This window comes from Desulfomicrobium apsheronum, assembly GCF_900114115.1.
Lineage (GTDB): Bacteria > Desulfobacterota > Desulfovibrionia > Desulfovibrionales > Desulfomicrobiaceae > Desulfomicrobium > Desulfomicrobium apsheronum.
Genome location: NZ_FORX01000008.1, coordinates 1 through 112,342, shown reverse-complemented (window position 1 = coordinate 112,342; position 112,342 = coordinate 1). Strand labels below are relative to the sequence as shown.

The 112,342-nt window shown below is 59.6% G+C and carries 110 protein-coding genes, 3 tRNA genes, 2 pseudogenes and 1 riboswitch (1 of these 116 cut by a window edge); of the genes and pseudogenes, 59 read left to right on the top strand and 56 right to left on the bottom strand.

Going from position 1 to position 112,342, the window contains the following annotated elements; translation table 11 throughout:
* From BMZ40_RS09775 to BMZ40_RS09740, 8 genes are all read left to right on the top strand, one after another.
* Window positions 1-2,216, top strand: the 3' portion of a protein-coding gene (locus BMZ40_RS09775; RefSeq protein WP_092374759.1) for an ATP-binding protein. It extends 1,405 nt beyond the left edge of the window; only the last 2,216 of its 3,621 coding nucleotides appear in the window; the start codon falls outside the window, past its left edge; the stop codon is at window positions 2,214-2,216.
* Window positions 2,216-3,205 carry a Wadjet anti-phage system protein JetD domain-containing protein gene (locus tag BMZ40_RS09770; protein ID WP_092374756.1) on the top strand — a complete coding sequence of 330 codons (990 nt, stop codon included), beginning with the start codon at window positions 2,216-2,218 and terminating at the stop codon, window positions 3,203-3,205. Before BMZ40_RS09775 ends, BMZ40_RS09770 begins: the two co-directional genes overlap by 1 nt.
* 101 nt (window positions 3,206-3,306) lie before the next feature.
* Complete coding sequence (locus tag BMZ40_RS09765; protein WP_092374753.1) at window positions 3,307-6,075, top strand: ABC transporter substrate binding protein; 2,769 nt, start codon at window positions 3,307-3,309, stop codon at window positions 6,073-6,075.
* On the top strand, window positions 6,072-7,457 hold the full coding sequence (locus BMZ40_RS09760) for a sigma-54-dependent transcriptional regulator (protein WP_092374750.1): 1,386 nt from the start codon (window positions 6,072-6,074) through the stop codon (window positions 7,455-7,457). Before BMZ40_RS09765 ends, BMZ40_RS09760 begins: the two co-directional genes overlap by 4 nt.
* A 319-nt stretch (window positions 7,458-7,776) precedes the next feature.
* Window positions 7,777-8,844: an MBL fold metallo-hydrolase gene (locus tag BMZ40_RS09755; RefSeq protein WP_092374747.1), complete on the top strand. Its 1,068-nt coding sequence runs from the start codon at window positions 7,777-7,779 to the stop codon at window positions 8,842-8,844.
* A gap of 187 nt (window positions 8,845-9,031) precedes the next feature.
* On the top strand, window positions 9,032-10,288 hold the full coding sequence (locus BMZ40_RS09750) for a hypothetical protein (protein ID WP_143075585.1): 1,257 nt from the start codon (window positions 9,032-9,034) through the stop codon (window positions 10,286-10,288).
* A gap of 74 nt (window positions 10,289-10,362) precedes the next feature.
* Window positions 10,363-10,632: a hypothetical protein gene (locus tag BMZ40_RS09745; protein WP_092374741.1), complete on the top strand. Its 270-nt coding sequence runs from the start codon at window positions 10,363-10,365 to the stop codon at window positions 10,630-10,632.
* Window positions 10,625-11,356: a hypothetical protein gene (locus BMZ40_RS09740; RefSeq protein WP_143075584.1), complete on the top strand. Its 732-nt coding sequence runs from the start codon at window positions 10,625-10,627 to the stop codon at window positions 11,354-11,356. Before BMZ40_RS09745 ends, BMZ40_RS09740 begins: the two co-directional genes overlap by 8 nt.
* Window positions 11,357-11,399: 43 nt before the next feature.
* On the opposite strand, the gene BMZ40_RS19580 is transcribed toward BMZ40_RS09740, so the two are convergent.
* From BMZ40_RS19580 to BMZ40_RS09720, 5 genes are all read right to left on the bottom strand, one after another.
* Complete coding sequence (locus BMZ40_RS19580) at window positions 11,400-11,555, bottom strand: hypothetical protein (RefSeq protein ID WP_177193096.1); 156 nt, start codon at window positions 11,553-11,555, stop codon at window positions 11,400-11,402.
* A 430-nt stretch (window positions 11,556-11,985) separates the two neighbouring features.
* A complete protein-coding gene (locus BMZ40_RS09735; protein WP_092374735.1) occupies window positions 11,986-12,291 on the bottom strand; it encodes a hypothetical protein in 306 nt (101 codons plus the stop codon).
* A 13-nt stretch (window positions 12,292-12,304) separates the two neighbouring features.
* Window positions 12,305-13,168 carry a metallophosphoesterase family protein gene (locus BMZ40_RS09730; protein ID WP_092374732.1) on the bottom strand — a complete coding sequence of 288 codons (864 nt, stop codon included), beginning with the start codon at window positions 13,166-13,168 and terminating at the stop codon, window positions 12,305-12,307.
* Complete coding sequence (locus BMZ40_RS09725; protein ID WP_092374729.1) at window positions 13,165-13,848, bottom strand: metallophosphoesterase family protein; 684 nt, start codon at window positions 13,846-13,848, stop codon at window positions 13,165-13,167. The genes BMZ40_RS09730 and BMZ40_RS09725 overlap by 4 nt, the downstream gene beginning before the upstream one ends.
* Window positions 13,849-13,992: 144 nt before the next feature.
* Window positions 13,993-14,715, bottom strand: a complete 723-nt coding sequence (locus BMZ40_RS09720) for a metallophosphoesterase family protein (RefSeq protein WP_092374726.1) — start codon at window positions 14,713-14,715, stop codon at window positions 13,993-13,995.
* 155 nt (window positions 14,716-14,870) lie between these two features.
* On the opposite strand from BMZ40_RS09720, the gene BMZ40_RS09715 reads away from it, so the two are divergent.
* Together BMZ40_RS09715 and BMZ40_RS09710 are read left to right on the top strand one after the other, a co-directional pair.
* A complete protein-coding gene (locus BMZ40_RS09715; RefSeq protein WP_092374723.1) occupies window positions 14,871-15,098 on the top strand; it encodes a helix-turn-helix domain-containing protein in 228 nt (75 codons plus the stop codon).
* A gap of 229 nt (window positions 15,099-15,327) precedes the next feature.
* Complete coding sequence (locus BMZ40_RS09710) at window positions 15,328-15,720, top strand: transposase family protein (RefSeq protein WP_092374720.1); 393 nt, start codon at window positions 15,328-15,330, stop codon at window positions 15,718-15,720.
* Here BMZ40_RS09710 and BMZ40_RS09705 read toward each other — a convergent pair.
* Window positions 15,637-16,748 (bottom strand): IS3 family transposase gene (locus BMZ40_RS09705; protein ID WP_092374718.1). Its coding sequence is split into 2 segments (ribosomal slippage): window positions 15,637-16,490 and window positions 16,490-16,748, totalling 1,113 coding nucleotides; the frame shifts between segments, so codons are not numbered across the junction. The two genes, BMZ40_RS09710 and BMZ40_RS09705, sit on opposite strands and share 84 nt — an antisense overlap.
* A 67-nt stretch (window positions 16,749-16,815) precedes the next feature.
* Here BMZ40_RS09705 and BMZ40_RS09700 point away from each other — a divergent pair.
* A pseudogene (locus BMZ40_RS09700) lies at window positions 16,816-17,406 on the top strand (ISL3 family transposase); the annotation flags it as partial.
* 91 nt (window positions 17,407-17,497) lie between these two features.
* On the opposite strand, the gene BMZ40_RS09695 reads toward BMZ40_RS09700, so the two are convergent.
* The 8 genes from BMZ40_RS09695 to BMZ40_RS09660 form a co-directional block, all read right to left on the bottom strand.
* A complete protein-coding gene (locus BMZ40_RS09695) occupies window positions 17,498-18,688 on the bottom strand; it encodes a tyrosine-type recombinase/integrase (RefSeq protein ID WP_092374714.1) in 1,191 nt (396 codons plus the stop codon).
* A 187-nt stretch (window positions 18,689-18,875) separates the two neighbouring features.
* A tRNA-Ile gene (locus BMZ40_RS09690) sits at window positions 18,876-18,951 on the bottom strand.
* 28 nt (window positions 18,952-18,979) lie between these two features.
* Entirely contained in the window at window positions 18,980-19,897 is a 918-nt protein-coding gene (locus BMZ40_RS09685; RefSeq protein ID WP_092374711.1) for an NAD(P)/FAD-dependent oxidoreductase, read from the bottom strand.
* A gap of 64 nt (window positions 19,898-19,961) precedes the next feature.
* Entirely contained in the window at window positions 19,962-21,596 is a 1,635-nt protein-coding gene (locus BMZ40_RS09680; protein WP_092374708.1) for a hybrid sensor histidine kinase/response regulator, read from the bottom strand.
* A gap of 1 nt (window position 21,597) precedes the next feature.
* The gene (locus tag BMZ40_RS09675; RefSeq protein ID WP_092374705.1) at window positions 21,598-22,080 is read right to left on the bottom strand and encodes an adenosine-specific kinase; all 483 of its coding nucleotides are present in this window, start codon (window positions 22,078-22,080) and stop codon (window positions 21,598-21,600) included.
* Between the two features lie 182 nt (window positions 22,081-22,262).
* Window positions 22,263-22,733 (bottom strand): outer membrane lipoprotein, encoded by a 471-nt coding sequence (locus tag BMZ40_RS09670; RefSeq protein WP_092374702.1) that lies wholly within the window; start codon window positions 22,731-22,733, stop codon window positions 22,263-22,265.
* A 128-nt stretch (window positions 22,734-22,861) separates the two neighbouring features.
* Window positions 22,862-23,800, bottom strand: coding sequence for a hypothetical protein (locus tag BMZ40_RS09665; RefSeq protein ID WP_092374699.1), 939 nt, complete (start codon window positions 23,798-23,800; stop codon window positions 22,862-22,864).
* Complete coding sequence (locus BMZ40_RS09660; protein WP_092374696.1) at window positions 23,797-25,017, bottom strand: L-serine ammonia-lyase; 1,221 nt, start codon at window positions 25,015-25,017, stop codon at window positions 23,797-23,799. Before BMZ40_RS09660 ends, BMZ40_RS09665 begins: the two co-directional genes overlap by 4 nt.
* Window positions 25,018-25,139: 122 nt before the next feature.
* On the opposite strand from BMZ40_RS09660, the gene BMZ40_RS09655 reads away from it, so the two are divergent.
* The 3 genes from BMZ40_RS09655 to BMZ40_RS09645 all read left to right on the top strand — a co-directional run bounded on the left by BMZ40_RS09655 (window position 25,140) and on the right by BMZ40_RS09645 (window position 26,117).
* Window positions 25,140-25,394: an HP0495 family protein gene (locus tag BMZ40_RS09655; RefSeq protein WP_177193095.1), complete on the top strand. Its 255-nt coding sequence runs from the start codon at window positions 25,140-25,142 to the stop codon at window positions 25,392-25,394.
* Between the two features lie 314 nt (window positions 25,395-25,708).
* Window positions 25,709-25,784: transfer RNA gene (locus BMZ40_RS09650), tRNA-Lys, on the top strand.
* Window positions 25,785-25,841: 57 nt separating this feature from the next.
* Window positions 25,842-26,117, top strand: coding sequence for a Fic family protein (locus BMZ40_RS09645; RefSeq protein WP_342707890.1), 276 nt, complete (start codon window positions 25,842-25,844; stop codon window positions 26,115-26,117).
* A 55-nt stretch (window positions 26,118-26,172) separates the two neighbouring features.
* On the opposite strand, the gene BMZ40_RS09640 is transcribed toward BMZ40_RS09645, so the two are convergent.
* A complete protein-coding gene (locus tag BMZ40_RS09640; RefSeq protein ID WP_092374690.1) occupies window positions 26,173-27,345 on the bottom strand; it encodes a multidrug effflux MFS transporter in 1,173 nt (390 codons plus the stop codon).
* 171 nt (window positions 27,346-27,516) lie between these two features.
* Here BMZ40_RS09640 and BMZ40_RS09635 point away from each other — a divergent pair, with 171 nt between their 5' ends.
* A complete protein-coding gene (locus BMZ40_RS09635; RefSeq protein WP_092374687.1) occupies window positions 27,517-27,984 on the top strand; it encodes a hypothetical protein in 468 nt (155 codons plus the stop codon).
* 260 nt (window positions 27,985-28,244) lie between these two features.
* Here the strand turns inward: BMZ40_RS09635 and BMZ40_RS09630 are convergent, their stop codons facing one another.
* Together BMZ40_RS09630 and BMZ40_RS09625 are read right to left on the bottom strand one after the other, a co-directional pair.
* Window positions 28,245-28,571, bottom strand: a complete 327-nt coding sequence (locus BMZ40_RS09630; protein ID WP_092374684.1) for a PilZ domain-containing protein — start codon at window positions 28,569-28,571, stop codon at window positions 28,245-28,247.
* Window positions 28,572-28,862: 291 nt separating this feature from the next.
* A complete protein-coding gene (locus tag BMZ40_RS09625) occupies window positions 28,863-29,771 on the bottom strand; it encodes an FUSC family protein (RefSeq protein ID WP_092374681.1) in 909 nt (302 codons plus the stop codon).
* Window positions 29,772-30,207: 436 nt separating this feature from the next.
* Between BMZ40_RS09625 and BMZ40_RS20045 the strand changes: the two genes are divergently transcribed.
* Window positions 30,208-31,101, top strand: coding sequence for an APC family permease (locus BMZ40_RS20045; protein WP_218143760.1), 894 nt, complete (start codon window positions 30,208-30,210; stop codon window positions 31,099-31,101).
* The gene (locus BMZ40_RS20040) at window positions 30,993-31,556 is read left to right on the top strand and encodes an amino acid permease (protein WP_218143759.1); all 564 of its coding nucleotides are present in this window, start codon (window positions 30,993-30,995) and stop codon (window positions 31,554-31,556) included. Before BMZ40_RS20045 ends, BMZ40_RS20040 begins: the two co-directional genes overlap by 109 nt.
* A gap of 105 nt (window positions 31,557-31,661) precedes the next feature.
* Here the strand turns inward: BMZ40_RS20040 and BMZ40_RS09615 are convergent, their stop codons facing one another.
* The 12 genes from BMZ40_RS09615 to siaA all read right to left on the bottom strand — a co-directional run bounded on the left by BMZ40_RS09615 (window position 31,662) and on the right by siaA (window position 41,265).
* On the bottom strand, window positions 31,662-32,597 hold the full coding sequence (locus BMZ40_RS09615) for an ABC transporter substrate-binding protein (protein WP_092374678.1): 936 nt from the start codon (window positions 32,595-32,597) through the stop codon (window positions 31,662-31,664).
* Between the two features lie 233 nt (window positions 32,598-32,830).
* Window positions 32,831-33,154: a hypothetical protein gene (locus tag BMZ40_RS19180; protein WP_143075583.1), complete on the bottom strand. Its 324-nt coding sequence runs from the start codon at window positions 33,152-33,154 to the stop codon at window positions 32,831-32,833.
* Window positions 33,151-33,525 carry a hypothetical protein gene (locus BMZ40_RS09610; RefSeq protein WP_092374675.1) on the bottom strand — a complete coding sequence of 125 codons (375 nt, stop codon included), beginning with the start codon at window positions 33,523-33,525 and terminating at the stop codon, window positions 33,151-33,153. Before BMZ40_RS09610 ends, BMZ40_RS19180 begins: the two co-directional genes overlap by 4 nt.
* Entirely contained in the window at window positions 33,522-34,271 is a 750-nt protein-coding gene (locus tag BMZ40_RS09605; protein WP_092374672.1) for an ABC transporter permease, read from the bottom strand. The genes BMZ40_RS09610 and BMZ40_RS09605 overlap by 4 nt, the downstream gene beginning before the upstream one ends.
* Window positions 34,268-35,029, bottom strand: a complete 762-nt coding sequence (locus BMZ40_RS09600) for an ABC transporter ATP-binding protein (RefSeq protein WP_092374668.1) — start codon at window positions 35,027-35,029, stop codon at window positions 34,268-34,270. The genes BMZ40_RS09605 and BMZ40_RS09600 overlap by 4 nt, the downstream gene beginning before the upstream one ends.
* Before the next feature lie 2 nt (window positions 35,030-35,031).
* Window positions 35,032-35,847: a bifunctional hydroxymethylpyrimidine kinase/phosphomethylpyrimidine kinase gene (thiD, locus tag BMZ40_RS09595; RefSeq protein WP_092374665.1), complete on the bottom strand. Its 816-nt coding sequence runs from the start codon at window positions 35,845-35,847 to the stop codon at window positions 35,032-35,034.
* Entirely contained in the window at window positions 35,844-36,479 is a 636-nt protein-coding gene (thiE, locus tag BMZ40_RS09590; protein WP_092374662.1) for a thiamine phosphate synthase, read from the bottom strand. Before thiE ends, thiD begins: the two co-directional genes overlap by 4 nt.
* Entirely contained in the window at window positions 36,472-37,287 is an 816-nt protein-coding gene (gene thiM / locus BMZ40_RS09585; RefSeq protein ID WP_092374659.1) for a hydroxyethylthiazole kinase, read from the bottom strand. The genes thiE and thiM overlap by 8 nt, the downstream gene beginning before the upstream one ends.
* Before the next feature lie 69 nt (window positions 37,288-37,356).
* A riboswitch (TPP riboswitch) is annotated at window positions 37,357-37,447 on the bottom strand.
* Window positions 37,448-37,483: 36 nt separating this feature from the next.
* Window positions 37,484-38,278, bottom strand: a complete 795-nt coding sequence (gene siaD / locus BMZ40_RS09580; protein WP_218143758.1) for a biofilm regulation diguanylate cyclase SiaD — start codon at window positions 38,276-38,278, stop codon at window positions 37,484-37,486.
* Window positions 38,275-38,652 (bottom strand): biofilm regulation phosphoprotein SiaC, encoded by a 378-nt coding sequence (gene siaC / locus BMZ40_RS09575; RefSeq protein WP_092374656.1) that lies wholly within the window; start codon window positions 38,650-38,652, stop codon window positions 38,275-38,277. The genes siaD and siaC overlap by 4 nt, the downstream gene beginning before the upstream one ends.
* Window positions 38,653-38,680: 28 nt before the next feature.
* A complete protein-coding gene (gene siaB / locus BMZ40_RS09570; protein WP_092374653.1) occupies window positions 38,681-39,217 on the bottom strand; it encodes a biofilm regulation protein kinase SiaB in 537 nt (178 codons plus the stop codon).
* Window positions 39,214-41,265, bottom strand: coding sequence for a biofilm regulation protein phosphatase SiaA (gene siaA, locus BMZ40_RS09565; protein WP_177193094.1), 2,052 nt, complete (start codon window positions 41,263-41,265; stop codon window positions 39,214-39,216). The genes siaB and siaA overlap by 4 nt, the downstream gene beginning before the upstream one ends.
* A gap of 259 nt (window positions 41,266-41,524) precedes the next feature.
* On the opposite strand from siaA, the gene BMZ40_RS09560 reads away from it, so the two are divergent.
* Genes BMZ40_RS09560 through BMZ40_RS09550 form a run of 3 tightly spaced genes read left to right on the top strand, consistent with a single transcriptional unit; the run spans window position 41,525 to window position 45,772 of the window.
* Complete coding sequence (locus BMZ40_RS09560) at window positions 41,525-42,742, top strand: ABC transporter substrate-binding protein (protein WP_177193093.1); 1,218 nt, start codon at window positions 41,525-41,527, stop codon at window positions 42,740-42,742.
* Window positions 42,739-45,054: a PAS domain S-box protein gene (locus tag BMZ40_RS09555; RefSeq protein WP_092374644.1), complete on the top strand. Its 2,316-nt coding sequence runs from the start codon at window positions 42,739-42,741 to the stop codon at window positions 45,052-45,054. Before BMZ40_RS09560 ends, BMZ40_RS09555 begins: the two co-directional genes overlap by 4 nt.
* A gap of 55 nt (window positions 45,055-45,109) precedes the next feature.
* Window positions 45,110-45,772, top strand: a complete 663-nt coding sequence (locus BMZ40_RS09550; RefSeq protein WP_092374833.1) for a phosphoadenosine phosphosulfate reductase family protein — start codon at window positions 45,110-45,112, stop codon at window positions 45,770-45,772.
* 132 nt (window positions 45,773-45,904) lie between these two features.
* On the opposite strand, the gene BMZ40_RS09545 is transcribed toward BMZ40_RS09550, so the two are convergent.
* From BMZ40_RS09545 to cooS, 3 genes are all read right to left on the bottom strand, one after another.
* Complete coding sequence (locus BMZ40_RS09545) at window positions 45,905-46,582, bottom strand: Crp/Fnr family transcriptional regulator (protein WP_092374641.1); 678 nt, start codon at window positions 46,580-46,582, stop codon at window positions 45,905-45,907.
* Between the two features lie 134 nt (window positions 46,583-46,716).
* The gene (locus BMZ40_RS09540) at window positions 46,717-47,493 is read right to left on the bottom strand and encodes an ATP-binding protein (protein ID WP_092374638.1); all 777 of its coding nucleotides are present in this window, start codon (window positions 47,491-47,493) and stop codon (window positions 46,717-46,719) included.
* A 72-nt stretch (window positions 47,494-47,565) separates the two neighbouring features.
* The gene (cooS, locus tag BMZ40_RS09535; RefSeq protein ID WP_092374635.1) at window positions 47,566-49,452 is read right to left on the bottom strand and encodes an anaerobic carbon-monoxide dehydrogenase catalytic subunit; all 1,887 of its coding nucleotides are present in this window, start codon (window positions 49,450-49,452) and stop codon (window positions 47,566-47,568) included.
* A 243-nt stretch (window positions 49,453-49,695) separates the two neighbouring features.
* On the opposite strand from cooS, the gene ispG reads away from it, so the two are divergent.
* From ispG to dxs, 9 genes are all read left to right on the top strand, one after another.
* Window positions 49,696-50,790: a flavodoxin-dependent (E)-4-hydroxy-3-methylbut-2-enyl-diphosphate synthase gene (gene ispG / locus BMZ40_RS09530; RefSeq protein ID WP_092374632.1), complete on the top strand. Its 1,095-nt coding sequence runs from the start codon at window positions 49,696-49,698 to the stop codon at window positions 50,788-50,790.
* Between the two features lie 54 nt (window positions 50,791-50,844).
* Entirely contained in the window at window positions 50,845-51,936 is a 1,092-nt protein-coding gene (locus BMZ40_RS09525; protein WP_092374629.1) for an ADP-ribosylglycohydrolase family protein, read from the top strand.
* A gap of 152 nt (window positions 51,937-52,088) precedes the next feature.
* Window positions 52,089-53,831, top strand: coding sequence for a proline--tRNA ligase (locus tag BMZ40_RS09520; RefSeq protein WP_092374626.1), 1,743 nt, complete (start codon window positions 52,089-52,091; stop codon window positions 53,829-53,831).
* A gap of 195 nt (window positions 53,832-54,026) precedes the next feature.
* Window positions 54,027-55,067: a PDDEXK nuclease domain-containing protein gene (locus BMZ40_RS09515; protein ID WP_092374623.1), complete on the top strand. Its 1,041-nt coding sequence runs from the start codon at window positions 54,027-54,029 to the stop codon at window positions 55,065-55,067.
* 12 nt (window positions 55,068-55,079) lie between these two features.
* On the top strand, window positions 55,080-56,450 hold the full coding sequence (gene xseA, locus BMZ40_RS09510) for an exodeoxyribonuclease VII large subunit (protein WP_092374620.1): 1,371 nt from the start codon (window positions 55,080-55,082) through the stop codon (window positions 56,448-56,450).
* On the top strand, window positions 56,447-57,322 hold the full coding sequence (locus BMZ40_RS09505) for a M23 family metallopeptidase (RefSeq protein WP_092374617.1): 876 nt from the start codon (window positions 56,447-56,449) through the stop codon (window positions 57,320-57,322). Before xseA ends, BMZ40_RS09505 begins: the two co-directional genes overlap by 4 nt.
* A gap of 12 nt (window positions 57,323-57,334) precedes the next feature.
* Window positions 57,335-57,562: an exodeoxyribonuclease VII small subunit gene (gene xseB / locus BMZ40_RS09500; protein WP_092374614.1), complete on the top strand. Its 228-nt coding sequence runs from the start codon at window positions 57,335-57,337 to the stop codon at window positions 57,560-57,562.
* Window positions 57,559-58,446 (top strand): polyprenyl synthetase family protein, encoded by an 888-nt coding sequence (locus BMZ40_RS09495; RefSeq protein ID WP_092374611.1) that lies wholly within the window; start codon window positions 57,559-57,561, stop codon window positions 58,444-58,446. Before xseB ends, BMZ40_RS09495 begins: the two co-directional genes overlap by 4 nt.
* Window positions 58,447-58,454: 8 nt before the next feature.
* Window positions 58,455-60,362 carry a 1-deoxy-D-xylulose-5-phosphate synthase gene (dxs, locus tag BMZ40_RS09490; RefSeq protein ID WP_092374607.1) on the top strand — a complete coding sequence of 636 codons (1,908 nt, stop codon included), beginning with the start codon at window positions 58,455-58,457 and terminating at the stop codon, window positions 60,360-60,362.
* A gap of 121 nt (window positions 60,363-60,483) precedes the next feature.
* Here the strand turns inward: dxs and BMZ40_RS09485 are convergent, their stop codons facing one another.
* The 7 genes from BMZ40_RS09485 to BMZ40_RS09455 form a co-directional block, all read right to left on the bottom strand.
* Complete coding sequence (locus BMZ40_RS09485; protein ID WP_092374604.1) at window positions 60,484-60,906, bottom strand: universal stress protein; 423 nt, start codon at window positions 60,904-60,906, stop codon at window positions 60,484-60,486.
* A 284-nt stretch (window positions 60,907-61,190) separates the two neighbouring features.
* The gene (locus BMZ40_RS09480) at window positions 61,191-62,048 is read right to left on the bottom strand and encodes a pirin family protein (RefSeq protein ID WP_092374601.1); all 858 of its coding nucleotides are present in this window, start codon (window positions 62,046-62,048) and stop codon (window positions 61,191-61,193) included.
* A gap of 104 nt (window positions 62,049-62,152) precedes the next feature.
* The gene (locus BMZ40_RS09475; RefSeq protein WP_092374598.1) at window positions 62,153-62,539 is read right to left on the bottom strand and encodes a hypothetical protein; all 387 of its coding nucleotides are present in this window, start codon (window positions 62,537-62,539) and stop codon (window positions 62,153-62,155) included.
* 304 nt (window positions 62,540-62,843) lie between these two features.
* Entirely contained in the window at window positions 62,844-63,665 is an 822-nt protein-coding gene (gene queF / locus BMZ40_RS09470) for an NADPH-dependent 7-cyano-7-deazaguanine reductase QueF (protein WP_092374595.1), read from the bottom strand.
* A gap of 13 nt (window positions 63,666-63,678) precedes the next feature.
* Window positions 63,679-64,335, bottom strand: a complete 657-nt coding sequence (gene queC / locus BMZ40_RS09465; protein WP_218143757.1) for a 7-cyano-7-deazaguanine synthase QueC — start codon at window positions 64,333-64,335, stop codon at window positions 63,679-63,681.
* On the bottom strand, window positions 64,335-64,958 hold the full coding sequence (locus BMZ40_RS09460; protein ID WP_218143756.1) for a 7-carboxy-7-deazaguanine synthase QueE: 624 nt from the start codon (window positions 64,956-64,958) through the stop codon (window positions 64,335-64,337). Before BMZ40_RS09460 ends, queC begins: the two co-directional genes overlap by 1 nt.
* On the bottom strand, window positions 64,951-65,367 hold the full coding sequence (locus BMZ40_RS09455; RefSeq protein WP_092374585.1) for a 6-carboxytetrahydropterin synthase: 417 nt from the start codon (window positions 65,365-65,367) through the stop codon (window positions 64,951-64,953). The genes BMZ40_RS09460 and BMZ40_RS09455 overlap by 8 nt, the downstream gene beginning before the upstream one ends.
* Window positions 65,368-65,627: 260 nt before the next feature.
* Here BMZ40_RS09455 and BMZ40_RS09450 point away from each other — a divergent pair, with 260 nt between their 5' ends.
* Window positions 65,628-66,044 carry a rhodanese-like domain-containing protein gene (locus BMZ40_RS09450; RefSeq protein WP_092374583.1) on the top strand — a complete coding sequence of 139 codons (417 nt, stop codon included), beginning with the start codon at window positions 65,628-65,630 and terminating at the stop codon, window positions 66,042-66,044.
* A gap of 906 nt (window positions 66,045-66,950) precedes the next feature.
* Here the strand turns inward: BMZ40_RS09450 and BMZ40_RS09445 are convergent.
* Both BMZ40_RS09445 and BMZ40_RS09440 read right to left on the bottom strand, forming a co-directional pair.
* Window positions 66,951-67,790, bottom strand: coding sequence for an RluA family pseudouridine synthase (locus tag BMZ40_RS09445; RefSeq protein WP_092374580.1), 840 nt, complete (start codon window positions 67,788-67,790; stop codon window positions 66,951-66,953).
* Window positions 67,790-68,137 carry a cupin domain-containing protein gene (locus BMZ40_RS09440; protein ID WP_092374577.1) on the bottom strand — a complete coding sequence of 116 codons (348 nt, stop codon included), beginning with the start codon at window positions 68,135-68,137 and terminating at the stop codon, window positions 67,790-67,792. Before BMZ40_RS09440 ends, BMZ40_RS09445 begins: the two co-directional genes overlap by 1 nt.
* Window positions 68,138-68,394: 257 nt before the next feature.
* Between BMZ40_RS09440 and trpB the strand changes: the two genes are divergently transcribed.
* On the top strand, window positions 68,395-69,603 hold the full coding sequence (trpB, locus tag BMZ40_RS09435; protein WP_092374574.1) for a tryptophan synthase subunit beta: 1,209 nt from the start codon (window positions 68,395-68,397) through the stop codon (window positions 69,601-69,603).
* Between the two features lie 124 nt (window positions 69,604-69,727).
* Here trpB and BMZ40_RS09430 read toward each other — a convergent pair whose 3' ends face one another.
* Entirely contained in the window at window positions 69,728-70,423 is a 696-nt protein-coding gene (locus BMZ40_RS09430) for a metal-dependent hydrolase (RefSeq protein WP_177193101.1), read from the bottom strand.
* 7 nt (window positions 70,424-70,430) lie between these two features.
* Window positions 70,431-72,680: a hybrid sensor histidine kinase/response regulator gene (locus BMZ40_RS09425; RefSeq protein WP_092374568.1), complete on the bottom strand. Its 2,250-nt coding sequence runs from the start codon at window positions 72,678-72,680 to the stop codon at window positions 70,431-70,433.
* Between the two features lie 297 nt (window positions 72,681-72,977).
* On the opposite strand from BMZ40_RS09425, the gene BMZ40_RS09420 reads away from it, so the two are divergent.
* Both BMZ40_RS09420 and BMZ40_RS09415 read left to right on the top strand, forming a co-directional pair.
* Complete coding sequence (locus BMZ40_RS09420; protein ID WP_092374564.1) at window positions 72,978-73,628, top strand: AMIN domain-containing protein; 651 nt, start codon at window positions 72,978-72,980, stop codon at window positions 73,626-73,628.
* 65 nt (window positions 73,629-73,693) lie between these two features.
* Window positions 73,694-74,335, top strand: coding sequence for a precorrin-8X methylmutase (locus tag BMZ40_RS09415; RefSeq protein WP_092374561.1), 642 nt, complete (start codon window positions 73,694-73,696; stop codon window positions 74,333-74,335).
* Between the two features lie 137 nt (window positions 74,336-74,472).
* Here BMZ40_RS09415 and BMZ40_RS09410 read toward each other — a convergent pair whose 3' ends face one another.
* The 3 genes from BMZ40_RS09410 to BMZ40_RS09400 are packed head-to-tail and all read right to left on the bottom strand — an operon-like array spanning window position 74,473 to window position 75,478.
* Window positions 74,473-74,778: a putative quinol monooxygenase gene (locus BMZ40_RS09410; RefSeq protein WP_092374558.1), complete on the bottom strand. Its 306-nt coding sequence runs from the start codon at window positions 74,776-74,778 to the stop codon at window positions 74,473-74,475.
* A complete protein-coding gene (locus tag BMZ40_RS09405) occupies window positions 74,775-75,275 on the bottom strand; it encodes a DUF3592 domain-containing protein (protein ID WP_092374555.1) in 501 nt (166 codons plus the stop codon). Before BMZ40_RS09405 ends, BMZ40_RS09410 begins: the two co-directional genes overlap by 4 nt.
* Window positions 75,251-75,478 carry a heavy-metal-associated domain-containing protein gene (locus BMZ40_RS09400; RefSeq protein WP_092374552.1) on the bottom strand — a complete coding sequence of 76 codons (228 nt, stop codon included), beginning with the start codon at window positions 75,476-75,478 and terminating at the stop codon, window positions 75,251-75,253. The genes BMZ40_RS09405 and BMZ40_RS09400 overlap by 25 nt, the downstream gene beginning before the upstream one ends.
* Window positions 75,479-75,655: 177 nt before the next feature.
* Between BMZ40_RS09400 and map the strand changes: the two genes are divergently transcribed.
* Window positions 75,656-76,435: a type I methionyl aminopeptidase gene (gene map, locus BMZ40_RS09395; protein WP_245751073.1), complete on the top strand. Its 780-nt coding sequence runs from the start codon at window positions 75,656-75,658 to the stop codon at window positions 76,433-76,435.
* 124 nt (window positions 76,436-76,559) lie between these two features.
* On the opposite strand, the gene BMZ40_RS09390 is transcribed toward map, so the two are convergent.
* From BMZ40_RS09390 to BMZ40_RS20170, 5 genes and pseudogenes are all read right to left on the bottom strand, one after another.
* Window positions 76,560-77,294: a 4Fe-4S dicluster domain-containing protein gene (locus BMZ40_RS09390; RefSeq protein ID WP_092374549.1), complete on the bottom strand. Its 735-nt coding sequence runs from the start codon at window positions 77,292-77,294 to the stop codon at window positions 76,560-76,562.
* Between the two features lie 9 nt (window positions 77,295-77,303).
* Entirely contained in the window at window positions 77,304-80,339 is a 3,036-nt protein-coding gene (fdnG, locus tag BMZ40_RS09385) for a formate dehydrogenase-N subunit alpha (protein WP_092374546.1), read from the bottom strand.
* Between the two features lie 29 nt (window positions 80,340-80,368).
* Window positions 80,369-80,620, bottom strand: coding sequence for a hypothetical protein (locus BMZ40_RS09380; protein WP_177193091.1), 252 nt, complete (start codon window positions 80,618-80,620; stop codon window positions 80,369-80,371).
* Window positions 80,621-80,665: 45 nt separating this feature from the next.
* Entirely contained in the window at window positions 80,666-81,256 is a 591-nt protein-coding gene (locus BMZ40_RS09375; protein ID WP_245751072.1) for a transposase, read from the bottom strand.
* A gap of 162 nt (window positions 81,257-81,418) precedes the next feature.
* Window positions 81,419-81,526, bottom strand: a pseudogene (locus tag BMZ40_RS20170) (transposase); the annotation flags it as partial.
* A 260-nt stretch (window positions 81,527-81,786) separates the two neighbouring features.
* On the opposite strand from BMZ40_RS20170, the gene BMZ40_RS09370 reads away from it, so the two are divergent.
* From BMZ40_RS09370 to BMZ40_RS09340, 7 genes are read left to right on the top strand one after another with little or no spacing between them, the layout of a single operon-like run.
* Window positions 81,787-83,013 carry an ABC transporter substrate-binding protein gene (locus tag BMZ40_RS09370; RefSeq protein WP_092374537.1) on the top strand — a complete coding sequence of 409 codons (1,227 nt, stop codon included), beginning with the start codon at window positions 81,787-81,789 and terminating at the stop codon, window positions 83,011-83,013.
* Window positions 83,010-85,064, top strand: a complete 2,055-nt coding sequence (locus BMZ40_RS09365) for an ATP-binding protein (RefSeq protein WP_092374534.1) — start codon at window positions 83,010-83,012, stop codon at window positions 85,062-85,064. The genes BMZ40_RS09370 and BMZ40_RS09365 overlap by 4 nt, the downstream gene beginning before the upstream one ends.
* Window positions 85,061-85,774, top strand: a complete 714-nt coding sequence (locus BMZ40_RS09360) for a response regulator (protein WP_092374531.1) — start codon at window positions 85,061-85,063, stop codon at window positions 85,772-85,774. The genes BMZ40_RS09365 and BMZ40_RS09360 overlap by 4 nt, the downstream gene beginning before the upstream one ends.
* Window positions 85,775-85,804: 30 nt before the next feature.
* Window positions 85,805-86,347, top strand: coding sequence for a TlpA family protein disulfide reductase (locus BMZ40_RS09355; protein WP_092374528.1), 543 nt, complete (start codon window positions 85,805-85,807; stop codon window positions 86,345-86,347).
* Window positions 86,348-86,361: 14 nt separating this feature from the next.
* Entirely contained in the window at window positions 86,362-87,975 is a 1,614-nt protein-coding gene (locus tag BMZ40_RS09350; RefSeq protein ID WP_092374525.1) for a rhodanese-like domain-containing protein, read from the top strand.
* Window positions 87,972-88,451, top strand: a complete 480-nt coding sequence (locus BMZ40_RS09345) for a MauE/DoxX family redox-associated membrane protein (RefSeq protein WP_092374522.1) — start codon at window positions 87,972-87,974, stop codon at window positions 88,449-88,451. Before BMZ40_RS09350 ends, BMZ40_RS09345 begins: the two co-directional genes overlap by 4 nt.
* Window positions 88,448-88,762: a hypothetical protein gene (locus BMZ40_RS09340; protein ID WP_092374519.1), complete on the top strand. Its 315-nt coding sequence runs from the start codon at window positions 88,448-88,450 to the stop codon at window positions 88,760-88,762. The genes BMZ40_RS09345 and BMZ40_RS09340 overlap by 4 nt, the downstream gene beginning before the upstream one ends.
* 6 nt (window positions 88,763-88,768) lie before the next feature.
* Here the strand turns inward: BMZ40_RS09340 and BMZ40_RS09335 are convergent, their stop codons facing one another.
* Both BMZ40_RS09335 and BMZ40_RS09330 read right to left on the bottom strand, forming a co-directional pair.
* Window positions 88,769-89,338 (bottom strand): molybdenum cofactor guanylyltransferase, encoded by a 570-nt coding sequence (locus BMZ40_RS09335; RefSeq protein WP_092374827.1) that lies wholly within the window; start codon window positions 89,336-89,338, stop codon window positions 88,769-88,771.
* Window positions 89,339-89,775: 437 nt separating this feature from the next.
* Window positions 89,776-90,660 (bottom strand): formate dehydrogenase accessory protein FdhE, encoded by an 885-nt coding sequence (locus BMZ40_RS09330; protein ID WP_177193089.1) that lies wholly within the window; start codon window positions 90,658-90,660, stop codon window positions 89,776-89,778.
* A gap of 162 nt (window positions 90,661-90,822) precedes the next feature.
* Here BMZ40_RS09330 and BMZ40_RS09325 point away from each other — a divergent pair, with 162 nt between their 5' ends.
* The 5 genes from BMZ40_RS09325 to BMZ40_RS09310 all read left to right on the top strand — a co-directional run bounded on the left by BMZ40_RS09325 (window position 90,823) and on the right by BMZ40_RS09310 (window position 94,706).
* Entirely contained in the window at window positions 90,823-91,236 is a 414-nt protein-coding gene (locus BMZ40_RS09325) for a winged helix-turn-helix domain-containing protein (RefSeq protein ID WP_092374513.1), read from the top strand.
* Window positions 91,237-91,238: 2 nt separating this feature from the next.
* Entirely contained in the window at window positions 91,239-92,477 is a 1,239-nt protein-coding gene (locus tag BMZ40_RS09320) for a molybdopterin molybdotransferase MoeA (RefSeq protein WP_092374510.1), read from the top strand.
* A 13-nt stretch (window positions 92,478-92,490) separates the two neighbouring features.
* Window positions 92,491-94,425 carry a molybdopterin biosynthesis protein gene (locus BMZ40_RS09315; RefSeq protein WP_092374507.1) on the top strand — a complete coding sequence of 645 codons (1,935 nt, stop codon included), beginning with the start codon at window positions 92,491-92,493 and terminating at the stop codon, window positions 94,423-94,425.
* A gap of 17 nt (window positions 94,426-94,442) precedes the next feature.
* Window positions 94,443-94,613 carry a hypothetical protein gene (locus tag BMZ40_RS19575; protein ID WP_177193088.1) on the top strand — a complete coding sequence of 57 codons (171 nt, stop codon included), beginning with the start codon at window positions 94,443-94,445 and terminating at the stop codon, window positions 94,611-94,613.
* A 17-nt stretch (window positions 94,614-94,630) separates the two neighbouring features.
* Window positions 94,631-94,706 (top strand) — tRNA-Gly (locus tag BMZ40_RS09310).
* Between the two features lie 106 nt (window positions 94,707-94,812).
* Here the strand turns inward: BMZ40_RS09310 and BMZ40_RS09305 are convergent.
* Complete coding sequence (locus BMZ40_RS09305; RefSeq protein WP_092192447.1) at window positions 94,813-95,022, bottom strand: hypothetical protein; 210 nt, start codon at window positions 95,020-95,022, stop codon at window positions 94,813-94,815.
* A gap of 278 nt (window positions 95,023-95,300) precedes the next feature.
* Between BMZ40_RS09305 and mfd the strand changes: the two genes are divergently transcribed.
* The 13 genes from mfd (at window position 95,301) to BMZ40_RS09240 (ending at window position 111,206) form a co-directional block, all read left to right on the top strand.
* Window positions 95,301-98,741: a transcription-repair coupling factor gene (gene mfd / locus BMZ40_RS09300; RefSeq protein WP_092374505.1), complete on the top strand. Its 3,441-nt coding sequence runs from the start codon at window positions 95,301-95,303 to the stop codon at window positions 98,739-98,741.
* A 194-nt stretch (window positions 98,742-98,935) separates the two neighbouring features.
* Window positions 98,936-99,853, top strand: coding sequence for a peptidylprolyl isomerase (locus BMZ40_RS09295; protein WP_092374502.1), 918 nt, complete (start codon window positions 98,936-98,938; stop codon window positions 99,851-99,853).
* Window positions 99,854-99,892: 39 nt separating this feature from the next.
* Window positions 99,893-100,831, top strand: coding sequence for a helix-turn-helix domain-containing protein (locus BMZ40_RS09290; protein ID WP_092374499.1), 939 nt, complete (start codon window positions 99,893-99,895; stop codon window positions 100,829-100,831).
* Between the two features lie 30 nt (window positions 100,832-100,861).
* Window positions 100,862-101,605 carry a DNA repair protein RecO gene (gene recO / locus BMZ40_RS09285; RefSeq protein ID WP_092374496.1) on the top strand — a complete coding sequence of 248 codons (744 nt, stop codon included), beginning with the start codon at window positions 100,862-100,864 and terminating at the stop codon, window positions 101,603-101,605.
* A 30-nt stretch (window positions 101,606-101,635) separates the two neighbouring features.
* The gene (locus BMZ40_RS09280; RefSeq protein ID WP_092192437.1) at window positions 101,636-102,505 is read left to right on the top strand and encodes a glycine--tRNA ligase subunit alpha; all 870 of its coding nucleotides are present in this window, start codon (window positions 101,636-101,638) and stop codon (window positions 102,503-102,505) included.
* Window positions 102,506-102,541: 36 nt separating this feature from the next.
* Window positions 102,542-104,623: a glycine--tRNA ligase subunit beta gene (gene glyS, locus BMZ40_RS09275; protein ID WP_092374493.1), complete on the top strand. Its 2,082-nt coding sequence runs from the start codon at window positions 102,542-102,544 to the stop codon at window positions 104,621-104,623.
* A gap of 108 nt (window positions 104,624-104,731) precedes the next feature.
* A complete protein-coding gene (rpsT, locus tag BMZ40_RS09270) occupies window positions 104,732-104,992 on the top strand; it encodes a 30S ribosomal protein S20 (protein ID WP_092192433.1) in 261 nt (86 codons plus the stop codon).
* Between the two features lie 217 nt (window positions 104,993-105,209).
* Window positions 105,210-106,349: an ABC transporter substrate-binding protein gene (locus BMZ40_RS09265; RefSeq protein WP_092374490.1), complete on the top strand. Its 1,140-nt coding sequence runs from the start codon at window positions 105,210-105,212 to the stop codon at window positions 106,347-106,349.
* A 61-nt stretch (window positions 106,350-106,410) separates the two neighbouring features.
* Entirely contained in the window at window positions 106,411-107,292 is an 882-nt protein-coding gene (locus BMZ40_RS09260) for a branched-chain amino acid ABC transporter permease (RefSeq protein WP_092374487.1), read from the top strand.
* 1 nt (window position 107,293) lies between these two features.
* A complete protein-coding gene (locus BMZ40_RS09255) occupies window positions 107,294-108,259 on the top strand; it encodes a branched-chain amino acid ABC transporter permease (RefSeq protein WP_245751070.1) in 966 nt (321 codons plus the stop codon).
* Complete coding sequence (locus BMZ40_RS09250) at window positions 108,252-109,025, top strand: ABC transporter ATP-binding protein (protein WP_092374481.1); 774 nt, start codon at window positions 108,252-108,254, stop codon at window positions 109,023-109,025. The genes BMZ40_RS09255 and BMZ40_RS09250 overlap by 8 nt, the downstream gene beginning before the upstream one ends.
* Before the next feature lie 2 nt (window positions 109,026-109,027).
* A complete protein-coding gene (locus tag BMZ40_RS09245; protein ID WP_092374479.1) occupies window positions 109,028-109,768 on the top strand; it encodes an ABC transporter ATP-binding protein in 741 nt (246 codons plus the stop codon).
* A gap of 151 nt (window positions 109,769-109,919) precedes the next feature.
* Window positions 109,920-111,206, top strand: coding sequence for a phenylacetate--CoA ligase family protein (locus BMZ40_RS09240; RefSeq protein WP_092374476.1), 1,287 nt, complete (start codon window positions 109,920-109,922; stop codon window positions 111,204-111,206).
* Between the two features lie 444 nt (window positions 111,207-111,650).
* Here BMZ40_RS09240 and BMZ40_RS09235 read toward each other — a convergent pair whose 3' ends face one another.
* Both BMZ40_RS09235 and BMZ40_RS09230 read right to left on the bottom strand, forming a co-directional pair.
* A complete protein-coding gene (locus BMZ40_RS09235) occupies window positions 111,651-112,034 on the bottom strand; it encodes a hypothetical protein (protein WP_143075582.1) in 384 nt (127 codons plus the stop codon).
* On the bottom strand, window positions 112,025-112,342 hold a 318-nt coding region (locus tag BMZ40_RS09230; protein WP_143075581.1), incomplete at its 5' end, for an integrase core domain-containing protein. The genes BMZ40_RS09235 and BMZ40_RS09230, both read right to left, overlap by 10 nt.

Genomic DNA, 112,342 nt, shown 5'->3' with positions numbered 1-112,342 from the left:
CCTTGCTGCTTTGGACTGGTCTGGTGGGAGCGAACGCCGTAACCGATCCTCCCAAACGCGAGGACGTTGAGACCAGGCTGCGCGCCATCAAGGATGAGATCATCCGCCTGAGCCTCAAGGAAGTGAAGCTTGTGGCCGAGCGCGGCCGCATTCAGCAGTTACGCGATACCCTGGCTCAGGGCCGTCCGCCCCTGCCACCCGAGGCGCAGCGCATGGTCGATCTGGGCTTGGCCGATCCCGTGGCCATGGATTTTGATCAGCTTGACGTCCAGGAGGCCGCGGCGTGGCAGACGCGCCTTGGTCCCTTCGCTCTGGCCATCCGCCCCAGAGAGGGCGCCAAGCTTCTGGACAGGCTGGAAGGGTCGGACAGGGTCTTCGTGGTCACCTCCGATGCCGGGGAAGAGGACTGGGCGAGTCGTACTGCCGCTGTCGGCGGGCGGGGCGCTCTGGCCTGGTACGAGCCGCAGGGCCCGGTCTGGCTGTCCAGCCGCGCGCGGGCGGAGCAGCTCATCGCCCTGGCCCGGGAACTGGATGAATGCGATGCCGCCATGGCACGCCTCAAGACCGACATGGCTTCTCAGCGGGCCCTGGAAGAGCGCCTGGCCGCGGTGCTCGGTGCCTGGGACGCCCTGTGCGACCGGGAGAGCGTGGTGCTTGAGGAGGCACTGGCCAAGCGGGTCCGCGTAGTGTCCGAAGGCCAGGCCCGGACCAAGGCCTGCCATGACTGCGTCGAGAAGCTCAAGAACCGCATCCAGGTCTTTGAACTGGCGGAAAGCCCGGCGCAGCTCGATGCTGTGCGCGCCAGGATCGCGGGACTTGAGCGGGACGTGAAAGCCCTGGAAGAGGGCTTGGCGCGGCTGCGGACCAGTCAGGAAGAATTTCAGAAACGGCAGTCCGAACTTGAGCGGGAGCGGCGGGAGTCCGAGAATTCAAGAACCAAAGCCCAAGCCCAGCGCGAAAGCCTGGAAAAAGACGAGCCTCTCGATGTCCTGGAGGGCCGCGTCGATTTTACCCAGGCCGAACTCATGGCGCGGCGGGTGGCGGAGCTGACCAAGGAGCTGGCTTCCATCAAGGGGAAAATTCGCGCCGGAGCTGAACAGTTGGGAAAGCTGCGGGCCGATGTGCAGAACCGGTCTACTACCCTGAACGACATGTCCGGCAAGCTTCGCCATGCGGTCCTGGAAATGGAGCAGGCCACAGCCCAGTGGGGCCGGTATTATCCAGCCGAAGATCCTGCCGCCCTCCACGGAGACTGGACCGAGGCCAGGCGGGACAAGGCCCGGCACGCCTGGGCCGAAGCCAGGGTGGCCCTGTCTGGACAACTGGAGTTGGTCTGCCGGGAATACGGCCAGGAGCTGGCCATGCCCCGGGACAGGGAACCCGATCAGCTGGTGGGCGATGTGCTGACCATGCTGTTGCCTCCCGATGTGGAGCTTGATCGCGAGGAAGATAAGCTCAAGGCCCTGCGCGACGAACTGGCGAAGATCGAAGGCAAGCTGCGCGGGTACGTGGAAGCGATCCGCAACAATGTGGACGCCGATATCCGCGCCCTGACCCGCAAGCTGCAAAGGATTAACGACATCCTCTCCAACTTGGGATTTGGCAAGGTGCGCAAGGTGTACTTGGAGAAAGTGCATGAGCCCGCCTACGAAGGCCTCAAGCATTTGCGGAGCACCGGCCAGCTATCACTGTTTTCATCCGGAACGGCGGTGGGCTTGCGTGAATTCCTGGATCAGATCCGGGAGATCATCGCCCGCCACGCCAAGGGCGCGCAGCTCGAAGACGACCAGATCACGGATTACCGCACCTATGTCCGTCTGCGTTGGGCCATCGAGGACGACGAAGGCCGCGAGCGCCGCAGCGGTTTTTCCAGCGGTGAGGGCCTGGGCATCAACCTGGCCATCTGCCTGAGCCTGCTTTTCTACGAAGGCTCGGACTCCGGCCAGCATCGCGGCAGCGGCATCCTGCTCATGGCCCTGGACGAGGCTGAGCGTCTTGACGAGCGGGCCATGAACACCGTGCGTGACCTGCTGGACAGGGTGGAGTGTCAGATGGTGCTGGCCTTGCCCAGAATGCTCAATATCTCTGACTCGCTGACCCATATCCTCACAGCGCTGCCACAGGGCGTGACCCATGTGGGCGTTTATGTCCCGCAGGCGGCGGAAACGGTTGCCGCAGTAGACGATGATGCCGGACCTGCCGGGGAGATTGCGTGATGGACCTCACTGCCCGGTGCCTGGCTTGGCGCGGTCTGCTGGAGCGGGGCAGGGCGGGCTGGAACGCCGAGTTCGCCATGCTCGAGCGGGCGGGGATCGTGCGGCGCGAGAAGAACACCGCCGTGCTGGTCGATGAGCAAGAATTGCGGCGCCTGCTGGCTACGCCCGAGTTCGCGGACGTCATCGCCAAGCTGGACTCAGCCGAAACCTTGGCGGCGGCCATGGGACTGAGAGTTCGGATCGCCGATCGGGCGCCAGACTGCCTGCGCCTGCTCATGGCCCTGGAAAAGACCGATCAGTCCGTGGGCATGGTCTGGCGGCAGCAACTCAGCGCCGAACTCTTCGGGGATTCCAAGCACATCGGCTCCGTCTCCATCCTGTCCCGAATCTACGAGGACTGGCTCGCCCTTAAGCCCAGCCGGGGAGAGTTGCGGCTCAAGGCCTTTTCTCCGCTCCCGCACACAGCAGGAGGCCCGGATCTTTCCGAAGTCACGAAATACCATGGTCAGGCCGTCCTGATGTCCTCTCATGCTCGCCCCGAGCAGTATGACCTCTCGCGTCTTCATTTCATAATGACCTGCGAAAACCTCTCTCCCTTTCTGGAACTCTCCCTTCCTGTCGGAATTCTCATCTACACGGGGGGGTACGCCTCCAGAGGGGTGGCCGCCTGGCTCAAATCGGCTCCGGCCTCATGCTGCTGGGTTCACTTCGGGGACTTCGATCCTGATGGGTTGGCTATATTTGACAGGCTGTCCGCCGTATCGGGGCGTGACGGGGAGTTCTTTCCTAATCAGGAAACATTGGAACTCCTGAAGTCCGATCTGCCTGCATGGCAGGGTGCCAGATCAATCAGGGTGGACTCGTTGCGCGGTGACCGGTTGAAGGGCCTGGCAAGGTGGGGTGCGAGTCATGAATTGCAGGCTGAGCAGGAGCAGGTGCTTTATCAGCTCAGGAAGCGCGGGGTAAATTTGGACGAACTGCTTTTCTGAAACGACACTGCGCAGCTGCGTGTATATTAAAGAATCCTGGCCCTCAGAGCCAAGATTCTTTAATCAATTTCGATTCAATCCGATTTGGGAATAATTAGTAAATGTTTCATCGACGCAACATATTTGTTTCTACTAAATACAAATTTATTTTTGCATTTTTTTGCATATTATTTTTTATTATTTTGTCTAAAAATGTTAAGTCTTCTGAAAATCCATATACGGTTCTCGTTATACATTCTTATCATAAAGGATTTCGTTGGACTGACACGATTGAAGAGAGCATTCGTATGAAATTGATGAATGAGCTCCAAGGTGTGAGGATCATAACGGAATACATGGATTCAAAACGCCATGTAAAATCTGAACATACCGAAAACCTGCTTCGGCTTTACGCATCAAAATACAGCCTAGACCATCCTGACGTGGTGATTGCAACAGATGACAACGCCTTCAATTTTCTTCGCATTTATGGAAAGCAGGTTTTCGGCCATGTCCCCGTGGTTTTTTGTGGGGTCAACTTCTTTCAGGACGACATGCTTGAGGGCCTGGATAATTTTGCGGGGGTGGTGGAGACCATCGACGTGCGCCGGACTCTTGCTGCGGCCGTGGCACTGCATCCCAGCATACGGCAGATCGCAGTGGTGGTGGATCGTACACCCACAGGACGTTCCACGGCCCAGGCCCTGAAGGAGATCACTTCCGCCTTTTCAAACAAAATTGACTTTATCATGCTTGACGGCCTCCCCATGACATCACTGCTGGACAAGGTGAGAGCACTGCCGCAACAGAGTGTTGTGCTGCTCTTGAACTTCAACCGTGATGCGGATGGGCGTGTTTTTAGCCATTTGGAGACCATCAAACTCCTGCGCGAGGCAACCGCGCTTCCCATTTACGGCGTTTGGGACTTCTTCATGGGCGAAGGCATCGTGGGTGGTATGATCACCAGCGGCAAAGGGCAGGGGATGGCTGCCGCATCCATGGCGGTGCGCATCATCAACGGCCAGGCTCCCAAAGACGTGGGAGTGAACAAACAAAGCCCGAATCGTTGGATGTTCGATTACGCCCAACTCAAGCGTCTTGGTCTCAGCGAGGAAAAACTTCCTCTGGGCAGTCAGATCCTGAACAGGCCACCCTCGTTTTACGAAGTGAACAAAAAGATCATTTGGAGTCTAGTTGCCGCAGTGCTCTTTCTGACAGGCGTCAGTTCTATAATGGCTTTGAACATCATCCAGCGACGCAGGGTCCAGGCCGAGCTTCGTGACACGGCGGAAAAACTGGCCAACTTGCTGGAATCGCTTCCCATCGCGCCTTTTACCACCATCCCGGAGCCTCTGGGGCGTTTCACCTATGTCAGTCACAACGTCATCAGCATTACCGGTTTTCAGCCAGAAGATTTCCTTGATGACAAAGATTTCTGGAGCAAACGCATCCATCCGGATGACAGTGGAGTGGTGCTGGACCGACTGGGCAAGGAACTCAATCTGAAGACGGAGAAAAAAAACGGTCTGGATGACGAACGGCTCACGTATCGTTTTCAGACGGCACGCGGCGATTACCGCTGGTTCAGCGACGTCCGGAGGGTCGTGAGCTACCCCGACAGCCAGGTGCGGCGTGTTGCAGGGTTTTGGCAGGACATCACGGCCGAAGTGGAACTTCGTCAGGAAACGGAGCGCAGCTTGCAGCAGGTCATTCAAGCCGACAAGTTGGCCTCCCTAGGCGAACTGGTGGCGGGTGTGGCGCATGAAATCCGCAATCCCAACGTCTTCATCAGCACCAATGTCCCCTTGCTGCGCGAGACATGGGAGATTCTGGAGCCGCTTTTGGACAGGGCCCAGACCGCCGGCTGGGAGTTGGACACGGGCGGCATGAGCGTGGCCGAACTGTCCCAGGATATGAACGATATGCTCGATGACATTATGGTCGGCAGCGAACGTATCGACCGCGTCGTGCGTGAGTTGCGAGATTTCGCCAGTTCCAACGAACGGAGCCAGCCCCAGGCCGTTCAACTAAACGATGTCGTGAAAAAAACCTTGCCCCTTGTGGGGGCCCAGGTCCGCAAGACATTCAAGCGTTTTGTCCTGGAACTGGATCCGAATCTTCCCTTGATAGAAGGGTACCCTACAAAGCTGGAACAGGTCGTAGCCAACCTGGTGGTCAACGCAACCCACGCTGTGCGTCCGGAGAACCAAAGCAACCTGCTCATATCCACACGACGTATGGAAAGCCCGCAAGGGGTGATTTTGCAGGTGCACGACGATGGTCATGGAATACCCCCGGAATTGCGGGAAAAGATTTTCGAACCGTTCTTCACCACTAGGAGGGAGAAGGGCGGCACGGGACTGGGCCTGAGCGTTAGCTACCGACTGGTGAACGACCACAACGGCGTCATCTTTCCGGTTTCCAGGCCGGGAGTAGGGACCTGTTTCGCCATGGTGCTGCCCTTGCATCTTGACCGCTGTTTACGCATTCGACCGGCTGTGTTGTGGATGGATCGAGACGAGGCAAGGCTTGAACGTCTGGTGCTTCTGGGTCAGGATCCGCCCGCGTCGGAATGCATAGGGGCGCGATCATCGGAAGAGTTGTCGCGGGCGCTTGCGGAAAATCCCAACATCGTAGCTGTTTGTCTTGAACTTGAATCGGCTGGGACTGAAGTCGGGGAGTTGCTGAAGTCGATTGCTGACGTCAACCCGCTGCTGATACGAGCGGTTTACACGGATAATCCGGACGAATGCGCGGCCCACGACAAGGCCGGTTCGCTGGCGGACCTTGTGGTCTCCGGGCCTTTGAACCTGGATCTGCTGCGACGAATTCTGCGCTTCAATATCACGAACCAGTTGCAGGTAACGCCAGTCGCGAGAGGTGAAAAATGAAATTGATGGTGGTCGATGACGAGCCTGTGGTGCTCAGCACCATGCAGCGTCTGCTGCGCAGGCGCGGATACAAGAATTGCGTGCTTTGCTCCAGCGGGAGGGAAGCGCTCGAGCGTCTGGAGACCGAGTCCGTCAACGTGGTGCTACTGGACCTGCTCATGTCGGAGGTGGATGGTCTGACCGTGCTGGAACAGGCCAAACCCCGCCACCCGAGAACTGAATTCATCGTGATCACGGCAGTGGAGGACGTGGAGCAGGCCGTGAAGGCCTTGAGATTGGGGGCATACGACTACCTGATCAAACCTGTGGACCAGCAGCGTCTGCTGCTGACCATCGAACGCGCCTACGAACGTTTGAGCATGCGGGCCGGGTTGGAAGGCGTGGCTGTCAGCGATGTTCCCGAGGCTTTTGCCGGCGTCTTTACGGTGAATTCGCGCATGAAGGAACAACTGGCCTATGCGACGGCCCTGGCTCGCGGCGGCCGTCCTGTTCTGATCACAGGCGAAAGCGGCACCGGCAAGGAGCTTGTGGCCAGGGGCATCCACGCTGCCGGCCCCAGGGCCGATGGGCCGTTTGTAGCCGTGAACGTCTCGGCCGTGCCGGACAATCTTTTCGAAAGCCAATTTTTCGGGCACCAGAAGGGTGCATTCACAGGCGCCAGCGCCGATCATGAAGGATTTTTCCAGCAGGCCCATGGGGGCACGCTTTTCCTGGATGAGGTGGGCGAGTTGCCCATGCATCTGCAGCCCAAACTTTTGCGTGTGCTGGAGGAGCGAACCGTTCCTCCCATCGGAGGACGCAAGGAGCTTGCGGTGGATGTCTGCGTCATCTCGGCCACAAACTGTGACCTCGACAAGGCCTGCGCAGAAGGGCGTTTTCGGCTGGACTTGCTCTACCGCCTCCGCGGAGGGCATATCATTCTCCCTCCCCTGCGGGCGCGGGACGCTGACATAGCCCTTCTGGCGCGTCATTTCCTGGAAAAGGCCTGCGAGGACTTGGACCGTCCCTCTCTTGAACTGAGTCCGGGCGCTCTGGCCTGGCTCGAAGCATGCGACTTTCCCGGCAACGTGAGAGAGTTGTCGAACCTCATGCACAACGCGGCGCTGCGAAATCCGGAAGCCGATGGCAACGTGGTGAAGGTGGAGTCGTTGTTGTCTGGAAGTCACAGCACGTCGGAAGGCACTTCCGCGGACCCGGCCGCCAGAAGACTCTGCAGCTTGAGGGAAAACGAAGCCAGGCACGTGGCATATGTCCTGCGCGCCATGCAGGGCGATCGCCACGAGGCGGCGCGCATCCTAGGGATCAGCCTGCGCCAGGTGCAGCGCAAGATCGCAGCGTTGCAGGAGGATGCCCGGCTCGGCACTTTTTTCGGCGACATATGAGTCACCCGTCGCGACAAATCTGTCGCGTCCCTTTCTTTGTTCTTTAGATCAGATAGTTGCACTTTTTATTTACTGAACGGCCGCCTTTTTCCAGCCCACGCCGCGACATCGATGTCGCCGAGCGTGGGCTTTCTTTATGGTATGATTTGGCGTGTAACAATCTGCTTTTATTAGTAAAATATTGCTTTCTCAACGGTTGGTACGCCCCATGCTCAATTGGATTTAATCGTGGCAATGGTCCGCTGTCCGCAAATGTGTCGGTTGGCAGATAGTGCAGAGGGACGGCTAACAGTTTCGCAAGACGAAGGAGATTGGAAAGATGCAGAGAAGAAATTTTTTGAAGAACCTGGGAATTGGCTTGGCTGGTGCCGGTGCCGCGACCATGGGCGGGCCTGTGGTGCGTGTGGCCAAGGCAGAGAAAAAGCATAACATCGGCGAATGCAAATCCGTGAAGGTTCACTGTATTTCCGAAACCAGTTGGTTTGATAGTCCGCAGATGCTCAAGGACATCAAGGACGCCGGTGGCGCCATGGTCAGCATGTACGACATTCCTTGGACCCAAGACAACATCGGCGGCTACTTGGCGCTCATCGAAGTCGAGCAACTGGATGGAAGCAAGCACTTCATCCAGATGGACACCGGCTGGCATCAGGGTTGGACCGACTATGTCATGGAAAAATCCGGCTTGGCCAAGATGCTGGAAGAAAAGAAAATCGACATGCTGGTTGTCAGCCACGAGCACGAGGATCACTACTGGGGATTGAAGTCCACGCTCAAGCGTTATCAGGACATCCCCATGGTCATTCCCAACACCTTTTACCCCGAAGGCAAGGCACTCCTGCAGGGTAAATACCGGAATGACCTGTCAAAGGTGGATAACGACATCCCGCACACCGGTGAACTAATGGAGCTAGGACCGGACGATCTCTACAACCCCTATCCCGGCGTGGCCATCAAGATGTTCGACATCCCGATTTTGCTCAAGTGCCGTGGCGAGCAGAACCTGTTCTTCAACGTCAAGGACAAGGGCGTCGTTGCCGTGTCGGGCTGCTGCCACCAGGGTGTGCTGACCATGATGCATTGGGCCCGTCGCAACATCGACGGGTTCAAGCCTTTTGGCCTCTACGGCGGTTTGCACATAGCTGCCTTCGAGAATTGGGATCCCAAGTTCGATGACATCATTCGCGGCCTGCAGAAAATGGGATTGGAAAAAATCGGCTGTAACCATTGTACCGGCTGGATTTGGGCCTCCAAGGCGCGCGAAGCGGGGCTGCCCATTGTTCTGGGAAGCGACAAGTTCCGCGAATACAAGAAGTTGCCCACCACGGGTCAGGGCGCTCCCGAGAATGTTTACCTGCGTAACGGCGATGTGATCACTTTCGGGTAAAAATTTTACGCAAGATCGAGCCGTGGCGGGACGCGAAATGACCATCACGGCTTGGTTTGAAATTTATGCTCCTTGCATTCAAGCATATTTTTATGGAAGAACTTCAGATGTATTATCTAAGTTAGTATTTATTAAAAAAATGCATGAATAATTGTGGATTATGCAAGGACAAAAAGGAGCTGAAATAATGAGCAAATCGGCGCATATGACACTTTCAGTGTCACCAGATGCAACAGATACGTCACCAAATACAATGGAGACAAACCTCTTCTTTAGTGGTGCCCTGAACCTAGCCTTGATTCTTTTGGTAGCCCAGGCATGCTGGTACCTTGTTTTTTCTCCCGAAGGGCCCGTGAGGCTTTACACGCCAAATGTGGGCGTTTCCTTCGTCATTACCATTTTGATGGTTATACACTGGGGCGTTGATGTCTTCGACTATTGGCCTTTCAACCGTCGCTGGCTGAATGAAAGCCCTTCTGTCATACGCGGCACGGTACTCCTTACCACCTATATATTGGTGGGTTTTTTCGTGATGTTTGTCTTCTACTATCAGATGCTCGGCATGTATGGTCCAGTTTTCTTCAGCGGACCCGGCCTGCTTTCCGGCGGAGGATTGGGGCAGTATCCGCAGACCGCTACTGAAAACGCCTGCTTCGCCCAAGTGATGATGAACACTTGCATCATTTTTTTCACCATGCTCTGGCTTACGACCTTGGGTTTCCGGCCTTGGGCGTCGTTGGGACGTTTCGCGCGGGGACTGGGCGTCTTTTTTGCCGGTCTGGTGCTGGCAATTCTGGCTTTTAGCGTGCTTTTCTTCCCGCATATCGCCTATCAGTTCTATCCGGCGCAGATTTTCATGGGCGCCAAGCCCTGGTGGATCGATCAAGCCATGACCATGAGTAGCCAGTTCCACTTCGGATGGATCGTGCCGGCGCTGGTCTTGCTGTACTGGACGCACTTGCTTTGGGAAGGCCGTCCGTGGTCCTGCATATCCAATCCCGGGAATCGAACCGCCGTGATGACAGTGTCGGTGCTGGCTTTGGGATATATGATCATGATCGGAGGAAACATGATCATGGACTGGTGGTGGGACTTGGAGGCTTTCGAGGGTGGAGCCACATTGGAAAACCCGGCTTGGCGCTGGAATCATATCGCCGAGATGGCCATGTTCTGCCATGCTGCCGCCTTTATCCTGGCCAACTATTTCCATAACTGGCCCAACGTGGACAATGTGGCCCTTCGTGCGGTGCTTCGTAGTGCAATCGCGATTGTCGGCGGCTTGGCTCTCTCGTACGTTTATTACGAACTGGGACCATTGCTGCTTGGCACGGTTCCCGGCATCGCTCAGGAAGGCGACACCACCTTGGCCTGGACAGTCATGTTTCTCATTCTGATGTTTGCACACCAGAAGTTTTTCCGGGGTTGGCCTTTCCAGAAGCGCTAGCCGGTATGTGAATCTGACGGCGGTCGGCCCTGCAATATTCAGGGCCGACCGCCGTTGCAAACAAGGAGTACGGCATGAGTTCCGACAAGATGATCTCCCGGCGCAATATTTTCAGGCACGCTCTGCACGGAACTTTTGCTGCCTTGAGCGAGGCGAGGGACGTTTTTCGGCAGGCCGCCGAGACACGGACTTTTTTCGTATCTGACGACAAGGGCTCGACCTTGTCGCGACATTATCCCCGGGAACTGTTCGAAGATGAAGCCGGACGGTTGGGTATCGATATCGACAAAGTTGGAATCGACGAGGCAGTACGCATGATTTTCGAGAGCAATGGCCATGAATAGAACAATTGGAAAAAACATTGACCAAGGTCTGGCAGCCTTGTCGGTTCTTGATGGAGCCTTGCGGATGGTCATGCCCAACCCCTCGGCTCGGCAGGTCCTGGAATTGGAAGGGATCAGCGAGAAACTGTGCGAGCCTCTGGGCTGGTACCTGTGGCTGGCCAACGCGCAGGGGGTTCACTCGTTGGAATTGCTCGAAGCGGACGCTGAAGGCAGGAGCTGTTTTCTGATACGTTTTTTTCCATCCCTTGCGGGCCATGTCCTCAATTGTCTTTCCGAGGAAGAAAAACAGTTGCGCCAGTCTGAATTATTCGATGCAACAGGCACGCCTGTCCAAAGCGATGGACGAGAGCTTGATCCCGAACTGTTTGCCGTCGGTACATTCACCTTGGCACGGCATGGAAACGGGGAGGGCAGTCTGGAGGTTGTTTTGACAACCATGCCTGGCTGGACACGGACGGTTTCCTGGACGCTCTACGACACCCTGGTCAGCGCCCTGTGTCACCATCTAAAATTTTCCGCTCTGCGGGGCGAAAGCGTGTTGGCCTGGGATAATCAGTCTTGGCGCGTGCATTGCGAGTTGGCACCGAGCAATGAAGTATCTCGGAAGGCAGGTGGCGCAACCAGTATCTTGCAGGAAGAATGGCAGGACCCATGGTTGAACCCCGTATGGTGGCAGCCGGAATGCTTAGGTATTAGTCTGCATGATGTCGAGTATCCTGAATAATTCCAAAATACGTAATTTTGAGAATTTGTGTCACACCCATATGTCACGATGAGCGGTAAATGGCTTCCCGATTCCGAACCAACTCGGAGATTCCCACCACCTTGAGGGCGTCGCCAGCCATATCGGTTCGCTCGACCTGCCGAACCAACCATTCCGCATCACGCACGACAATACGCGCCCCAGGTGCATAGACGGACATCCAGCTCCCTCCTTAGTGGATTTCAGGCAATCAAATACAGTTTTCTCCGAACATGAATATCAAGGAACCTTCATGTTTCGAGTGGTTGAAAATTCAGCAACCTACCAGAAAAAAATCGATCATGATCCTATACAGGTGGGACGACCTCGTATTTTTAAACACAAACGGTGCTACTTTTTTTGTCAACCGGAGTTAAGCCCCATGCCTTAGAAAGTGTCAAGAATAATAGGATGTAAGACAATAATCAGGTTGGTAGGTTGAGTGTGTTTTTTTTGCGGGGTGTCTTACGGAATTCTGTGGATCTGCGGTAGATAACTCCGTCAAAAGTTGATGATTCAAGAATACGGAGAGCTATCCATGAGATTTGGACATGTTGGCTCTGAACTTGGTGACAATGGACCGGAAGGGACCCTGTGGATAGCTGGCAATTTTAGAAATTGGTGCCCTTGTCTTTTGAAGAGATTATGTGGAATTGCTGCGAGCGTGCGCTGAAATTCATTGCGTCCAGCTCCGCAACCGCATCCTTGGTGGCGTGGTAGCCCTTCGCCATCAGATACTTACGCAGAATCAGGCGCTCCTCTGGAGTCACATTGAGCTCAAGGTGAAGGCGGATACGGTCGTCTTCGATGTCGCAAGGATATTTTCGCAGTATCCGCCTGAGCGTAGCCACCTCTTCGGGGTCAATTGGTTTTTTTGGAGGCCTCACCTTGGAGAAGTCATAGACCATTGTGCGCATGGGTGTCCTCCTGTTATCTACGCTTGGGTTTCTTCATGAACGTTTCAAGAAGCAGGGCGCCTTTTTCCTGCATGGTTTTCAGGTCGGGGGCCGTAAGATCTTTGCACCCTTCCAGGCCGACGAACTCGCCTTGGAACATCTTTTTTTTCGGGTCGTATCCCATCGCAAGCACGTTGCCGCCAGGAAAGGCCGAAAGCCAAAAGAGCCCATCACTTGGCTGCAGCCATTCAATCATCATGCCCGACATCCCCACCCCGGCAACCCGGACGCCTCCATCAATCATGGCGTCATAACGCTCGTGGTGATGGCCGTGAACGTGAATCCTGGCTTTGAGGGCGCGGGTCGCATCACCCAGAATCCGATAGCCGAGTCGATGGGACTCCGGGGCTTCGTGACTCACGAGGACGTCGACGCGGGTCTTGCCGGCAAGGCGGGCCATCAGCGCAAGGTCTTCCGGGAAAATGGTCGTGTGATCCTGCGGGGCGAGCTTCTTGCCCTTGCGGATCAGTGCCAGGCTTTGGCGAGTGTCCTGGGGGCGGACGTGGGGCAGGTCACTCAACGTCGTCTGTCGGTCAACGCCCATGATATTGGACCGAAAGGTGCCGCCGAGTCCGGCGATGCGCAGGCCATCGATCTCAACCACGCGGCAGTGCAGGTTTCTGTCGGCCATGGCCGCGTGGTGCGTCAGGTATTCGGGATCATCGCTGTCATGGTTGCCGAATATCCACCATGTCTTTGCCGCGATCTCCGGGCCGAGGATGGACGCCAGATCGTAGAGGGGTTCCTGATCCCCGAGAAGGATGACTGCCGTGGCCTCGGTTGCGGCCGTAAGCATGGGTTCAAAGTCACCGTGGCAGTCCCCAACGAAAAGGATCATCGCCGCTCTCCAAGGCCGTGGTCCAGCCAGAAAAATCCTTCGGATGTCCTTGCCAATCCGAGGCCTTCGACGCGAATTCCACCCGTGATAGTTCCGCTGTAGCGCTCGTGGTGGTGGCCGTGGATGATCATCTTGACGCCCATGGCGCGGGCTAGGTCGCCGATGAGCTGGTAGCCGAGCGCATGGCTTTCCGGCGCCTCGTGCGTGACCAGCACGTCCACGTGTCCCGCCAGCTCCAGCAAGGATTTCAGATCGTCAGGAAAGATTGAGGTGAAGTCTGCGGGGTACGCTCGTCCGCCTCGCCGCAGTTTGATCCATGCTTCCCGGTAGTCTTGTGGGCAGTCCAGATCCACCTCGTCCAGGCGCGTGGTCTGGTCAATTTCGAACTTTTTTGCGCGGAACACACCGCCCAGGCCCGCGATCCGCACGCCATCGATCTCGATCATCCGGCAGTGCAGGTTCCGGTCGGCCATGGATTTGTGATTTTCGAAGAAGTCCAAATAGTCACTGTCGTGGTTTCCGTAGATCCACCACGATTTTCTGGCCAAGCCAGGCCCCAACTCATCGGCCAGGGACACCTGCGGCTCCTGGTCGCCCAAGAGCACGACAGCCAAGGCATCGTCGGCCTCCTCGATGATAGGCACGAAATCCCCTTGGCAGTCGCCTGCGAACAGAATCATACTCCCCCGCAGTTTTTCAGATTTGGTCCCCAGGCCTCCCGCTAGGAATCCTGCACCCATTTCAACTTTCACACCACCACCTCCAAAGCCCACTTTTCACCGTCGTCTCGTAGTCTGGAAGTGCCACATTTTGGCACTTCCAGACTACGAGCTCAGCTCCACCCACCACGTGCCCCCCAGGCCTTCTCCGCTCAGGCACTGCCAAGCGCAACCCTGATCAACTCCATTTGCGTGTAAGTGGAAGTGCCCAAAAAACCACTGCCTCGGCTGAAACTCCTCCAGAACCGTGTCTAGAAGGGCCACCGTGGGGTCCATAAGCCTGGCCGGGTTGATTTCTTTCGCCGGGAGCTTTCGCAAGAATCGTGTAGGTCCAGTGTGTGAAATCACGATATCAACGCGTCCGCCATGGGCAGCAACTTGCGCCCGGGCATGATCAAGGTCCTCGACAGTGGGCACCTCTTTCGCCCACCAGTCGTCGCCTTCGGTTCGACCGTCCCTGTCGGTGGACATGGCTCCCCCGAAGAAGAGGACGTTCCTGCCGTCTGGTAAGGTCAAGACTGAACCCCTTGGCATGTAGAAACAGCCGGGAACCGGGATCTCAATCGGCCCGTCCGGGGCAGCCTTTACGCGTTCCTGCAGATCGTCGTGATTTTCGTGATTCCCGTCGCACCAGTATATTTTTGTGCTTTGCGGCTTGATGGAATACTGATCGAATCGGCGATTTCTGGTGATTTTCTCTGTTCCGTGTCGATGTGGCCACCAGCCGAAATCTCCGCATTGCAGAACAATGTCCGGCTTCTGTTTGTTCAGAAACTGGTTCAATGACCCAAAATCTGCGTGAATGTCGCCCATGATGATAATTTTCATAACAATCGGTAAGTAATAGATTTTTTCTCAAGACACGGCTTTAATGTCGGTGCCGGGAGAAGGTATAGGTTGATGAATGCGGTAATATATTACGTTGGGCTTGTCAATACATTTCCGGTAGTCTCGCTCAAAACAATCAGGACGGTGGTGGGGTCATGTCAATTTACGATATTCGTTCGGAAACAACAGGGATTACGAGTAATGTGAAGCGAATCATGGAAGAGAAAAAAATATCCATAGTAGCGCTTTCAAATGAAACAAAGTTGTCCACAAAAATTATTGAGCGAGCCAGAACAAGCCAAATTAAATTATGTAAGCTTGAAACTCTTGCAATAATTGCCAAGGGATTGAATGTAAAAATAGTTGAATTGTTCGATGAATAATTCACAACTATAATAGTTTAGATTTATATTTTAATATAAACATTAGTGTAAAATTCAAATCAAAAATTTGTGTATAGTAAATAGTATTTAATAATAGTTTTTTATATAAACTGTGAAGGATTTTTGAACAAAAAAATGTTCATCCGGCTGGAGCGTACTTTTGACAAAATGAAGGGACATGGGGTTCATCAAGTTTTTACGCCAATAAAAACCAAGAGGATGAACCGCCATGTCCACGAGCTTCTTGTACCATGCGTTCGGGCTGCCTGGCTATGACTACGTCCGGCAGGAATTCGTAGGAGGGAACATCCTCCTGCATGTGCGCCCCAAGGGCACGCTGGTCCGCTGTCCATGCTGCCGAAGCCGTAATGTCGTCCACCGGGGCGTATCAGAACGATGGTTGCGCACGGTGCCAGTTGGCTTAAAACCTGTCTGGCTGGTCGTCGAGGTGCCACGGATTGGGTGTGCGTCATGTGGACTTGTCCGCCGAATCGAGTTGCGTATTGCCGAGCTGACCTGCCGGGAAACTTCGGACCACTCAATTCTTGAGGGTTTCCCCACGGTTCAAGTTTTTTCCATACTGCCGACAGAAGTGTTCGGGTGTCATGTTGTTCAAGCTTGAGTGCGGGCGAACGGAGTTGTAGTGCCGCCTCCATTCCTCGATCACAACCCTTGCCTCAGCCCGACACCGGAACCATTCCATCGACAGGCACTCGTCTCGAAATTTGCCGTTAAAACTCTCGTTCAAACCGTTCTGCCATGGCTTGCCTGGCTCAATCAGCGCCAACTCCAGAGATTCCCGGGCTGCCCATTTGAGCAACGCCTTCGACACAAACTCCGGACCGTTGTCAGAGCGAAGACTCAGAGGGGCTCCGCGTTCGCTGATCAGGCGCGACAACACCTCGATAACCCGACACGACCTGATGCTGCCGGCAACGTCTATAGCCAGACTCTCCCGCGTATATTCATCCACCACGGTCAGGCATTTGATCTGCTGACCATTTGCACAGGCGTCGTAGACAAAGTCGTACGCCCACAGTTCGTTTGCACCCATCGGCAGTTGTGGTCGCGGACGGGACGCCGCAATCCGCTTCCGAGGCCGTTTTCTGGGCACCTGCAATCCAGCCTTGGACCACAAGCGGTACGCCTTGTCGACGCCCATGAAATGCCCCTGGCGCTCCATGAACACGTTGATCCGGCGATATCCGAAGCGCGGATACGTCGCAGCCAGATCCGTCATCGCCGCTATCAGCGGCTTGTCTCGGGCCTCCAGGCGCGACTCATAGCGGAGTGACGATCGGGAGGTGGATAACAGCGCACACGCCCTGCGTTGTGAAAGTCCGCGGCTCCTGGCGTATCCCACCTGGAGGCGTCGGACGGGTGCGCCTACCATTTTTTTGCGGCGATTTCCTTCATGACCTCAATTTCAAGGTCCCGTTCCGCAAGGATCTTCTTCAGCCGCGTGTTCTCTTGTTCCAACAGGCGTAGCCGCTTTACGTCATCGGCGGACATGCCTGCGAACCGCTGGCGCCACGTGTAGATCGTCTGCTCGCTGATTCCATGCTTCTTGGCCACTTGGGCCACCGGACTACGGTCAGCTTCGCGCAGTATGCCCACCATTTGCTCTTCGGAAAATCGTCCCTTTTTCATCAGTTCCCTCGTGGTTGAGGGAGAAACCTATCTCAAGTTTCGACTGGTCTGAAAAGAGCCAAGCAGGTCAGATATGAGTGCAGCCTATATCGGGTCCGTGCTTGAACATCTGCCCGGCGTTGCCGTGGTCCTCGACCATTTCCATGTGGTGAAGCTGATGAACGACAGGCTCACGGAGGTGCGTCGCAAGCTTCACCGCGAGTTGCAGGACAAGATGGGTAAGAGCGTGCTCAAAGGCAGCCGCTGGATTTTGCTGAAGAATCCGGAAAACCTTAACCCGGAGCGGCAGGAGCACGAGCGGTTGCAAGAGGCGCTGGAGGCCAATGAGCCGTTGGCGAAAGCCTATTACCTCAAAGAGGAGCTGCGGCAGATCTGGAACCAGCCGAACAAGGCCGCTGCGGCCGTGTATATTGAGCAGTGGATAAACAGCGCCCTGGCTTCAGAAGTTGGCCCATTGGTGAAGATGGGCAAGACCATGGCCACGTACCGAACTGGCATCCTGGCTTGGTACGACCATCCCATATCCTCTGGGCCCATGGAAGGAACCAACAACAAGATCAAGACGCTCAAAAGGCAGGCGTACGGCTACCGGGATCAGGAGTTCTTTAAACTCAGAATTCTGGGGATTCACGAAGCCAAGTACGCTTTAACCGGATGAACCCAAAAAAAGCCCCAGGCAAGCCCGGGGCAGGGGAGAGACTATCGCGTCTATCCACGTTGTCAAATATTAGCAGTCATCGCAGGAGATGTCACTCGTTGACCGTGAAAGGCAACACCTTGCGGCCCTGACCTGCCTTCAATTCGTCCAGATAATCTGCCCAAAGTTGCATCATCTTCCTTCTTTCATCGAGAAACTTGGTTCGATTATAGGCACGTCCAAGGGTGTCGGGCACTGCATGCGCAAGTTGGTGCTCAATGATGACTGGATCGATGCGCAGGCGTTCATGCAGAAGCGTTCGGGCTATGGCGCGAAACCCATGGGCCGTGATCTCGCTTTTCGTGTCGTAACCGAGGCGTCGAAGGGCGGCATTGATAGCCGCCTCACTCATGGCCTTCGACTTGTCTTTGCCACCATTGGGGAAAACGTACTGGCCGACCTTGGGCAACTCTCCCAGCAATTCAGTTGCCTGGAGGGCTAGGGGGACGATGTGCGGATTCCGTGTCTTCATTTTTTCTGCCGGAATGCACCATTCCCGGCCGGACAAGTCCAGTTCCGACCATTCCATCTTTCGAAGTTCCCCAGGACGTACAAAAAGCATGGGGGCAAGCCGCAGAGCGACGCGCACATGGGGTGTTCCGGTAAAAGCCTCGATTGCACGCAGCAGTGCTCCGACTTCAGCCGGGTCGGTGAGGGCGGGGTAGTGTTGAACCCGAGCGGGAGGAATCGCTCCAACCAGATCCCCTGCCGGATTGCGAGTTGCGCGACCGGTCGCGATTGCATAACGGAATACCTGTCCGATTATTCCGCGTGTTCTGTGCGCGAGATCTACCGCGCCCCTGGCTTCGATGCGCCGCAAGAGCGCAAGGATCTCGGGGGGCTCAAGGCTGTCCATTGTGCGACTGCCGATGAAGGGAAACACGTTTTTCTCCAATCCGAGCATAATCTTGACAGCGTGTGACTCCGCCCAGCCTGGGGCTTTTTTGGAATACCACTCCCGGGCGATCTTTTCGAGGCTTTCGTCTTTTCGTTGTGCCTTGGGCGGCAGTTCTCCACGGCCCAGAGCGATCTTGAACTCGTCTTTCTTGAGTCTGGCTTCATTAAGGGTGACAATGGGGTATTTGCCAAAACTCGCCAATTTTTCTTTTCCGTTCTCTCGATACTTCATTCTCCACAGCTTTGATCCGGAAGGTGGGACGAAGAGGAAGAGACCGTCCGCGTCGTAAAGTTTGTACGCCTTGTCGGATGGCTTTGCCGCTCGAATCTGTGCGTCTGTAAGCATTGGATACCCCCATTTTTGACTCAAGATACCCCACATGGGGCGGGATACCCCAAATTGATACCCCAAAAATGAGTTTACACACTTAGCAGCAAAATGGAAGATGCTGAAGGATAATGAATATAACGACCCGGAATGGTTTGCGATTGGCGCAAAAAAGCCCGCATTGAGCGGGCTTTTTTTGTGTGAATGGTGGGCCAACCAGGGGTCGAACCTGGGACCATCCGGTTATGAGCCGGGGGCTCTACCAACTGAGCTATTGGCCCTCTCGTGAGGAGCAACGGTTGTTAAGTCCTACTTCGCTTCTTTGTCAAGAAGTGTGCGGCGTCTCTCCTTGACGTGGCTGATGGCCGCGCGTCCGGCCAAGGCTCCTTCGCCCACGGCCACGCTGATCTGCAGGAAGCGGCCCACACAGTCTCCGGCCGCGAAGACGCCAGGCACGTTGGTGCGCTGATCCCGGTCCGTTTCGATGAACTGGCCGTTGCGCATGAGGCCCAGGCTGTAGGCGAAGTCGCTGGAGGAGGCCTGTCCCATGGCCACGAAGAGGCCCTGGGCGTCGATCTGCTCGCCGGATTCAAGGTGAACCTTTTCAAGCCCGTTATCCCCGGCCAGCTTGGCGATCTTGCCTGTCAGGACGGGGATTTTGCTTTCTTCCAAGCGGTAGAGGAATTCCTCGCTGATGGACAGCTCCTTGCCCTGTGAGCAGACCTTCACATTCGGGGTGTATTGCAGGAGTTCCAGGGCCTGGTTGGCGGCGAAATTTCCCTCCCCGACAACCATGACCGGCTTGCCGCGCATGAAGAAGCCGTCGCAGCTCACGCAGTAGGACACGCCCTTGCCTTCATAGTCGGCCAGGTTCGAGATGCCGGGCCTGATGCGGGACACGCCGGTGGCCAGGATGATGGACGCGGCCTCGATTTTCTTGTCCTCGGTCTTGGCCACGAAAGCGCCCGCGTCGTCTTGATGGATGCCGAGCACGCGGTCGCAACGGATGTCGGCCCCGAATTTTGCGGCCTGAGCCTTGCCCCGTTCGATCAATTCCTTCCCGGTTATGGTTTCGGTGAACCCGAAGTAGTTGTCTATTTCATAATCGCCGGCCACCTTGGGGGCGCAACCCAGAATCAGGGTGTTCATGCCTGCCCGTGCCGTGTAGATGGCGGACGAGAGACCGGCGGGACCTTGGCCTATGATGAGGATGTCGACGCTTTCCATGATGATTCTCCTTTGCTTGTGGCAGGTCAGATAAGGACGGATGGAGCGTGAGGCAATGCGTTTTTCAAATTTTGCAGTGGCACTCGGCCAGGCAGTGGTGCATGGCCTGACCAAGTGCGACCATGTTCACCGGCTTGAGAAGTACACGGCATACGGCATGGTGCGAACAGGCGATGCTCCCCAGTGGCGAAGCTGTGACCAGCATGATGCGGATGGCCGGGTTGAGTTGCCGCACGGTCGCACAGAGGTCGTCGAGGCTGTTTGGGGGGCCGTCATCGGTCAGGATGAGGTCAAAACCCAGCGGCTCCTCCTGCACGATGCCGCACCCCTGCGCCAGACTTTCGGCCTGCCGGACCTGATAGCCGAGTCTGGTCAGGCAGGAGCTGATGGAGGCGCGTACCTCGGGGTGTGATTCGATGACCAGGATGCGCTCCGCATTGCCCCGGATGTCCGGGATGGTCAGGCATTCGGCGCAGTCAGGGATCCGGTCCCGGTGGGCGGGCAGACAGATCCGCGCGGTGGTGCCGCCTGACTGGTTCCGCGAGAAGAGCAGTTTGCCGCGCAGCGTCTTCACGATCTTCTGGGTGACAAAGAGTCCAAGCCCGGTCCCTTCGTCCCTGGGTTTGGTGGTGAAGAAAGGCTCGCACAGTTTGGACAGATCCTCATCCGGTACGCCGGGTCCGTTGTCGCTCACGCTGATGACCACGAGCATGCTCTCGGGATCGGTGATCATGATGTCCGTTTGCTGCTCGTCGTAGGCGACGGCCGAAATTTCAATGCACGGCTTTTCGGTGCTTGCGAGGGCGTGGATGGCGTTGTTGGTCAGATTCATGAGAATCTGCTGCATATGGACAGGATCGCCGAAAAGCGTGCCCAGATGATGGTCCACCCGGGTCTTGACCTCGATGCGCGAATTCGTGGTGCCCCGGATGATATCCAGGGTTTCGAGCATGGTGTCGCGCACGGAAAAGTGGGTGAATTCCTCGTGCATCTTGCCGGTGAAATGCAGCACGCTGCGGATGAGCGAGGTGCCGCGCTGGCAGACGCGCAGGATGCGCTCCAGGTCTTCCGGGTCCGGAGTTTCGCATGCCCCTACGGAGCCGCGGATGAGTTCCGTGGAGAAAACGATGGAGGAGAGGATGTTGTTGAAGTCGTGGGCCATGCCCCCGGCCAGGGTGCCGATGATGCCCAGCTTCTGCTGTTTCAGGAATTGTTGCTCAAGCTCGCGGTTGGCCTTTTGCAGCTCCAGGGTGCGTTGCTGGACCTGGCGTTCGAGGTTGAGCCTGTAATCTTCGTTTTCGCGGATCAGGGCTGCCCGTTCCAGGGCCTTGTCCACGGCATGCAGGAGGACCGTGGGCGAGACGATGGGCTTGACCAGGTAGTCCCAGGCTCCAAGGCGCAGTGCCTCCACCGCTTCGTCCAGGCCGCCCTCGCCGGAAACAACCAGCACCGGGGTGCGGGGAGTTGCGCCGGACAGTCTGGCCAAAAGCTCCAGGCCGCTCATGACCGGCATCTTCAGATCGACGATGAGCAGGTCGGGTCCGTGGGCCTGAAACATGTCCAGGCCTTCCTGGCCGTTGCCGGCCTCCAGGATCCTGAAACCTCGGGAGCGCAGGCTCGCTCCGGTGATGGCGCGAATGAACGGATCGTCGTCCACCACCAGAACGGTTTTGGCGCGTTTGGGCTGGGCCGCCGTCATGTCAGAACTTGTAGCCGATCATGCGCAGGAATTTCGTGCGCTTCTCCTTGTCTGCCTCGGTCTCGACGCCTTTCGATGCAAATCCGTCGACCACTCCGAGGATGCCCCGGCCCTGATCCGTCTGGGCCACGATGACCTGGACCGGGTTGGCCGTGGCGCAAAAGAGGCGCACCACTTCGGGCACGTTCTGAATGGTGTTGACCACGTTGACCGGAAACATGTCGCGCATGAACAGGATGAAGCTGTGTCCGGCGGAGAGCGCCTTGGCGTTTTCCGTGGCCAGTTCGATCAGTTCGGGGTCCGTGCCCGTGGTCCGGATCAGGCAGACATCCGAGGCTTCGCAGAAGGCTAGCCCAAACTTTGCCCCGGGCACGGTGTTGACCATGGCTTCATGCACGTCTTCCACGGTCTTGATGAAGTGGGACATCCCCAGGATCAGATTGAGGGCGTGCGGATTCTTGATGGGTACGAGCGAGAGCTCCATCTTTATCTCCTGACAGGCCGCTCAAAAACGGCAATCTGCTGCGTCAGCGAAAAAAATCCAGACCGCGCATCAGCTTAATACACTGCGCGCCCTGGATTTTTTCGCTTCCTTGCATCTTACCATTTTTGAACGGCCTGTGAATTTTGTATTATTGAGCAGTCAGCCAAAAGCGTTCGGGAAAGTTACTTCTGGACCCTGGACGAGCCGTCGTTGGCACGCAGTACGCGCACTCTTTCACCGGCATAGAATTCCATGTCGGCTTCCTGAACCACGCTCAGGATCTCGCCGGTATCGAGTTCCACCGTTATTTCAAGGGCGTTTTTTCTGGTCACGCCCTCTTCGGCCATGGCGCCTGCGGCCGCGCCGCCCAGGGCACCGACCACCGCGCCGAGCACCTGGCCACGGCCGCCACCGACCATGCTACCGAGGACGCCGCCGGTCACGCCGCCGCCCACCGCTCCGATTCCGCTCTTTGTGCCTTCGAGCTGCACGGCACGGACGGATTGCACGGTCCCGTAATTGACCCGCATTTCCTGCATGGCTTGGTCACGGGAATACACCTGTGCCGAACGGCTGGAGGCGCAGGACGTGAGCAGGCCGGTACTTGCGATCAGTAAGAGGCAAAGAATGAGCAATGTTTTGTTATGGCGCATACGAAGCTCCTGGGTTGCAATTTGAAGGCGGGTGTTTTTTGTTCCACGCATGGGAAGGGAGTCATGGAAACAACTTATAGTGGTTTGGCGATGGTGGTCAAGGATTCGCCGCGCCGCTTGCAGCCGGTTCATGGAGTGGGCATTGCCGGTGCCGCGCTTTGCGCGGTGCGATCATGGGGCTTGAGCGCTTCAAGAAGGACCGCCTCGGGGTCGGCGATGTTTTTGGCACGCAGCACCTTCAGGAATTTTTCATAGAGAGTGTCCAGATCCACGTACTGCGCCACGGATTTGTACTCAGGCATGGTCAGCACGGAAGAATAGACCGGCAGATTGTCCGCGTCGTGGCCGTTTAGGACCACGAGAGAAAACTTGCGTCCCTCGATCTCGAAATCCAGCTTGAATTCCTTGATGTCGGTGTTGGTGATGGTGTTCAGGTTCGAGATGGACTTGGCGCGGGCAAAGATGCCGGAGATGATGCGCAGGCTGTCCTTTTTCATCTGGGCCAGGGCTTCGCGTTCGGAAAGCTCGATGAGCAGGATGGACTTGTTCAGCTCGTAGTAGATGTCCTCGAAAATGTTGTTCTTTTTGAGTTCGTCGTAGAGGGTTTCGAAGTCGGCGTGGTTGATCCTGCGGAAATGGGACATGTCCGGTCGTTCGTTTTCCACGGCTTCGAAATCGTCGCACACGTAGGGCACGATGGACGTTGTCTCGTAGAGATAGAACTCAAGGCCGATGGCTCCTTCCTCTTCCAGGATGGCGGACACCGACAGGTCGGCCAGAAGTGTCCCGCCGTCGATTTCAAGGCCGTAATCGGCATAGGTCTGACGCAGCCGTGGGTCGGACGCGTCGATGACGTAGTTGTAAATGGGGTAGGCCAGGCCGTCCTGGTCGTGGATGGCCAGTTCCTTCCAGGAAGCGAAACGGGTCGCGACCATGTGCTGAAAGATCTTCTTTATGAATTTTTTCAGGCACATCGTGAAGAGTTTGAGTTCCTTGCCACGGCTGGTCGGTTCTTCTGATTCCCTGGTGGTAGGCAGCTCTTCGAAATCTTCTTCATCTCTCTTCATGCGGATCCTCGTTTTTCCTTGCGTTCGCCATATGCTTTGGCCAGGCCCCCGTGGGATGTTTCCCGATAGAGGCTTGGCAGGTCGTGTCCTGTTTCTTTCATGACTCGCACCACTTCGTCAAAGGGGATGCGGTGCGAGCCGTCCGATAAAAGCGCCATGTGCGCGATGCTGATCGCCTTAGAGGCGGCCATGGCGTTGCGTTCGATGCAGGGTATCTGGACCAGCCCCCCGACGGGGTCGCAGGTCAGGCCCAGGTGATGCTCAAGTCCCATCTCGGCGGCATATTCGATCTGGCGGATGGTGCCGCCCATGAGCTGGGCGGCGGCCGCAGCGGCCATGGCGCAGGCCGAACCGACCTCGCCCTGGCAGCCGACTTCGGCCCCGGAGATGGACGCGTTGTTTTTTATGATCAGCCCGATCAGTCCGGCTGTGGCCAGCGCCTGCAGGATGGATCTGGGTCTGGCCTTCATGTTTTCCTTCAGGTAGCGCAGCACCGATGGCAACACGCCGCTCGCGCCGCAGGTCGGCGCTGTGACGACGGTCCCTCCGGAGGCGTTCTCTTCGGACACCGCGAGGGCGTATGCGGCCAGAAGTCCGGTCCGGCGCATCTCGGCTCCGCCAAGCAGGGTCTTCTGGTGGTACGAGCTGGCCTTGCGGGCCAGTCCAAGGCCGCCAGGCAGGACGCCCTCGGTGGTCAGGCCCCGTTCCACGCAGCTTTGCATGGCGGCCCGGATCTCTTCAAGGAAGTTCCAGATGTCCTCGCCTTCGTGACGGGCCACGAATTCCCAGTAGGTGATGCCTTCTTCGCCGCAAAGCTCCATGATTTCCGTGAGACTCTGCAACGGATAGATCTGGGGCGTTGCGAAGGTGGAGCCCCTGTCGCGCAGGGCGCCGCCGCCGATGCTGAAAACCGTCCAGCTGTCGAGCACCCGGCCGTTTTCGTCCAGGGCCGTGAAGTCCATGGCGTTGGGATGTTCGGGCTGCTGCCGGTCCTGTGCCCAGAGAATTTCGACGGGAAAGGGTGCCAGGGCTTCCCGGATGGCCTTGTCGGTGAGATGCCCCTTGCCGGTGGCGGCAAGGCTCTCGTACAGGACTACCTGAAAGGAGGCCGCCCCCTTGACGCGGGCCCGAAACTGCTCGGCGGCGAGCTTGGGGCCCATGGTGTGGCTGCTGGAAGGACCTGCGCCAATTCGATATATTTCCCGGATGGATTCCATCCGCACCTCGTCATGTGGAAATTTGGTATTGACTGTCCGAAAAAGCTTGGGCCATGGAATCCGTCACGGACGCTGGTCCTTGGACTAGCTGTACCGCACACATCCGTCAACAAGGAGCCCCCATGAATAAGCCGGAACTCGAGTTTCCCCTGCACTGGGAGTACAAAATCATAGCCGTGCGCAGCGACGAAGCCTTCGCCGCCATCCTCGATGTCATTAAAAGTCATGGCTTCACTGAAACTCCCCGCGCCAGCAACGTCTCCCGCAATGGTTCCTACGTGACCTATACCGTACGCATGCACATCGAAAGCCGTGAAATCCTCGACAGCCTTGGCGTCGCCCTGGCGGGTTGCGAGGGCGTTAAGTATCTGCTTTGATTGTTTGCGGATGGTGAATAGTGAATGGTGAATAGTGAATGGTGAGTGGTGAGTGGACAAAGGCGGGGCGGTGGTCGCTCTGGGTGGTCTTTGGGTCCGAATAGTCTGGGGTTTTGTTAAATTATCTTTAATTTCAGATTGTTGCGCTAAAAATCTCCCTCTTTTTTCTCCAATCACCACTGACAATTCACCATTCACTAATTTTCCCCTTGACGGGCAACCTGGAAAACCGTAGAAGCCTTTTCGTTGTCGGCGCAAAGCAAGTTTTAGAGCTAATACTTTGACATAATTTGCATATTCCGATTCAACACGCCGGGCCAATAGCTCAATTGGTAGAGCATCTGACTCTTAATCAGCAGGTTCAAGGTTCGATTCCTTGTTGGCCCACCAGCTTAAGCAACAAACCCGTCAAGGACACAACGTCTTTGACGGGTTTTCTTGTTTCAGATGATTCTGGAGACGAGTTCTTCCGTCACCCCCCAAGTCACCCCCCCCCAAGTCGGCGAGCTTCTTGCGGCGCTTCGTGTGGAGATGAGCCGCGAAGCCCTGCAGTCCGCCCTGGGGCTCAAGGATCGCAAATCGTTCCGCGAGCGGTATCTGGGGCCTGCGTTGGCCGAAGGCCTGGTTGAAATGACCATCCCCTCCAAACCAAGGAGCCGTCTGCAGAAGTACCGCCTGACCGGAAAGGGGCGGCGATTTGTGGCGGATTCGGCCAATGAATAATCTCTCTAGACCATTCCTGAGCATCTTGGCAGCCAAGCATTAATTAAAGAAATCATCACTCCTGCGGCGCTCGTCCCAGCCTCGGCAGTAATACCAAGACCAGGGCGCTGGTGACAACGCCCACCAGGGCCAGGGTCAGGATCTTGTTGTCCCAGGGCAGGGCGATGAACCACATGGCCGTGGCACCGCCCACGAAATACGTGAACATGATGAGGGAGGCCGCCGATCCGGCGTCCTGTTTGACCTGTTCGAGCAGGAAGTTGCTGCTCGGCGGGCGCGTCATGCCAAGGCTCAGGGTCAGGCAGGCCATGGGCCCGGCCATGCCCCAGGGGCCGAGGCCGGAACACAGGGCCAGGACCGCCGAGCTGACCAGGATTCCGGCATAGCCGAACAGGATGATGCGAAATCCGGGCATGCGCCTCAGCAGCCTGCCGCAGATCCAGAATCCGAGCATGAGCGCGGCTGAATTGAAGGCGAAGAAATAGCTGTATTCCTGCTCGCTGAGACCGAAATAGGTCACGAAGATGAAGGAAGAGCCGCCGATGAAGCAGAAAAGCGGGGTCATGCCCAAGGCGATGAGGGTGCATTGCGTCATGAAGCGCAGGTTGCACATGAGCCGCAGGTAGCCGCCCATGACCTGGGCCAGGGTGCGGGTCGTGGCCGGGGCCGGTTCCTTGAGTCTCCAGACACCACAGATGGCCACGACGCCAAGGACCATCTGGGCGAGGAAGATGGCGGACCAGTCGGCGAAGGTGAGCATTATTCCGCCCAGCACGGGCGCGAGCATGGGGGCCAGGGAAACTATGACGGCCATGTGGGCCAAGGCCCGCTCGCGTTCCGCGCCCACGAAATAGTCCTTGGTCATGGCCAGGGACAGGGTTGCCGCCGAGGCCGCGCCCATACCCTGCAGGATGCGCCCCACGATCAGAGCCGTGGGGCTCTGGGCTTGGGCGCAGACCAGACAGGAAAGGACATAGAGGGATATGCCGCCCAGGAGCACGGGCTTTCGTCCATAGCGGTCCGAGAGGGGACCGTAGAAGAGCAGGGCCAGGCTGAAGCTGATGAAAAAGCCGACCAGGGTCAGGTTGATGATCGCTTCCGTGGTCTGCCAGGCCTCGACCATGGTGGGCAGGGCCGGCAGATACATATCCGTGGACAGCGGCGGAAAGGCCGCGAGCAGGGCCAGAATGAGCAGGGCTCGTATTTTGAGTGGGGCTGGTATTGTCATGGTATTTTTTGGGTGGTTTGAGGGCTTCGCCTACTCTGCGTGTGTAGGGCAGGCAAGTAAAACTCTGGGGCATTTTTTTTGGTCCCATGCGGACGGGCAGCTTTGAGCCTTTCGGTGGAACAATCTCTGCACCATGATATTCATGCAGGAAGATTTTTCCGGAGGTATCACATGAGCATCGCACCCCTGGCCGCCCTCGGCATCGCCAAGACGGCCTTCTCGATCATAGGCTCCCTGGCCGACGCAATGAAGCGTCCCGGACCCGAATCCACCGGAAGCGCCATGACCGCAGCTCCGGCGCAGGAGTCCCTGTGGCATCAGATCGGCAAGGAAGTGGATCCAGGTTCCATGACCAGGGACGAGCTGGCCAAGGTCTCGTCCATGCTCTACGACAATGGCCTGATCAGTCTGCGCGATCATGCGACCATGAGCTTTGATCCCAGCTTCGCGGGTTCCTCGAACCTGCTCACGGCAGCCGACGGATCGGGGCGCGTGGACTGGATGGCCGAGTTTCAGGCCCGCCTGGCCAAGCACAAAGCCGATGGCGACAGCTCCTCTGTCGCCCAGGACGAGCGCGTGCTGGACATCCTCTCGCGTTTGCAGGCCGGATCAAAGGGCGTGACCTCGATCAGGGTCTGACCCGGCAAGGTTTTCCCGTTTCCCAATTATTCGCGTCTGTCGGCCAAGGGGTTCATGTGCGTGCTGTCGAAGTGCGCGACCGTGGGCTGCGATGATTTGAAGGGTCAGGGCCTTGATGGGCATCAGGCGTGAAAACGGCAATGGCCTGATGGCCCGGCGCGGGGTTTACGGCGCTGGCCGGGCATGGGCCGAAGATTTGTTGATCCGATGCCTGCTTTCAGGAAATGCCGAGCGGCCCCGGATATCTTAGAGGCGCATGTCTATCTCCAGTCCTTTCGCGGCGCAGTGGTCACAAGTTGCACGCCCGCCTGAAAAAAGCCGGACCATCCTCCTTCTTCTTTTTTGCACCAGCGTATGAAACCTGTCAGAAAGGTGCTGCTCTCGTAGTCCACGGTTCCCCTCAACTCGTCGGCAAGATAGATGTTCACGGGTACGTCCCCCACGGGAATCTCGCAATCCATTTCAAGCAGCAGGCCATCCGGGCTTTGATTGATGATCCTGGCCGGGCAGGGGGTGTCCAGAGATGGGGAAACGATAGCGCAGCGCTGGAGGCTTGCGGTTCTGTTGTATTTTCTGTTTTCAGACATGTTGAGCTCCGCGTGTGGAAAATTGGCGAAAGGTTGCGTGCGCGGCGCTGTCCGGCAACGCGTGATGGCAACGTCCTGAAAAAGGCGTTGTTTTTTTCAGACGCATATGCGTTTTTTATCACAATGCCAACATGTTGTCGGACATTGGCCGCGCAGCTTCCGGAACAGCGCCAGGGCAAGAGGGCGGCGCGTTGGCGCTGATTCGTGCCGGGCAGTCGATAAAAAAGGGCGTCCGTGCATCGTGAAAGACGCGCGGCCGCCCGTGCATGGGGGGCGTGAGCCCGACCTCGTCTAGACCTCTGCGTTCAGCTCATCGAGTGGGGTCTCGGACTGCGCTCCGGTGCTTTCTGCGCCCGTGTTCATGTTCCTGTATATCTCCAGAAATTTGGCGTAGGCCGCGCCGTTGCCCCGGGGCTCGCTCAGTGGCGGCAACTCGGCGGCGGCTGTAACATCGCCGTGCAGCGCGGTCAGGCTTTGCGTGAACCAAGCCTCAAGTTCCTGCATCTCGGCCTTGAAGGCCGTGAGGCCGGGATTCTCGGTTTCGGCAATTTCTTCCCCAGTTTCCTCCGTCGGCGCTTCCTCCATATCCGCTGCTACCTGTCCTGGCAGCTGTTCCTCGGAAGCGAGTTCGCCTTCATTTTCAAGCAGCTCGGCCAGCTCCGGTTCGGTGCCCTCCTGCTCTTGCGGCACGGCAGCCGCAGCCAGTCCGGCGAAGGCTCCTTGCAGCGATTCAAGCAGCTCGGAAAACCTGGAGTTTATGTCCGAAAGTGTGGTGGACAGCGGCGTCTGTTCGGCCTTCGCCTCTTCGAGCAATTGCTCGATATCGGCCGAAAAGGCTCCGGCCAGCTCCTCGGCCTGCCCGGACAGGCCGTGCTCTTCTCCGAGAACGCCCAGTCTTGCGGCCAGATCGCCAAAAAGTTCAGTGCTTGCGCCTTCGAAGTCGTTGGCTGCATTTTGCGCGGCGACCTGCTGGAGCTCGTCGTGAAAATTGATGCGCAGCCGCACGTCAGCCACTCCCTGGAAATGTCCGGCCTGCAACAGGCGAATCACCCCTTTGCTCTCTTGCCCGTCGCCGGTGGCGGGCGGAGGGGTGAGCTCCATTTCGGCTGTTTTGACCGGCTTTTCCGTGGCGTTATTCTTGCGTTCGACATGGTTGACCGTCATCCATGCTTGCTGATTTCCAGCGCCTTGCACGTTCATGATCTTCGCTCCTTGGAAAATTGCCTATTTCCCTTCTTATCGGCCGTAAGGCGAGAATTCTTTACCCACCAGGCTTCTGTGGATGCAAAGGTCATGCTCGCGGGGATGGGCCTCCATGCGGCAAGAGCCAGGCCCCTTGAAATTTTTTGAAATCGAGAGGTTGCGGCATCGAAATATTTTTATGCATTATCCGCGTTTACAATGTCTCCTTCATCGGTTACGGCCCCTCTGCATCTTTTGTCCAATGGACCGCTTCAGACTTTGAGAATTGTCTCCACGAAAGCATGACGTTTGGATAATTCGGCTATTGGATTTTATCCATGAAGCGGTTGCAGTGTCTTAAAAAGGCGTTGCATGAGCCAACAGACAATATTTTTTCGATAATATATTATTTTGCAGGAAGCATTGATTCTGAAACGATAAGGAGAATGGGACAATGGGATCTGAGTTGAACAAAAAGTTCGGCCTTTTTACCGCGATTGCGATGGTCGTAGGCATTGTCATCGGCAGCGGCGTCTTTTTCAAGGCGGAAAAAATTCTCACCGCCACCGGCGGCAATCTGCCTCTCGGGATTCTTGCCTGGATCATCGGCGGATTCATCATGATCTCTTGCGCCTACACATTCTCTCTCATGGCCACCAAGTATGAGCGGGTGAATGGCATCGTCGACTACGCCGAGGCCGCCATGGGCAAGAAGTACGGCTATTACGTCGGCTGGTTCATGGCCCTCATTTACTATCCGACCCTGACCGCCGTCCTGGCCTGGGTCTCGGCCCGCTACACGGCCGTGCTTTTTGGATGGGACATCACCGGGGGCGAGTGCATGACCATCTCCGGCTTCTTTCTGGTGGCCAGCTACGCCCTGAACGCGCTGTCGCCCGTCCTGGCCGGAAAATTTCAGGTCACCACGACCGTGATCAAGCTCATCCCGCTGTTGCTCATGGCGGTGGTCGGCACCGTCTTCGGCCTGGACAACGGCATGATAATGCAGAATTTCACCACTTCCGTGGTCGAAGTCGATCCGGTCATCGCGATATTCACCGCCGTCGTGGCCACGTCCTTTGCCTACGAGGGCTGGATCATCGCCACCAGCATCAACGCGGAGCTCCGGGATTCCAAGAGGAATCTCCCCCTGGCTCTGATGGTGGGCACCTTCACGGTCATGGTCGTGTACATACTGTACTACGTCGGCCTGGCGGGCGCGGTCACCACCAGACCCTCATGGAAGGCGGCCAGGAAGGCGCCAAGCTGGCCTTCGAGACCGTCTTTTCAAGCCTTGGTGGAACGCTCATCTTCGTCTTTGTCATCATTTCCTGCCTTGGTACCCTGAATGGCCTGATGCTCGGATGCACGCGCGGCATCTACTCCATCTCCGCCAGAAACCAGGGTCCGCGTCCGTTCATGTACAAGCAGATCGACAACGCCACGAACATGCCCACCAACTCCGCCGTGCTTGGGCTGCTGCTGTCCGCATTCTGGCTGGTGTACTTTTACGGGGCGAACCTCACCAAACCGTGGTTCGGGTTTTTCTGCTTCGATCCCTCGGAACTTCCGATCGTCACGATCTATGCCCTGTACATCCCGATTTTCGTGGTGTTCATGAAAAAGGAAGCCGATCTTTCGGTGTTCAAGCGCTACGTCATGCCCTCTCTGGCGATATTCGGCAGCCTGTTCATGATGTTCGCCGCCTGTTTTTCGCATGGCATGGCCGTTGTGGCCTACCTTGTCATCTTCGGCGTGATCATGCTGGGAGGAGCTTTCTTTTCGCGGGAGCGCGAGTTTTAGGCGCCTTGTCCGGGATTTTTCTTTCCGGTCAATAAACGAAGCCGGGCGGCAGCGATTCAGCTGCCGCCCGGCTTCGTTCATTCAGGATAGGGTCTGTCGGTCCGCTCAGCGCAATTCCACCGCCCATGTCTCAAGCTCGGGCACATTGGTCACGATCTCTTCACGCATCAGAAATTCCGCGAAGCGGATGTAGCGCTTGTTGTCCAGAGCCCCTGGGCGCAGGGCGAAGCGGGGCAGGGTGTCCCGCCAGGCGCGGCGGTTCAGTTCGTCGTCCAGGCTGGAACGCTCGCCGGAGACGAAGAGCTTCCAGCTCTCCTCGGGATGATTGATCAGGTACTGCACCCCTTCCTCCAAGGCATCGACAAAGGCGCGCAGCTTGGGGGCCGTCACGTTCTTGCTGGACGCCACGAGGATCAGTTCATCGTAGGCGGGCACTCCGTATTCCTCCACAAAAAAAGCCCGTCCAGGGCGCCCCTCGATATCCATCTGGTTCAGTTCGAAGTTGCGGAACGCACCGATGACCGCGTCGGTCTGGCCCGTGAACAGCGACGGGGACAGGGAGAAATTGACGTTGACCAGCTTGACGTCGGCCATGGTCAGGCCCTCTTTTTCGAGCATCACCTTCAAGAGCGCGGTCTCGAATCCGCCCACGGAATAGCCGACGGTCTTGCCCTTCAGGTCGGCGATGGACTTGATGGGCCCATCCTCAAGCACGACCAGGGAGTTGAGCGGCGTGGCCACCAAAGTGGCGATGCGCGTGAGGGGCAGGCCTTCCGCCACCTGCATCTGGTGCTGATGCTGGTAGGACACGGCAATGTCGGCCTTCCCGGCGGCCACGAGCTTGGGCGGGTCGTTGGGGTTGGAAGGCGCGATGATTTCCACCTCAAGGCCGTGATCCTTGAAGAAGCCTTTCTCCAGGGCCACGTAAAGGGGCGCGTGGTCGGGGTTGACGAACCAGTCCAGCAGCACGGTCAGCTTTTCGGCCTGGGCCTGGGTGGCGCAGAGGAGGAGGGTTGCGAGGATGAGGGCGATTTTTTTCATGTGGGTATCCTTATGGTTTGGAGAATGTGAAAAGGTTTGTGGCAGTGCGGGCGTGAGTCGGATTGTTCTGGTCGGGGAGGGTTGGTGGTAGCGCGGACGCGAGTCGGGTCGCTCCGGGCGGGGGGCCGCCAAAACTCCTTCGCGGGCCTCGTAATGTTTTCCCGTCGCTCCTGCCGGACAACGGATAGCGCTTTGGACGGCCGCGACGGGAAAACAAACGATGCCTGGCTCAGTCAGACAGTTGCCGGCCCCCGCTCGGAGCGACCCGACTCGCTGGGCAGCGGTGGAGCAAAACAAGGTGGAATTTTTGTTTTCATGCTTCGGCACCAAGGTTTCGCGCCCTTATCAGGGTCATTCCCGCGCAGGCGGGAATCCATCTTCGCCAGGGCCAGAAAGGCATGAATCCCCATCTGCGCGGGGATGTCCCATGCGTGAGCATTTGTCTTCATTGCATCCCATGTCTCGGCTACCAGAAAAGCAGCTTGGCTCCCCGTCCAGAGCGACCCGACTCGCTGGGCAGCGGTGGGAGCAAAACAAGGTGGAATTTTTGTTTTCATGCTACGCGCCAAGGTTTTGCGTCCTTATCAGGGTCATTCCCGCGCAGGCGGGAATCCATCTTCGCCAGGGCAAGAAAGGCATGAATTCCCATCTGCGCGGGGATGTCCCATGCGTGAGCATTTGTCTTCATTGCATCCCATGTCTTGGTTGCCAGTAAACCAGCCTGGCTCCCCGTCCGGAGCGACACGACTCGCTGGGCAGCGGTGGGAGCAAAGCACGGCGGAATTTTTGTTTTCATGCTACAGCACCAAGGTTTCGCGCCCTTATCAGGGTCATTCCCGCGCAGGCGGGAATCCATCTTCGCCAAGGCCAGAAAGGCATGAATCCCCATCTGCGCGGGGATGTCCCATGCGTGAGCATTTGTCTTCATTGCATCCCATGTCTTGGCTGCCAGTAAACCAGTCTGGCCAGCAGCCGGTCGATTATGAAATAGAGCGCCAAGGACGTGGCCGCCAGAACGGTCAGGGCCGCGAACATGACGTCGATCTGCATGCGGGCGTTGGCGTGGAGCATGTAGAAGCCAAGGCCCGCGCTGGACCCGACCCATTCCCCGACCACGGCTCCGATGGGCGCCACGGCCGTGGCCACGCGCAGGCCTGCCGCGAAGGCGGGCAGGGCCGAGGGGATGATGATGGTGCGCAGCACGGCCAGGGGCCTTGCGCCCATGATGCGGGCCAGCTCCAGCAGGTCTGGCTCGGTGCGCTGCATGCCCGAGTAAAAGGATGACGCCACCGGGAAGAAGATGATCAGCACCGCCATGGCAACTTTGGAGGCCATGCCGTAGCCAAGCCACAGCACCAGGATGGGAGCCAGGGCGAAGACCGGGATGGCCTGGCTGATCACCAGCACGGGCAGCATCCAGCGCTTCAGCAGCGGCGAGAGGATCATGACCAGGGCCGCGCTGCTTCCAAGGACTGTGCCCAGGGCCAGACCGAGCAGGATCTCGGCCAGGGTCGTGCCCAAGTGCGAGAGGAGCAGCGGGAATTTTTCGATCAGGGCCGTGGCGACGGGCAGGGGGCCGGGCAGGATGTACGGCGGAGCCCCGGTCAGGATGACCAGAACCTGCCACAGGATCACAAAGCCTGTCGCAAGGATGAGGGGACGCAAGAAGTTCATGCCGCATCTCCGTTCATGAGACGTCTGAGCAGCCCCGCGTACAGTCCGGTCACTTCGGAACTTCCAGCCTCGCGCGGGGGCGGCCCTGTGGGCTTCATGGTTTCGAGCACGCGCACCGGCGTGCCCCCGAGCACGATGATTTCGTGGCCCAGGCGCAGGGCCTCCATGGGATCGTGGGTGACCAGTACCACGGTCGCGCCAGCGGTCAGGCGCGCTGAAAGGTTCTGCAGCCGCACGCGGGTCAGGGCGTCCAGGGCGGAGAAGGGTTCGTCCATGAGGATGACGGGGCGCTCCTCCATGAGGGTGCGCAGGAGCGCTCCGCGCTGACGCATGCCTCCGGACAGGGCTTCCGGCAGTTTGCCCTCGTATCCGGTCAGGCCCGCCTCGTGGATCAGTTCCAGGGCCCTGGCCCGCTTTTCGGGTGAGAGTTCGCCCCGGAGCCTGGCTCCGAGCAGGACGTTGTCCCGCAGGGTCAGCCAGGGCAGGAGCAGGTCGTTCTGGCTCATCCAGGCCACCTGTGCCGAGGCTGTCCCGCCGGAGCCAAAACGGACCTGCCCGGAAAAGTCGAGGTTTGGAGCACCGGCCATGAGCTTCAGGAGGGTCGATTTGCCGCATCCGCTCGGGCCCAGGATGCAGGTCGTCCGGCCGCCCCCGAGGGTCAGATTCAGGTCCGCGAACAGCGGTCGGCCCTCGAAATCGAGGGAGATGCCTTCAAGGGCGATGCCTGGCGCGGCCTGCGCGGTGGCGGGAGCGTGCACGGCTATTTGAAGAACCGGTGGAAGTGATGCACAGGCCCGTGTCCATGGCCGATGACGTAGGCGGCTCCGGCCCGGATGGCTTCGCTGATGTATTCCTTGGCGTTGCGCACGGCCGTTTCCATGTCTTCGCCCTTGGCCAGGTTCGAGGCGATGGCCGAGGACAGGGTGCAGCCCGTGCCGTGGTTGTTGCGGGTCTGGATGCGTACGCCCGGCAGGGTCACGACGCGTTTTTCCGGCCCGATGTAGAGGATGTCGTCGCTGTCGCCCGACTCCAGATGCCCGCCCTTGACCAGCACGCTCCCCCTGCCCATGGCCGCGAGGTCCGCCAGCGCTTCCATGGCCACCGCCTGCGTGGCGATGTCCCGCCCGAGCAGCACCGAGGCTTCGGGCAGGTTGGGCGTGATGAGCGTGGCCATGGGGATGAGTTCCGACTTCAGGGCGTCGATGGCTTCGTCCTGCAACAGCTTGTCGCCGCTCTGGGCGACCATGACCGGGTCGAGCACGATGATCCCCACCCCGTGCCTGGCCAGCCCCCTGGCCACGGTGCGGATCAGTTCCGGGGAGAAGAGCATGCCGATCTTCACCGCGTCGGCCCCGATGTCGCAAAGCACCGCGTCCATCTGCGCGGCCACGAATTCGACGGGCACGGCGTGGATGCCGGTCACGCCCAGGGTGTTCTGGGCGGTCAGGGCGGTGATGACGCTGGCCCCATAGCAGCCGTGGGCCGCGATGGTCTTGAGGTCGGCCTGGATTCCGGCCCCGCCCCCGCTGTCGGATCCGGCGATGGTCAGTACGCGGTGATATTTGCGCTGGTTCATGAAAGCTCCTTGGCTGCGCGGATGATGGTTCTGAGTCGAGAGGCAGCCTCTTTTGGATCAGGGGCGGAGACGATGGCCGAGACCACGGCGATGCCGTCGCATCCGGCGCGGATGACTTCGGCCGCGTTGTCCGGGCCGATGCCGCCGATGCCGACCAGGGGCAGGGACACGGCCGCGCGGATGGCGGCCACGCCGTCAAGGCCCAGCGCCGGGGCTGTGTCGGTTTTGGTCGGGGTGGCAAAGACGGGGCTTATGCCCACATAGTCCGCGCCTTCGGCCTGGGCGCGGATCGCGTCCGCCACGCACTCGGCCGAGATGCCGATGAGCATGTCCGGACCCGTCAAGCGACGGGCGTCGGCGATGAGCATGTCGGTTTGGCCCAGGTGCACGCCGTCGGCGCTTACGGCCAGGGCCACGTCGATGCGGTCGTTGATGATGAGCGGGACGCCGGTTCCGACCAGCAATTCACGCACGGCCCGAGCTTCGGCCACGAATTCGCGGGTCGCGCAGCGTTTTTCCCGCAGCTGCACGCAGGTCACTCCCCCGGCCACGGCGGCGCGGACGATGTCCAAAGTGGAGCGGCCAAGAGACAGCTCTCGGTCCGTGACCAGGTACAGGGACAGATCAGGCATGGTGTTCCTCGCGGATGCGGCATTCCCTGGCCAGGTCCTCGGGTGTGAGATTGAAGAGGGCGTCCAGAAGATGGATCTGAAAGGAGCCGGGGCCGGCGGCCAGCGCTCCCGCCCTCTCTCCGGCCACCCCCAAAAAGGCCAGGGCCGAGGCGGCGGCGGAGACGGGATCGGGGTCCACCGCGTGGAAGGCGCCGACCAGGGCCGTGGCCGAGCAGCCCGTGCCCGTGACGCAGGGCATGAGCGAGTGCCCGCCTTCGATGACCAGCGTGCGTCGTCCGTCGGTGACCAGATCGGTGGGTCCGGTGATGGCCAGGGTGGTGCCCAGTTCGCGGGCCAGGGCTCCGGCGGCCTTGGCCGCGTCCTCGATGGAGTCAGTGGAGTCCACGCCCTTGGTGGCCGCGTTCTGTCCGGCCAGGGACAGAATCTCGGAGGCGTTGCCACGCACCACGCTGACCTTTGTCCAGGCCAGGATGGATTTTGCGGTCTCGGTGCGCAGGGTCGTCGCCCCGGAGCCCACCGGATCGAGGATGATGGGCTTGCCGAGCGCCGTGGCCCTGCGTCCGGCCTTGAGCATGGCCGCCACCCAGACATCGGTCAGCGTGCCTATGTTCAGCACCAGCGCCCCAGCGTAGGCAACCATCTCTTCGACTTCATTTTCGGCATGGGCCATGACCGGAGACGCGCCGCAGGCCAGAAGGGCGTTGGCGGTGTAGTTCATGACCACGAAATTGGTGATGTTGTGAATAAGCGGTTTGGTCTGTCTGAGGGCGCGCAGGTTGTCTGCGGCCTTGCGGGCAAAATCGGACACGGTGCACCTCGCACTGCTGTTGATATTTGGGTCAGCAGGGGCGAGGAATGGGGGGATTGGCCTGTCAGGGCCTCAAGTCTTGCAATTCCCTTCGCTGGCATGATCCAGATCAGGTTCAACGGGTATCATCTCAGGCTCCTCGCCACCCCTGCAAAAACTGATTTCTGGCTAGGACAAGCGGGATTGGCTGTCAAGCTCACTCCCCGACGGCACAGTTTCGCCCGGCGTCCTTGGCCTTGTAGAGGGCCTGGTCCGCGCGCAGCAGGGTCGTGTCCACGGGTTCTCCGGGCCTGTGAATCGTGAAGCCGATGCTGACCGTGGGGGCGGGAATTTCGTCGCGGATTCTTTGAGCCCCGATCACGGACTGGCGCAGCCGTTCCGCCACGACCGGAGCGCTGGTTGCGTCGCAGGCCGGGAAGAGGAACAGAAATTCCTCTCCGCCCCAGCGCGCGCACAGGTCGTATTCACGCAGCGAAAGTTCCAGGGCCCGGGCCACGGCCTGGAGCAACTGGTCTCCGGCGGCGTGTCCGAAGTTGTCGTTCACTTCCTTGAAATGGTCGATGTCCGCGATCATGACCGCGAATCCGCCGTCGGGCTTCCGCGTTGCCCGGGAAGCGGCTTCCTCCAGACGCATGGTCATGTAGCGGCGGTTGGGCAGGCCTGTCAGGGAATCGTAGTTGGAGGCGTGCTCCAGGCGTTCCTTGAGCTGATGCAGCATGGTCTGGTACTGGTCGCTGATGCGCACGATTTTTTCCAGCTGCCGGACTTTCTTTTCGTAATTGGCCAGATAGCCTTGGCTGCGTTCGCGTTCGGCGGCCTGAAAACGGTCCGCGATGTGGGTCAGCCGGTCCAGCAGGCGCTGTTGGTCGAGGTAACGCTCAAAGAGCGTTTCAAGCGCCTTCTTCCACCCCTCCGGAGGCGCGTCAGCGGCGAGAATGGCCTCGATGCGCGGCTCAAGGCTGTCTTCGGGCGGACACTGCGTCATGTTCATGACCTCGGGGCGATGGTGAAGGGAAAGGTGCAGTCTTCCTTGAATTCCTCGGCCAGTTCGCCGACGCGTTCGTTTTCCGGATCATAGCTCCAGGCGACGCTGACCGGTCGTCCGCCCTGGTGGGATTCCTCCAGGCGGTCGAAGATGTCCATCATGGCCCGGATGCTACTGGTGTTGAGATAGATCAGTTCCAGGTCGAAGGCCAGGGGGCGGTCGTCATTCTTCAGAAAATCATCGATCCAGTCGATGATCGGCTGAAAGAATTCAAAGGGATTCTCGGGATATGAATCTCCGGCCATGAAGACACGTCCCTGCTCGTTGTCGGCGCGGACCATCGGGGTGCTGGGTGTCTGGGCGATATCTAGATTGTTCATGCTTTTCTCGTACTTATTTTGAGTCTTTCTACAGTACGACGCGCAGGCTCAGGAAGCTTCGCGTCGCGTCGATGTCGCGCACCGTGACGGTCAGGGGCCGCGAGGCCTTGCGGGCCATGTCGATGATCCCCAGACCCGCGCTGCCGTTCAAGCCTTCGCGCGGCTGGCGCAACTGGGTCTTGAAGAGGGCCTTGAGCGCGGCGCGGTCCAGGACCGCCAGTCCGTCCACGCGATCCTTCAGGGTGGCTCCGTCCTCGCGGGTGACGACATTGCCCGCGCTGATCACGTAATGTTCATCCTCGCGGGACACGACGATGGCCGCGCTGGCCGCGCCGGTCAGTTTCGGATGCTGGTCCGCGTAACGACGGATGTTCTGGGTCATTTCTATATAAACGGAAAAAATGTCGGCCACGGCACTGGGCGCTTCCTGCTGATGGTTGAGGTAATCGCGCAGGGCGCGGCCGATCTCCTCGATCAGGGCGGCGTTGATGGGGCCGTTGAAGCAGACCATGATCTGTTGACGATCAAAAATTTCGCGCAGGTCGTAAAGGTCGGGTGTGCTCATGAAGCGGTCTCCTTGGAGGAATCAGCCGGCGTTTGGTCGAAACGAAAGGCCAGCACGGTGATGTCGTCGCGTTGCGGGTAATCTCCACGGTATTCTTGCAGGGCGGTGGTCAGGGCCTTTTCCTGGGTTTCGAGCGCAAGGCCCGAGTGGGCTTCAAGCCAGTTCACGAAGCCGCTTCGACCGAAAGGCAAGCCTCTTTGTCCCCCGGATTGGTCCAGAATTCCGTCCGTGACAAGATAAAAAACGGTGTCCGGTTCAAGGTCCAGTGTTCGGCAGGTGAAGCTTCTGGACCGGCGGTCGTTGATTCCGCCCCGGTCTCCCCGGAAATGCTCGACCTGTGCTCCCCTGGCCGTGAAGAGGTCGATGTGGGCTCCGGCGAAATGAACCTTGCGGGTTTCCCATTCAACGTAGCACAGCCCGATGTCCATGGACGTGGCCAGGCGCTCCAGGCGTTTGGTGTCCGGCATCATGGCGCGCACGGCCTTGTCCGCGCTCTCAAGCAGCGCGGCCGGGTTGTTCCAGCTCTGTTCCAGGGTAGCGCGTTCCAGGGCCGCGTGAGCGATCATGGTCATGAAGGCTCCGGGCACTCCGTGACCGGCGCAGTCGATGACCCCGAACAGACAGCCCTCGGCCCGTTCCCGGTACAGATAGAAATCGCCGCCGACAACGTCGCGCGGATGCCAGACCACGAAATACTGTCCGCGCAGGTGCTCGCAGAGTTGTCGGTCCGGAAGGATGACCCGCTGGATGAGGCTCGCGTAGCGGATGCTCTCCGTCAGCTGGCGATGCGTGTCCGTCAGCCGTGCATGGGTTGTCTCCAGCTGGGCCGTGCGTTCGGCCACGCGCTGTTCAAGCTCCCGGGTGTGCGCCTGGACCTGGGATGCCATGCTGTCGAAGGCGCGCGACAGGGCTCCGAGTTCGTCGTTCCGGCTCGATTGCAGCCGGGTGTCGTAGCGCCCTTCGGCGATCCTGCGGGCCGAATCGGTCAGGACCAGCAGCGGATGCAGGACAAGGCGGTCAAAGCCCAGGGTCAGGGTCAGAATGACCAGCAGCAGAATCACCGCGCCTCCGGCCAGGGCCAGGCGAATGATGTCCGAGGACAAAATGCCCTCGGCCGCCGGATTGACACTGCTGACCACGGTCCAGCCGAGTTCCGGAAGATGCGCCAGGGCCATCATGCGCGTGCCCTGCTTGGTTTCGACCTGTAGCGGAAGCACTTGCGTGCCCCTGCGTCCGGTCTCGGCCAGGGCGCGAGCGAACGCCTCTTGATCGCGACTCTCGCTCAGTTCGGCGAAAACTGTCCGGGCGGTGTCCTGCTTGCCCATGGCTCCATATTCGATCCTGTCCGGATCCGGATGGGCCACGATGCGTCCCTGCCCGTCGATGATGAAGCTCATGGCCCCGGCCGAACGGGGGGCGAGCATGGTCCTTAGGAACCTGTCCAGCTGCATGCCGGTGCCGACCAGCCCGAGGGGCATTCCCGCTGCGTTGCGCACCTGCACGTTGATCCACAGGTTGGTCACCTTCAGGGTGGCGTCGGGGTTGACGTTCAGGGTGTAGGGGATCGGAACTTCCATGGTCGAAAAGTACCACGCGTCGGCCGCCTTGTCCGTATCCAGCGTGTAGCGGTATCTGGCGCTTGGGCTTTTGGGATCGGCGTAATAGTAGGCCAGGGTGCGGTGGTGTATGACGAAATAGGTCTGGTCGGCGAAGGCCTGGCGAAATCCCGCCGCCTCGGCCAGAAAACGGGAGCGGGCCGAAGGCTCCTGTTCTTTCAGCAGCCAGTCCTTCAGGGCGCTGAGATCCGCGAAACGCTGTGCGATGGCCAGTTCGCGGCCTACCAGGGCCTGGATTTTTTCACGGGTAAGCTGCGCCTCGGCAACGGCCAGTCTGCGGCTCAAGTCCGTGGTCAGATCGTTCAGAACCCTTTGCCCCACCGCGACGGAGAGCAGCAGGACAGCCGTCGATATGACCAGCAGCAGGGTGCCGACTTTGCGGCGCAGGCCGGAGGCGCGTTGGTCGGAAGGGAGTGTGGTGGAGGTGTTCATGGCGCCTGCCTGCGAGGTTTGTCGAGCGATTTGGGCTGATGGAGTTTGTGCTAAATTTTCAGCACATTGCAATGACAATGAGCCGGTGTCAACGCAGGATGCCGTCAGGGTGCGCGGTACGTACATTTGGTCGTACGCGGGTCTTGTGCTTGTCGGTGCTTGTAACGTATTTCGATGTAGGACAACTCAATTGAGATTGTCCGGCCTTGAGCCATGTTCGTGAGCATGCGGGGGCCTGTAGGCAATGCGGAGGGTGATCATGATGAGTCATGTGCGCAGGAATGGATTGTTTTCAAAGGATTGCGTTTTGCCTTCGAGGCTTGATGCCACGGATTTCATGATCCGTGCCGTGGTCGTGGCGGCTGTTTTTTTCTTGATGTCCACCACTTGTCAGGCTCAGTCGGTCCAGCCGATCAGGATCGGAAGCATTTTTGCCAAGACCGGGCCGGGCGCGGAGGAAAATTCCCCCAACTATCGCATGGTCACGCTCGCGGCAGGACAGATCAACGCAGAAGGGGGGCTCCTTGGACGCCCTGTCGAGGTGATCGAATTCGATACCGGGAGTACGGCCCTTGGAGCGCGGCAGGCCGCCGAGGCCGCCGTCAAGGCCAAGGTTTCGGCCGTCATCGGTCCTTCCTGGAGTTCGCAGGCCATGTCCATGGGCCCCGTGCTTCAGCAGGCGGGCATTCCCATGCTCGGCGCGACCACGACCGCTTCGGAGGTCACCGAAATCGGGGATTACATTTTCCGGGTCTGCTATACCGACGCGTTGCAGGCCAAGGCGCTGGCCGCCTTTGCGTATGACGATCTGAAAGCCCGGCGGGCCGTTGTGGTGACCATCGCCGGAGACGTCTACAGCGAAGGGCTGAGCTCGGGTTTCATCGAGCGTTTCGCCGCGCATGGAGGCAAGGTCGAATCGCAGTTGCGCTATCTTCAGAACGCCATGAACTTTGATGAGCAGGTCCGCGTCATTGGCGAGAAATCTCCGGATCTGATCCTGGTGGCCGGTTTCACCCGCGATTCGGGATTGTTCCTCAAGCAGGCCCGCAGTGCGGGTTTGGACATGCCTGTTCTGGGTGGGGATGGATGGACTGCTCTGGAGCACTACCCATATCTCGACCCGGCGAAGGGCGAAAACTATTATGTTTCCCACTGGCACCCCGATTCCGGGACGGAAGCCGGCCAAAAATTTCTGGCCCTCCTCTATCAGGAGTTCGGGCCGAATGCCCTGCAGATGATCGATGCCGGCAACGCCAACGCCTATGACGCCATGGGCCTGTTGGCCGACGCGATCCTGCGTGCCGGCGGCGATTCTCCGGCCGCCATCCGAAACGCCCTGGCCGCCACCGAAAAGTATCCGGGCGTGACGGGGCTCATCACCTTCAAGAATTCGCGCGATCCCCAGAAATCCCTGGTCGTCCTGCGCATCACCCCCGACAAGGTCGAATTCGTCAAGAGCGTGGATGCCGATCGATGAACAAAAGCATTTCCCAGCGCATGAACCAGGACATCCTGATCACTTTTGCCGTGATCGCGGTCCTCTTTGTCGCCCTGGGCAGTTTCATGCTGGTTCGATGGAAGGACGACAACATCCACATCGTCTGCCGCATTCTCGACACCCTGGTCGCCAGGGAACAGGACAGCCTGGCCAACGAGCTTTTCGAGCGGCGCATCCTGGCCCTCGACATGCGTCTGGCAGAGCTCAGCCTGGTCGAGGACGTGTTGCGGGTCGAGTTGTACCATGCGCGGGGGCTTCCCCTGGCCGCGGCCTCGCGGGGTGCGGCCACGGAGGTTTCTACGCCGATCGACATCGACGGTTGGGATCATGTCCGGGGTTATGCCTTTGATCATGACTTCTCGGCCTTGCGCTTCATCCGGCCGATCATCGCGGCGGGAGAAACCATCGGGTGGCTACGCCTCGACTACGATCTGTCTCTTTTGCGCAAACAGACGCTCAGTTTTCTGGCTTACATGTTCAGCATCCTGGTCATGACCCTGCTCTGTACGCAGTTGCTGCTGCGTCGCCGTTTGCGCAAGTCGGTGGTCAATCCCCTGCGCAAGCTGGGCGCGTCCATGCGGGAGATGAACAGCCAGACGCGTACATTCAACGTGCCCGTGCTGAAGGCTGACGAGGAAATCGCGAATTTGGGATTGGCCTTCCAGGAGTTGCTGGTGCGTCTGAACAGCTCCTACCGCGACCTCGATGAGGCGCATCAGGCCCTGGCCCGAAGCGAGCGGCGGCTTTCCCGCGCCGTTCTGGCAAGCTCCGACGGCATCTGGGAATGGTCCTTCGACACCGGTCAGGCCTATTTCAGCCCGCGCTGGTACGAGATGCTCGGCTACGAGGATCAGGAACTGCCCATGACCTTCCAGACCTGGAAGGATCTTTGTCATCCCGAGGATTTTCAGCAGGCGTACGAGCGGATTCAGGCCGTCGTGAATTCCAACGGGGGCAAATCGTACAGCTTTGAATTCCGCATGCACACAAAGGATGGGGAGTGGAGATGGGTTCTGGGGCGCGGCGATGTCATCGAGCGCGATGCCGACGGCAGGCCCCTGCTTGTGAGCGGGACGCACACCGATGTCACCGAGCGGCGTCTGGCCGAGGAGCGGCTCCGTCAGTCCGAGGAAAAATTCTCTCAGCTTTTCCGCCTCTCGCCCGATGCCATCGTGCTGCTCAACGTCGAGAGCGGACGCCTTGTTGACGTCAATGATTCCTTCACGAGCATATCCGGCTTCAGCCGTGAAGAGGCCCTGGGCAAGACGCTCCTGGAACTGGGCATTTATCGCAATCCCGGCGAGCGCGAGGAAATTTACAGGCGTCTTGCCCGTGAAGGCTTTCTGCGCGACTTTGAATTCGAAGCCCTGCACAAGGACGGCTCCACCGTGGTCAGCGCCATGACCTGCCAGACTTTGACGCTCGACGGGGTGCCGCATCTGCTGGCCGTACTGCGCGACATGACGCAGATGAAGAAGCTGCGCGAGGTCATGATCCAGAGTGAGAAGATGCGCTCGGTGGGGGGCATGGCCGCGGGCATCGCCCACGAGATCAACAATCCCCTGGGCATCATCCTGCAGGCGTCGCACAACCTGGTGCGCCGCACGCGGCCCGATTTTTCCAAGAACACCCAGGTTGCCCAGACCATCGGGCTGGATATGGAGCTCATGGCCCGGTACATGCGCGCCCGCAAGCTCGACCTCTTCATCACGGACATTCAGGAAGCGGCCACGCGGGCGGCTGGGATTATCCGGCGCATGCTCGATTTCAGCAGACTGGCGGAATCGGGCCGCTCCCAGTGCGATCTGCAGACCCTGATCGAACACTCCCTGACTTTGGCCAGGAATGATTACGATCTGAAAAAGTTCTACGACTTCAAGAAAATGGATTTGCGCATCTCCGTCGAGGAAGGGCTGGGCAAGCTGGCCTGCACCGAAACGGAGATCGAGCAGGTGTTTTTGAACATTCTGCGCAACGCGGCCCAGGCCATGGCCGAGGCCACCCCACCCGTCGAGAATCCGCGCCTTGAGATACGGGCGTCCAGAGTCGGCGATCGGGTCAGGATCGAGATCGAGGACAACGGGCCCGGTATGAATGCGGAGATCAGCCGTCGCATCTTCGAGCCTTTCTTCACCACCAAGCCGCCTGGCCAGGGTACGGGCCTGGGGCTTTCGGTGTCCTACTTCATCGTCACCAAGGGGCACGGCGGCACCATGGAGGTCGAATCCGAGCCTGGCCGGGGGACGCGTTTCATCATTGAACTTCCGTTCAAAAAACAAGGGCAGGAATGATGCGCTCATTTTTGGAATGCGCACGGGGCTTGATTGGCCCGGGGCGGGACGGGGCATGATTCTCTCCGAAAAAACGGCCCTTGCCAGGGCGCGCATGATCGAGGTGCTGGAACGCTTCGGCCCGGGCACGGCCGTGGGCTGGACCGGAGGCAAGGATTCGACCGTGGTGCTGGCCCTGTGGCGGGAGGTGCTGCGCGAACATGTCGCTGCTGCGCCGGTGCGGGCCCTGAACCTTGATACGGGATGCAAGTTCCCGGAAGTGTTGGCATTTCGTGATCGGCTGGCTGGCGAGTGGGGTATCGAGCTGCATATCGTGCGGCCCGATGTCGATCTGGTCCGCTATCCGCTTGCGGTGGATCCGGTGCAATGCTGCGGCGACCTGAAGATCCGTCCCCTGAACGAGGCCGTCGCGCGGCTCAAGATTCCGGCCCTGTTGACCGGCGTGCGCGCCGATGAGAACCCGGACCGGGCCGACCGGCCATGGCTGGAGGATCACGGCGATCACGTCCGGGCCCTGCCCATTCTGGAATGGACGGAGCTTGATGTCTGGACCTTCATGGTGCGCGAGGCCGTCCCGTGGTGCAGCCTCTACGACCAGGGTTACCGATCCCTGGGCTGCATGCCCTGCACCGTCCGGTCGGGCCGGGGAGAACGCTCGGGGCGGGATTCGGCCAAGGAGGAGCGGATGGGGCAGCTCAGGAGCCTGGGGTATTTCTAGGGTGTGACCCTCCAAGCTATCTCGGTGTCATTCCCGCGCAGGCGGGAATCCATGGCTTTTTTACGGAAGGCGGGGTGCGGCAGGGCGGCCGCGTCCCGGTTCGTTCCGGACGAGGACTGGAATGCCCGGGTCTCAGTTCTCCTGCGCCGCACAGGCCTCAAGCACCGCGATGTCGGGGATGCAGATGACGCCGCGCCCCTTGAGCTGAATGACTCCGTCCTTGGCCAGGACATTGAGCAGGGAAGACACGGTCTGGCGGGAGGAGCCGATGATGGTCGCCATCTGTTCCGTGTTCAGACCCAGGGAGACCATGCCGCCATCCTCGCATTGGCCGCAGTGGCGGCACTCCCGGCAGCGGGGCAGACGCCTCGCCTCGTAGACCAGAAATTCGATGAGTCGGTTGCGCACGTCCTTGAAGGCCAGGGTGTCGATGACCGTGATGGCGTGGGACAGAAGATCGCCCAGCACGTGGATCATGGCGGAGTTGAAGCTCGGCATGGAGCCGAGATAGCGACGGACCTCGGAAACGCTGGCGATGAGGATCTCCAGGTCGTCCAGGGCCTGCACGTAGGCCCGGGTGTGGGTCGCGTAGACATCCCCGGCGTCGAGCATGGCCATGGTGAATTCCTTGTCGCGGTAGGCAAGGTACACCCGGGCCCGCCCGGAGGTCACGATGAAGATCTGGTCTCCGGCCTTGGGCTCGAAGACCAGGGCTCCCCGTGCAAACTTCCGGGAGCTGAAGAGCTTGCGAACGGGAGCCATCTCCGGGCGATGGAGGTCTTGCAGCAGCGTGATTTCGGTCAGGCGCATGGGCGGCTCCGGCTTTCGATCCATGGAAAAAGGAATCCAGGCGCGAGATTCGGCCTGGATGCACTTCGCTTATTGCGGATTCATGCTGGTTTGCGGGCCATGTGTCCAGCGCCGTGGCTATGATGCCATGCGGTTCAGGGATTTTGAGCCATGGCGGCGAGCAACCGGGCGCACACGGCATCCACAAGAGGGCCGTCGGCCAGATTCAAAACGCTGGCCTGGGTCAGTTGCCGGTCGACCAGGCTCGGCAGGATCGGCAGATGCACCACGTTTTCGGGCAGTCCCGCCATGACGGGCAGCTCGGGTTCGCCGACGCCTCGGTTGACCGCCAGCACCTGCCGCGCAAGGCCCAGTTCTCCGGCCAGCGCCCCGACCCTGGCCGCCGTTTCGAGGGAGCGGCGGCTTGGTTCGCTGACCACCACCAGAGCATCGACCCCGGCCACGGTGCCCCGTCCCAGATGTTCCACACCGGCCTCCAGATCCACCAGCACGTAGTTTTCTTCCTGCAGCACCAGATGGGCCAGCACGGATTTCAGCAGAGCGTTGGCCGCACAGGCGCAGCCGTCCCCGGCGCCGGTGATGGAGCCCATGGTCAAAAGGCGCTTGCGGCCCGGACGGGGTCCGCTGGCATTGTGCACCGGCAGATCGACGCTGAGTTCTTCGGGCAGGTCGGAAACGTCGGGGTTGAGGCTCAGGTAGCCGCTGCCGATGCGCTCGCGGATCAGATCCTCGCGTGCGTATAGGGGCACGGGCAGATTTTCGGCTTCAAGGCCGCAGGCCTGGCCCAGGCTGAGCGCCGTGTCCGCGTCCACCAGCAGCACGTCGTGGCCCTGCCGTGCCAGATAATCTCCCAGCCAGGCGCAGAGTGTGGTCTTGCCTACTCCACCCTTGCCCGCGAATGCTATCTTCATGCGTTTCTCCTTGAGGATTGGGGGAGCAAAAGCTCCCCCGTTTGCGTCCATTCCAGGTTGGGCGGTGCCGGGCTAGGCCGACCAGCCCAGGGCCAGGCGCTTGGCCTTGATGCGTTCATCGATCAGTTCAGCGGCCTGCAGGGGGCCGGACTCCACGGCGAAGCACGCGCCGAAGACGTCGTCGAGCCCCTTCAGGGCCAGGGTCGTGATCATGGAGCTGCCCAGGATGTGCGGGGGCAATCCCAGATGGGTATAGACGCCGCTGGCCACGGCGTAGAGGCCGATGGCCGCCGCCTTTTCGGAGTACCACTCGGGCGCGCTGGCCGCCACGGGCAGGTCGCTGATGTCAAGGCCCGCGTAGTTGGCCAGCACGGCGCAGAGGTGCAGGATGCGGGAGTTGTCCACGCAGCTGCCCACGTGCAGTACCGGCGGGATGCCCAGCGCCCGGCAGATTTCAGCCAGGCCCGCTCCGGCCCGCGAGGCCGCTTCGGGCTCCAGGAGTCCGGCCTTGCCCATGGCCACCGTGGCGCAGCCCGTGGCCAGCACGAGGATGTCGCGCTTGATGAGCTCCTGGGCCAGATTCACGTGTACATGGTCGTGCTTGAGCTTGGGGTTGTTGCATCCTACGATGCCGACCACGCCGCGCACCTTCCCGGCCTGCAGGGCTTGCACCAGGGGCTCAGGGGTTCCGCCCAGGGCGCCCAGAATGGCTTCGTTGGAGAAGCCCGAGGTGATGGACATGGGCTTCGACGGAATCTCGACCTTGGCCGGGTCGCGCCGGGTGAAGGCCTCCACGGCCATGAGCACGGCTTCGCGCGCCTTTTCGCGGGCGTTGTTGTAGTGGAACTCCATGTGGATGCCGCCGGGGAACTTGGCCTTGTCCGAGGTGGATACGAACTTGGTGTGGTAGCAGCCGGCCACGTTGACCAGGCTCGGCATGATGCACTGGTAATCCACGATGACCATCTCCACGGCGCCGGTGACGATGGCCAGCTCGGTCATGAGGTGGTTCCCGGCCATGGGCACGCCCTGGCGCATGAGCAGTTCGTTGCCCGTGCAGCACAGGCCCGCGATGTTGATGCCGGCCGCGCCTTCCGCCTTGGCCTTGGCCAGGATTTCGGGCTCGCGCGCAGCGGCCAGGATCATCTCCGAGACGATGGGGCTGTGGCCATGGACCAGGATATTGACTTGATCCTCCTTGAGAACGCCCAGGTTGACCAAGGATTTGACGGGCTTTGGCGTGCCGAAGATGATGTCCGAGACCTCGGTGGCGATCATGGACCCGCCCCAACCGTCGGCCAGGGCCGTGCGGCTGGCATGCAGGCAGATGGAGACCGGGTCGCAGTCCACGCCCATGTGCGTGCGGTGCAGCATCTCCACGCATTCACGGTCGATGCCGCGTGGCGAACATCCGGTACGCGCCCAGATGTTCTTGCGCTTCTGCGGGGCGCGGCCGCTGAAGGCCACGTTGTGGGAGCGGCAGCCGTAGTCCTCGAAGAAAAGGTCGGCCAGGGCCTTGGCCCGTTCGCGCACCGAGAGCCCTTCGACCTCGATGCCCAGTTCCGTGCAGATGCGTTCGAGCTTGGCCTCGTCGCGGATGCCGTAGTCCGTGGTCTTGCCGTCGCCGATGGCGGCCAGCGTCTCCAGCAGGTCGCGTCCGTGATCCGAGTGCGCTGCCGCGCCGGCGGCCACGAAACGGCCGAAGTTGCGGGCCACGGTCAGGTCGCCGTCGGCGCCGCACACGCCGTATTTCTTCTTGGGCCCGCCGTTGGGGTTGATGCGGCAGGGGCCCATGACGCATTTGCTGCAGCTCAGCCCCTGTTCGCAGAAAGTGCAGTGGGGCGTCTGGTCTTTCAGCCGGTCCCAGATGAGGTTCACTCCCTCGCGTCCGGCCTTGGCGATCATTTTCTGAGCGTCTTCCCAGGGACTCAGATCCTGGATTTCTCTTTCCTTGGCCATGCTTGTCCTCCTTTTGGTTTCGCGGCCTTTCGCCGGACTTTGGGGTGATGGAATCCATCATGCCATTCTTTGTCGATTCACTTGGGCCATGCTAGACCATTGCACGATTTTATGTCTGTCGCCTAGCTGACAGCGGGGGGATATTTTCGGATTTCCCGTCCTTGGCTTTGAGAGTCAAATTCATTACGCTCCCCCGCCATGACAACCCCAGAAGCCTCCTTGCATCATTGTCCGGAACATTTTGTGGATACGCCCATCCCGGCTCCACGCGCCAGGACCCGCAGCCTGTTTGTGGGCGACGTGGGCATCGGCGGCGACAATCCCGTTCGCGTGCAGTCCATGACCAACACGGACACCCGCGATGTGGACGCGACTCTGACCCAGATTTCGGCCCTGGCCTCGGCCGGTTGCGAGATCGTGCGCCTGGCCGTGCTGGATCTTGAAGCATCCATGGCGTTGAAAAAAATCTGCGCCGCCACGCCCGTGCCGCTCATCGCGGACATCCACTTCGACTCCCGCCTGGCCGTGCAGGCCGTGGAGGCGGGGGTGCGGGGGCTGCGCATTAATCCCGGCAACATCGGCGGCGCGGACAAGGTCGATCGCGTGGTGCACGCGGCCCGCGCGGCCGGAGTGCCCATCCGCATCGGCGTGAACAGCGGTTCCGTGGACAAGGATCTGCTGCGTAAACACGGCGGCCCGACTCCGGCGGCCATGGTCGAGAGCGCCCTTGAACATGTGCGTCTGCTCGAAGAGAGAGGCTTTGACGCTATCAAGATTTCGCTCAAATCATCAAGTGTGCTCGGCACGGTGGCCGCGTATCGTCTCATGGCGAAAACTGTGGACTATCCGCTGCACATCGGCGTGACCGAGGCCGGGACGGCCATGCGCGGGGCGGTCAAGTCATCGGTGGGGCTGGGGATTCTGCTGGCCGAGGGCATTGGCGACACGCTTCGGGTGTCACTCACCGCCGATCCGGTGGAAGAGATGCTGGTGGCCTGGGAGATCCTGCGCGCCCTGGGCCTGCGGGCCAGGGGCCCGGAGATCGTGTCCTGCCCGACCTGCGGCCGCACCGAGATCGGGCTCATCGAACTGGCCGCCGCCGTCGAGGACCGTCTGCGCGGGGTGGAAGAGATCTTTACCGTGGCGGTCATGGGCTGCGTGGTCAACGGCCCCGGAGAGGCACGCGAGGCCGACATCGGCGTGGCCGGGGGGCGGGACTCGGGCCTCATCTTCCGCAAGGGCGAGGTCGTGCGCAAGGTGAAGGGCAGGGCGGAGCTGCTGCCCGCCTTCATGGAGGAGCTGGAAAAATTTCTGGATGAGCGGCGGGCCGGAGCATGAACCCGCGCCCACTTATGCCGACTGGCGCAATTGCTTGCTTTTCGGAGGTGAGACATGCCTGGTAAGGATTTTCAGGATCGTGCCATCGGGGCCGTCATGGGGGCTTTCATTGGGGACGCCCTGGCTCTTGGCCCGCACTGGTACTACAATCTGGACGATCTGCGCCGCGACTACGGCGACTGGATCGACGGCTACACCGCCCCCATGCCCGGCCGCTATCACGATGGTTTGCGGGCGGGCGAGCAGTCCCAGGCGGGGTTCATCCTCGAACTGACCCTGGCGTCCCTGGTGGAGCGCGGCGGCTACGATGCCGAGGATTTCTGCCAGCGCATGGACAATGAGCTCTTTCCCCTGCTCGACGGCACCCCCGTGAGCGGCCCGGGGGGCTACACCAGCCAGTCCATCCGCGAAGCCTGGCGGCGGCGGGTCAGGCAGAAGCTGCCGTGGGGGCAGACCGCAGGACAGGCCGACACCACCGAGGCCATCGAGCGCACCTTGGCCATCGCCGTGCGCTACGCCCTCGACCCTGCGCAGCTCGCCACCGCCGTGGCCGGTAACGCCGCCCTGACCCAGGCCGATGACGTGGTCCTGTCCATGACCGTGGCCTACGGCGCCGTGCTCGGGCAACTGGTGCAGGGTCATGCCCTGGACGCGAATATTTCGGACCGGCTCATGAAGCTGGTCAAGACCGGGGCGCTGCCGTTCCACGCCGTGACCCGCGAGAACCTCCAGCCGCCACGACCAGGCGACCCCGACCCGCCGCGCGCCGGGCGTTTCGCCTCGCCGGATGCGCTCCTGTCCCCGGCCTACATGGCCGCCGCAGCCGAGGACCCGGACGTGCGCATCGAACCGGCCTGGAAGGTTTCCTTGGTCTATGGCATGCCCTGCGCCATCTACCATCAGCTGCCCGCAGCGTACTATCTGGCGGCGCGCTTCCGCGACGACTTCGAATCCGCCGTGCTGCACGCCGTGAACGGCGGCGGGCAGAATCAGGCCCGCGCCATCCTGACGGGCGCCCTGGTCGGAGCCCAGACCGGATTTTCCGGCATTCCGTGGCGCTTCACCGACGGCCTCGTGCGCGGCACCGGCTTGCTGGAGCTTGCGGAGAGGCTTGCGGAGCAGGCGGAAGAAGAGGGGCAGGCCTAAGAATTGAACCGGCCGGACGAAAGTTGTCAGGCGGGCGCTTTTGCAGTTTTCGTGAGCAGCTTCACGTTTGTGACGGGCTGTCGCAAACGTGAACGAGAAATATATTTTTCAACATATTAATAAGTTATATCCATAGCGAGGAGACATCCCCCATGCTGTTCAGCAAATTCTACGTTCCCACCCTGAAAGAAACCCCGGCCGAGGCCGAGGTCATCAGCCATAAGCTCCTGCTGCGCGCGGGCATGATCCGCAAGCTGACCAGCGGCATCTACACCTACATGCCGCTGGGCCTTCGCGCCATCAACAAGGTCGCAAACATCGTGCGTGAGGAGATGAACCGGGCCGGGGCCCAGGAAATCTCCATGCCCATGGTGCAGCCGGCCGACCTGTGGCAGGAGAGCGAGCGCTGGGATTTCTACGGCAAGGAGCTCCTGCGTCTGAAAGACCGTAACGGCCGCGACTACTGCCTCGGACCCACGCATGAAGAGGTCATCACTGATCTTGTTCGGGGCGAGGTCCGTTCCTACCGGCAGTTGCCCATCAACCTGTACCAGATCCAGACCAAGTTCCGCGACGAGATCCGCCCGCGCTTCGGCCTCATGCGCGGCCGCGAGTTCATCATGAAGGACGCCTACTCCTTCGACAAGGACGACGAGGGCGTAAACGCCAGCTACCAGGCCATGTACGACGCCTACGAGCGCATCTTTACCCGCCTGGGCCTGGAGTTCCGCGCCGTCAGCGCCGACTCGGGCGCCATCGGCGGCAGTTTTTCGCACGAGTTCATGGTCCTGGCCGACACGGGCGAGGACACCCTGGCCGTGTGCACGTCCTGTTCCTACGCGGCCAACCTCGAGAAGGCCGAGACAAAGCCCCAGCCCATGTGCACGCAGACCTGCGCCGCGTATGAGCAGGTGACCACTCCGGGCAAGCACACGGTGGAAGACGTGGCCGGGTTCCTGGCCGTGTCCACGACCCAGGTCATCAAGACCCTGCTCTTCGACGTGGACGGCAAATCCGTGGCCGTGCTGCTGCGCGGCGACCGCGAGGTCAACGACGTGAAGCTGAAAAACCTCCTCGGCGCGACCAACGTCGAACTGGCCACCCCGGAACAGGTCGTGGCCTGGACCGGCGCGCCCGTGGGCTTTGCCGGGCCGGTCGGCCTTTCGGTCGACGCCATCTACGCGGACCACGAGATCGCGGCGGGCACGGATTTCGTCTGCGGAGCCAACGCCGCCGACGCGCACCTTGTTCACGTTGACCCGCGCCGCGACATCACCCTGTCCACGGACGCCGCGCCCATGGGCTACGCGGACCTGCGCTCCATCACCCTGGACGACCCCTGCCCGGCCTGCGGCGGCTCCCTGACCATGCCCAAGGGCATTGAGGTCGGCCATGTCTTCAAGCTCGGGACCAAGTATTCCAAGTCCATGAATGCGACTTTCCTGGACGAGAACGGCAAGGAGCAGGTCCTCATCATGGGCTGCTACGGCATCGGCGTGAGCCGCGTGGTGGCCGCCAGCATCGAGCAGAACAACGACGCGAACGGCATGATCTTCCCGCCGTCTATCGCCCCCTTTGAAGTCAACATCCTGGCCATGTCCACCAAGGACGAAAAGGTCATGACCATGGGCCGCGAAATCCACGACTGGCTGGAGGGCCAGGGCATCGACACCCTGTTCGACGACCGCGATGAACGTCCGGGCGTCAAGTTCAACGAGGCCGACCTGCTGGGCTCCCCCATGCAGATCGTCATCGGCGGCAAGGGCCTGGAGCGGGGCGTGCTTGAGGCCAAGAACCGCAAGACGGGCGAGAAGCGCGAGCTGTCCGTGGCGGATTGGCGGAATGCGATTCTGGAATGGCGCAAGGAAGTGATGAAGGAGTGGGGACTGGCATAACCTGCCGCCGCAGCGAGCCGGACTGATGCGACACTGTCGCGCCGGTCCGGCCCAACGGATATCATCCAACATGCACATATTCTCCGTCCGCACCCTCACCCAAGCCGTCAAGGATGTCCTTGAGGGCAAATACATCCTCACAATCACCGGTGAGACCTTCCAGTTACCCGGTAAGCGGAGAGCAGGGATCGTAGCATGAAAAAGCCTGTACTGCCGGAGACGGCTGATTCAACCAGTCTCGTGAATACGCTCCGGGACTTGATCCGTCAGTCGCGGCAGCAGGTGCTGCGCAGCGTTGATACCATACAGGTGCAAACGTATTGGCAGATCGGCAGGCATATCGTTGAGTTCGAACAGGGCGGGCAGGCTCGAGCTAATTATGGTAAGCGGTTGTTATCCAATTTGGCGGACGCGCTGACCCAGGAATTCGGCAAAGGGTTTGATGAGCGTAACTTACGGAATATGCGGGCTTTTTTTCAGTGCTTCCCAAATTGGAACGCAGTGCGTTCCGAATTGAGCTGGACGCATTATCGCCTGCTGCTGCGGGTGGATTCAGCGGAGGCCCGCAACTGGTATATGGACGAAACGGCGGGGCAGAATTGGAGCACGCGGGTTTTAGAGCGGCAGATAGGCACCTTGTTTTACGAACGCCTGTTGTCCAGCAAGGATAAGCAGAGGTTGCTCGAAGATTCCCGAGAGCAGATGCGGTCGGAGATCGGTTCGCCACGTGATTTTGTACGCGATCCGGTCATGTTGGAATTTCTGGGCGTTCGTGATTTGGCAGGGTTGCTGGAGTCTGATTTGGAGCAGGCGCTCATGAACAAGCTCCAGCAATTTCTGCTGGAGCTTGGCAAGGGCTTTGCCTTTGTCGCACGTCAACAGCGCGTCAGCACTGAAACGCAGGATTTTTATATTGACCTCGTGTTCTATAATTATGTGCTCAAGTGTTTTGTGTTGATCGATCTGAAGACAGGTCATCTTTCGCATCAGGACATCGGTCAGATGGACATGTATGTGCGTCTGTATGACGATTTGCGACGCGGGGAGGGCGACAACCCGACTGTTGGGATATTGCTGTGCGGCAGCAGGGATCACTCGGTTGTCAGGTATTCAGTATTGCATGAAAGCGAACATCTATTCGCCAGTAAATACAGGTTGGTGCTGCCGAGCGAAGAGGAACTGCGCCGGGAACTGGACCGAGAAACTCAGGCCGCGCAGGCGCGGCAAAGCGAATAAAAGAAGCCGTCCATGCACATATTCTCCGTCCGCACCCTCACCCAAGCCGTCAAGGATGTCCTTGAGGGTGAGTTTCCTTTTGTCTGGGTGCGTGGGCAGGTTTCGAACCTTTCCAGGCCTCCGTCCGGGCATGTGTATTTTTCCCTCAAGGACGATGACGCCACCCTGAGCGTGGTCTGGTTCAAGGGGGCTCAGCCCAAGGGCGCCGCTGACGGCGGCGAGCGGGTCAATCCTGTCACCGGAGAGGTTGAGAGCGGAGAGCCTTTTCAGCTTTCCGACGGGCAGGAAGTGCTCGTGGCCGGACGCATGAACGTGTATCCGCCGCGCGGGGCCTATCAGCTCGTGGCGGAGCTTGTGCAGGGGCAGGGCATGGGCGAGCTGGCCGTGGCCTTCGAGGCCATGAAGGCCAAGCTGGCCGGCAAGGGGTATTTCGATCCGGACCGCAAGATGACGCCGCCGCGCAATCCGCGCCGGGTGGCCGTGGTCACGGCCCCCCAGGGTGCGGCCTTGCAGGATTTTTTGCGTATCGCCGGTGAGCGGGGATATGGCGCCACCATTAGGGTGTACCCGAGCCTGGTGCAGGGCGAGAGCGCTTCGGCCCAGATTTCCGCCGCACTGGACCGCGCCGACCGCGACGGTTGGGCCGAGGTCATCGTGCTCATTCGCGGTGGCGGCTCTCTTGAGGATCTGTGGGCCTTCAACACCGAACCCGTGGCCGAGGCCATCTTCCGCTCACGACTGCCCGTGGTCTGCGGGGTCGGGCATGAGGTGGACACGACCATCGCGGACCTGGTGGCGGATCAGCGCGCGGCCACGCCCTCGCACGCGGCGCAGCTTTTGTGGACCGAGCGCGGCGTGCTGCGTCAGCAGACCGACGAGATTTTCCTGGCCTTGACCCGAGGCATGGACCGTTTGCTGGACGCACGTGAGCGGAGCCTGCAACTGCAGGTGCAGGGGCTGAACTGGCATTCTCCGGCCCGGCGCATCGAGCGCTGGGGCTTTGAGCTGGAGCGGCTTCAGGACCGCCTGCGTCAGGCCGCCCGGACGCAGATGGAAAGTCGTGCCACGACCCTGGCGCGTCTGGAGGATCGCATGCACCGCTCCTTTGGCCCGGCCGCATTGCTCTCCCTGCGATCCGATCTGGATCGCGCCGACGCGGCCCTGGAGCAGGCCGGAGCACGTTTTGTGCGCATCCGCCTGGAGGTCCTGCGCGGACTTGAGGGCCGCCTCGCCGCTCTTGACCCGGCCGCTCCGTTGGCGCGAGGCTACGCTTTGGTTCGGGGATCGGCCGGTTTTGTGCGTTCGCGAGAAGATGTGCGGGCGGGGGATGAAATCCGCGTGCAGGTCGCGGACGGGGAATTTTCAGCGGAGGTGCTGCCATGATGTTGCGATGCGTTCTTTTTTTCATGCTTGCGTTCTTGACGTTTCCGGTCATGCAGGGTGCTGCCCTGCACGCCGCGCAGCTTCGTCTGGAATGCCCCGAGGTCATCGGCATTGGCCTGCCCTTTGTGGTCAGGGTCGAGTCCGACGCGCCTCTGGACAGGCTTCGCGTGGAGTGGGCCGGGAAGACGCTGCAAGTCCCGGGGGCCGGGAAATCGAGCGTGGAATTCCTGCTCGGCACGGATGTCCTGAAGTCCAAACCCGGCACCGAGACCCTGCGTATCCTCAAGCTGGGCCTTGATCCCCTGGCCGTACAGACCTCGATCCTGATCGAGGATCGCGAATTTCCCGAGCAGCGCCTGACCGTGCCGACGGAAATGGCCAGCCCTCCGGCGGCGGTGCAGGAGCGTATCGCGAGGGAAAATGCCGAGGTGCGCGCGGTCCTGGCCACGGTTTCGCCGGATAACCACCTGGTCCTGCCGTTCATGCGCCCCGTTCCGGGCGGAGTGAGCAGCGCCTACGGCCTGAAGCGATTTTTCAACGATCTGGAACGCAATCCCCACCGCGGACTCGATCTGCGGGCCGCGCTGGGAGATCCCGTGCGGGCCGCCGCGCCCGGGCGGATCGTGCTGGCTGCGGATCACTATTACGGCGGGCGTTCTGTTTTTCTTGATCACGGTCTGGGGGTGTTCACGGTCTACATGCATCTGGACGAGTTCAAGGTCAGCCAGGGCGACATGGTCGAGGCCGGGGAAGTCATCGGACTTGCGGGCCAGACCGGGCGGGTCACCGGTCCGCATCTGCATCTGGGCCTTTATGTGCTCGATCTGGCGATGGATCCGGCGGCTCTCTTTTTCACAAATTCCGTCCAATAAAAAAGGCAAGACATGGCTAAAACACAGCAAACTTTCGAAAAGCGGCTGGAGCGGGTCAAGGAGATCACGGCGCTGCTTGAAGGCGGGGACCTGCCTCTTGAGCAGGGCGTGAAGCTCTTTCAGGAAGGCGTGCGTCTCTCCAGGGAGTGCGGCGCGGAACTTGAGCAGGCCCGCATTATCGTGGAGAGCGCCGGTCAGGAGCCCTCGGCGGAGTCCGGTGTATCGGGAGACGAGGCATGAATCCGCGAGAAATGAAGGTCGAACTTGGGGCTCTTGGCGCCCTGGTGGAATCCCGCCTGGGCACGATTTTCAGCGACGGCCGGACCCCCGCAATGCTGGCCGCCTCCATGAACTATTCGCTCATGGCCGGGGGCAAGCGGCTGCGTCCGGTGCTCTGTCTGGCCTGGGCGGAACTGGTCGGAGGCCGGGAGGACAAGGTGCTTGATTTCGCCTGCGCCATCGAGTGCATCCACACCTATTCCCTCATTCATGACGACCTGCCGGCCATGGACGACGACGACCTGCGCCGGGGCAAGCCCTCCAATCACAAGCAGTTCGACGAAGCCACGGCCATCCTGGCCGGAGACGGCCTGTTGACCGAGGCCTTCACCCTGGCCTCGTCGCTTGAACTGCAACCGGACAGAATCCTCAAGGCCATTTTTCACCTCTCGACTGCTGCCGGTCCGCGTGGCATGGTCGGCGGCCAGGTTTTGGACATGGGCCTGACCGGCAAGACCGCAAATCTGGCGCAACTGCGCGAGATGCATGCCAAGAAAACCGGGGCGCTGATCGAGACATCCTGTGTCACGGGCTGCATTCTTGGCGGTGGCGGCGATTCCGACCAGGCCTTGGCCTCGGAATACGGCCGGGCCATCGGGCTGGCCTTTCAGGTCACGGACGATATCCTGGACGTGGTCGGGGACGAGGCGGCCCTCGGCAAGCCTGTGGGCAGTGACGAGGCCCAGGGCAAATCGACTTATCCGGCCCTGCTAGGCATTGACCAGAGCCGGGTTCTGGCCAGACAGAGCGTGGATCAGGCCTTGGCCGCGCTGTCGGGATTTTCGCACCCCCGCGCCGATTTTCTGCGGGCCGTGGCCCTCTATATTTTGGATCGAACGCATTAGGAGCATAAATGACTGAGCAAACCCTGCAGGAACTTTTTCCCACTCTGTTCGCCATCAAGAGTCCCGGCGATGTGCAGACCCTGGATGAAAAGGAACTGACCAGGCTTGGCGAAGAGATTCGCCGCATGATCATTCAGACCGTGTCCGCCACGGGTGGACATCTGGCCCCGTCTCTTGGCGTGGTCGAACTGACCATGGCGCTGTTGCGCGTCTTCAATCCCACCCGCGATCGCATCGTCTGGGACGTGGGTCATCAGGCCTATGCCTACAAGCTCCTGACCGGCCGCCTGGATCGTTTCCACACCCTGCGCCAGTTGGACGGCATCAGCGGTTTTCCCCGCATTTGTGAGAGCCCTTACGACCACTTCGGCGTGGGCCACTCCTCGACCTCCATCTCCGCAGCCCTGGGCATGGCTGCGGCCCGCGACCTGGCTCATCAGGACCACAAGGTCGTGGCCGTCATTGGCGACGGCTCCATGACCGCCGGGCTCGCATACGAGGGCCTCAATCAGGCCGGCGGATTGGGCAAGGATCTGGTGGTGGTGCTGAACGACAACGAGATGTCCATCTCGCGCAATGTCGGGGCGCTGTCGTCATTCCTCAGCCGGAAGCTGTCCAAGCGCTGGGTGCAGCGGTTCAAGAAGGAAGCCGAGAGCATCATGCGTCAGATTCCGAAGATCGGCGACGACATCGCCGAATACGCCCGTCGCAGCGAGGACTCCCTGAAGAGCTTCTTTACGCCGGGCATGCTTTTCGAGGCTTTTCGCTTTACGTATATCGGTCCCTTGCAGGGGCACGACATGCGCATGCTGACCAACGTGTTCCAGCAAACCAGGGAGCTTGAGGGACCGATTCTGGTTCATGTCCTGACCAAGAAGGGCAAGGGCTACGCGCCCGCCGAAACCAATCCGACCTTTTATCACGGCGTGGGTTGTTTCGAGCCAGAGACCGGCGCGGCCCGAAAGTTCGACGCCTGCTCGCTGCCGAGCTACACTGAGGTTTTCGGTTCCACCCTGTGCAAGCTGGCCGAGAAGGACGAGCGCGTCGTGGCCATCACCGCCGCCATGCCCGAAGGCACCGGAGTGAGCTGCTTCGCGGATACATATCCGGAACGTTTTTTCGATGTCGGCATCTGCGAACAACACGCCGTGACCTTTGCCGCCGGGTTCGCCTCCCAGGGCATGAAGCCTGTGGTCGCCATCTATTCGACCTTCATGCAGCGCTCCTACGATCAGATCGTGCACGACGTCTGTCTGCAGAATCTGAACGTGACCCTGTGCCTGGATCGGAGCGGTCTGGTGGGGGAGGACGGAGCCACACATCACGGCGTCTTCGACCTGTCTTTTCTGCGCCACATCCCCAATCTGGTGGTCATGGCTCCGCGCAATGAACCCGAATTGCAGCACATGCTGGCCACGGCCCTGGCTTTTGAAGGCCCCGTGGCCCTGCGTTATCCTCGCGGAGTGGGCGAAGGCGCGCCTCTGGTTCAGACGCCGATGATCCTGCCCATCGGACAGGGTGAACTGCTGCGCGAGGGCACGGATGGAGTCGTCGTGGCGCTCGGCAGCCGGGTCAATCCCGCGCTGGAAGCGGCGCGTATGCTGTGTGAGGAGACTGGCAAGGAAGTGGCCGTGTTCAACGCCCGTTTCGTCAAACCCCTGCCCGAAGAGCAACTGCTGGCCTTGGCCGCATCGCAGCCCTTCATGCTTCTGGTCGAGGAGAACGCCTTGCCCGGAGGGTTCGGTTCCGCTGTGCTTGAGCTTTTGGCCGATCACGACGCGCTTTCAAACCTGCGCGTGAGACGCCTTGGCGTTCCCGACCGGTTCGTCGAGCACGGCAGCCAGAAGGAACTGCGGGTCAGGCTGGGCATCAACAGGGACGGTATCTTGAATGCGTTGCATACGCTGGCGTGCTGATTTTCAGCATCCCTTTCCGATTCGGCGCAGCAAGCGCCGGTACACGTCAAAAAGCCCGATCAAATCGGGCTTTTTGACGTGGTGACGTGCCGGTCTGTGCCCGGGATCACGCCTGTCCTGCTTATTTCTTGATGACCATGACCGAGCATGGGGAGTGCGAAACAACCTTGCTTGAGACGCTGCCGATGAGGAAGCGTTCAACCGCTCCGGCCCCCTTGTTTCCGATGAATATGAGGTCGATTCCGTTCTTTTCGGCATATTCGACGATGGCGTCGGCTGGAGACGGGCTTTCCTGCACGACCACATTCACCTTGGCGTCGGCGGCCGTGGCCTGATCCTTGATGCGCTGCACGGTTTCCTGAACGCCTTGGCGTATCTTTTCCTGAAACTCCCCTGAAAGTTCTCCAAGATACAGGTTGTTGTAGGGCGCGGTGGAAATGGTCAGAGCCGTGAGTTCCGCGTTTTCCTTGGCCGCGGTTTCCATTGCTTTCTTGAGCACCAGAGTTGCGTAGGTCGATTGATCGAGAGCCGCCAGGATCTTCATGCTTTCATCCTCCTTTAATACAGGTTTGTCTTATCCTCCATGCAAGGCAAAATCACGTCGTCTGTATCAAGCGAGAAATAGTGTGGAAGTATCGCGGATTGAACTGTCGGAAGTCGCTCAGACGATGTTTTGTAAAAAACATAACTCTCCCGGCGTCTTTTGGCAACGTTTGACAAAAAAATGAATCGCTTGGGGTCGATCGCTTCGGAAACCAACAGGCCGGGGTGCATCAATGCGGGTGATAAAAAGCTTGCAGACCCGTACTTTCCGGGTCTGCAAGCTTTTTAGAGGGGCTGGTTGACGGGGTGCTTGATGAAAGTTCCTTCGTGGTATTCCTTGAAGGCAAGGTCGAGCTCGGCCTTGGTGTTCATGACGATGGGCCCGCGCCAGGCGATGGGTTCGCCCAAAGGGAGCCCGCTGATCAGCAGGAAACGGATGCCTTCCGGACCTGCCTTGACGGCCAGGGAGTCCCCGGGTCCGAAGAGGACCAGGTCGCGGTTGGTCACCGCTTGGCCTTCCACCGTGCCCCCGCCTTCGATGACGTAGATGAATGCGGTGTGGTCGCCGGGCAGGGCGTGGGTGAATCCGATCCCGGAGGGGACGAGGCAATCCAGATACTTCGGCTGGATGACTATGTCGTCCATGGGGCCGTGCACGTCCCCGACTTGACCGGCGATGACCTTGATCAGCGTGCCGTCGTCAAGGGTGGTCTGGGGGATCTGCGCAGCGGTCAGTCCACGGTAGCGCGGAACCATCATTTTTTCGGCCGCCGGCAGATTGGCCCAGAGTTGAAAGCCGTGCATGGAGCCGTTTGCGTCGCCTTTAGGCATTTCCTGATGGACAATGCCGGAGCCCGCAGTCATCCATTGCACGTCGCCGCTGGAGATGACGCCCGTGTTGCCCATGCTGTCGCCGTGTTCGACATCTCCCTTGATGACATAGGTGATGGTCTCGATGCCCCGGTGCGGATGCCACGGGAAGCCGCGTTTGAAATCCTCGGGCCTGTCGGACCTGAAGTCGTCGAACATGAGGAAGGGGTCGAAATCAGGGGCTTCGTAATAGCCGAAAACCCGTCGCAGCTTCACTCCCGCTCCTTCGGTCACGGGTTCCCCCTTGTAGATGGCTTTGATCGCTCGTCGCATGATCGCTCCCGGTTATGGCGTGTCCGCTTGTAACGCCGGTTCAGGAAAAGAGCGCCTAGTGTCCACGGCGCTTGCGGTTCTGGTTGCACGGATCGTCACGGAGATCAGTTTCTGCGCGGTCCCGGAACCTGGAATATTTTTATTTCGGTCTTGTCCGGTTGCTTGGTGACCAGATGTTTGTGCCTGTTCAGGGCCCGCTCGGTCAACAGCAGCATGATGGCGGGCAAATCGGATTCCTCGTGCATCCTGTTGAAATCATCGTCTTCCCGCAATCTTTGGCTGACCTGATAGCCCTGTTTTTCTTCAGGATCGAGCACCACGTCTCCGGGCTCGATTTCAATCTGATCCCCGATGGCCTTGTTCAGGAAATCAAAAATCGTTCGTTCATAAAATTTCTTCACGTCTTCCGTTGACTCGGCCGCATCGATCTGGCTTCGAAAATGCGGCTCCACCTCACGCTGCTGCGCTTTGAAAGACAATTGTCGTGTCATGCCGACCTCCGTGAAAAAAAGTGAAAGGACCAATGAAAACAGTTGCCTGTAACCAGGCTTACGCAAAGGGATGAGCAGAAGGGCGGTGTGGAAATGGGGCTGCGCGGGGTGATGCAATCGGAATTTGCTGGTTTATGAATCCATAGCGCGGGGGGGAATATTTGGCAATGCCGCGTCCAAATGAGCCGCAAACTCTGAACTTTCGGAGGGTTAGGACGCCTGAACCGCGAGGGTCGATTCGCGGATCAGGCAGTGTGCCATGATTTCAGGATCGGCTTAAAAGCGTGGTGTGCGCGGGCTGATTTTATTGGCGGGGATCGCGCGGATTCGGCCACGGACCGGGGCGGGTCGATCGGACAGGACTTATGTCCAGGCCGCCGCGCCGGGTGAAACGCGCGCTGACCTCAAGCTCCTGCGCACCGCAGTGCCGGTGGATGTCGGCATGAATCTTCTCCACGCAGGCCTCGTGAAAACCCTGATGTTCCCGGTACGAGACAAGGTAGCGCAGCAGGCCGTCGTGCAGGATGCGCGGACCGGCATAGGTGATGCGCAGCGTGGCCCAATCCGGCTGGCCGGTCACAGGGCAACAGGAGCGGAACAGCCGGGTGAAGAGGGTTTCGCGCGCAGAGTCTGACGCGGTTCCGAGTAGGGCCGCATCGGGTTCATAGGTGAAGTCCGTGATGTCCAGCCCGTCGATGCATGTTCCTTCGGGCTCGGCCAGCGTGCATTGCGAGAACTCTTCAGCGGCGATGATCCGTACCGTCACATCCGCTCCGGCGGCCCGCGAGAGATCGCGCGTCATGGTCAGGCGAAGTTCGTCAGCGCTTTCAAGGGCGGTCATGTTGAAGGAGTTGCAATAGAGCTTGAGTGATTTCGATTCGATGAGGCAGGGCGAGTTCCATGGCACCCGCACTTCGGCCATGGCCACCAGCGGCTTGCCTGACGCGTTCAGCCAGGAGAGCTCGAAGATGTTCCAGATGTCCACGCCATGGCCGAAAGTTTCCGCGCCTTCGATCCCGGCTGCCTCGCGCCCGAGGGACCGGGGGATGGGACAGAGCTGGTCCGGATCGTAGCGCCGATTGTAATCCACCTGTCTGCCAAGAACCATGCGGCTTGAATGGGGCATTTTTGTCTCTCCCTTATTTTAGGTATCGCGTCGGATCGAGGCCCTGGTCGTGACGCAGGGCGAATTTACGCTCATCGCAGGCACCGCAGGTCCCGCAGTGCAGTTCCCCACCCTTGTAGCAGGTCCAGGTCCGGGCGAAATCAACGCCCAGGGTTCGTCCCAGGTCGCCGATTTCGCGTTTGTCCATCGCGGAGAAGGGGAATGCCACACGCACCGCGTCGTCCGTGCCCAGCCTTGCGGCCTCATCGATGGCTGCGTTGAACTCAGGCCGGCAGTCGGGATATATGTGATGATCCCCTGAATGCGACCCGATGAGCACGCGGGAGGCCCCGACGGATTCGGCGTAGCCCACGGCGATGGCGATGAGGATGCCGTTGCGGAACGGGACCACGGTACTTTTCATCGAGTCCGCGTCGTAGGCGCCTTCCGGGATGGCTTCTCCCGACTGAAGCAGGGATGAGGCGAAAAGTTCGTTGATGAACGGCAGCCCGACAACCTTGTGCCCCACGTTCAGGCGTGCGCAGATTTCCCGCGCCATGGGCAGTTCGCGCGGGTTGTGTTTGGAGCCGTAGTCGAAACTCAGCGCCGCGACCCGTGTTCCAAGCGAGAGTTCATGAGCCAGAAGGACGGCGGAATCCATGCCGCCGGAGAGGACGATCACCGCATCCATCATACACCCCTTTTGTCGTTGAATGTCAGAACATGCAGGCGCGCCGAGAAATTGAAGCCGTGGCGCACGCACAACTCCCAGACAGGAGCCATGCGGCGCATCTGATCCTGTCTTGTTGCTCCAAGAGGCATGAGCCAGACCTTGCGGGCATCGATGCCGTGGGCGGCGACGAAGTCGAGCACAGGGGAGATGTCCTCCTCGACCACGAACTTGAAGGCGTCCGCCCGGGACAAGGAGTCCGGATCAAGCACCGGTGCGTGGAGTGGTTTGGGGGAACAGACCACAAAACCTCCGGAATTAGCCGGGATGCCCGCCTTGCCGCTGGTTTCGTACTGCACCTGACGGCTGGAGGCACCAAGCGCACGGGCCAGTCGCTCAAGCCCCGTGTCCCACTGCAGAAAGGGTTCGCCGCCGGTGATGACCACAAGCGCCCGAGGATGCCGGGCGATTTCGTCTTCGATGGCTTCCACGCTCATGCGGCGTCCGCCTCCGAGGGCTTGCGGAGTGTCGCACCATTCGCAAAATGGCGGTACGCACCCGGCCAGGCGGACAAAGACGGCAGGCCGACCCGCAAGCGGGCCTTCACCTTGCAGGGAGACGAATATTTCGCTGACCTCAAGCATGTTCACCTCCATCCCGGGACCGGGTAGCCCAGGCGGTCTGGGTCTCGAAAACCGTGACCTGCTCAAGCCGGAAACGGTTGGAAACCAGGGCGCGGTCGAGGGTCCTGAAGATGTGCTCGGCCATGTTCTCGGCCGTGGCAGGCAGGTCGTGATATTCGGGAAGGTCGCTCAGATCCGCGTGATCGTAGCGGCTCAGGACCTCTCGCTGGACAATGCCCTTGAGTTCCCCGAAATGCAGGATCATGCCCGTTTCGTCCGGCCGTCCGGCAAGCTGGACCTGTAGCCGGTAGGTGTGGCCGTGGAGACGGGCGCAGTTGCCGTAGATGCGCAGGTTGTCTGACTCGGAGAGGTTGCGAAGATGCAGCCGGTGGGCCGCATGAAAGGAGAATTCTTTGGTGATAGTGAGCATATGAGCCACCTATGAGCCCGACAGTTTCGTGCCGGGGGTGAGGGAGAATTTCTAAAGCGGGTTGCCACTTGTCCGCTGCCTTGAAACAGGGCTGCTGAATGAAAATAGGCGGCAAGTCAAGGCGTGTTCGAGGCAGCGCAATGCCGTCTTCCTGATTTGAAGGTCTGGCTGGTTGCGTGGTGGGGCAAAAAAACATAGATGATGGTTATGTCGGATTTCAGCCACATACGCTCAGTTACGTTTTAGCAAACGGATAAATTATGAGTAATTCAAGATTTTATGGAGTGCTCGCGCTCGTTTTCTGGATTCTTTTCGTTTTGCCGGGAATTGCCGTCGCAAGCGAACATCTGTTGCCGCCATTGGAAGCGCAGAAATTGATTGAGGAAAATAAGGATAATCCGAAATTCGTAATCATTGATTTACGGTCGAAAAATGAATTCGATGACGGCCATATTGAAGGTGCAAAGCTGGTTCATTATTATGCCACAAATTTCAAGAGAATCATTTCTCAATTGGACAGAGAGTCTAAGATTCTTCTTTATTGCCAGAAAGGCAGGCAAGCTCCTCTTGCTTTGAGGGATTTGGAGAAGTTGAGGTTTACAGATATGTATATTCTGGATGGTGGATTTGATGAATGGGTCAATGCCGGGCTGCCAATAGAGTATTCTTCATTTTAAATTGATTTGTTGAATATACGTCAGGATGTTTTTTGCAAAAAGTCGTCATTGCCTTGAAGAAGGGGATGACGATTTTTTTTCTGGAAGAAGAACATGAAAGATGGATTGTTGGTGCGATGCGCGGTCCGGAGTCGCCATGGCCTTGAGGCCCGCCGGAACTCCTTCGCGGGCCTCGTAGAGTTGAATCGTTGCGTGCAGGGCGGGAAATTGGAGAGGTACGTGCGGCAACGATTCAACAAACGACGCCTGGCTCAGTCAGACAGCCGACGCGCCTCAAGACCATGACGACCCCGGACCTTGAGGTGCTGGTGGGAAGTGATTTTGGTGCGGTTGGTTGGAAGAGGATTATTTGAACTGGCTTGAGGAAGCATGGGGCTTTGCGTGCGGAACGCGGTCCGATGCCGCCATGGCCTTGAGGCCCGCCGGAACTCCTTCGCGGGCCTCGTAGAGTTGAATCGTTGCGTGCTGTGTGGAAAATTGGGGCGGTACGTGCGGCAACGATTCAACAAACGACGCCTGGCTCAGTCAGACAGCCGACGCGCCTCAAGACCATGACGACCCCGGACCTTGAGGTGCTGGCGGGAAATGGTGTTGATGCGGTTTATTGGTAGAGGATTTTTGAACTGGCTTGTGGGAGCATGGGGCTTTGCGTGCGGAACGCGGTCCGGTGCTGGTGGGAAGTGGTGTTGGTGCGGTTGCTTGGATGAGGATTATTTGAACTGGCTTGAGGAAGCATGGGGTGCTGGTGGGAAGTGGTGTTGAGGCGGTCATGTTCTGGATGAATTCACAGAATTAATTGCAGACCTCACTTGAAAACATGGTTTTTTTTCAAGTGAGGTCCTTTTTGTTGGAACGACTGCGATGCCGGGCATGTATCGTGTTTGGGCGTGGTCTCAAAAGTGTGGTTTAGTCCACAAGAGGAAATGGAAGATCCGGTACGGCCCATTGTTTTGGAGCGTTGGTGAACGGGCAGGTGAAGGCCAGGCTTCTGGCCATGAGTTGCAGTCCTTCGACCAGCTTGTTGCCACGGCCGTAGCGGGGATCGCCCATGACGGGGTGTCCCAGGCCGTGGAGATGGCGGCGAATCTGATGTTTGCGTCCCGTTTCGATGCGGGCGAGCAGGAGGGTCATGTCGGAGGCGGGGTCGCTCTGGATGACGTGAAAGCGTGACCGGGCCTCTTTGCCGTCCAGGGGTTCGTCGACCTCAAGGTCCGTCCAGTCCGGAATGCCGCGCACGATGGCCGCATACTCCTTGGCCACCGCGCCCTGGCGAAAGAGTTCCCCGAGCTTCGCGGCGGCCTTGCCGTCGTGGGCCAGGAGCATGATCCCCCGTGCTTCACGATCCAGGCGATGAACCGGGTGCAGCTCGTTTCTGGACCCAAGCTTGGCCTGGGCCAGGCGGGGCAGGGTGCAGTGATCCGCGAAACGGGTGCCCTGGGACAGGACGCCCGCCGGTTTGTTCCAGATCGAATAGTGTTTGGCCTTGGCGATGAGTTCCGGCTGGGCCGGGACCAGGGCCAGGAGCGCTGGATCGTAGTTGATTTCCAGACGTTCACCGGGTTTCACTTCAGTGGACGCGCGGCGCAGTCGCGTGGTCGAGCGCCCCGGGCGGGACCACCACACGCCGCCTTTAACCATGCAATCTTTGATGCGGGCCTTGGGCAGTCCGGTCAGGCCGGCCAGTGTGTCGCAGGCGGAGGCTGCTTCTTCCACGGTGAAGGTGCGGGAAAATGTGTCGGCGTGCATCAATATGTTTTTCCCTTCGGCAGATAGGGCATGTAGTCCTCGCGCACGGGGGAGAAGACTTCGATGGCCAGACAGGTTTCGTGGATGACCGCGCCGTGCTCGACTCCCGGGGCGATGCACCAGCTGTCGCCGGGGCCGAAGTGGTATTCCGCTCCGTCGATGGTCATGGTCATGTGCCCCGAGACCAGATATCCGGTCTGTTCGTGCATGTGCGAGTGGATGGGGAGATACGAGTGTTCCTTGAGTTCAAAGCGGGCCATGAGGGTCTTGTCTCCATGAACCAGTGTACTGACACTGATGCCCGGGATGAGCTCGTGCCAGACGGCGTCTTCATTTTTGGTGATCATGCGGGTGCTCCTTTGGTGATCGTGACGCATTCGTGTATCCGATCGATTATGGCTTGACAAACGCTCAGTGCGCGGGCAGTCATTTTCTCCATGAATACCACGGCCAGCAGCGTTTCCCTTCTTTGGTGGCGGCATGAAATACATGCCGTGGGATGCGTCTTGGCCTGAAATCCGTCAAAGGATAAGCAAAATACCAACCGCGGCAGTGCAGACTGACCGCGGTTTTTTTTTTATTCGAACCCCCAAGGAGACTCCTCATGACCATGCCCACAGCCGACGGTTTTTTTGGCGCCTACGGCGGACAGTTCGTTCCCGAACCGATCAAGGACATCCTCAATGAACTGGCCGAGGCTTTTGAACGCTATCGCAACGATCCGGATTTCATCAAGGAATACGAGTACTACCAGAAGCAGTTCACCGGCCGTCCCAATCCGCTCTATTTTTGCGCCAACCTGACCGAGCGCTGCGGCGGTGCGAAGATCTACCTCAAGCGAGAGGACCTGAACCATTTGGGCGCGCACAAGGTCAACAACACCATCGGCCAGATTCTGCTCGCCAAGCGCATGGGCAAGAAGAAGATCATTGCCGAGACCGGCGCGGGCCAGCACGGTGTGGCCACTGCGGCAACGGCGGCCCTCATGGGCATGGAGTGCACCATCCACATGGGCGCGGTGGATGTGGAGCGGCAGAAGCTCAATGTGTTTCGCATGCAGATGATGGGCGCCAAGGTCGTTCCCGCCGAGAGCGGCCAGAAGACCTTGAAGGAGGCCGTGGACGAGGCGCTCATGGCCTGGGTTCAGGATGCCGAAAATACCTTCTATCTGCTCGGATCGGCGGTTGGGCCGCACCCATATCCGGTCATGGTGCGCGAATTCCAGTCCATCGTAGGCCGGGAAGCCAAGGCGCAGATCCTGGAGGCCGAAGGCCGCCTGCCCGATTACTGCATCGCCTGCGTGGGCGGCGGTTCCAACGCCATGGGGCTTTTTTCCGAGTTCATTCCCCATGAGGAGGTCAGGCTCGTCGGAGTCGAGCCCGCCGGCAGAGGGCTTGGCTATGGCGAACACGCTGCCACGCTTTGCCTTGGCGAACCCGGGGTCATGCACGGATTCAACTCCTACATGCTGAAAGACCCGGCCGGTGAGGCCGCGGAAGTCTATTCCATTTCGGCAGGCCTCGATTATCCGAGCGTCGGCCCCGAACACGCCCATCTCAAGGATCTGGGCCGGGCCGAGTACGTGCACGCCAGCGACAAGGAAGCCCTTGACGCCTTCTTCCTGCTTTCGCGCACCGAGGGTATCATCCCGGCCCTGGAATCCTCCCACGCTCTGGCCCATGCCTTGCGTCTCGCGCCGACACTGCCTCCCGAAGCGATCATCATCGTCAACCTTTCGGGACGCGGCGACAAGGACGTGGACCAGATCGAACGCATGGTCGCAAGCGGCGAGGTCGTGCCACCTGTACTGTAGACGCGCGGAGCATTCTTCAGGGATGAGTCCGTTTGTCGACGCGACAAGATAAATGGCCCGGCCGAAAATAATCGGCCGGGCCATTTCAATTTTGTTCCACTCGGCAAGGACCTTGCCGGATGGCTCACTCCACCAGTCCGACCGGCACTCCCACTTCGACCTGCATCAGGGCGTCGCCCAGATCCAGTTTGTCCAGCTCCTTCCTGAATGCGTCAACGTTCTGGGCCAGGGCCGGGAATGTGCCCCAGTGCATGGGGATGACCTTCTTGCATCTGAGCATCATGGTCGCATAGGCCGCCTGGGTCGCGTCCATGGTGAAGACACCGCCGATGGGCAGCAGGGCCAGGTCGATCTTGTACAGCTTGCCCCACATGGCCATGGTCGAAAAAATGCCCGTGTCGCCGGAATGGTAGATGGTGTAGCCGTCCGGCAGGCGGATGATGAATCCCGTCGGCACGCCCGACTCGCAGGAGTGAGTGGCCTGGACCATGGTCACCGCAATGTCCTGGTGGGTCACGGTGCCGCCGATGTTGAAACCGATGCCGTTCAGGATCTGGCTGTCCGGCAGGCCCTGGCTTTTGAGCTTGGCGGCAAGCTCCACGATGCAGCCCAGCGTGGCTCCGGTGCGCTGGCAGATTTCAAGGGCCTGTCCCACATGGTCGCCGTGGTCGTGGGTGACCAGGACAAGGTCGGCGCTAATGCTTTCGGCCGTGGCCTTGGCCGACGGATTGCCGTCGAACCAGGGGTCGATCAGAATCGAGAGATTTTGGCTGGTGATGGCAAAAGCCGAGTGGCCGTGCCAGGTCAGGGTGTTCATGATGCCTCCTTCAGATGTTTTCGTCGCCAAGGGCGATGCGGAGTTCCGCAAGAATGTTTTCGGTCGTCAGCAGCAGGGTCTCGGTCTCCCGGCGCAGGTCTTCGGGTGCGGAGCCCGCGCGGGCCGAATTCTCCAGTTTTTTTGCCGTCAGACCTTCCTCGGTCAGGCCCATGTTCATCAGCAGGCCCTTGATGCCGTGGGCATGGTGCATGAGCTTGTCCGGCCCGGCTGCCTCCAGGCAAGCTCGCAACTTCTGATCGTGAGCGGTCAGCGTCTCGGCCAGGCTCTGGATCAACGGCATGGCCTCTTCGCGATCGAGTTCGTACTGGGCGTTCAGGGAGTCCAGCATGCGCGCGATATAGTCTTTGGTGGGCCGGGGCGATGGCTGCGGCTCGGATACCGGGAAAGATTCGGGCAAAATTTCGGGCTCGGCCTGGGGCGCTGGTCGGGACGGTATTTCCGGCTCGCCTTCCGGCGCCTGCGAGGAATGCGCCGGTGAAGGGTCCAGGATATCGCTGAATCCGCTGAGCACCGCGTGCACCTCGTCCAGCCGCAATGGTTTGGTCAGATAGCCGTCCATGCCGATGCCCAGGCAGCGCTCCTTGTCTTCGAGCAGGGCGTGAGCGGTCATGGCCACGATGGGAGTATGGGTGCCCTGAACCTTTTCGCGCACGGCCCGGACCAGAAAGCTGTTGTCCATGTCCGTGGGGGCTGGCAGTCCCTGTTCGCAGGCGCGGATGATGCCCGTTGCCGTGAACCCGTCCATGACCGGCATCTGCAGGTCCATGAAGATGAGGTCGTAGGCGTGCCTGCTGATCATGGTCAGCACGTCCAGGCCGTCGCTCGCCTCGTGCACCGAGTGCCCCATCTTGCCCAGCAGCAGTCCGGCCAGTTCCCTGTTGGTGGCCACGTCGTCGACCAGCAGGATTTCGAGCGGGCGCAGTCGGGGCAGGCTGCGCTCCGTGGGCTGATTGTCCGGCAGGTGCAGGCGCAGTCCGAAAACCTGGGCCAGGACGCGCAGCAATTCGTCCTGGAGCAGGGGTTTGGTCAGCACGGCGCGTATCTGTCCCTCGCCGGCCGCGATCGATTTGTCGCCCATCTGAGTCAGTACGATGCTCGGGACATCATGCAGGGTTCCGCCCGAGAGCGTGAGTTCCATGCAGGCGAAGTCGCCGAAGTCCGTGTCCATGATCGCAAGGTCCACGCTTTTTCCGTCAAGGCCCATGCACTCCATGCAGTCGGTGGTTTCGGCATCAAGCCCCCAGAAGGCGAGCAGTTCCACGATATGGGCTCGGATCAGCGGATTGTTGGCCACGACCAGGACAGTGGCCGCGTGATCGAAGATTCCTGCGTTTGCCGTGTCCGGGGCGCTGGGCCGGCTCATGAGGGTATGAAATTCGAAGGTGCTGCCCTGCCCGGGGATGCTGTGCACCGAGATGTCGCCGCCCATGAGCTGGACCAGCTTGCGCGAGATGGACAGCCCAAGGCCGGTTCCGCCGTAGACGCGGGTGGAGGAGCTGTCCACCTGGGTGAAATCCTCGAAGATTCCGGCCTGCTTGTCCTCGGGGATGCCGATGCCGGTATCCTCGATCCTGAACCGGACCACGCAGTCGCCTGTCTGGTCCGGTTCCACCGCGCAGGAGCAGCAGACATGGCCCGAGGGGGTGAACTTGAGCGCATTGCCGAGCAGGTTCATGAGCACCTGGCGCAGGCGGATGGGGTCGCCGCGCATTTCGCGTGGCATGTCCGGGGGCAGGCGGCAGATCAGTTCCAGGCCCTTCTCGGCGGCCGTGAGCCCAAGCGTGCTGACGGTTCTTTCGACCTCGGCGCGCAGATCGAAGGGGCGTATTTCCAGCGCGAACTGCCCGGCCTCGATCTTGGAGAGATCAAGGACACCGTTTATGAGATTGAGCAGCGACTCGGAGGCGTTCTTGACGATGGTCAGGGCGCGGTGCTGTTCGGGAGTGACCTTCGTGCCCAGCACGACGTCCGTCATGCCGATGATGGCGTTCATTGGGGTGCGGATTTCATGGCTGAAATTGGCCAGAAACTGGGACTTCATGCGACTTGCGGATTCGGCCTGCCGCTTGGCCTTGTCCAGTTCCGCGACCAGTTGCGTCAGCTTTGCCGCGTCTTCGTGCAGCGGGTCCCGGGCGAGGCTTTGCTCCTGGAGGCGGTCTTTGAGTTCACGAAGCTCTTGCCTGCACGCGCCACGTTCGGATTCGGGATCCTGTGCGCTGGAATTGTTGCGGATGCTCATGAGGTTCGTGTTCCCCTTGGTGGGTCGTTCTGGAGATGCTTGATTTTCTGCCGGATTTCGTGCCGCGCGCGCCGTGAGACGACTTTTTTTAACTACCAGAATTCGCTACCGTGTCCAAGCGCTCACTGTCTGCCGTCCCTGCGGGGCGTATCGGGGGGAGGAACGGGGGCGGCGCGAAAAAGAGCGGTCCTTGCGGTGAAAAATCATGGCATGGAATTGATTTTCTTTTTCTTATTTCTTGGGTAGTGTCGGGGTTGTCAAATACGGACGTTTTAAAATGATGGATGTTTGCCGGTCATGACAAGATCAATCCGTTTTTTCTATCTGTTGTTATGGATTCTTTTCGCATCCTGCCCACTGGGGCATCTTCATGCCGAAGAGCATTCGGTGCGTGTGCATCGTGTCGTCGAGGGGGACAGCGTCCGCCAGCTTTTGCTGAAGTACGGCTGCGTGACCTCCATGGGCGAGTACGCCAAGGTCCGGGATGTTTTCACCAAGCTCAACCCCGGGATTTTTCATTCAGCGCTTCTGACTCCCGGTGCGGATGTCTCCGTGCCCGTGTTCGAGGAAAATTCCGGCAAGGGCTGCCTCCTTTTCGAGGAACAGCGCATAGTGCGCGTCGAATTTGAATCCATGGGCTCCGCCGAGCGGGTGCGCGTTTATCTGGACGGTCCGGTGTTGCCCGACGTGTTTACGCTGAAGACCGCGCTTCCGGTGCGGGTGGTGTGTGATTTCGACGGCGCGCTGCCAAAGCCTGGCCTGATCAGGGAAATCCCCTGTGATGGGCGCATGGTGCGCAAGATCAGAGTCGGTCACGAGGACAAGCCCTTCAAGCGCGCCAGAATCGTGCTTGATGTCGTGGAACCTCTGATCGGTCGCATCGAGCAGGAATTTTTCGAGCAGGAAAGCCTTTTCATGATCACGGTCTTTGAAGACTCCCCCAAATGAGGTTTTGATTCCGCGCCGCGAAACCCCTTGGCATTTTGTCCGGCGCCTCTTCATAAGGATATCTCATGTATGTTTCCGTCCCCCCCATGGAGATCGAATCCCGCTCCCTGGCCATTATCGACGCAGAGGTCCCCGAACCCCGGCCCTTCGCAGGGGACCAGTGGGCTGTCGCCCGCCGCATGATTCACACCACCGCTGATTTCGATCTGCTCTCGCACATCCGCTTTCATCCCGCCGCCATCCAGGCAGGTAAGGACGCGCTTTTGGCCGGAGCCGACATCGTGACCGACACCCGCATGGCATTGTCCGGCATTCCGGTCCGCAGGCTTGAGCCTCTCGGATGCACGGTGCGTTGCCTGATCGATGATCCGGCGGTGGCCAAGCGCGCCAAAAGCGAAGGCGTCACCCGGGCCTGGGCCGCCGTGGACGAGGTTATGGCTCATGGAGGGGCGGACATTTTCGTCATCGGCAATGCGCCGACTGCCCTGTATCGCCTCCTGGACTGGATGGAGCGCGGCGCCCGTCCGCCAAAGCTCATCGTGGGCATGCCGGTCGGGTTTGTGAACGCGGCGGAATCCAAGGAGTTGCTCCTGGCCCAGGACGCCATCCCCTACATCACCATCGTCGGTCGCAAGGGCGGCTCAAGCCTCGCCGCCTGCGTGATCAACGCCCTGCTCAAGCTGGCGCGGGAGCCTCGCGGTTCCTGAGAACATCTGCCAGTCCGTGAAAAAAGAAAGCCCCTGCGCGAATGACTTCGGCAGGGGCTCTTCCTTTGTCGGCCATCGGGAACGTGTAGGCAGGCGGCAAGCCTTTGATTTCAGCATTGCCTTGCCCTGTTTTTTTTCTAGACCTCTTCGACGATGATCAGTCGCGTGTCGAGTACGATGTCTTTTATTCTCTCCTGAAACCCGCGCATGTGGCCGGAGCGCAGGTGGCTCTCAAGAGCTTTGCGGCTGGCCCATTTTTCAAGCACCGTGACCGAATCCGGGCCAAGATGCTGGTTTTCAAGGGCCATGTCGACATCCTGGGCCGGAAAATAGTCCACGCAACCCGGTTCCTGGCGGACCAGGACGGCCAGATCGCGGAATTCGCGCAGAAAGAGCGGAGCCGTTTTGCGTTTGAGGGTGACGTGCGCCACGACGTGGATCATTTGCCTCCCTTGGCGGCGCCTGCGCCGCTCAGCAGATAGACGCCGAAGATGACGGACACGCTGCCGGTCAGGAAGCAGAAAAGTCCGACCCCTGCCTTGAGCAGGAAGAGGGGCATGTAAAGGTGTCGGTAGAGCAGGGACTGCGCGGGGTCGTCCGGATTGACCAGGGCCGAAACGGGGCGTTTTTCGTCCTGGGCCGCGCGCAGGGACAGATGCAGATCCGTTTGCGGACATTCGTCGCCGATGCACGAAAATTGCCCCTCAAGGGCCTGGCCTTCGAATTCGTACTGGTAATGGACCACAGTCTGGTTTCCCAGCGCCTGGTCCGCGCCCGAGAAATGCTCCACGGAAAGGACCTCGACCGTGATCGGTTTCCAGGACTCGGCGGCGAAATGGATCAGGGCGCTTTGACCCGCGTCCAGGAGGAAGCGGGTGCCGAGGATCACGAACGGGATGCCCAGAACGAGCAGGATCAGCTTGCGCAAGGTTGGAAACATGCCCTAGTCCTGTGGGTCAAAGCCGATCTTGCGGAGGCGTCCTTGACCTGATCGAGATTGACCTCTGGGTCGGCGTCGAAGCTGGCCTGACCGGGGTCAAGGGTCACGGAAATGTTGGAGATGCCGGGCGTTGTCTGTAAAATTTTGGTCACGGAACCCGTGCAGTGGGCGCAGGACATTCCTGAGATTTTGATAACTGGCATGGTTGCCTCCTTTTTTTTTCGATCATGGCCGAAAGAGTCATGGAAGGCAACGTTCGCGGACACTGGACAGAACGGTGCGTTCTGGGACAAGTAATATTAAAAAACATCAAACAAAGGTACGTCATGCTATTTCGCAACTCGAAATTACGGTTGAACCGCCGGAGTCTGAGCGCCTCCGTGGCGGAAGAATATTGGAAGAGGTATCGCATCAAACTGAAGGACAAGGCGGCCGTGGACGGCATCGCCAAGGCCGGAGAACTCGTGGTGCGCACGCTGGACATGATCGGGGCCCATATTGCTCCGGGTATCACGACCGACGCCCTCAACACCCTGGTCCATGACTTCACTCTGGAACATGGGGCCGTGCCCGCTTCCCTGGGTTACAGGGGATTTCCCAAGAGCACTTGCGTATCGGTCAACGACGAGATCTGTCACGGCATCCCCGGGCCGCGCGAACTGCGCGAGGGGGATATCGTCAATGTCGATGTGACCAGCATCAAGGACGGCTGGTTCGCCGACGCCAACCGCACGTTTTTCGTCGGCAAGGTGTCCGCCGAGGCCTCAAGGCTGGTGGAGGTGACGGCCCAGTGCCTGGCCCGGGGCATCGCGGCCGTCCGTCCGGGTGCGACGCTCGGGGATGTGGGGCACGCCGTCCAGAGCCATGCGGAAGGTTCGGGGTATTCCGTGGTACGTGAACTGGTCGGGCACGGCGTGGGGCATGCTTTTCATGAACAGCCACAGGTCAATCATACCGGACGTCCCGGCCTTGGTGTCGTGCTCGTTCCGGGCATGGTCTTCACCATTGAGCCCATGATCAACCAGGGCGGTCTGGCCATAAACAGGCTCGATGACGGTTGGACCGTGGTCACGGCCGACGGGTCCCTTTCGGCCCAGTTCGAGCAGACCCTGCTGGTTACCGAGAAAGGGGTGCGCAGTTTGACGCCGTATCCGCTCTGAGGTCGTGTGTTTGACGAAAAAAGGCCCGCGTTTTCGGATGTCCGAAGCGCGGGCCTTTGTTTTTTTTTAAAGAGAGGCCGGGAAGCCGTCTTCCCGGCCGGCCGATGGAGGAGGGCCTTCTGGACTAGGCCTTGCTTCTGGAAGTCGAGCCGAAGAGCTTGGCGAACATGGCCTTGCGGTTCATGAGCCCAGGCGTGGTGGCTGAGGCAACCGCGAAGTCGTGGAACTTCTGCGGGTCCATCTGGTAGAGGTAGATGACCCTGGTCGAATCGGCGTCGCCCAACACCGCGTCAGGGAATTTCTTCTGCACCTCGGCCAGGCGTTTTTCAGCCAGAGCCAACATCTCGTCTCGATCTCCGAAGTTCATTGTCCCGGTCGGACAAGCCTGTACGCAGGCGGGTTTGAGGCCATTCTGCACACGATCAAGGCACATGGTGCACTTGGTAATGACCTTGGTGGCCGCGTCCTGACGCGGGATGTTGTAGGGGCAGGCTTCGCGGATTTCATCGAAATCAGGCAAATCCTTGGTTTTTTCCGTGAAGGTGATGGCGCCGGTGACTTCGTCCTGCAGAATGGCCGTGTCGTCATAGGCGTCGGCGGTCATTTTGCAAGGCGGTTCGGTGCAATGGCGGCACTGCTCGGGAAAGAAGAGCCAGGCGGCCATGAAGCCCTTGTCGTCGGCGACTTCCTTCATGTGCACGGTCTTGTAGGTGATGGCCGAAACATCCATGGGGTTCTGATGCGACCCATGGTTTCTGGTCTGCTCGGCCGGGAGTTTGTTCCACTGCTTGCATGCGATCTGACAACCGCGGCAGGCCGTACATTTGGTCAGATCGACGAAGAATGATTTTCCTGACATATTGGCTCCTTACGCTTTCTTCACGTTGACCATGAAGGCCTTGGTTTCCGGGATGCCGGTGTTCGGATCGCCGACAGCAGGAGTCAGCAGGTTGGCTGCATCCCCACCATCCTTGGGCCAGACCCAACCGTAGTGCCAGGGAATACCCACGACATGGACAGGGTTGCCCATGACGTCAAAAGGCTTCAAGCGCTTGGTGACGATGGCGATGGCCCAGAGCTGTCCGCGCGGATTCTCCAGGATGACCTTTTCGCCGTTCTTGATCCCCTTGAGTTCCGCCAGTTCCTCGCTCATTTCGCAGAACATCTGCGGCTGAGCTTCCGTGAGCCAGGGCAGCCAGCGGGTCAGTACGCCCGTCTGCCAGTGTTCGGTGACGCGGTAGGACGTGCACACGAACGGGAAGCGCGGGTCGCAGGTGGTGCGCTTGTGAGCATCCTCGGCAAACATGAGGGCCGTCGGGCTGTTGAGCTGCGTGGAAAAGGGATGCTCGGTGACCGGGCATTCCAGCGGTTCGTAGTATTCAGGCAGCGGACCGTCGTTCAGGCCCGGACCGTAGATCTGTCCCACGCCATGCTTCTGCATGATGAAGGGATGCTTGGCGCCTGCGTCTCCTCCGCCATCGACAACGTCGATGAGCCATTTCTTGTTCGCGCCGTCCCATGCCAGGACAGGCTTCTGGGGTGCCCATGGCTTGCCTTCCAGGTCCACGGAAGCGCGGTTGTAGATGATGCGGCGGTTGACCGGCCAGGACCAGGTCCAGCCGGGGAAGAGGCCGATTTTCGCCTGTTCCGGAGTCTGGGTCTTGTCACGGCGTTCGGCCATGTTGCCCTTGTCGGTGTAGGAGGCGGTGTAGATCCAGTTGCCCGAACAGGTAGAGCCGTCTGCCTGAAGCATGACGAAGCTTGGGACCTGGCTTCCGGCCTTGTAAACTGTTTCCTTGCCGTCAGCGCCCTTGATGGTCGTGTCTTTGAGGAAATAGCCGTTGATGAGCTTTGCGACCTTGTGCGGATCGAAGACGTGTCCATCACCCCAGTCGTCGACGTTGAGGCCGAGGACCGGATCCGGGAACGCGCCCTTGTCCTTTTTGTACAGCTCGCGGATCTTCAGCGCGAGTTCATAGATGATGTCACCGTCCGGCTTCGATTCGCCCATGGGGCTCGGACCGGCATAGCGCCACTGCATCCAGCGGCCGGAGTTGGAGATGGAGCCTTCCTTTTCCACCGAGACGGCGCAGGGCAGGAAGAAGACTTCGGTCTTGATCTTCTTGGGATCGACGCCCGGGCCCTTCCAGAAGGATCCGGTCTCGTTCTCGAACATGTTGACGTTGACCATCCAGTCCAGCTTGGACAGGGCTTCGCGGGTCTTGTTGGAGTCCGCGCCACTGGCGGCGGGGTTCATGCCCCAGGCGAAGAAGCCCTTGAACTGACCTTTGAGCATCTTGTCGAAGAGCACCAGCCAGGAAGCGTTCTGGCCGGCGTCGAGCTTGGGCATCCAGTTGTAGGCGGTGGGCAGGTCGGCTTCCTTGTAAAAGGACTTGAGCAGACTGGCCATGTACTTGGGTTTGTGCTGCCACCAGTTGACGCTCTTGGGGTCCTTGCTGGCCGGGGTGTTGGCCTTGTTGTAGTCTTCCAGGGTCGCCCAGTTGGCACGCGGAGTGGCCATGTAACCGGGGATGATGTGGAAGAGCAGGGCCTGGTCGGTGGAGCCCTGGACGTTGGATTCGCCGCGCAGCGCGTTCACGCCGCCGCCAGCCACGCCCATGTTGCCCAGCAGCAGCTGGATGATGCTCATGGCGCGGATGTTCTGCACGCCGACGGTGTGCTGGGTCCAGCCCATGGCATAAAGGATGGTGCCGGCCTTGTCCGGTTTGCCCGTGGCCGTGTAGGCCTTGTAGAAGGCCAGCAGCTGGTCTTCGGGGGAACCGGAGATGGCGGAAACTTTCTTGGAGTCGTAACGGTCGTAGTGCTTCTTCAGGATCTGGTACACGCAGCGGGGATCCTTCAGGGTCATGTCCCGCTTGGGCACGCCGTTCTCATCCATTTCGAAGCTCCAGGACTTCTTGTCGTACTTGCGTCCGGCTTCGTCGAAACCGGAGAACAGGCCGTCACTGAAGCTGAAATCCTTGGAAACGAGGAAGGAAGCGTTGGTATAATGGAGAACGTATTCCTTCTGAGTGAGGTCATTGTCCAGGATGTACTTGATCATGCCGCCCAGGACGCCGATATCGGAGCCTGAACGCAGGGGGACGTACATGTCGGATTTGGAGGAGGTGCGGGTGTAGCGGGGGTCGACGTGAATGACCGTCGCGCCTGCTTCCTGCGCCCTGGTGACCCATTTCCAACAGATGGGGTGGTTTTCGGCAGCGTTGCTGCCCATTATCAAAATGCAATCACTGTTCTTGAAGTCGATCCAGTGGTTGGTCATCGCGCCGCGTCCGAACGACTCTGCCAGAGCCGCAACAGTTGCGCTGTGTCAAATACGTGCTTGGTGCTCTATGTACGTCAGCCCCAGACTGCGCAGGAAGGCCTGGTAGATCCAGCATTCCTCGTTGTCCATGGCTGCCGAGCCTACGGAGGCCAGCCCTTCGGTGCGGTTGACGACTTCGCCCTTGGCGTTCTTCAAGGTAAAGGATTCGTCACGGACTTTTTTGACGCGCTTGGCGATTTCCGTGATGGCCCAGTCCCAGCTCTTCTCTTCCCATTTGTCGCTGCCGGGTGCCCGGTACTGGACCTTGGTGATGCGCTGGGGGTTTTCGGCCAGCTGATAGATGGCCGAGCCTTTGGCGCAGAGAGCGCCTTCATTGATGGGATGATCCGGGTCGCCTTCGATGTTGATGGCGCGTTTGGTTTTCTCGTCGGTGGTGACGATGAGTCCGCAGCCTACCGAGCAGTAACAGCAGACCGAGGTGGTTTCCTTGCCTTTGCGCAAGCTAAGGAGCTGTGCGTGGGCCTTGGTGGGCGCCAGGTCAAACCCCAGGCCTCCAAAGGCCGTGACCGCTGTAGCTGCGGCCGTGAGTTTGACGAATTCTCTTCTTCCCAGTTTCATGCAGATCCTCCTGACAATGTTTCTGGTGTTTACCTTCCACGAATTTCTTGGCCGAGGCGCAATTGCAGTCGACGGCCCGACGGGAGAACGAAATCAACCAGCGGCAACTCGGCAGGCCGGGTCGCCTCGCGCCCAATGAGTCTCACGCTGATGCGCCTGGTCAGGACCGGACGCAGGTCAAAGCCGAGGCCGGAAAAAGGCAACAGGCCTTGCATTCCGGACGACTCTGATTTTTGCGAGAGAGGTATGGGGGTTTTCGATACGTTTTCCGATTTTTTCATGCTCTGTGCTATGCATGAAAAAAAGAAGGTTATGCAAGGAGATCTTTAATCCTCAAAGTCTGGCACCATGGCGCAGAGATATTCGGCCAGGATGGGGAAGATGTCGTCGTTTCTGTGATTGTAGCGGAATTCAAGTTCCTTGATGTAAAGCGGGAAATTTCTGGGAGAGATGCCCTTGAGACGCCTGAACCAGTCTTTGGAAAAGGACCAGAAGCCCTTGGACGAGTCGATGAAAAGCCCCTTGTCGTTGTGGCGGATGTTGTAGCGCGCGGACAGATGGCTGCCCCCGACCAAGAGGGCCGCGTATTGCTTGAAGCGGTCCGTGTAGATAATCTTGCCAAGGTTGGCGGTTTTCAGGTGAAAGTTCATCTTGAAATGGATGATGCTGTCGCCGTCAAGCTCGGGAATGAGATCGGCGAAAACGTGCGAGCCGCGCTCCACGATGCCGAACACGGGCATGCGCGCCCCGCTTCTGGTGCTCATGTCCAAGTGAAACTTGCCGGATTTCGAGAAATCGAGCCCTTCGATGGAGCGGATGATCAGGCGTGCGTCCAGCGAGTGGGCCAGTATGGCCATGCGCAGGGTGGTCACCGCCTTGTAGGCGGTGTTGTAGGTGACTCCGAGCTGCTCCGCCATGCGGCCAGTGGATACCTCCAGTTCAAAGAGCTTGATGAGGCGCAGCCATTGCTGGGCGCCAAGATTGCCGTTGTTTATGAAGCGCTGGCTGAAGTCATGAAATGTGTATGAACAACGGGAGCAACGCCGCTTTCCTCCCCGCAGGGCATAGAGTTTCCGGCTGCGGCATTTGGGGCAAAAACGCTGATGGTTTTTCCAGCAAAATTGCAACAAAAATTTTTTTGCAGAATTTTCATTTTTTACAATATTTTCAAAATGTTGAAAATTCATTTATAAAAAATCCTGTGCAAAATTGTGGGTAATAGCGATTCTGTGCTTTTTTCCAAACATCTTATTTAGAGAAGGTATGTCTAGATTGTATTCTGCCAGAAAAGACATAATGCACGCGTCCCATAGGGAGTAAACTCACATTTTTGCACAAGATACAGTCCTTGCTTCGGGAGGGCAAGGGTCGGAGTTTAAGTGGCGCAAGATGTCTTTTTCAGCTACTCGGCATTTGGGCATGCAACGATTTCCCAATGGAGGCTGATGTGCGCGGAGGTTTGCGGATATTTCTCTTGGTGGTGATTGCGTCGTGGCTGGCATCCTGCCAGGACGCCGAAGTCCAGATTCCTCTCGCCCCGGCAGGGCTCGGAGTGACCGATACCGAGGTCACCTTCGGATCTTCCCTGGCGTTGCAGGGGCACGCCGGTTATCTGGGTCAGGAAACGCTGCGCGGAGCCATGAGCTATCTGCAGCACGTCAACGAACAGGGCGGAGTGCACGGCCGGGCCATTCGCGTCATCACCCGCGACGATTCCTACGATCCGCCGAAATGCCTGGACAACACCCAGCGTTTTCTCATCGAGGACCAGGTTTTTGGACTGTTCTGCTATGTGGGCACCCCGACCGCAGTCAAGATCCTGCCCCTGGTTGAAGAGGCGCAGGTTCCGCTCCTGGGCATGTTCACCGGGGCCAACGCTCTGCGCGAGCCCTTCATGCCTTATCTCATCAATGTGCGCGCCTCGTACTATCAGGAAACCAACGCTGCGGTGGAGCATCTGGTGCAGGACCTCAAGCTGACCCGCATAGCGGTCTTTTATCAGTATGACGCCTTTGGCTTCGACGGCCTGACCGGCACGGAACTGGCGCTCAAACGTTTTGGGCTGGAGCCCGTGGCCAGGGGAAGCTACGTGCGCGGCACGCATGACATAAGCGAGGGTCTTGAGCGCATCCGCGAATCCGGCGCCGAAGCCGTGGTCATGATCGGCACTTCGGACCCATGCGCGAATTTCATCCGTAAATCGCTGGAAAATGAGTACTCACCCATTTTTTACATGGTCTCCTTCGTCGGCGCCAAGGAACTGTCGCGAAACCTCCTGCAGTCGGAAACGAACGGTCTGGACGTGATCATGTCCCAGGTAGTGCCTCCGCCCATCAGCCGCGACGGAACCGTGGCCGAAAGCGCCGAGGAGTTCGTCCGGCTGCTGGAAAAGTATTTTCCGGGAGAGGAACCCAATTTCGTGGGTTTCGAGGGCTACATCAACGCCAAGGTGCTCGTGGAGGGGCTTCGGAGGGCGGGACGAAATTTGAGCCGCAAATCCTTTCTTGAGGCCATCACCTCCATGACGAACTTTTCTCTGGGTGGTGATGTCGGGCTGACTTTCGGCCCCCTGGATCATCAGGGCATGGACAAGGTCTACTTCACCCGTCTGCAGGATGGCCGTTTCATCCTCCTTGACGACTGGGAGCAGCTGCGCCGGGAGGATGGCCAATGAAACCCTACGCGCGCATTTCGCTCAAGAACAAGATTTTCATCTCCATCCTGGCCGTCATTCTCATGATCAGCGTGACCATCGCGCTCCTGGCCCGCTGGATTCTCATCTCCGGATTGACCAAGGAGCTTGAATTGCGCGGCATTGCCGTGGCCCACTCCATTGCCGAGCGCGGCGGCGGGTTTGTTCTCGACAAGAACTATTCGGAGCTCCTGAGCCTCATTTTCGAGGAGGCCCGGTTGCGGGAGCGCCAGCACATGATCAATTACATCTTTGTGCTCGATCGCAGCGAGAAGGTCCTTTCTCACACCTTCACCGTGCCTTTTCCCGGCCCCTTGAGCACCGCCAATCCCGTCCTTGAGGGGAACATGCACAGCGTGCGCCTGGTCGCGGTGGGCGCGCAGACCTCCTACGACATCGCGGTGTCCATGAACGAGGGGCTGTACCGCATCGGAACGGTGCACGTGGGATTGAGCAAGGAACACATCGACAAGCTGGTGGCCAAGCTGCGCTTCATGTTCCTGGGATTCATCTCGGCGGTCATCATCATTATCTTCTATGTCAGTCATCGCATTTCGCGCTATATCACCAGCCCGATTTCGCGCCTGACAAACATTTCGGACGAGCTCAGCCGAGGGAATTTCGATGTGCATCTGGATCTGGGCGAGGGTCTGGACTGGGCGGTGACCAACTGTCCGGCCTACAAGGACACCAACATGCCCTGCTGGCATTTCGACGAACAGGGACGCAAGTCTCGCAAGTCCGAGGGCAAGACCGGTCAGGTCTGCTCGACCTGTCTCTTCTACCGCAAACGCGGAGGAGACGAGGTCATCCAGCTGGCCGACTCGTTCATGAGCATGGTCTGGTCCATCCGCCTCTACCGCAAGCGCCTCCAGGAATCGGAGATGAAATACCGGTCCCTGTTCGATTCGGGTCCCGATCCCATTTTTGTCGTGGACTGCAACACGGACCTCATCCTCGACGCCAACCCCAGGGCCGAGGAACTCTACGAATATTCCAAGGGCGAATTGCTGGGCGTGTCCTTCATGGTGCTCGGTCACGACCAGGTCCGGGAATGTCTGACCTCTCTCAATGATGCGGTCACGAACAGCGGCTGCGTCTATTATCCCAAGGTGCTCCATTACAAGAAGGGCGAGCGGCCCTTTTACGTCAACATGCACGCCTGTCCCATCAGTTACGGCGGCACTCACGCCATGATCGTGGCCGTGACCGACATCACCGAGATGATGGAGAAGGACGCGCAGCTCGTGCAGGCGGCCAAGATGAAGACCCTTGGCGAAATGAGCGCGGGCATCGCCCACGAGATCAACCAGCCGCTCAATGCCATCAAGATGGGAAGCGAGTACCTGAACCTGCTCATAGAGCAGAATCGCGAAGTGACCGAAACCCAGATCCGGGACATGGCCACGGAGATCAGCCAGCAGGTGGACCGGGCCACGGACATCATCAACAATCTGCGCGCCTTCGGCAAAAAATCGGGCCTGGTCATGGAAAGGGTGGACATGAACGAGCCAATCCGCGGCGTGCTGTCCATCATCGGCCGTCAGTTCTCCATCCAGCGTATCACCATTCGCCTGGAACTGGGCGAGGACCTGCCGTACATCAAGGGCCACAACAACCGGCTGCAACAGGTCTTTTTCAATCTGCTCAACAACGCCCGGGACGCCATTCAGGAAAAGATGGAGAGTGAACCCGGCATGTGGGGAGACATCCTGGTGCGCACCTACGCCAGGGAAGGCCGGGTTTTCGCATCCTTCGCCGACAACGGCCCAGGCATAGCCGATTCGGTGCGCAACAAGATCTTCGAGCCCTTTTTCACCACCAAACAGACCGGCAAGGGCATGGGGCTCGGCCTGGCCATAACATACGGAATTGTCCGCGATTATGGCGGAACCATTACTATTGACAGTCAACCGGGTCAGGGGACAACATTCACCTTGAGTTTTCCAAGCGTCGAGAGTCATCAGGCTCTTGAGCACAACGCAACCCGCGTGGACAAAAAAACGGAACAACCCAGCGAGACATCTCAATGACGCAAGAAAAAATCCTGGTCATCGACGACGAGAAGGCTACCCTGAAAATGTTCCGGCTCTTTCTGGACGTGTACGGATTTGACATCCTTACGGCCGAATCCGGAGAAGAGGGGCTGGAAGTATTCGACAGGGAAAAACCCGACATCGTCCTGACTGACATCAAGATGCCCGGCATGGACGGAATCGAGGTTCTGCAGCAGATCAAGAAGCGGTCGCCCGCTACGGAGGTCATCGTCATCACCGGGCATGGCGACATGGATCTGGCCATTCAGGCCCTGAATCTGGATGCCGCCGATTTCATAAACAAGCCCATCCAGCGGCAGAGCCTTGAACAGGGGCTGGCCCGGGCCAAGGAGCGGCTCAAACTGGCCAAGAGTAGGCAAAACGAAGTCAGCGTCGTTAGGCAGGGCCAGGCGCTGGTCATTGAGATCCAGGGAAGCGTCAGTTCCCACAGCGAACCGTATCTGCGCGAAGCCTACTCCAAGGCCCAGGAAGCGGGGGTGCAGCGCATCGTGCTGCATTTCGATCCCAACACCTCTGTGAACGGAGCAGGCATCGCCATTTTGACTCAGCTGGTTCTGGAGAGCGAAAAGGACGGTGTCGAGATCGTCATGGCCGGTCTTTCCGAGAATTTTCGCAAGGTTTTCGGCATAGTTGGTCTGACCCGCATGGTTCAGATCTTCGACAGCCTGGACGAGGCCTGCGCCTAGGTTTTTTCGGCCAAATGCCAAGGAGTATTCATGACGCTTTTCACTCGTATCGCATTTTGTCTCTTTCTCTTTTGCGTGACCCAGCCTGTCATGGCCGCGCCGCCCGCCACCGGCGACGTCATGCCCGAACTGATTCTGCCCGTTCCCTTCGATCCGGCCGGGCAGGAGATGCTTGGCGTGCAGGGGAAAACGACCTTCACTCTTGCGGATCTTGGCGCCGATCTCATTTTCATCGAGGTCATCGGAGTGTATTGTCCGCAGTGCGTGAAGCAGTCCCCGGGTTTCAAAACCCTTTTCAACCGCCTGAACAGGGGCAAGCTCAAGGGGCGGGTGGCCATGTTCGGGCTGGCCGCCGGAGGAACGGACGCCGAGGTCAGGCAGCTGCTGGGCACCGGCCAGTACCTTTTTCCGGTTCTGAGCGACCCCGACTACGTGCTGCACAAGGTGCTGGGTGAGCCGCTCACGCCCTACACCATCGTCTGCAGACCGGACGGGAGCGTGGTTTACGACCACCTCGGCGTGGTTCAGGACATTGACGCGCTGTACCAGCACATAAAGACACTGCTCGACTGATCGCGGAGCGGCAGATGACGGTTCAAACCGAAGGCGATGCCGATCGCGTCAGATACCAGTTTCAGATTCTGTTCGATACGGCCGCAGAGCTGAGCGGGGCGCGTTATCCACACAGGATACTGGAGGCTTTTCTGCTTTCGGCCCAGGGTGGAGTTGGCGCCCGGGGCGGTTTTGCGGCCGTCCTGGGGCAGGACGGGTTTCAGCTCATGACCCGCTCCAGTCTCTCCAAAAGCCTGACTCCTGAATATGCGCGGGTGCTGCGCGAACATCTGGACGCCCTCGGCGAAGAGCGCAAATCCTCGTTTTTCGTGCCCTCCCTGCAGGGCGAGCTCTGCCCCGGAAAATGCGAGCTGCTCCTGGTCTGTCCTCTCGATGACGGCCGGGATGGAGTGCTCGGCCTGGAAGAAAGCCTGGCCGGGCGCCCGTATGATGAAAACGACAGGCAGCTTGTGGCGGGTCTTGGCACCCTGTTCCAGACCAGCCTTCGGTTCTCGCTCTATGCCACCCGTGTCGAACTGCTCAACGCCGAGTTGACCAAGCAAAACGACACCCTGGACCGTCAGATTTATCACCTGAGCGCTTTGCGCGACCTCTCCGGAGAAATTCTGCGCGTTGACATGGCCGAGGTCATGTCCACCTTTCTCTTGACCCTGCTCGGGCATTTTTCCCGGCCCCAGGGCCTTCTCGTGCTGCACGACCGCAGCTCGGGACAAATCCATGAAATTTCCAGCGGCCTGCCGGTAAAGCCCGAACTCACCGACGAAAAGGTGGAGAGGCTGTTTTTTCTGTGCTTGGCTGGTGTGCGCGAAAAGCATCTGCAACCCTTGCAGGTCGAACCTGTCGAGGACATGAGCGGCGCCATGGGGATCGAGCTGGGTTTTACGCCCGACCGGGGCTATCTCTTCATGCTGCGCGAGAACTTGTACGGGGTGTTGCTGCTGGGGCAGAGTCTCGGTCCGACGGTTCCCGCCGAGGACGGCCTGTTGCAGGCCTTTGTTTCGCAGGGCGTCTTGCATCTCAAGAATGCCGATTCCTTCAGGACCATCATGGCCCTGAACGATGATCTGGCCAGGCAGAACGAGGAACTGCGACGCACCATCGATGAACTGACGCGGGCCAGGGACCAAATCAGCATGCTGGAGGCCGCGGGCAGACGCATCGCCGGCATCGTGCACAGCAAGGCGTTGAGCCTGACCCGGGTGCGCCTGGTCGATTTCTTTCTCATCATTGCGCTGAGTCTGGGCATGGCGTTGGCGTTCAACGCGCAAAACCCGCGCGGTATACCCCTGATCGAAGCTCCCGGGCCCGAGGTTCCATTCGTGACCCTGAAGCAGGCATTGGCGCTCATCGAAAAGGAGGATGCGCTTCTTGTCGATGCACGCCCGCGTGAGTTCTTTGAGCGCGAGCATGCGCAAAGAGCGGTCAATGTTCCGGCTCAGCTTTTCGATCTGGTCTACATGATGCAAATGACCGCCGAGGACCCCGAGCGGCCCATCGTGGTTTTCGGGCGCAGCGTGAGCCGCCGCTACGACCTGACCGTGGCCACGAAATTTCTGGGCAGGGACCATGAGCGGGTCTATATCGTCAAGGACGTCCCACCTCTGGCCCTGGACGGAGGCACGCAATGATTCCACGCCTGAAGCACATCCTGACCCATCCCCTTCTCGCCCTGATCCTGCGTCTCTATCTGGCCGGAATTTTCATCTACGCCAGCCTGCACAAGATCAATTTTCCGGCCGAGTTCGCGGACAACATCGCGGGCTATCTCATCGTCCCGTATTGGCTGATCAATCCATTGGCCGTGTTCATGCCCTGGCTGGAGCTGGTCTGCGGCCTCTTTCTTCTGGCCGGTGTCAGGGTGCGGGCGGCGAGCCTGCTGATCGGCGGGATGCTGGCCATGTTCACCGTGGCTGTGCTGGTGGCCCTTATCCAGGATACGCCCATCGGGTGCGGCTGCTTCCAGACCGTTGGGGAGCCCATCTCCTGGTGGACGGTGCTCAGGGATCTGGGCTGGCTGGCCATGACCGCACATGTTTATTTTTATGATCGGCTGATCCATCTGGACCGGCTCTTCATGCTCAAACCGGAGGAACTTGGGCTGTGATCAAATTACTGCCGTTTTTGCTGCTTTTTCTCTGTCTGTCCTGTTCCTCCCGGCCCGATCTCGCCGGACGCTACGAGGCGTCGCACACGGGCCCAAGCGGGCCGGTGAACGCGGTCATGACGCTGGCCGAGGACGGCAGCGGCAAATGGGAGATCGAGGGGGAGGTTTTGCCGTTTTCATGGGTCGTGCGCGAGGGTGCGCTCAACGTGCACACCGGTGACGGGGCGGTGGTCGAAGGCGTGATCGAGGGCGGCAATGTCCGTCTGGACGTGCCGGGGGTCGGCACGCTTGATTTCGTTCGCGGGAAATAGTTTTTTCTAGCGGCCTTGCAGCTGCTCCAGATCGGTCGGGTAGTTGACGTTGAAGAAGATGCGCCGTTCGTCTTCCGTGTAGATTACCGTGTGGCGCAGTTCGGCCGGGATGAGCCGGCTGAGCTTGAAGAGCCCCTGGGACACGCCTTCCTCCAGCAAGGGCAGGGCCTGCGGTTCGTAGATTGCGACCAGGTTCTCGATGAATCCCGTATCCTTGAGTTGCCAGGTGGTCAGCACGCAATGCCGCGGGCGCTCTTCCCGCGCGGCCATGAGTCTTTCGATGATGCCGTCCTCCATGAAAGGCAGGTCGCAGGCAAGGACGAATATCGGTTCCCTGAATTTGCGCAGCGCCGTGATGATGCCGCCGGCGGGGCCGATGCGCTCCGTCTCATCGGTGATGACGGGCCAGGGCCCGCCCACATCGATGGTCTGCCGGCAGGAGACATAGACCTTGTCGACATGGCGTTGCAGCAGCGTGGCCGTGCGCGTGAGCAGGGTCTGCCCCTCGTGCACGACGCGGGTCTTGTCTTGTCCGAGCCGGGATGATTTTCCTCCGGCAAGCACCAATCCAATCATGATTTTCCCTGTGCCGCGATCCGCCGCCGAAAGGCAGCGGGCGCGGTATTTTTGGTTTGCAGGCGTCTCAGTGCGGCCGCATTCCGGGCCGATCCGGGGCGCGGCCGCCAAAACCCCTTCTCCGGTCTCGTACTGTTTTTCCGTCGTTTCTGCCGAACAGATGTCTGCGCTCCGGGCGAGGGACGACGGAAAAACAAACGATTCCTGGCTCAGTCAGACAGTTGCCGCCCCCGCCCCGGATCGACCCGGAACGCTGGAACCGGGCGCTGGCCGGGGCAAGGCTGTTGACGGATTCAACCCGCAGGGAGAAATGCGCAATTTTCGCATTCGCCTCCGAGTCATTCCCGCCTCCGAGTCATTCCCGCGAAGGCGGGAATCCATCCCCTTGTTCATATGGATGGCAACAATCGGTCCTGTCTGGAGGCAGTTCTTATTCTTTAAAAACCCCAGGCCGAGAGAGTAGGGCGCTTGTATTTCTTTTCCCGGGCCGCCACATCGAGGCTCAGGGATTCCAGATCATCCACCAGGGGCAGGGTTCTGCGATCGAGGTTTCTGAAATCCGTGAGCTTGATGTAAAGATTGCAGGTCTTGCAGGCGTTGATGCGTACTCCGGGCTCTTCATCGGCCTCGTAGTATTCCAGTTTCGCCACGTCCTTTTCCAGACAGAAGGGACACTGCAACCTGGGCGCATGATATTCCGCGTGGCAGAATCCGCAGATGTTGTATCTGAATCCTTCCTTTTCGCGCAAATCGGATATGATCGGCATGCTGCCGCACAGGGGGCAGTGCCCATGTTCCCAGGAATTCGAAAGATCGGTCCGGGCTTCCAGCGCGATGGCGGCGCGCTCGAGGGACGGAGTCATGGCGGCCTGCGCGAGCATGGGCAGGATGCGCGGCGCGGAAGGGGTGACGGCGGTCCAGGTGGAGAAAAAACCCTCGTCGCCGTTCAAATGCGCCTGCATGACCAGGTCCAGGTCCAGGGATTTGTCCGCGATGGCGGCCGAAATGGCGGCAGCGGCTTCGCCAAGGGCCGGGTTGACCGCTTTCGTCAGCTCCAGGAATTCGTTGAACAGTTCGATGCTCTGGTCTTTGTCAAAGGGAAAATCGGTTCTTTCGACCAGAGGAGCGCCCTGGCTGTGCTGCAGTTGATCGGCGATTTCGATCGTGGCGGCGGCAGGAACCTGGGCTTTGTCCCGGGCCTTGAGTTGACGGGTGTAGATCTTTTCGACCAGATCGATCAGTTCCACGGGAAGAAAATCCCGTTTTCTGCACGCGTCGATTTTCTTGGCAAGCAATTCCAGGGCTTTTTCAGCTTCGATCATGGGCATTCTCCGTTGGTGAAGGGCGAGGTGTGAATCCGGGCCGGGTCCGTTCCTAGCGTGTCTTTTGATACATCACAATGCTTGTTTTGTGTCTTGCTTTGATTTAGCAAAATATGTGTCTGAATTTTAATCACATCATCCTCAAGCCGGGAGGAGGAATCCATGACCGAATCCAAAACCGAGGGCACCTTGACCTTGCGCCTGCATGTCTGGTTCGAACGCGACGAGAAGATTTTTCTGGGCATCGGCCGGGCCCTTTTGCTCGAAAAAATCGAGGAGTGCGGATCGCTCAGACAGGCTGCCACGGATATGAAGATGTCGTATCGGGCCGCCTGGGGCAAGCTCAAGGCCGCCGAGGAAAGCATCGGCAAACCGCTGGTGCAGAAGATCAAGGGCAAGGGCCAGCGTTATGAGCTTACCCCCGTCGGGCGTCAGCTGGCCCGGCAGTTTCTGCAGCTGCAGAGCGACATCGAGGTCTACGCCAAGGGCAAGGCCCAGGATATTTTCGGCGAGGAAGTGCAGTATTACGCCGATGCCTATCCGGAAACCAAACTTTCATCTTTCAAGGCGGATTAGGAATGGATCATGGTTTTTTCCGGGTCATTTCTCCGGCCCGGTTTTGCGAGTTGCTGCGTGGTTTCGCGCCCGTGGATTCCGAACTCATGCCCCTGGAGGATTGTCTTGGCCGCGTTCTGGCCGAAGACATCCTGTCCGGGGAGGACATCCCGGCCCTCGACCGCTCCTGCATGGACGGCTATGCCGTGCGCGCGTCTGACACCTTCGGCGCGAGCGAGGGCAATCCGGCCTATGTGGAGCTTGCCCGCAGCGCGGCCATCGATGAGGTCGTCAGCCGTCCCCTCTATTCCGGGGAATGCATGGGCATCGCTACGGGCGGAAGCCTGCCGCCCGGCGCGGACGCCGTGATCATGGTCGAGCATACCCAGATGCTTGGGGATACGACAGTCGAGATTCGCAAGACCGTAACCCCGGGCGAGAACGTCATGCTCAAGGGCGAGGACGTGGGGCAGGGGCAGGTGGCCGTGCCCGCCGGAAGGCGTCTGCGTCCCCAGGATGTGGGACTCATGGCCGCCATCGGCTGCACCGCCGCACGGGTTTATCGTCGGCCTCGCTGCGGTGTCGTATCAACGGGCGACGAACTGGTCCCTGTCGATTCCGTGCCCAGGCCCGGGCAGATACGGGACGTCAACTCCCATACGCTGGCCTGTATGGCCCGGCAGTCGGGGGCCCAGGTCAGCGCCCACGGACTGGTCCCGGATGCGCGTGAAGCCCTGCAGGACGCCCTGACCCGCTGTCTGGAGGAAAACGACGTGGTCTTCATCTCCGGCGGCAGTTCCATCGGGACCCGTGACCTGACCATCGAGGTCCTGGAATCCTTCGCGGACAGCGAAATTCTGGCTCACGGCGTGTCCATCAGCCCCGGCAAGCCGACCATCCTTGCGCGAGTCGGGGGCAAGCCGGTGCTTGGGCTTCCCGGTCAGGTCACCTCCGCCCAGATCGTCATGCTTGTCTTCGGGCAGCCGCTTCTGGTGCATCTGGGTGGTGATGCGGGGGCCTTTGATGCCGGACGCCTGCTCATGCGTCCGGCCAAGCTCGGGGCCAACCTGTCATCCAAACCCGGCCGCGAGGACTATGTGCGGGTGCGGCTTGAAGAACAGGACGGGCAGTGCGTGGCTATGCCGAGGCTCGGCAAGTCGGGGCTGCTGCGGACCATGCTCGATGCCGACGGGCTGGTGCGGCTTCCCGCATCCCTCGAAGGCATGAGGGCCGGACAGGACGTGGATGTCTGGATATTCTAACCTGCGAAAAAAAATGAAAAAACGAAACATATATCTGAAGACCGTGCCAGTGGCCGAAGCCCTGTGTCTGGCCATGGACGCCCTTGACCGGGACGGCCTGGTCGGCATGGAGACGATCCCCGCGCATCAGGCCTGTGGCCGGGTTACGGCGCAGGCGGTGCATGCGGTGTGTTCCTCCCCGACATTTCACAGCGCGGCCATGGACGGCTATGCCCTGAAAGCCGAGTCCACTTTCGCCGCCCGCGAAGGACGGCCCGTGCGGCTGGCCAAGGGCAGCCAATGCGCGCCCGTCAACACCGGACACCCTCTGCCCGAGGGCATGGACGGGGTGCTCATGATCGAGAAGGCCGTGCGCGACACCGATGATTTCATCGAGCTTGAAACCCCGGTCTTCCCCATGCAGCACGTACGCCGCATCGGCGAGGACATCGTGGCCACGGAGCTGCTCCTGCCCCAGAACAGGCTGCTCTCTCCCTATGACGTGGGCGGCCTCCTGAGCGCCGGGATCTGGGATGTTCCGGTCTGGGAACAGCTGCGCATGACCTTCATCCCCACCGGCGATGAGGTCCTTGATTTCACCACGCGCCCAAGTCCGCGTCCGGGGCAGGTCATCGAGAGCAATTCGCAGGTCTTCGCCGGTTTGGCGGCCGCCCAGGGCTGCCTCTTCACCCGGGTCGATCCCGTGCCGGACAACGAGGACGCCCTGACTACGGCGGTGCGCGAAGCCGTGAACGGACCAAGCCATGTGGTCGTCATCGGCGCCGGGTCCTCGGCCGGCTCCAAGGATTTTTCCCGTTCCATCATCGAGAGCCTGGGTCAGGTGCTGGTTCACGGCATCGACCTGATGCCCGGCAAGCCCTCCATCCTCGGCATCGTGGGCGGCAAGCTGATCGTCGGGGCTCCGGGATATCCGGTCTCGGCCGTGGTCTGTTTCGAGGAATTGCTCATCCCGCTTTTGTCCTGGCTGTCCCGCAAGACGCCTCCGGTTCGACAGTTGGTGGACGTGGAACTGGCGCGCAAGATTCCTTCCAAGCTCGGCACGGAAGAGCTGGTCCGGCTGGCCATCGGCCGGGTCGGAGAGAAGCTGGTGGCCACCCCCCTGGGGCGTGGCGCGGGCATGCTGACCACGCTCATCCGCGCCCAGGGCGTGACCCGCATTCCGGTGGACAGCGAGGGCGCCGAGGCCGCCTCGAAGGTCCGGGCCGAGCTGCTTGTGCCGGCGGCGGAGCTGGATCAGACCCTGGTCGTGGTCGGCAGTCACGACAACATCCTCGATGTGCTTGGCAACGAGCTCATGGGGCTGACCCGGCCGGTGCGCATCGCCTCCAGCCATGTGGGTTCCATGGGTGGGCTCACGGCCCTCAAGAACCGTTCGGCGCTCATGGCCGGGACTCATCTTTTCGACGAGCTGAGCGGTGACTTCAACTTTCCCTTTTTCCGCAAGTATCTGCCCGGCCTCAACGTCGCGTGCGTCAATCTGGCCATCCGGCATCAGGGGCTGATCGTGGCCAAGGGTAATCCGCTTGGCATCAGCAAAGTGGAGGATCTCGCCCGGCCCGAGGTGCGCTTCATCAACCGCCAGCGAGGTGCCGGGACGCGCATCCTGCTCGATTATCACCTGCGGCAGGCCGGGATCAGTTCGGAGCAGGTGAACGGGTACGACAAGGAGGAGTTCACGCACATGGCGGTGGCGGTCAACGTGCTCACCGGGACGGCCTCCTGTGGGTTGGGAATTTTTGCGGCCGCGAACGCCCTGGGTCTGGATTTCGTGCCCCTGGCGCGGGAGCGTTACGATCTGGCCTTCCTGCCCGAACATGCGGACTGGAAGACCGAAGTGGCACTGGAACTGATCCGCTCGGCATCCTTCAAGGAGCGCATCGAGAAGCTGGGCGGGTACGAGACCGCCCTGACCGGCCGCATCATGGAGCCCGGCCAGGGACTTGGATAACCGGTCAAGAACGACGAATGACCGGACTGTTCCAGGACGGCGGGATGCGGGGAACAGGGAATACCCGGGTCCCAGGCGTATTTGAAATGGCGATGATCGGTGTTTTACGCGGCGACGAAGCGGATCGGCGGTTGGGGACGCCCGGTAACCCCTTCTTTTTCCTTGACGGCCATGTGCGGTTGAAGTAGCTGCATGATCCTCGCGGGCGGGAGTAGCTCAATGGCTAGAGCATCAGCCTTCCAAGCTGAGGGTTGCGGGTTCAAATCTCGTTTCCCGCTCCAGATTTTTCGGCCGGTCCCTGACCGGCTTTTCTTTTGCCCAAAATATGCCTGGGGGCAAAAAAAAAGCTCCCGAAAAGGGAGCTTTGGAGCGTCGAAGGCAGGAACTTTATATCTCGCCCATGGAATGGCGCAACCTGAGTTCGTTCAGGATGGCGTTTTCGTAGTGCATTGACGGCGGCTCTTCGTGTTCCGTGGGTTCGAGATAGCGGTCGAGCATCTGGCTTTCTTCCCAGAAATCGAGCAACTCGTCGTTGCCGAGGATCTTGAGCTGGTCTTCCAGAGTGAAGGGATCCTCATTGGGAAGGAATCGTGCCATGAACTGCTCCTTGGACGTGAATGGTGAACGGTTAGGTACGGATCGACCAATACGCACCCGTTTCAGGCCTGTCCACCAAAATGTCCGGCATTGACGGTACTCTTTGCGGGAGGCTGTCTGCGTCGCGCGCAAGTGCTTGACCTTGCCTCTCTTTTGGGCAACGAAAAACGATTCTGTGCGGAGAGGTCAAGCGCCTGTTCGCACATGGCCATGGCTCCAAGCCGCTCCTTCCCGGGGGCGGCTTTTACCCGTTGCTTTCAACCCGGACCGGTCGCCACGTGATCATTCCCCAAGCCTTGCAGAAGCTCATCGATGGAGCGGAGCGTCAAACCAGAATCTTCAAGAGCGGGCCCGCCTCGCAGATGTATCTGGCCCAGGCGCTGATCGAAAAGGGTCACAATGTCGTGCTGGTGCTGCCGCCGAGCGCGGATCTGCCCCTTTACGATTCCCTGGCGCGTCTCTTTTCGCCCGAGGACAGGAACCTTCCCTTTTGGGAGAGGCGCTGGCTGCGCTTTCCACATTATACCGTGGAGGACCCGCGCCGTTCTCCCTGGCCGGAACGATGGCGGGCCCTTTTTGCCCTGGCCCGGAAAAAGCGTGGCCGCGGAGTGCTGCTGCCGCTTGAAAATCTGATCCAGAAATGGCCGCATCCCGAACTTCTGCAGCGCGAGCATCTGGAGCTGTCGGAGGGCGAGGAAATTTCCCAGGAGGATCTCCTGGAGACGCTGGTCAACTGGGGATATGCGCGCGTTTCCATGGTCACCGCCGTGGGCGAGACCTCCCTGCGCGGCGACATCATGGACATCTTCTGTCCCGGATACGACCATCCGCTGCGGCTGGAGTTTTTCGGCGACACCCTGGAGCGGATCAGGCTCTTTGAACCCATGTCCCAGCGCTCGCGCGCCGATCTCAAATCCCTGACCATTCTGCCCGTGGCCGGATGCATCGGCGCCGACACCTACAGGGAAGAGGCCCGGAGCATGTTCGACGGATGGCTGCGCCTGGGAGAGATCTCAAAGCCTGTGCGGGCGGAGCTTGAAAAGGAGCTGCTGCAGGTCCATCCGCACCTGCCGCCGAGCATGTATTATCCCCGGACCGTGGGCCTTGAAGCCTGGCTGCCCGAAGAAAGCGTGTATGTCATGGCCGAGGCCCAGGATCTGCGGACCAAGCTCGACGAGACAAGCTGGGCCTGGCAGAATTTTTTTCGCGACGACGAGCGGCAATGGCCACGTCACGGCCTGATCCAGACCCCGGGCGATGTGCGCAAGACCTGGGAGAACAATCGCCAGGTCCTCTGCGAGAGCCTGGTCATGGGCGTGCGCGAGGATGGGCTGGACCTGCCCGAAGAAGGGGTGAACTCCTTCGAGGATCTTTTCTGGACTCCGGAAAGCCGCTCCCGGCCATGGCGGGCGCTGATGCAGGAGCTTGCCGTCTGGCGCAAGACCTACGCCCAGACCATCTTCTGTTTCCATACCGAGCAGTCCCGCAAGAAATTTTTGCAATTGGCGGCCCAGGACGACCATGTGCTCAAAACCGAGTACGAGGCCACGGGCAGGGGGATCTTCGCGCTGGTCGGTTCCCTGGGGCACGGCATGCGCCTGCCCTGGGCCGAGATCCAGATTCTGCCCGAGTCCGTGCTCCAGCCGGGCGCTCCCAAGGCGCAGCGCAGCGCGGGCAAGGCATTCAAGGGCCTCGATGCCTTCGACGAGCTTGAATCCGGGGACCTTTTGGTCCATCGCGATTACGGCCTGTGCCGGTTTGGCGGCTTGCATCGCATCAAGTTCGGGGATGTGGCCAACGACTACCTGCTGTTGCAGTATGACGGTGAGGATCGGCTCTATCTGCCGGTGGACCGCCTGGGACAGGTGCAGCGCTACAAGGGGCCCGACGGCGCGGCTCCGGCTCTGGACCGTCTGGGCAGTGCGGCCTGGAGCAAGGCCCGCGAGCGCACCCGCCAGTCCATCGCCAAGATCGCGCGCGATCTGGTCGAGATGTACGCCTTCCGCAAGATTACCAAAGGATTTCAGTACAATCCCATCTCGGAACTCTACTGGGAATTCGAGGCCAGCTTTGGGTTCGAGGAGACCCGCGATCAGGAGAAGGCCATCGCCGACGTCCTGGCGGACATGGAAAAACCCGAACCCATGGATCGGCTGGTCTGCGGCGATGTGGGCTTCGGCAAGACCGAGGTGGCCCTGCGCGCGGCCTTCAGGGCGGTCCTGGACGGCAAGCAGGTGGCCTTGCTCTGCCCGACCACCGTTTTGGCCGAGCAGCACTACCAGACCTTCCGGCAGCGCATGGAGCCGTTTTCCATCACGGTGGGACTGCTGAGCCGCTTTGTGCCTGCGGCCGGGCAGAAACGCACCCTGGAAGCCGTGCGGCGCGGGCAGGTGGACGTCCTGATCGGCACCCATCGCATGCTCTCCAAGGATGTGGAATTCTCCAACCTGGCCCTTTTGATCCTCGACGAAGAACAGCGCTTCGGCGTCAAGCACAAGGAGCGCATCAAGAAGATGCGTTCGACTATCGACGTCCTGACCCTGACCGCCACGCCCATCCCGCGTACCCTGCAACTCTCCCTGTCCGGCATTCGCGGCCTCAGCGTCATCGAGACTCCGCCGCGTGACCGCAAGCCCGTGGAGACGTCCCTGCTGGAACGCGATCCGGCCCAGCTCAAGGCCATTCTGGAGCGCGAACTGGCCCGGGGCGGCCAGGTTTTCTGGGTTTACAACAGGGTACAGGGCCTGGAGCGGGTGGTGGAGTTCGTGTCGTCGCTGGTCCCCGGGGCCCGGGTCGGCATGGGCCATGGGCAGATGAAGGCCCAGGACCTTGAAGAGACCATGCACAGGTTTTGGCACGGCGAACTCGACGTGCTCGTGTGCACGGCCATCATCGAGTCGGGGCTGGATTTTCCCCGCGCCAACACCCTCATCGTCGACCAGGCACAGCTTTTCGGACTGGGGCAGCTTTATCAGCTGCGCGGCCGGGTGGGGCGCTCCAGCGAGCAGGCCTACGCCTATTTCATCATTCCCGATCTGGATCGTTTGCAGGAGACAGCGCGCAAACGGCTCAAGATCATTCTCGACATGGATTACCTCGGGGCCGGATTCAAGGTGGCCATGGAGGACCTGCGTCTGCGCGGAGCCGGGAACATCCTCGGCGAAGCCCAGTCCGGGACCATCGGCAAGGTGGGTCTGGATCTCTTTTTGGAGATGCTCGAAGAGGAGGTCACAAGGCTGCGCGGCGGCAAGGTCGAGACGGAGATCGAACCCGAGCTCAATCTCGGTTTCCAGGCCCTCATTCCCGAGGAATACGTGGCCGACGGCAAGGAACGGCTGCATTACTACAAGGCTTTGTCCTCCTGTCACGACGAGGGGGCCATCGTGGAAATCGTGGACGACATGCGCGACCGCTTCGGCTCCCTGCCCGAGGCGCTGAAAACCTTTGTGGCCGTACTCATGATCAAGATCGATGCGCGCAGGCTTGGCGCAGTGCGGGTCGATCTGTTCGAGGAGCGGGCGCTTATCCACTGGGACGAAACCCGGCATAACGTGGACCTTTCCAAGCTCATGGACTGGGTGGGCGAAAATGCCGCCTGTGCCCGGATTCTGCCGCCGGCCAAGCTGGAGCTGCGCCTTGCCGCCGGGTCCTCGCCGACCCTGGCCATGCACTCGCTCAAAGACATGCTGCTGGTGCTCAGGGAGCGGATCAAGCTCTGAAGGGCCGTGCCGGGAGCTTCCCAAGTTTGAACTGGACTCGGTCAGGACTGAAGGGTACTACGTTGGGCGCATTGTCAACTTTGTCGCGAGCTGCCGGACGTTTTTTGGGCACCTTATTGGCCGGCCCGGAAAATGATGCGCGGGGCATGGGGGCTTGCGATGTTCCTCAAAAATAATAAAATGAGACCTGATTTATGAAAAAATGCGGTATTCGCGCTGTTTTGGTGCTTTCTCTTCTCTTTGTCCTCGCGGGCCTCGGACAGGCCGCGCAGCTGGTCGATCGCATCGTGGCCGTGGTCAATGGCGAGATCATCACCTTCCAGGAATTGCAGCAGCAGATCCGTCTTGTCATAGGGCAGACCCCAGATCCCGAAACGGCCGGAAAGATCGCTCCCCAGGTGCTCGACGACATGATCGACGGGATCATTCTGCGTCAGGAAGCGCAGCGGCTCAAGATCGAGGTCTCCGATTCCGAGGTGGAGAACGAAATCCGCCAGTTCAAGGCCAGACGCCGTTTGAGCGAAGAGGATTTCGAACGCACCTTGCGTCTTCAGGGCCTGACCCCCGAACAGTTCAAGGAGCGCAGTCGCGAAGACATCATCAAGCACAAGATGCTCGGCTACATGGTGCGCCGCAAGGTCGTGGTAACCCAGGAAGAAATCGACGCTTACAAGGCTCAGAACAGTGCTGAACTGACCACCGAACGCATCGTGGACGTGCAGATGCTTGTGCTCGTGGACGAGGATCGTGCCAATTCTCTCTGGAAGTCGCTCAGCGCAGGAGAAATCAGCCTGGATGAGGCCGTGGCACAGTATTCCATTGGCCCCAAGGTCGACAACGGCGTCATGAGCAATGTGCGCTGGCGGGAATTGGCCGAGCCATGGCGCGAAGGCCTGCGGGGTCTGGATGCGGGCGAGATGGGCAAGCCTTTTCTGATCGAGGACAAATGGGTCATCCTGAAACTGCTGAATCGTCGGGACGGAGCGCGTCAGGAACAGGCGGCCATGGATGAAGAGGTGCGGGAAGCCATCATGCGTCCCAAACTCGAAGAGCGCTTCAAGGAATACATGAATGGCTTGCGCGGCAAGGCCATCATCCAGAAGAAGCTTTAGGTCTGCGTTTCGACAAACCATGCATGGAGTTTCCTGAATATGGATTTGATTGAGATCGGAACGGCACTGCGCGAAGGCCGGGAACAAAAAGGGCTGACAGTCGAGGCGGTCGAAGAGAAGACCAAGATCGCCCCTTCCGTCATTATCGCCCTTGAAGAAGGCAACAGCGCCAGGTTTCCTCACGCAGTCTATGCCAGGGGGTTTGTGCGGAGTTACGCCTTGCTGCTGGGGCTGGACGCGCAGGAATTGTGCGCTCATTTCGGTCGTGAATACCCCGTGCCCAAGGACAACGACCAGTCGGAATCCCATGCGCCCCATATTCACGTCAAAATGCATGATTCGGGCAGCGTCGTGACCACCGTGCGCATTGCCGCGATTGTGGGCATCCTGCTCATCGGGGCCTTGGGTTGGTATATTTTCGATCACTATCGTTCCCAGGTGCCCGAGGCTCCCGCCCCGGTCGAAGAAGAGCTGACCCCTCCCCCCGCTCCTCCGGCGGAAGTCCTGCCGTCCGGTTCCCTGCCCGCTCCCATGACCCAGATGCAGGAAGTGGCGGCCACACCGGCGGAAGAGTCCGCTGCGGACACGGTCGCCACCTCGGGCGAAGCGCTGAATGCCACCGCCGAGGCGTCCATCCCTGCCGCGCAAGAGGTCGCCCCGGAGTCGGCGCAGACTGCCGTAGTGGAGCCGGTCGTCGAAGAGGTGCAGGACGCCATGACGGGACAGTCCGCCGCTGCCGAGCCCGTCAGGGAACGCAGCCTGCGCATAGTGGCTCATTCCGCGAGTTGGCTGCAGGCCCGGCCCGACGACAAGATTCTGGATTATTTCCTGCGCAAGGGCGAAACGGCCACCATCAATTTCAGCGAGTCCCTGAGCATCAAGTTCGGCAACGCGGGCGGGGTCAAGCTTGAGCTCGATGGCCAGCCCTATCCCTTCGAAGGGGCGCTGGGCGAGGTCAAGACCCTGGTTGTGGAGTAGTCGCGGCAGGCGTGGGACCGGGGATGGTACATGGAATTTTCTGAAAAGGTCCTGGTGCTGCGGGTGGGCACTTTTCGAGAAGCGGACTGCTGGGTCCGTTTTTTTTCTCCCACGCACGGCCTCCTGACCGCTTTCGCCTTTGGCGGACGTCGTAGCCGCAAGCGTTTCTGCGGCTGTCTGGACCAGCTCAGCCTGGTCCATTTTCGTGTCAGCCAGGGCCGGCAGGAGTATTTGTGTCTGCAGGAGGGCACGCTCATCAACGGCTTCGGGGAGCTCAAGCGCGACCTCAAGAAGCTCGGCATGGTCAGCAACTGCGTGCGTTTTTTTGAATCCCTGCCATTCAGTCCGGACGGCTACGCCTCGGCCCACGAGCTTTTGCTGGAGACTCTCGAGGCCCTGGACGAGGAGCGGCCGGGATCATGGTTCATCCCGCTCATGTTCCGCGCCAAGATGGCGTTCTCCCAGGGCTACCAGCCGGATCTGCAGCGGTGCCGCCAGTGCGGAGGGCCTCTTGATGCCCATCATCGCGCCGTGTTCGCCGTGCAGGAAGGCGGCCTTTACTGTCTGCGGTGTCCTTCCGGCGGAGGAGCCAAAATTTCCACTTCCCGCGAAACCTTGAGTCTGCTTCATGGCCTGGCCCGTTCCGGTCCCAGGGAATGGGCGGACTGGGTGCCTTCGGCCAAGGTGCGGGAAGAGTGCGTCCGTCTGGTGGACGCTTTTGTTCAATGTCATCTTGGCCTGACCTGCGAAGGCAACCGTTTTGTGCGGAGCTGAGCGGAATGGATCCCTTTTAAGGAGCTGTGCATGAATTTTCAGGACGTCATTACCAACCTGCAGCGTTTCTGGGCCGATCAGGGCTGTGTGCTGCAGTTTCCATACGACATGGAAGTCGGGGCGGGGACGTTCAACCCGTCCACTTTTTTGCGGGTGCTCGGTCCCGAACCCTGGAAGGTGGCCTATCCCGAATCCACCCGCAGGCCCACGGACGGGCGCTACGGCGAGAACCCGAACCGCTTGCAGCATTATTTTCAGTTTCAGGTCATCCTGAAGCCTTCTCCGGCCAATGTTCTGGAGCTCTACCTGGACAGCCTCGGCGTTCTGGGCATCGACAAGCACGTCCATGATATCCGCTTTGTCGAGGACGACTGGGAGAGCCCGACGCTTGGCGCCTGGGGACTGGGCTGGGAAGTGTGGCTCAACGGCATGGAGGTCACCCAGTTCACCTATTTTCAGCAGGTCGGCGGCATCAATCTCGAGCCCATCAGCTGCGAGATCACCTATGGCGTGGAGCGGCTGTGCATGTATTTGCAGGAGAAGGAATCGGTCTACGATCTGGCCTGGAATGATCACGTGACCTACGGCCAAGTCTATCATCAGGCCGAGGTTGAGCACTCCAAGTACAATTTCGATCACTCCGATCAGGAGATGCTGCTGGGATTCTTCAATTCCTGCGAGGCCGAGAGCGCGAAGCTGTGTGAAGCCGGGCTGCCTTGGCCCGCCTATGATTTCTGCCTGAAATGCTCCCACACCTTCAATCTGCTCGATGCGCGCGGTGCGATTTCGATTACGGAGCGGGCCAAGTACATCGCTCGGGTCCGGGCCCTGGCATCGAATGTGGCCAGGCTTTACGTCGAGCAGCGCGAGGCCATGGGGCATCCGCTTCTGGTATCCTAACCGTCCCGTTTCGGGCTTTTTGATAGGGAGTTTTTTATGAGGCATTTTGTTCTTGAAATCGGCGTGGAGGAAATGCCGGCGCGCTTCCTGCCGCTCCTGGACCGGGAGCTGGCGGAACGTTTTTCAGCCCTGCTCACGGAAGCGGGGCTTGAGTTCGGGCGCGTCGCCACGGCTTCCACCCCCCGGCGCTTGGTGGTGGACATTTCCGGTCTGGCCGATGTGCAGAAGACCGAGGAGATCGTCGTGTCGGGTCCTCCTGCGCGCATCGCCTTCGACGAGGCTGGCAATCCGACCAAGGCCGGACTGGGTTTTGCCAAGTCGCAGAACGTGGAATTTGATCAGATCTATGTGGAAAAGACGGACAAGGGCGAGTATCTGGCCCTCAAAAAGACCGTCGGCGGACGCCTGGCCTCCGAGATTCTGGCCGAGATCTGTCTGGCGATTTTGCCGAATCTGACTTTTCCCAAGAAAATGCAGTGGATGGGCAAGGAGTGCACCTTTGGCCGCCCAGTGCGCTGGATTTTGGCCATGCTCGACGACCGGATCGTGCCCTTTGCCTTTGCCGGCCTTGACGCATGCGATCAGACCCGCGGCCATCGGGTCATGGGCCCCGGACCGTTTACCGTTCCCCATGCCGATGAATACGCCCGGATTCTTAATGATGACGGCAAGGTCATTCTCGACGCCGCCGACCGCAAGCAGGCCATCAGAGCCGAAGGCGACCGTCTGGCGGCGGAGGTGGGCGGCAGTGTGGAATGGCTTGATTCCCTGCTCGATCAGGTCGCCAATCTGGTCGAGACCCCCCGCGCAATGCTCGGCGGATTTCACGAGAAATTTCTGGAGCTCCCGGCCGAGGTCCTGCTGACCAGCATGGAAACTCACCAGAAGAGTTTTGGCCTGCGCGGCGCAGATGGGAATCTGCTGCCGTATTTTCTGACCGCCGCCAATATCGAGTCGCGTGAACCGGCACTGGTGCGCAAGGGGTGGGAGAGGGTGCTTCGCGCCCGCCTGGAAGACGCACGTTTCTTCTGGGAGTCCGACTGCGCCGCGACCTTCGACCATTGGCTGGACAAGCTCGACAAGGTCATCTTTATCGGCCCCTTGGGGACCATGGGCATGAAGACGCGCCGGCTCGAAAAGCTTGCAGCATTCATCGCCTCCGTCGTCGCGCCGGAACTTGGCGAATCGATGGCCCGGGCCGGACGCCTCTCCAAGGCCGATCTGGTCTCGGAGATGGTTTATGAATTCGACGATCTGCAGGGCAAGATGGGCGGCATCTACGCCCGGCGCAAAGGAGAAAGCGAGATCGTGGCCGAGGCGCTCTACGAGCAGTACCTGCCCGCCGGTCAGGATTCGCCGCTACCTTCAAGCATGGCAGGAGCAATTCTGTCCCTGACCGACAAGCTCGACAATCTGGCGGGCTGTTTCGGGCTTGGCATGGTGCCCACGGGCGCTGCCGATCCCTATGCGCTGCGTCGCAGTGCCCTTGGAGTGTGCCGCATCATTCTGGAAATGGGTCTTCGGGTCGACATCGGGGTCCTGCTGCGCGAGGCACAGAAAGGCTACTCTGACGTGACCTGGAAGTTCGGCGAGGACGAGGCCCTTGAAAAGCTCATGGACTTCTTCGGACAGCGCCTGCGCGCCTATTGGAATGCCAAGGGCATCCCGACCCTGGTACTGGAAGCGGCCATGGCTCCAGGTTTCGCGGATATCCACGATACCTGGCTGCGTGTTCGCGCCCTGGCGGAATTCAGCCGCGAAGATGATTTCGAGGCTTCGGTCCTGACCTTCAAGCGTGCGGCGAACATCATCCGCAAGCAGGCCGATCAGGATCTTTCCGGGACAGTGCGTGAGGATCTTCTTGAGATCGATGCGGAGAAATCATTCTGGTCCACGCTGCAGGCGATCGAGCCTGTCTGGGCTGAACTGGCGGCTACGGAGGACTATCCGGGAATGCTGTCCCGCCTGCGGGTCCTGCGTCCGGCCGTTGATGAATTCTTCGACGGGGTCATGGTCATGTGCGAAGATACTGCGTTGCGCGCCAATCGCCTGAATCTGCTTTATCGCCTGGTCAATACCCTGGGGCGTGTCGCTGATTTTGGAAAATTCCAGGTCTAGGGCGTCCAAGGCTTGACATACCTCGAAAGCTTCGGCTAATGACGCCGGATTGCAGAGGCATCTTGATGCTGATAGAAACACGCGTTTAATTTGAGAAGGAGTTATATTTTGGCCAATCACAAGTCTGCCCTGAAGAGACACCGCCAGAGCCTGAAGGCTCGCGAGCGCAACAGAATGATGAAAACTCGGGTGAAGAACGCCACAAAGGCTTTGCATGCAGCCATCGAGTCCAACGACAACGAAGCCGTCGCAAACGCCCTGAAGAACGTCACCTCCATTCTGGACAAGGCCGCGAGCAAGAAGATCGTGCACTGGCGTACCGCAGCCAGAAAGATTTCCAGGCTCTCCGTGGCCTCGAACAAAATCTAGTCACTCTACGCCTTCAATTGAGTTACGAAAGCCCGTCATGATGCTGCATGACGGGCCTTTTGTTTTTTTGGGGGGGAAGAATAGGTCCTATAGGACCCATAGGACCTATGGGACCTATGAAAAGCCCATGAATTGACACTGGTGCGTGATCGGGTTATCGATTATCGTTCAGCATCCTTTTTTCTTTGTTTTTTCATCAAAATTTTCGGAGGTTTCCATGAACGCGGCAAAATGTGTCATTGCGCTTGTCGCCTATCTGTTGACTTGCGTTCCGGCCTTTGCGGCCGATGCGATTAAGATCGGCGCCATCCTTTCCGTGACCGGTCCGGCGTCCTTCCTGGGCGAACCCGAAAAAAACACGCTGGTCATGCTTCAGGATCAACTTAACGCCGCCGGCGGGGTGAACGGACAGATGGTCGAAGTCATCGTTTACGACGATGAATCGGATGTGAACAAGTGCGTCATGGCTGCCAAGAAGCTGCTCGATCAGGATCAGGTGGCCGTGGTCATCGGTCCCAGCATTTCCGGCAACACCTTGGCTATCTCCAAGTTTTTTTCTTCCGCCGAGGTGCCGCTGGTTTCCTGCGCCGCCGCCGAGAAAATCGTGCGCCCGGTTGATCCGTGGGTGTTCAATACGCCGCAGCTGGATCGCCACGCCGTGACCAGAATTCTCCAGGATGCCAAGGCCAAAGGGTACTCTAGGCTCGCCATCCTGACCGTATCCGACGGCTATGGCCAGGCCGGGCGCAGCGTTCTGAAGGAACTCATCCCAGCGCAAGGATTCGAGCTTGCCGCCGATGAGGTCTATGGACCCAAAGACACCGACATGACCGCGCAGTTGACCAAGATCAAGGGTGCGGCCGCCGACGCCATCATTTGCTGGGGCACCAATCCCGGCCCGGCCGTGGTCGCCCGTAACCGTGTCCAGCTGGGCCTGACCGTGCCTCTGTACATGAGCCACGGTGTGGCCTCGAACAAGTTCATCGAGCTTGCCGGGGAAGCCGCCGAAGGGCTTGTACTGCCCGCTGGTCGCCTGGTGGCGGTGGAGCAGGTCCCGGCCGATCACCCACAAAAAGCTGTGCTTGAAGCCTATGTGGAGGGATACGCCAAAGCCTACGGCACCCAGATTTCCTCTTTTGGCGGCTATGCCCATGACGCCTTCGCGCTGGTCATGGAAGCCATCGCCAAGGGAGATTCCGCCAAATCAACCGATATCCGCGACAACCTGGAGAAAATTTCAGGCTTCGCGGGCACCTCGGGAGTGTATACCTATTCACCCGAGAATCATAACGGCCTAGACGAGTCTGCGTTCATTATGGTGACCATCGAAAATGGCGCCTGGAAGGCTCTGAACTAAATCATTAAATGACCAAAAGCCGGTGGAGATTCAAGTCCGCCGGCTTTTTTCATGTGAGAAAATGGATCCATCCAGCCTGCTGCAATATCTGATCACGGGGCTCACGCTGGGCAGTACCTACGGGCTCACTGCCTTGGGTTTCACCATCATCTTCAACACCACCGGCGTGATCAATTTCGCCCAGGGTGAATTTGTCATGCTCGGCGGGATGATGAGTGTCTACTTCATGCACTCCCTTGGTTTCGGTGAGCCTGCGGCAGTGGTGCTGGCCGTTCTCGGGGCGACCATGGCCGGTGCCCTGGTGGAGCGCCTGGCCATCCGGCCGGTGCGGGACTGTCCAGCCATCAACCTGATCATCATCACCATCGGCGTTTCGATTTTCATTCGTGGCTTGGCCATGCTGCTTTGGGGCAAGGACACTCACGTTCTCGAACCTTTTTCCGGAAATCAGCCGATCATGTTCCTTGGGGCCGCCATCATGCCGCAGGCCATCTGGGTCCTGGTCATAAGCCTTTTTCTGCTCGGCGCCCTGAAGATGTTTTTCTCCGGGACCATCCACGGCAAGGCCATGTTGGCCTGTTCCTTTGATTCCAAGGCAGCCTCTCTGGTCGGCATCGGCGTGCAGCGCATGGTGCTTCTGTCGTTCATGATCTCCGCCCTGGTCGGTGCCGTAGGCGGCGTGATTCTGGCTCCCATCACCATGACTTCCTATGACGTCGGCATCATGCTCGGCCTCAAGGGGTTCGCGGCCTGCATTCTGGGGGGGCTTGGCAATCCTTTCGGGGCAGCGGCCGGGGGCGTCATTCTCGGTGTGCTGGAATCGTTTGGGGCAGGGTTTGTGTCCTCGGCCTACAAGGACGCGCTGGCCTTCGTCATTTTGCTGATTCTTCTTTTCGTCAAACCTTCCGGCCTGTTCGGCCTCAAAGACTCCAAAAGGGTGTGAAGTGGCGTATCGAAAGGACATGATCTGGCTGGCGGTTTTCTTCGGACTGCTGATGCTGGCGCCGGCGCTGCTGCCGAACAACTATTATCTGACCATCCTCATCCTGGGATGCCTGCATGCCATGAACGCCGTGGGTCTGTGCCTGCTGGTCGGGCATGCCGGACAGATTTCCCTGGGACATGCCGGTTTCTATGGCCTGGGCGCGTACACAAGCTCCTATCTGAGCACTACCGTGGACCTGTCGGTCGGTCTGTCCATGCTCTCGGGCGTGGCCCTGACCGTGGTGGTCAGCATTCTGGTGGGGCTGCCGTCCCTGAAGCTCAAGGGGCACTATCTGGCCATGGCCACTTTGGGATTCGGCATCATTCTTTCCATCCTCTTCACCGAGACCGTGGACATAACCGGTGGTCCGTCCGGTTTTGTGGGCATTCCGCGCCTGTCCTTTTTCGGTTTTGAGCTGCGCAAGGATGTGGCCCTTTACCGCGCCGTGGCGGTGATGCTGTGCCTCATTGTCTGGCTGGCCTTCAACCTGCTGCACAGCCGCGTCGGCCGGGCCCTGCGCGCCCTGCACACATCGGAGAGGGCGGCCGAGGCCATGGGTGTGGATATCGCGCGATACAAACTCCTCGTCTTTGTCCTTTCCGCCGCCTTTTCGAGTATCGCCGGAGTGCTCTATGCGCACTACCTGACTTTTATCGCCCCTTCGTCCTTTGGTTTCATGTTTTCCGTGGAGCTGATCGTCATGGTTGTGCTGGGTGGCATGATCAGCGTGCCGGGAGCCATCGTGGGCGCTTTTTTCGTCACCGTTCTGCCCGAATTCCTGCGCGCCTTCGAGAATATCGAGGTTTTGCTTTTCGGAGCCATCCTGATCCTGTGCATGATGTTCCTGCCCGACGGCATGGCGGGGGGATGGAACAGGCTGTGGTCCTGGGGCAAGGCGCGTCTTTCGGGGGTTACCCATGGATAGCGCGATTCTTGGGTGCAGCGGCATCTGCGTGCGCTTTGGAGGGGTTCAGGCCCTGGCGGATATTCATTTTGAGGCCATGCGCGACGAGATCACGGCCATCATCGGTCCCAACGGAGCGGGCAAGACAACGCTCCTCAATGCCATCTCCGGCATGGTCACCCCAAGCCATGGCACCCTGACCTTCGAGGGGCATGGTATCACGGCCCTTCCGGCGCACGAAAGGGCCTGGAGCGGAATGGTGCGCACCTTTCAGAATCTGGAGATTTTTTCCAACATGACGGTGCTTGAGAATGTGGCCATGGGCTGCCACGGGCGACTGTCCCTGCCTGCCTGGCACAGCCTGCTGCGCACGCCGAAATCGAGACGTCTGGAAGATGAGGTCCGCCGCGAAGCCCTGGAAGCGCTTGATTTCGTGGGCATGTCCGACCTGGCTTCGGCCACGGCCAAGGATCTGGCCTTCGGCAAGCAGCGACTGCTCGAACTGGCTCGCGCGCTGGCGGCGCGCCCAAAGCTCCTGCTGCTCGATGAACCGGCGGCCGGGCTCAACATAGCCGAAACCCAGGTCCTGGCCGACCTGATCATGCGCATTCGAGACACCTACAATCTGTCCGTCATCCTGGTCGAGCATGACATGGAGCTTGTGATGCGCATCAGCGACTCCATCCTGGTGCTGTGTTTCGGACAGACCATCAGTCGCGGCACCCCGGCCCAGGTTCAGAAGGACCCCAAGGTCATCGCCGCGTATCTGGGCGGAGACGAGGACTGATCATGCAGCCAACGCTTCTTTCACTCAAGAACATGGACGTCTTTTACGGCCGCATCCATGCCGTGCGCCGAGCCACTCTGCACGTGCGCCAGGGCGAGATCGTGGCCCTCATCGGCGGTAACGGCGCGGGCAAGACCACCATGCTCTGCACCATCTCTGGACTGATCAGGCCCGGGCTGGGCAGCGTCATTTTTGGCGAAGAGGATCTGGTGCGACGCAGTCCGGAACAGATCGTGCGTGCCGGAATTTCGCATGTGCCCGAGGGGCGGCTCGTGTTCAGCCCGCTCTCCGTCGAGGATAATCTGCGCCTGGGAGCCTATACCCGCCCGCGATTCCGACAACGCGCCGGCATTGCCGAGGATCTTCAGACCATGTACTCCATGTTCCCCGTCCTGCGCGAGCGCCGCGCCCAGGCCGCCGGGACCCTGTCCGGCGGCGAGCAACAGATGCTGGCCATCGGCAGGGCGCTCATGGCCCGTCCAAGGCTGCTGCTTCTGGACGAGCCGGGCATGGGGCTGGCCCCGCTTGTGGTCAAGGATATTTTTCGTCACATAGTGGAACTGCGCGATCGTCTTGGCCTGACCGTGCTCCTTGTGGAGCAGAATGCCCGCAGCGCACTCAAGATCGCCGACAGGGGGTATGTGCTGGAAAACGGACGGGTCATCCTGCAGGGCACGGCCGATGAGCTGCTTGCCAATCGCGACGTGCAGCGCGCTTATCTGGGCCGCGAGCTGGATGCTTGAAAAGGCCCGATTGCCGCGCTACCGCGGTCAAAACGTTGCATCGCGTGTGTTGTGATCCGCCTTGGTCTGGTTTTAAAATTGCGCCTTGCACACGATCCTTTTTGAATTTCCCGCGCATGACCTTGAATTTTTAGAGCTATAGGGGGGGGAGATGTACTGGCAAAGCGAGTATGAATGCATGGAGCGTGGCGAGCTGGAGCTTTTGCAGCTTGAGCGGTTGCAGGCCACCTTGAACCGCGTGGCGCGCAACGTGCCGCTGTATCGCAAGCGCTTCGCGGAGCTTGGTATCGACCCTTACGACGTGCAGTCCCTTGAGGATGTGAAGCGGCTGCCCTTCACCACCAAGGAAGATCTGCTGCAAAACTATCCGTACGGCCTTTTTGCCGTGCCCCTGCGCGATGTCGTTCGTATGCAGGCTTCTACGGGCACCACCGGCAAACCCACGGTGGTGGGATACACCTCCGGGGATGTGCGTCGCTGGTCCGAGCTGGCGGCACGGATCCTCACGGCGGGCGGGGTGACCAAGGATGACGCCGTGCAGATCGCCTTCAATTACGGTCTTTTCACCGGCGCTTTCGGCGTCCATTCCGGGGCGGAGCTGATCGGCGCATCGGTTATCCCCAGCTCCGGAGGGGACGCCAGACGCCAGATTTCCATCATGCAGGATTACCGGACCACGGCCCTGGTCTGCACTCCCAGTTATGCCCTGCACCTTGCCGATACTCTGGATGAGATGGGCGTCAACAAGACCGCGCTCAGTCTGCGCTTCGGCCTTTTCGGTTCTGAGCCTTGGACCGAAGAGACCCGCCGGGAAATCGAGAGCCGGTTGGGTATTCAGGCTACGGACAATTACGGCTTGAGCGAAATAACGGGCGTGGCGGGGGAGTGTCTTGAGCGGGCCGGTTTGCACATCAACGAGGATCATTTCCTGGCCGAGATCGTGGACCCGGACACCGGCGAGGTCCTTCCCGCAGGCGCAAAGGGCGAGCTGGTCCTGACCACTTTGACCAAGGAAGCCTTTCCCCTGATTCGTTTCCGAACCGGGGACCTGACCACGCTCATCGACGCGCCCTGCCCCTGCGGCCGGACGTTAAAACGCATGACCCGCATTCCGGGCCGCAGCGACGATATGCTCATCATTCACGGCGTAAACGTCTTCCCGGCCCAGATCGAGGCGGTCATCGCCGACACGGGCCTGACCGATCCTCACTATCAGATCGTACTGGACCGGGTCGGACATATGGACCTGGCCACCATCATGCTCGAAGCCCCGGAATCCTTTTGCACTGACTCCATCAAAAAATCACAGCGCATCCTCGAAAACGTGCGCATCCGTCTGCAAACAGAACTGGGCGTTGCATTTGAGGTTCGATTGGTGGAACCGAGGACCATCGAAAGAGTCAACGGAGGCCGGATCGTGGATCGTCGTAAAATGTAAGGATCGCAACGCGCCAAAGCGTGCGTCTCTGGTCGGGCTGTTGGAATGCAACGCTATGCATGATATTGGTGAGTTAAAATTTTGAATATTAAGCCTTCGGTTATTCTTTCTGGAGGCTTTATCAGAAGCTTTGAAAACAAACACTTTAATCATGCGCTATTTTCTTCATAATTTTTAAAATATTACCTTCTCTTTTTCTGCAAGATCCAATCTTTTCATCATTTTCGCCCATATAAGCTGCTGAATTTTTCCCAAAAGAATGATTATTTGGGCAAATGTAAGATCCTCATAAAATGGCAGGAATATGCGCATATTAAACGTCGAAGAACCAAAATTTTATTAAATTAATGAGCTTGTTTTTGTATGATGAATTTTTTTAGAATTCAGACAGGAGTTTCGAAGATTTCTGGTCAAAAAGCCGATTACTCAAAATAATACAGCATACTAGCTTTTGATTTTTTGTAAGACCCTACGCGTCACTTCGTATCCGAATGCGGTCAGGATTTTGGCCTGTTCCGGCGACGGTTCTTCGATCAGACGCAAGGCCTTTTCCTTTTCCCCATTCCAGCACAGACACGAATGCAGATTGCGCATCAGTTCCATGGCCCGCTGTGCGGTCATGTGGATTCCGGCATCTTCCAATTTTAACTCCACGAGTCGCAAATATGCCAGGGCGATGATGCAGCTCAGGAAATGGCATCTGATTTTCGAGTCCGTCCAGTGGCGGATCGGGAACATGCTGACCAGGTCGTCGTCCTTCGATTGCCGGAATGCTTCTTCCACAAGATATCTGTCCAGGCTGTGTAACCCTCCCCAAGTTAGTGCCATCCAAAAGTAGAGACTTCCTTGGGTGAATTTTTCATGAGGAACTCTGCCGGGGTCAAATTGCCAAGAGATTCATGGGGCCGTTCCTCGTTGTACTGCCTCAGCCAATTCTCCGTAATTTCTTTCACTTCCGTCAGGGATTTGAACAGATAGAAGTCCAGCACCTCTTCCCTGTAGGTCCTGTTAAAGCGTTCAATGTACGAATTCTGTGTTGGCTTACCTGGCTGGATGAACTCCAATTCCACACCATTCTTCTCGGCCCAGTCAGCCAGCAACACGGAAATCAGTTCCGGCCCGTTGTCCATTCTCAG

Coding starts and splice junctions, on each gene's coding strand:
- trpB (WP_092374574.1), top strand. CDS start 68,395: ATGACCATGCCCACAGCCGACGGTTTTTTTGGCGCCTACGGCGGACAG.
- BMZ40_RS09320 (WP_092374510.1), top strand. CDS start 91,239: ATGGATCATGGTTTTTTCCGGGTCATTTCTCCGGCCCGGTTTTGCGAG.
- BMZ40_RS09480 (WP_092374601.1), bottom strand. CDS start 62,048: ATGCGACGAGCGATCAAAGCCATCTACAAGGGGGAACCCGTGACCGAA.
- BMZ40_RS09335 (WP_092374827.1), bottom strand. CDS start 89,338: ATGATTGGATTGGTGCTTGCCGGAGGAAAATCATCCCGGCTCGGACAA.
- BMZ40_RS19580 (WP_177193096.1), bottom strand. CDS start 11,555: ATGTCCGTCTATGCACCTGGGGCGCGTATTGTCGTGCGTGATGCGGAA.
- BMZ40_RS09420 (WP_092374564.1), top strand. CDS start 72,978: ATGACAAGATCAATCCGTTTTTTCTATCTGTTGTTATGGATTCTTTTC.
- siaA (WP_177193094.1), bottom strand. CDS start 41,265: ATGAACACCTCCACCACACTCCCTTCCGACCAACGCGCCTCCGGCCTG.
- BMZ40_RS09625 (WP_092374681.1), bottom strand. CDS start 29,771: ATGAACGTGCAAGGCGCTGGAAATCAGCAAGCATGGATGACGGTCAAC.
- dxs (WP_092374607.1), top strand. CDS start 58,455: ATGACTGAGCAAACCCTGCAGGAACTTTTTCCCACTCTGTTCGCCATC.
- BMZ40_RS09525 (WP_092374629.1), top strand. CDS start 50,845: ATGCCTGGTAAGGATTTTCAGGATCGTGCCATCGGGGCCGTCATGGGG.
- BMZ40_RS09265 (WP_092374490.1), top strand. CDS start 105,210: ATGAACGCGGCAAAATGTGTCATTGCGCTTGTCGCCTATCTGTTGACT.
- BMZ40_RS09680 (WP_092374708.1), bottom strand. CDS start 21,596: ATGACGGCGGCCCAGCCCAAACGCGCCAAAACCGTTCTGGTGGTGGAC.
- BMZ40_RS09495 (WP_092374611.1), top strand. CDS start 57,559: ATGAATCCGCGAGAAATGAAGGTCGAACTTGGGGCTCTTGGCGCCCTG.
- BMZ40_RS09755 (WP_092374747.1), top strand. CDS start 7,777: ATGCAGAGAAGAAATTTTTTGAAGAACCTGGGAATTGGCTTGGCTGGT.
- recO (WP_092374496.1), top strand. CDS start 100,862: ATGGAATTTTCTGAAAAGGTCCTGGTGCTGCGGGTGGGCACTTTTCGA.
- queF (WP_092374595.1), bottom strand. CDS start 63,665: ATGCCCCATTCAAGCCGCATGGTTCTTGGCAGACAGGTGGATTACAAT.
- BMZ40_RS09655 (WP_177193095.1), top strand. CDS start 25,140: ATGAATAAGCCGGAACTCGAGTTTCCCCTGCACTGGGAGTACAAAATC.
- BMZ40_RS09460 (WP_218143756.1), bottom strand. CDS start 64,958: ATGCTTGAGGTCAGCGAAATATTCGTCTCCCTGCAAGGTGAAGGCCCG.
- BMZ40_RS09740 (WP_143075584.1), top strand. CDS start 10,625: ATGAATAGAACAATTGGAAAAAACATTGACCAAGGTCTGGCAGCCTTG.
- BMZ40_RS09730 (WP_092374732.1), bottom strand. CDS start 13,168: ATGATCCTTTTCGTTGGGGACTGCCACGGTGACTTTGAACCCATGCTT.
- BMZ40_RS09615 (WP_092374678.1), bottom strand. CDS start 32,597: ATGAAAAAAATCGCCCTCATCCTCGCAACCCTCCTCCTCTGCGCCACC.
- BMZ40_RS09260 (WP_092374487.1), top strand. CDS start 106,411: ATGGATCCATCCAGCCTGCTGCAATATCTGATCACGGGGCTCACGCTG.
- BMZ40_RS09355 (WP_092374528.1), top strand. CDS start 85,805: ATGACGCTTTTCACTCGTATCGCATTTTGTCTCTTTCTCTTTTGCGTG.
- BMZ40_RS09720 (WP_092374726.1), bottom strand. CDS start 14,715: ATGAAAATTATCATCATGGGCGACATTCACGCAGATTTTGGGTCATTG.
- BMZ40_RS09710 (WP_092374720.1), top strand. CDS start 15,328: ATGTCCACGAGCTTCTTGTACCATGCGTTCGGGCTGCCTGGCTATGAC.
- BMZ40_RS20040 (WP_218143759.1), top strand. CDS start 30,993: ATGGAAGGCGGCCAGGAAGGCGCCAAGCTGGCCTTCGAGACCGTCTTT.
- BMZ40_RS09670 (WP_092374702.1), bottom strand. CDS start 22,733: ATGCGCCATAACAAAACATTGCTCATTCTTTGCCTCTTACTGATCGCA.
- BMZ40_RS09660 (WP_092374696.1), bottom strand. CDS start 25,017: ATGGAATCCATCCGGGAAATATATCGAATTGGCGCAGGTCCTTCCAGC.
- BMZ40_RS09695 (WP_092374714.1), bottom strand. CDS start 18,688: ATGCTTACAGACGCACAGATTCGAGCGGCAAAGCCATCCGACAAGGCG.
- BMZ40_RS09450 (WP_092374583.1), top strand. CDS start 65,628: ATGAGTAATTCAAGATTTTATGGAGTGCTCGCGCTCGTTTTCTGGATT.
- BMZ40_RS09725 (WP_092374729.1), bottom strand. CDS start 13,848: ATGATTCTGTTCGCAGGCGACTGCCAAGGGGATTTCGTGCCTATCATC.
- BMZ40_RS19575 (WP_177193088.1), top strand. CDS start 94,443: ATGACCGGACTGTTCCAGGACGGCGGGATGCGGGGAACAGGGAATACC.
- queC (WP_218143757.1), bottom strand. CDS start 64,335: ATGGATGCGGTGATCGTCCTCTCCGGCGGCATGGATTCCGCCGTCCTT.
- BMZ40_RS09445 (WP_092374580.1), bottom strand. CDS start 67,790: ATGCACGCCGACACATTTTCCCGCACCTTCACCGTGGAAGAAGCAGCC.
- BMZ40_RS09415 (WP_092374561.1), top strand. CDS start 73,694: ATGTATGTTTCCGTCCCCCCCATGGAGATCGAATCCCGCTCCCTGGCC.
- BMZ40_RS09380 (WP_177193091.1), bottom strand. CDS start 80,620: ATGAAAAAATCGGAAAACGTATCGAAAACCCCCATACCTCTCTCGCAA.
- BMZ40_RS09425 (WP_092374568.1), bottom strand. CDS start 72,680: ATGAGCATCCGCAACAATTCCAGCGCACAGGATCCCGAATCCGAACGT.
- BMZ40_RS09400 (WP_092374552.1), bottom strand. CDS start 75,478: ATGCCAGTTATCAAAATCTCAGGAATGTCCTGCGCCCACTGCACGGGT.
- xseB (WP_092374614.1), top strand. CDS start 57,335: ATGGCTAAAACACAGCAAACTTTCGAAAAGCGGCTGGAGCGGGTCAAG.
- BMZ40_RS09610 (WP_092374675.1), bottom strand. CDS start 33,525: ATGAAGACAAATGCTCACGCATGGGACATCCCCGCGCAGATGGGGATT.
- BMZ40_RS09440 (WP_092374577.1), bottom strand. CDS start 68,137: ATGATCACCAAAAATGAAGACGCCGTCTGGCACGAGCTCATCCCGGGC.
- BMZ40_RS09745 (WP_092374741.1), top strand. CDS start 10,363: ATGAGTTCCGACAAGATGATCTCCCGGCGCAATATTTTCAGGCACGCT.
- siaD (WP_218143758.1), bottom strand. CDS start 38,278: ATGAACATGACGCAGTGTCCGCCCGAAGACAGCCTTGAGCCGCGCATC.
- BMZ40_RS09635 (WP_092374687.1), top strand. CDS start 27,517: ATGAGCATCGCACCCCTGGCCGCCCTCGGCATCGCCAAGACGGCCTTC.
- BMZ40_RS09560 (WP_177193093.1), top strand. CDS start 41,525: ATGATGAGTCATGTGCGCAGGAATGGATTGTTTTCAAAGGATTGCGTT.
- glyS (WP_092374493.1), top strand. CDS start 102,542: ATGAGGCATTTTGTTCTTGAAATCGGCGTGGAGGAAATGCCGGCGCGC.
- BMZ40_RS19180 (WP_143075583.1), bottom strand. CDS start 33,154: ATGAAAACAAAAATTCCACCTTGTTTTGCTCCCACCGCTGCCCAGCGA.
- BMZ40_RS09665 (WP_092374699.1), bottom strand. CDS start 23,800: ATGAAGAGAGATGAAGAAGATTTCGAAGAGCTGCCTACCACCAGGGAA.
- BMZ40_RS09505 (WP_092374617.1), top strand. CDS start 56,447: ATGATGTTGCGATGCGTTCTTTTTTTCATGCTTGCGTTCTTGACGTTT.
- BMZ40_RS09630 (WP_092374684.1), bottom strand. CDS start 28,571: ATGTCTGAAAACAGAAAATACAACAGAACCGCAAGCCTCCAGCGCTGC.
- BMZ40_RS09325 (WP_092374513.1), top strand. CDS start 90,823: ATGACCGAATCCAAAACCGAGGGCACCTTGACCTTGCGCCTGCATGTC.
- xseA (WP_092374620.1), top strand. CDS start 55,080: ATGCACATATTCTCCGTCCGCACCCTCACCCAAGCCGTCAAGGATGTC.
- BMZ40_RS09280 (WP_092192437.1), top strand. CDS start 101,636: ATGAATTTTCAGGACGTCATTACCAACCTGCAGCGTTTCTGGGCCGAT.
- BMZ40_RS09455 (WP_092374585.1), bottom strand. CDS start 65,367: ATGCTCACTATCACCAAAGAATTCTCCTTTCATGCGGCCCACCGGCTG.
- cooS (WP_092374635.1), bottom strand. CDS start 49,452: ATGGCCAAGGAAAGAGAAATCCAGGATCTGAGTCCCTGGGAAGACGCT.
- BMZ40_RS09765 (WP_092374753.1), top strand. CDS start 3,307: ATGTTTCATCGACGCAACATATTTGTTTCTACTAAATACAAATTTATT.
- BMZ40_RS09760 (WP_092374750.1), top strand. CDS start 6,072: ATGAAATTGATGGTGGTCGATGACGAGCCTGTGGTGCTCAGCACCATG.
- BMZ40_RS09330 (WP_177193089.1), bottom strand. CDS start 90,660: ATGATCGAAGCTGAAAAAGCCCTGGAATTGCTTGCCAAGAAAATCGAC.
- BMZ40_RS09485 (WP_092374604.1), bottom strand. CDS start 60,906: ATGAAGATCCTGGCGGCTCTCGATCAATCGACCTACGCAACTCTGGTG.
- BMZ40_RS09295 (WP_092374502.1), top strand. CDS start 98,936: ATGAAAAAATGCGGTATTCGCGCTGTTTTGGTGCTTTCTCTTCTCTTT.
- BMZ40_RS09365 (WP_092374534.1), top strand. CDS start 83,010: ATGAAACCCTACGCGCGCATTTCGCTCAAGAACAAGATTTTCATCTCC.
- BMZ40_RS09305 (WP_092192447.1), bottom strand. CDS start 95,022: ATGGCACGATTCCTTCCCAATGAGGATCCCTTCACTCTGGAAGACCAG.
- BMZ40_RS09540 (WP_092374638.1), bottom strand. CDS start 47,493: ATGAAGATAGCATTCGCGGGCAAGGGTGGAGTAGGCAAGACCACACTC.
- BMZ40_RS09770 (WP_092374756.1), top strand. CDS start 2,216: ATGGACCTCACTGCCCGGTGCCTGGCTTGGCGCGGTCTGCTGGAGCGG.
- BMZ40_RS09250 (WP_092374481.1), top strand. CDS start 108,252: ATGGATAGCGCGATTCTTGGGTGCAGCGGCATCTGCGTGCGCTTTGGA.
- BMZ40_RS09545 (WP_092374641.1), bottom strand. CDS start 46,582: ATGCGCCTGACCGAAATCACGCTGCTGCAAGACCTCCATCGCCCGGAG.
- BMZ40_RS09390 (WP_092374549.1), bottom strand. CDS start 77,294: ATGTCAGGAAAATCATTCTTCGTCGATCTGACCAAATGTACGGCCTGC.
- BMZ40_RS09515 (WP_092374623.1), top strand. CDS start 54,027: ATGAAAAAGCCTGTACTGCCGGAGACGGCTGATTCAACCAGTCTCGTG.
- BMZ40_RS09475 (WP_092374598.1), bottom strand. CDS start 62,539: ATGACACGACAATTGTCTTTCAAAGCGCAGCAGCGTGAGGTGGAGCCG.
- BMZ40_RS09290 (WP_092374499.1), top strand. CDS start 99,893: ATGGATTTGATTGAGATCGGAACGGCACTGCGCGAAGGCCGGGAACAA.
- BMZ40_RS09240 (WP_092374476.1), top strand. CDS start 109,920: ATGTACTGGCAAAGCGAGTATGAATGCATGGAGCGTGGCGAGCTGGAG.
- thiE (WP_092374662.1), bottom strand. CDS start 36,479: ATGCCTGATCTGTCCCTGTACCTGGTCACGGACCGAGAGCTGTCTCTT.
- BMZ40_RS09685 (WP_092374711.1), bottom strand. CDS start 19,897: ATGGAAAGCGTCGACATCCTCATCATAGGCCAAGGTCCCGCCGGTCTC.
- BMZ40_RS09350 (WP_092374525.1), top strand. CDS start 86,362: ATGACGGTTCAAACCGAAGGCGATGCCGATCGCGTCAGATACCAGTTT.
- BMZ40_RS09605 (WP_092374672.1), bottom strand. CDS start 34,271: ATGAACTTCTTGCGTCCCCTCATCCTTGCGACAGGCTTTGTGATCCTG.
- BMZ40_RS09555 (WP_092374644.1), top strand. CDS start 42,739: ATGAACAAAAGCATTTCCCAGCGCATGAACCAGGACATCCTGATCACT.
- BMZ40_RS09640 (WP_092374690.1), bottom strand. CDS start 27,345: ATGACAATACCAGCCCCACTCAAAATACGAGCCCTGCTCATTCTGGCC.
- BMZ40_RS09750 (WP_143075585.1), top strand. CDS start 9,032: ATGAGCAAATCGGCGCATATGACACTTTCAGTGTCACCAGATGCAACA.
- siaC (WP_092374656.1), bottom strand. CDS start 38,652: ATGAACAATCTAGATATCGCCCAGACACCCAGCACCCCGATGGTCCGC.
- BMZ40_RS09410 (WP_092374558.1), bottom strand. CDS start 74,778: ATGATCCACGTCGTGGCGCACGTCACCCTCAAACGCAAAACGGCTCCG.
- BMZ40_RS09405 (WP_092374555.1), bottom strand. CDS start 75,275: ATGTTTCCAACCTTGCGCAAGCTGATCCTGCTCGTTCTGGGCATCCCG.
- BMZ40_RS09735 (WP_092374735.1), bottom strand. CDS start 12,291: ATGCGCACAATGGTCTATGACTTCTCCAAGGTGAGGCCTCCAAAAAAA.
- BMZ40_RS09675 (WP_092374705.1), bottom strand. CDS start 22,080: ATGGAGCTCTCGCTCGTACCCATCAAGAATCCGCACGCCCTCAATCTG.
- thiD (WP_092374665.1), bottom strand. CDS start 35,847: ATGAACCAGCGCAAATATCACCGCGTACTGACCATCGCCGGATCCGAC.
- BMZ40_RS20045 (WP_218143760.1), top strand. CDS start 30,208: ATGGGATCTGAGTTGAACAAAAAGTTCGGCCTTTTTACCGCGATTGCG.
- BMZ40_RS09715 (WP_092374723.1), top strand. CDS start 14,871: ATGTCAATTTACGATATTCGTTCGGAAACAACAGGGATTACGAGTAAT.
- siaB (WP_092374653.1), bottom strand. CDS start 39,217: ATGAGCACACCCGACCTTTACGACCTGCGCGAAATTTTTGATCGTCAA.
- BMZ40_RS09520 (WP_092374626.1), top strand. CDS start 52,089: ATGCTGTTCAGCAAATTCTACGTTCCCACCCTGAAAGAAACCCCGGCC.
- BMZ40_RS09235 (WP_143075582.1), bottom strand. CDS start 112,034: ATGGCACTAACTTGGGGAGGGTTACACAGCCTGGACAGATATCTTGTG.
- BMZ40_RS09245 (WP_092374479.1), top strand. CDS start 109,028: ATGCAGCCAACGCTTCTTTCACTCAAGAACATGGACGTCTTTTACGGC.
- BMZ40_RS09550 (WP_092374833.1), top strand. CDS start 45,110: ATGATTCTCTCCGAAAAAACGGCCCTTGCCAGGGCGCGCATGATCGAG.
- BMZ40_RS09375 (WP_245751072.1), bottom strand. CDS start 81,256: ATGGCGGAGCAGCTCGGAGTCACCTACAACACCGCCTACAAGGCGGTG.
- BMZ40_RS09360 (WP_092374531.1), top strand. CDS start 85,061: ATGACGCAAGAAAAAATCCTGGTCATCGACGACGAGAAGGCTACCCTG.
- BMZ40_RS09315 (WP_092374507.1), top strand. CDS start 92,491: ATGAAAAAACGAAACATATATCTGAAGACCGTGCCAGTGGCCGAAGCC.
- BMZ40_RS09345 (WP_092374522.1), top strand. CDS start 87,972: ATGATTCCACGCCTGAAGCACATCCTGACCCATCCCCTTCTCGCCCTG.
- BMZ40_RS09645 (WP_342707890.1), top strand. CDS start 25,842: ATGATTCTGGAGACGAGTTCTTCCGTCACCCCCCAAGTCACCCCCCCC.